Origin of the sequence: Sphingomonas mucosissima, assembly GCF_002197665.1 — a bacterium.
In the GTDB taxonomy this organism is placed as follows: domain Bacteria; phylum Pseudomonadota; class Alphaproteobacteria; order Sphingomonadales; family Sphingomonadaceae; genus Sphingomonas; species Sphingomonas mucosissima.
In genome coordinates this window covers 341,781-455,662 of sequence record NZ_NBBJ01000002.1, presented here as the reverse complement: position 1 = coordinate 455,662, position 113,882 = coordinate 341,781, and the positions used below count along the sequence as shown (strand labels likewise).

General features: G+C 65.4%; 104 protein-coding genes, 1 tRNA gene and 1 pseudogene (2 of these 106 cut by a window edge). 51 read left to right on the top strand and 55 right to left on the bottom strand.

The genetic code is table 11. The features are described from left to right. The 8 genes from cyoB to SPMU_RS09270 form a co-directional block, all read left to right on the top strand. On the top strand, window positions 1–1,808 hold the 3' portion of the coding sequence (gene cyoB / locus SPMU_RS09310; protein WP_088333705.1) for a cytochrome o ubiquinol oxidase subunit I. Its footprint begins 181 nt before the window's first position; the window shows 1,808 of its 1,989 coding nt (coding positions 182–1,989); its start codon lies beyond the left edge, outside the window; its stop codon occupies window positions 1,806–1,808. Between the two features lies 1 nt (window position 1,809). Beyond that, on the top strand, window positions 1,810–2,469 hold the full coding sequence (cyoC, locus tag SPMU_RS09305) for a cytochrome o ubiquinol oxidase subunit III (RefSeq protein WP_088333574.1): 660 nt from the start codon (window positions 1,810–1,812) through the stop codon (window positions 2,467–2,469). Then, window positions 2,466–2,900 carry a cytochrome o ubiquinol oxidase subunit IV gene (cyoD, locus tag SPMU_RS09300; protein ID WP_088333573.1) on the top strand — a complete coding sequence of 145 codons (435 nt, stop codon included), beginning with the start codon at window positions 2,466–2,468 and terminating at the stop codon, window positions 2,898–2,900. Before cyoC ends, cyoD begins: the two co-directional genes overlap by 4 nt. Further along, the gene (locus tag SPMU_RS09295) at window positions 2,900–3,622 is read left to right on the top strand and encodes an SURF1 family protein (protein WP_088333572.1); all 723 of its coding nucleotides are present in this window, start codon (window positions 2,900–2,902) and stop codon (window positions 3,620–3,622) included. The genes cyoD and SPMU_RS09295 overlap by 1 nt, the downstream gene beginning before the upstream one ends. Beyond that, window positions 3,622–4,926 (top strand): ATP-binding protein, encoded by a 1,305-nt coding sequence (locus SPMU_RS09290; RefSeq protein ID WP_088333571.1) that lies wholly within the window; start codon window positions 3,622–3,624, stop codon window positions 4,924–4,926. Before SPMU_RS09295 ends, SPMU_RS09290 begins: the two co-directional genes overlap by 1 nt. Before the next feature lie 30 nt (window positions 4,927–4,956). Continuing rightward, window positions 4,957–5,493 carry a response regulator transcription factor gene (locus tag SPMU_RS09285; RefSeq protein WP_088333704.1) on the top strand — a complete coding sequence of 179 codons (537 nt, stop codon included), beginning with the start codon at window positions 4,957–4,959 and terminating at the stop codon, window positions 5,491–5,493. Window positions 5,494–5,598: 105 nt separating this feature from the next. Further along, entirely contained in the window at window positions 5,599–7,023 is a 1,425-nt protein-coding gene (locus SPMU_RS09280) for a diguanylate cyclase domain-containing protein (RefSeq protein ID WP_169715667.1), read from the top strand. A 421-nt stretch (window positions 7,024–7,444) separates the two neighbouring features. Continuing rightward, window positions 7,445–8,746, top strand: a complete 1,302-nt coding sequence (locus SPMU_RS09270; protein ID WP_088333568.1) for a cation:proton antiporter — start codon at window positions 7,445–7,447, stop codon at window positions 8,744–8,746. A gap of 4 nt (window positions 8,747–8,750) precedes the next feature. Here the strand turns inward: SPMU_RS09270 and SPMU_RS09265 are convergent, their stop codons facing one another. Both SPMU_RS09265 and SPMU_RS09260 read right to left on the bottom strand, forming a co-directional pair. Further along, the gene (locus SPMU_RS09265; RefSeq protein ID WP_088333567.1) at window positions 8,751–9,155 is read right to left on the bottom strand and encodes a DUF6165 family protein; all 405 of its coding nucleotides are present in this window, start codon (window positions 9,153–9,155) and stop codon (window positions 8,751–8,753) included. Next, on the bottom strand, window positions 9,112–10,056 hold the full coding sequence (locus SPMU_RS09260) for a glycosyltransferase family 9 protein (RefSeq protein ID WP_245832965.1): 945 nt from the start codon (window positions 10,054–10,056) through the stop codon (window positions 9,112–9,114). The genes SPMU_RS09265 and SPMU_RS09260 overlap by 44 nt, the downstream gene beginning before the upstream one ends. A gap of 213 nt (window positions 10,057–10,269) precedes the next feature. Between SPMU_RS09260 and SPMU_RS09255 the strand changes: the two genes are divergently transcribed. Genes SPMU_RS09255 through SPMU_RS09235 form a run of 5 tightly spaced genes read left to right on the top strand, consistent with a single transcriptional unit; the run spans window position 10,270 to window position 15,691 of the window. Beyond that, window positions 10,270–11,085 carry a TIGR04290 family methyltransferase gene (locus SPMU_RS09255; protein WP_088333566.1) on the top strand — a complete coding sequence of 272 codons (816 nt, stop codon included), beginning with the start codon at window positions 10,270–10,272 and terminating at the stop codon, window positions 11,083–11,085. Beyond that, entirely contained in the window at window positions 11,082–12,020 is a 939-nt protein-coding gene (locus SPMU_RS09250; RefSeq protein ID WP_088333565.1) for a glycosyl hydrolase, read from the top strand. Before SPMU_RS09255 ends, SPMU_RS09250 begins: the two co-directional genes overlap by 4 nt. Window positions 12,021–12,031: 11 nt before the next feature. Then, on the top strand, window positions 12,032–13,006 hold the full coding sequence (locus SPMU_RS09245; RefSeq protein ID WP_088333564.1) for a Gfo/Idh/MocA family protein: 975 nt from the start codon (window positions 12,032–12,034) through the stop codon (window positions 13,004–13,006). Window positions 13,007–13,011: 5 nt separating this feature from the next. Next, entirely contained in the window at window positions 13,012–14,157 is a 1,146-nt protein-coding gene (locus SPMU_RS09240) for a polysaccharide pyruvyl transferase family protein (RefSeq protein ID WP_088333563.1), read from the top strand. Further along, a complete protein-coding gene (locus SPMU_RS09235) occupies window positions 14,144–15,691 on the top strand; it encodes a Coenzyme F420 hydrogenase/dehydrogenase, beta subunit C-terminal domain (protein WP_425442158.1) in 1,548 nt (515 codons plus the stop codon). Before SPMU_RS09240 ends, SPMU_RS09235 begins: the two co-directional genes overlap by 14 nt. Before the next feature lie 58 nt (window positions 15,692–15,749). On the opposite strand, the gene SPMU_RS09230 is transcribed toward SPMU_RS09235, so the two are convergent. Continuing rightward, window positions 15,750–17,123, bottom strand: coding sequence for a glycosyltransferase 61 family protein (locus tag SPMU_RS09230; RefSeq protein WP_088333562.1), 1,374 nt, complete (start codon window positions 17,121–17,123; stop codon window positions 15,750–15,752). Window positions 17,124–17,404: 281 nt separating this feature from the next. On the opposite strand from SPMU_RS09230, the gene SPMU_RS09225 reads away from it, so the two are divergent. After that, window positions 17,405–17,581 (top strand): DUF1328 family protein, encoded by a 177-nt coding sequence (locus SPMU_RS09225; RefSeq protein WP_088333561.1) that lies wholly within the window; start codon window positions 17,405–17,407, stop codon window positions 17,579–17,581. A 129-nt stretch (window positions 17,582–17,710) separates the two neighbouring features. On the opposite strand, the gene SPMU_RS17395 is transcribed toward SPMU_RS09225, so the two are convergent. The 4 genes from SPMU_RS17395 to SPMU_RS09210 form a co-directional block, all read right to left on the bottom strand. Beyond that, window positions 17,711–17,839 carry a hypothetical protein gene (locus SPMU_RS17395; RefSeq protein ID WP_281250984.1) on the bottom strand — a complete coding sequence of 43 codons (129 nt, stop codon included), beginning with the start codon at window positions 17,837–17,839 and terminating at the stop codon, window positions 17,711–17,713. A gap of 25 nt (window positions 17,840–17,864) precedes the next feature. After that, window positions 17,865–18,083, bottom strand: coding sequence for a hypothetical protein (locus tag SPMU_RS09220; RefSeq protein WP_088333560.1), 219 nt, complete (start codon window positions 18,081–18,083; stop codon window positions 17,865–17,867). 103 nt (window positions 18,084–18,186) lie between these two features. After that, window positions 18,187–18,393, bottom strand: coding sequence for a cold-shock protein (locus SPMU_RS09215; RefSeq protein WP_088333702.1), 207 nt, complete (start codon window positions 18,391–18,393; stop codon window positions 18,187–18,189). A gap of 473 nt (window positions 18,394–18,866) precedes the next feature. Then, complete coding sequence (locus SPMU_RS09210) at window positions 18,867–19,136, bottom strand: hypothetical protein (RefSeq protein WP_088333559.1); 270 nt, start codon at window positions 19,134–19,136, stop codon at window positions 18,867–18,869. A 193-nt stretch (window positions 19,137–19,329) separates the two neighbouring features. Between SPMU_RS09210 and uvrA the strand changes: the two genes are divergently transcribed. Then, window positions 19,330–22,245 carry an excinuclease ABC subunit UvrA gene (gene uvrA / locus SPMU_RS09205; protein WP_088333558.1) on the top strand — a complete coding sequence of 972 codons (2,916 nt, stop codon included), beginning with the start codon at window positions 19,330–19,332 and terminating at the stop codon, window positions 22,243–22,245. Here the strand turns inward: uvrA and SPMU_RS09200 are convergent. Further along, window positions 22,187–23,503 carry a reverse transcriptase domain-containing protein gene (locus tag SPMU_RS09200; RefSeq protein WP_088333557.1) on the bottom strand — a complete coding sequence of 439 codons (1,317 nt, stop codon included), beginning with the start codon at window positions 23,501–23,503 and terminating at the stop codon, window positions 22,187–22,189. The genes uvrA and SPMU_RS09200 overlap by 59 nt on opposite strands. Before the next feature lie 744 nt (window positions 23,504–24,247). Between SPMU_RS09200 and SPMU_RS09195 the strand changes: the two genes are divergently transcribed. The 4 genes from SPMU_RS09195 (at window position 24,248) to SPMU_RS09180 (ending at window position 26,488) form a co-directional block, all read left to right on the top strand. Continuing rightward, on the top strand, window positions 24,248–24,460 hold the full coding sequence (locus SPMU_RS09195) for a hypothetical protein (RefSeq protein ID WP_088333556.1): 213 nt from the start codon (window positions 24,248–24,250) through the stop codon (window positions 24,458–24,460). 124 nt (window positions 24,461–24,584) lie between these two features. Continuing rightward, on the top strand, window positions 24,585–25,877 hold the full coding sequence (locus tag SPMU_RS09190) for a hypothetical protein (protein ID WP_088333555.1): 1,293 nt from the start codon (window positions 24,585–24,587) through the stop codon (window positions 25,875–25,877). A gap of 128 nt (window positions 25,878–26,005) precedes the next feature. Next, window positions 26,006–26,218 carry a cold-shock protein gene (locus SPMU_RS09185; RefSeq protein WP_088333701.1) on the top strand — a complete coding sequence of 71 codons (213 nt, stop codon included), beginning with the start codon at window positions 26,006–26,008 and terminating at the stop codon, window positions 26,216–26,218. A gap of 63 nt (window positions 26,219–26,281) precedes the next feature. After that, window positions 26,282–26,488, top strand: coding sequence for a hypothetical protein (locus SPMU_RS09180; RefSeq protein WP_140418438.1), 207 nt, complete (start codon window positions 26,282–26,284; stop codon window positions 26,486–26,488). Window positions 26,489–26,509: 21 nt separating this feature from the next. Here SPMU_RS09180 and SPMU_RS09175 read toward each other — a convergent pair whose 3' ends face one another. Then, the gene (locus SPMU_RS09175; RefSeq protein WP_088333554.1) at window positions 26,510–26,962 is read right to left on the bottom strand and encodes an Lrp/AsnC family transcriptional regulator; all 453 of its coding nucleotides are present in this window, start codon (window positions 26,960–26,962) and stop codon (window positions 26,510–26,512) included. A gap of 95 nt (window positions 26,963–27,057) precedes the next feature. Here SPMU_RS09175 and putA point away from each other — a divergent pair, with 95 nt between their 5' ends. From putA to SPMU_RS09145, 6 genes are all read left to right on the top strand, one after another. Further along, complete coding sequence (putA, locus tag SPMU_RS09170; RefSeq protein WP_245832960.1) at window positions 27,058–30,660, top strand: trifunctional transcriptional regulator/proline dehydrogenase/L-glutamate gamma-semialdehyde dehydrogenase; 3,603 nt, start codon at window positions 27,058–27,060, stop codon at window positions 30,658–30,660. A gap of 312 nt (window positions 30,661–30,972) precedes the next feature. After that, window positions 30,973–31,404 carry a 50S ribosomal protein L11 gene (gene rplK, locus SPMU_RS09165; RefSeq protein ID WP_088333553.1) on the top strand — a complete coding sequence of 144 codons (432 nt, stop codon included), beginning with the start codon at window positions 30,973–30,975 and terminating at the stop codon, window positions 31,402–31,404. A gap of 4 nt (window positions 31,405–31,408) precedes the next feature. Further along, window positions 31,409–32,101, top strand: a complete 693-nt coding sequence (gene rplA / locus SPMU_RS09160) for a 50S ribosomal protein L1 (RefSeq protein ID WP_088333552.1) — start codon at window positions 31,409–31,411, stop codon at window positions 32,099–32,101. 502 nt (window positions 32,102–32,603) lie between these two features. After that, complete coding sequence (locus tag SPMU_RS09155) at window positions 32,604–34,199, top strand: alpha-amylase family glycosyl hydrolase (RefSeq protein ID WP_088333551.1); 1,596 nt, start codon at window positions 32,604–32,606, stop codon at window positions 34,197–34,199. Next, a complete protein-coding gene (locus SPMU_RS09150; protein ID WP_088333550.1) occupies window positions 34,199–35,206 on the top strand; it encodes a glycosyltransferase family 4 protein in 1,008 nt (335 codons plus the stop codon). The genes SPMU_RS09155 and SPMU_RS09150 overlap by 1 nt, the downstream gene beginning before the upstream one ends. Before the next feature lie 72 nt (window positions 35,207–35,278). After that, window positions 35,279–36,451: an alpha-hydroxy-acid oxidizing protein gene (locus SPMU_RS09145; RefSeq protein ID WP_088333698.1), complete on the top strand. Its 1,173-nt coding sequence runs from the start codon at window positions 35,279–35,281 to the stop codon at window positions 36,449–36,451. Between the two features lie 99 nt (window positions 36,452–36,550). On the opposite strand, the gene SPMU_RS09140 is transcribed toward SPMU_RS09145, so the two are convergent. Then, window positions 36,551–39,031: a PhoX family protein gene (locus SPMU_RS09140; protein ID WP_088333697.1), complete on the bottom strand. Its 2,481-nt coding sequence runs from the start codon at window positions 39,029–39,031 to the stop codon at window positions 36,551–36,553. A 385-nt stretch (window positions 39,032–39,416) separates the two neighbouring features. Here SPMU_RS09140 and rplJ point away from each other — a divergent pair, with 385 nt between their 5' ends. From rplJ to SPMU_RS09125, 3 genes are all read left to right on the top strand, one after another. Beyond that, window positions 39,417–39,932: a 50S ribosomal protein L10 gene (gene rplJ, locus SPMU_RS09135; RefSeq protein ID WP_088333696.1), complete on the top strand. Its 516-nt coding sequence runs from the start codon at window positions 39,417–39,419 to the stop codon at window positions 39,930–39,932. Between the two features lie 48 nt (window positions 39,933–39,980). Further along, window positions 39,981–40,358 (top strand): 50S ribosomal protein L7/L12, encoded by a 378-nt coding sequence (rplL, locus tag SPMU_RS09130; RefSeq protein WP_088333549.1) that lies wholly within the window; start codon window positions 39,981–39,983, stop codon window positions 40,356–40,358. 224 nt (window positions 40,359–40,582) lie between these two features. Then, complete coding sequence (locus SPMU_RS09125; protein WP_140418437.1) at window positions 40,583–42,037, top strand: hypothetical protein; 1,455 nt, start codon at window positions 40,583–40,585, stop codon at window positions 42,035–42,037. Between the two features lie 30 nt (window positions 42,038–42,067). Here SPMU_RS09125 and SPMU_RS09120 read toward each other — a convergent pair whose 3' ends face one another. Continuing rightward, window positions 42,068–43,363 (bottom strand): hypothetical protein, encoded by a 1,296-nt coding sequence (locus SPMU_RS09120; protein ID WP_140418436.1) that lies wholly within the window; start codon window positions 43,361–43,363, stop codon window positions 42,068–42,070. A gap of 43 nt (window positions 43,364–43,406) precedes the next feature. After that, the gene (locus SPMU_RS09115) at window positions 43,407–45,332 is read right to left on the bottom strand and encodes a CocE/NonD family hydrolase (RefSeq protein WP_088333546.1); all 1,926 of its coding nucleotides are present in this window, start codon (window positions 45,330–45,332) and stop codon (window positions 43,407–43,409) included. Between the two features lie 226 nt (window positions 45,333–45,558). On the opposite strand from SPMU_RS09115, the gene SPMU_RS09110 reads away from it, so the two are divergent. The 4 genes from SPMU_RS09110 to SPMU_RS09095 all read left to right on the top strand — a co-directional run bounded on the left by SPMU_RS09110 (window position 45,559) and on the right by SPMU_RS09095 (window position 56,534). Further along, window positions 45,559–47,040, top strand: coding sequence for a hypothetical protein (locus SPMU_RS09110; RefSeq protein WP_088333545.1), 1,482 nt, complete (start codon window positions 45,559–45,561; stop codon window positions 47,038–47,040). 218 nt (window positions 47,041–47,258) lie between these two features. Next, window positions 47,259–51,413, top strand: coding sequence for a DNA-directed RNA polymerase subunit beta (gene rpoB / locus SPMU_RS09105; protein ID WP_088333544.1), 4,155 nt, complete (start codon window positions 47,259–47,261; stop codon window positions 51,411–51,413). Between the two features lie 73 nt (window positions 51,414–51,486). After that, window positions 51,487–55,764 (top strand): DNA-directed RNA polymerase subunit beta', encoded by a 4,278-nt coding sequence (rpoC, locus tag SPMU_RS09100; RefSeq protein ID WP_088333543.1) that lies wholly within the window; start codon window positions 51,487–51,489, stop codon window positions 55,762–55,764. A gap of 212 nt (window positions 55,765–55,976) precedes the next feature. After that, entirely contained in the window at window positions 55,977–56,534 is a 558-nt protein-coding gene (locus SPMU_RS09095) for a DUF1993 domain-containing protein (protein ID WP_088333542.1), read from the top strand. 103 nt (window positions 56,535–56,637) lie between these two features. Here SPMU_RS09095 and SPMU_RS09090 read toward each other — a convergent pair whose 3' ends face one another. From SPMU_RS09090 to SPMU_RS09075, 4 genes are all read right to left on the bottom strand, one after another. Beyond that, entirely contained in the window at window positions 56,638–57,162 is a 525-nt protein-coding gene (locus SPMU_RS09090; RefSeq protein ID WP_245832957.1) for a GNAT family N-acetyltransferase, read from the bottom strand. Beyond that, window positions 57,159–57,962: a LysR family transcriptional regulator gene (locus tag SPMU_RS09085; RefSeq protein WP_088333540.1), complete on the bottom strand. Its 804-nt coding sequence runs from the start codon at window positions 57,960–57,962 to the stop codon at window positions 57,159–57,161. Before SPMU_RS09085 ends, SPMU_RS09090 begins: the two co-directional genes overlap by 4 nt. A 111-nt stretch (window positions 57,963–58,073) precedes the next feature. Beyond that, complete coding sequence (apaG, locus tag SPMU_RS09080) at window positions 58,074–58,472, bottom strand: Co2+/Mg2+ efflux protein ApaG (protein WP_088333539.1); 399 nt, start codon at window positions 58,470–58,472, stop codon at window positions 58,074–58,076. Beyond that, window positions 58,469–59,677, bottom strand: coding sequence for a trans-sulfuration enzyme family protein (locus SPMU_RS09075; protein WP_088333695.1), 1,209 nt, complete (start codon window positions 59,675–59,677; stop codon window positions 58,469–58,471). The genes apaG and SPMU_RS09075 overlap by 4 nt, the downstream gene beginning before the upstream one ends. Window positions 59,678–60,006: 329 nt before the next feature. Here SPMU_RS09075 and SPMU_RS09070 point away from each other — a divergent pair, with 329 nt between their 5' ends. After that, window positions 60,007–61,224: a phospholipid carrier-dependent glycosyltransferase gene (locus SPMU_RS09070; RefSeq protein WP_088333538.1), complete on the top strand. Its 1,218-nt coding sequence runs from the start codon at window positions 60,007–60,009 to the stop codon at window positions 61,222–61,224. Window positions 61,225–61,230: 6 nt separating this feature from the next. On the opposite strand, the gene SPMU_RS09065 is transcribed toward SPMU_RS09070, so the two are convergent. The 6 genes from SPMU_RS09065 to SPMU_RS09040 form a co-directional block, all read right to left on the bottom strand. Then, the gene (locus tag SPMU_RS09065) at window positions 61,231–62,331 is read right to left on the bottom strand and encodes a glycosyltransferase family 2 protein (protein WP_088333537.1); all 1,101 of its coding nucleotides are present in this window, start codon (window positions 62,329–62,331) and stop codon (window positions 61,231–61,233) included. Beyond that, the gene (gene leuB / locus SPMU_RS09060) at window positions 62,328–63,380 is read right to left on the bottom strand and encodes a 3-isopropylmalate dehydrogenase (protein WP_088333536.1); all 1,053 of its coding nucleotides are present in this window, start codon (window positions 63,378–63,380) and stop codon (window positions 62,328–62,330) included. Before leuB ends, SPMU_RS09065 begins: the two co-directional genes overlap by 4 nt. A gap of 106 nt (window positions 63,381–63,486) precedes the next feature. Further along, window positions 63,487–64,218, bottom strand: coding sequence for a DNA repair protein RecO (gene recO, locus SPMU_RS09055; RefSeq protein WP_088333535.1), 732 nt, complete (start codon window positions 64,216–64,218; stop codon window positions 63,487–63,489). A gap of 85 nt (window positions 64,219–64,303) precedes the next feature. Continuing rightward, entirely contained in the window at window positions 64,304–65,194 is an 891-nt protein-coding gene (locus SPMU_RS09050) for a GNAT family N-acetyltransferase (protein WP_088333534.1), read from the bottom strand. Then, window positions 65,191–66,141: a polysaccharide deacetylase family protein gene (locus tag SPMU_RS09045; protein ID WP_088333533.1), complete on the bottom strand. Its 951-nt coding sequence runs from the start codon at window positions 66,139–66,141 to the stop codon at window positions 65,191–65,193. Before SPMU_RS09045 ends, SPMU_RS09050 begins: the two co-directional genes overlap by 4 nt. Before the next feature lie 100 nt (window positions 66,142–66,241). Further along, entirely contained in the window at window positions 66,242–66,733 is a 492-nt protein-coding gene (locus SPMU_RS09040; RefSeq protein ID WP_140418435.1) for an EF-hand domain-containing protein, read from the bottom strand. A gap of 154 nt (window positions 66,734–66,887) precedes the next feature. Here SPMU_RS09040 and purB point away from each other — a divergent pair, with 154 nt between their 5' ends. Beyond that, window positions 66,888–68,198, top strand: coding sequence for an adenylosuccinate lyase (gene purB / locus SPMU_RS09035; protein ID WP_088333531.1), 1,311 nt, complete (start codon window positions 66,888–66,890; stop codon window positions 68,196–68,198). 76 nt (window positions 68,199–68,274) lie between these two features. Here the strand turns inward: purB and SPMU_RS09030 are convergent, their stop codons facing one another. Both SPMU_RS09030 and SPMU_RS09025 read right to left on the bottom strand, forming a co-directional pair. Then, window positions 68,275–69,240, bottom strand: a complete 966-nt coding sequence (locus SPMU_RS09030) for an agmatine deiminase family protein (RefSeq protein WP_088333530.1) — start codon at window positions 69,238–69,240, stop codon at window positions 68,275–68,277. Further along, on the bottom strand, window positions 69,237–70,880 hold the full coding sequence (locus SPMU_RS09025; protein ID WP_088333529.1) for a M28 family metallopeptidase: 1,644 nt from the start codon (window positions 70,878–70,880) through the stop codon (window positions 69,237–69,239). Before SPMU_RS09025 ends, SPMU_RS09030 begins: the two co-directional genes overlap by 4 nt. A 216-nt stretch (window positions 70,881–71,096) precedes the next feature. Between SPMU_RS09025 and SPMU_RS09020 the strand changes: the two genes are divergently transcribed. Further along, a complete protein-coding gene (locus tag SPMU_RS09020; protein ID WP_245832954.1) occupies window positions 71,097–72,998 on the top strand; it encodes an alpha/beta hydrolase family protein in 1,902 nt (633 codons plus the stop codon). 87 nt (window positions 72,999–73,085) lie between these two features. Here the strand turns inward: SPMU_RS09020 and rpsD are convergent, their stop codons facing one another. Next, the gene (rpsD, locus tag SPMU_RS09015) at window positions 73,086–73,700 is read right to left on the bottom strand and encodes a 30S ribosomal protein S4 (RefSeq protein WP_088333527.1); all 615 of its coding nucleotides are present in this window, start codon (window positions 73,698–73,700) and stop codon (window positions 73,086–73,088) included. Window positions 73,701–73,877: 177 nt separating this feature from the next. Here rpsD and SPMU_RS09010 point away from each other — a divergent pair, with 177 nt between their 5' ends. From SPMU_RS09010 to SPMU_RS09000, 3 genes are read left to right on the top strand one after another with little or no spacing between them, the layout of a single operon-like run. Then, window positions 73,878–74,189: a chorismate mutase gene (locus SPMU_RS09010; protein WP_088333694.1), complete on the top strand. Its 312-nt coding sequence runs from the start codon at window positions 73,878–73,880 to the stop codon at window positions 74,187–74,189. Window positions 74,190–74,230: 41 nt separating this feature from the next. Next, window positions 74,231–76,702: a DegT/DnrJ/EryC1/StrS family aminotransferase gene (locus SPMU_RS09005; RefSeq protein WP_088333526.1), complete on the top strand. Its 2,472-nt coding sequence runs from the start codon at window positions 74,231–74,233 to the stop codon at window positions 76,700–76,702. Continuing rightward, a complete protein-coding gene (locus SPMU_RS09000; protein WP_245832951.1) occupies window positions 76,699–77,763 on the top strand; it encodes a glycosyltransferase family 2 protein in 1,065 nt (354 codons plus the stop codon). Before SPMU_RS09005 ends, SPMU_RS09000 begins: the two co-directional genes overlap by 4 nt. Here SPMU_RS09000 and SPMU_RS08995 read toward each other — a convergent pair. Beyond that, the gene (locus tag SPMU_RS08995; protein WP_245832949.1) at window positions 77,745–78,449 is read right to left on the bottom strand and encodes a murein L,D-transpeptidase catalytic domain family protein; all 705 of its coding nucleotides are present in this window, start codon (window positions 78,447–78,449) and stop codon (window positions 77,745–77,747) included. The two genes, SPMU_RS09000 and SPMU_RS08995, sit on opposite strands and share 19 nt — an antisense overlap. A gap of 206 nt (window positions 78,450–78,655) precedes the next feature. Between SPMU_RS08995 and SPMU_RS08990 the strand changes: the two genes are divergently transcribed. Then, the gene (locus tag SPMU_RS08990; protein ID WP_245832946.1) at window positions 78,656–79,285 is read left to right on the top strand and encodes a L,D-transpeptidase family protein; all 630 of its coding nucleotides are present in this window, start codon (window positions 78,656–78,658) and stop codon (window positions 79,283–79,285) included. A gap of 112 nt (window positions 79,286–79,397) precedes the next feature. Here the strand turns inward: SPMU_RS08990 and SPMU_RS08985 are convergent, their stop codons facing one another. Further along, window positions 79,398–80,354 (bottom strand): isopenicillin N synthase family dioxygenase, encoded by a 957-nt coding sequence (locus SPMU_RS08985; RefSeq protein WP_088333690.1) that lies wholly within the window; start codon window positions 80,352–80,354, stop codon window positions 79,398–79,400. Between the two features lie 276 nt (window positions 80,355–80,630). On the opposite strand from SPMU_RS08985, the gene SPMU_RS08980 reads away from it, so the two are divergent. Next, window positions 80,631–80,975 (top strand): DNA primase, encoded by a 345-nt coding sequence (locus tag SPMU_RS08980; RefSeq protein ID WP_169715665.1) that lies wholly within the window; start codon window positions 80,631–80,633, stop codon window positions 80,973–80,975. Between the two features lie 400 nt (window positions 80,976–81,375). Here the strand turns inward: SPMU_RS08980 and SPMU_RS08975 are convergent, their stop codons facing one another. The 4 genes from SPMU_RS08975 to SPMU_RS08960 form a co-directional block, all read right to left on the bottom strand. Further along, complete coding sequence (locus SPMU_RS08975) at window positions 81,376–83,415, bottom strand: S9 family peptidase (protein ID WP_088333525.1); 2,040 nt, start codon at window positions 83,413–83,415, stop codon at window positions 81,376–81,378. Between the two features lie 120 nt (window positions 83,416–83,535). Beyond that, a complete protein-coding gene (locus SPMU_RS08970; RefSeq protein WP_169715664.1) occupies window positions 83,536–84,015 on the bottom strand; it encodes a DUF2497 domain-containing protein in 480 nt (159 codons plus the stop codon). 33 nt (window positions 84,016–84,048) lie between these two features. Continuing rightward, a complete protein-coding gene (locus tag SPMU_RS08965; RefSeq protein ID WP_211275756.1) occupies window positions 84,049–85,560 on the bottom strand; it encodes a TolC family outer membrane protein in 1,512 nt (503 codons plus the stop codon). A gap of 13 nt (window positions 85,561–85,573) precedes the next feature. Continuing rightward, window positions 85,574–86,242: a protein-L-isoaspartate O-methyltransferase family protein gene (locus tag SPMU_RS08960; RefSeq protein WP_088333524.1), complete on the bottom strand. Its 669-nt coding sequence runs from the start codon at window positions 86,240–86,242 to the stop codon at window positions 85,574–85,576. A 144-nt stretch (window positions 86,243–86,386) separates the two neighbouring features. Here SPMU_RS08960 and SPMU_RS08955 point away from each other — a divergent pair. After that, window positions 86,387–86,460, top strand: a tRNA-Cys gene (locus SPMU_RS08955). A gap of 475 nt (window positions 86,461–86,935) precedes the next feature. On the opposite strand, the gene SPMU_RS08950 is transcribed toward SPMU_RS08955, so the two are convergent. Next, window positions 86,936–87,388, bottom strand: a complete 453-nt coding sequence (locus tag SPMU_RS08950) for a (deoxy)nucleoside triphosphate pyrophosphohydrolase (RefSeq protein WP_088333523.1) — start codon at window positions 87,386–87,388, stop codon at window positions 86,936–86,938. A gap of 40 nt (window positions 87,389–87,428) precedes the next feature. Between SPMU_RS08950 and SPMU_RS08945 the strand changes: the two genes are divergently transcribed. Then, entirely contained in the window at window positions 87,429–87,632 is a 204-nt protein-coding gene (locus tag SPMU_RS08945) for a Flp family type IVb pilin (protein ID WP_088333522.1), read from the top strand. Window positions 87,633–87,749: 117 nt separating this feature from the next. Continuing rightward, entirely contained in the window at window positions 87,750–87,923 is a 174-nt protein-coding gene (locus SPMU_RS08940; RefSeq protein WP_088333521.1) for a Flp family type IVb pilin, read from the top strand. Window positions 87,924–87,997: 74 nt separating this feature from the next. On the opposite strand, the gene SPMU_RS08935 is transcribed toward SPMU_RS08940, so the two are convergent. From SPMU_RS08935 to SPMU_RS16890, 4 genes are all read right to left on the bottom strand, one after another. Continuing rightward, the gene (locus SPMU_RS08935) at window positions 87,998–88,951 is read right to left on the bottom strand and encodes an acetyl-CoA carboxylase carboxyltransferase subunit alpha (RefSeq protein ID WP_088333520.1); all 954 of its coding nucleotides are present in this window, start codon (window positions 88,949–88,951) and stop codon (window positions 87,998–88,000) included. 9 nt (window positions 88,952–88,960) lie between these two features. Then, complete coding sequence (locus tag SPMU_RS08930) at window positions 88,961–89,860, bottom strand: tyrosine-type recombinase/integrase (protein ID WP_088333519.1); 900 nt, start codon at window positions 89,858–89,860, stop codon at window positions 88,961–88,963. 2 nt (window positions 89,861–89,862) lie between these two features. After that, complete coding sequence (locus SPMU_RS08925) at window positions 89,863–91,467, bottom strand: hypothetical protein (RefSeq protein ID WP_245832943.1); 1,605 nt, start codon at window positions 91,465–91,467, stop codon at window positions 89,863–89,865. 139 nt (window positions 91,468–91,606) lie between these two features. Then, entirely contained in the window at window positions 91,607–91,744 is a 138-nt protein-coding gene (locus SPMU_RS16890) for a hypothetical protein (RefSeq protein WP_169715663.1), read from the bottom strand. 97 nt (window positions 91,745–91,841) lie between these two features. Between SPMU_RS16890 and SPMU_RS08920 the strand changes: the two genes are divergently transcribed. The 3 genes from SPMU_RS08920 to SPMU_RS08910 are packed head-to-tail and all read left to right on the top strand — an operon-like array spanning window position 91,842 to window position 93,642. Then, window positions 91,842–92,405 (top strand): shikimate kinase, encoded by a 564-nt coding sequence (locus SPMU_RS08920; RefSeq protein WP_088333517.1) that lies wholly within the window; start codon window positions 91,842–91,844, stop codon window positions 92,403–92,405. Next, window positions 92,402–93,502 carry a 3-dehydroquinate synthase gene (aroB, locus tag SPMU_RS08915; protein WP_088333516.1) on the top strand — a complete coding sequence of 367 codons (1,101 nt, stop codon included), beginning with the start codon at window positions 92,402–92,404 and terminating at the stop codon, window positions 93,500–93,502. The genes SPMU_RS08920 and aroB overlap by 4 nt, the downstream gene beginning before the upstream one ends. After that, on the top strand, window positions 93,502–93,642 hold the full coding sequence (locus SPMU_RS08910; RefSeq protein ID WP_088333515.1) for a DUF2256 domain-containing protein: 141 nt from the start codon (window positions 93,502–93,504) through the stop codon (window positions 93,640–93,642). Before aroB ends, SPMU_RS08910 begins: the two co-directional genes overlap by 1 nt. A gap of 30 nt (window positions 93,643–93,672) precedes the next feature. On the opposite strand, the gene SPMU_RS08905 is transcribed toward SPMU_RS08910, so the two are convergent. The 5 genes from SPMU_RS08905 to radA form a co-directional block, all read right to left on the bottom strand. Beyond that, window positions 93,673–94,005, bottom strand: coding sequence for a DUF423 domain-containing protein (locus SPMU_RS08905; RefSeq protein ID WP_088333514.1), 333 nt, complete (start codon window positions 94,003–94,005; stop codon window positions 93,673–93,675). After that, window positions 94,002–95,762, bottom strand: coding sequence for a cation:proton antiporter domain-containing protein (locus SPMU_RS08900; RefSeq protein ID WP_088333513.1), 1,761 nt, complete (start codon window positions 95,760–95,762; stop codon window positions 94,002–94,004). The genes SPMU_RS08905 and SPMU_RS08900 overlap by 4 nt, the downstream gene beginning before the upstream one ends. Continuing rightward, entirely contained in the window at window positions 95,762–96,199 is a 438-nt protein-coding gene (locus SPMU_RS08895; protein ID WP_088333512.1) for an iron-sulfur cluster assembly scaffold protein, read from the bottom strand. The genes SPMU_RS08900 and SPMU_RS08895 overlap by 1 nt, the downstream gene beginning before the upstream one ends. Continuing rightward, window positions 96,196–96,750 (bottom strand): CvpA family protein, encoded by a 555-nt coding sequence (locus tag SPMU_RS08890; protein WP_088333511.1) that lies wholly within the window; start codon window positions 96,748–96,750, stop codon window positions 96,196–96,198. The genes SPMU_RS08895 and SPMU_RS08890 overlap by 4 nt, the downstream gene beginning before the upstream one ends. 188 nt (window positions 96,751–96,938) lie before the next feature. After that, window positions 96,939–98,312: a DNA repair protein RadA gene (gene radA / locus SPMU_RS08885; protein WP_088333510.1), complete on the bottom strand. Its 1,374-nt coding sequence runs from the start codon at window positions 98,310–98,312 to the stop codon at window positions 96,939–96,941. A 298-nt stretch (window positions 98,313–98,610) separates the two neighbouring features. Between radA and SPMU_RS08880 the strand changes: the two genes are divergently transcribed. Both SPMU_RS08880 and aat read left to right on the top strand, forming a co-directional pair. Then, a complete protein-coding gene (locus tag SPMU_RS08880; protein WP_088333509.1) occupies window positions 98,611–98,991 on the top strand; it encodes a hypothetical protein in 381 nt (126 codons plus the stop codon). A gap of 66 nt (window positions 98,992–99,057) precedes the next feature. After that, window positions 99,058–99,795 carry a leucyl/phenylalanyl-tRNA--protein transferase gene (gene aat, locus SPMU_RS08875; protein WP_088333508.1) on the top strand — a complete coding sequence of 246 codons (738 nt, stop codon included), beginning with the start codon at window positions 99,058–99,060 and terminating at the stop codon, window positions 99,793–99,795. 35 nt (window positions 99,796–99,830) lie between these two features. Here aat and SPMU_RS17215 read toward each other — a convergent pair. From SPMU_RS17215 to SPMU_RS08850, 5 genes and pseudogenes are all read right to left on the bottom strand, one after another. Further along, window positions 99,831–99,998, bottom strand: a pseudogene (locus SPMU_RS17215) (DUF2155 domain-containing protein); the annotation flags it as partial. A gap of 272 nt (window positions 99,999–100,270) precedes the next feature. After that, complete coding sequence (locus SPMU_RS08865) at window positions 100,271–100,663, bottom strand: NADH:ubiquinone oxidoreductase subunit NDUFA12 (protein WP_088333686.1); 393 nt, start codon at window positions 100,661–100,663, stop codon at window positions 100,271–100,273. 127 nt (window positions 100,664–100,790) lie between these two features. After that, window positions 100,791–101,276, bottom strand: a complete 486-nt coding sequence (locus SPMU_RS08860; protein WP_211275755.1) for a DUF192 domain-containing protein — start codon at window positions 101,274–101,276, stop codon at window positions 100,791–100,793. A gap of 1 nt (window position 101,277) precedes the next feature. After that, window positions 101,278–101,841: a cold shock domain-containing protein gene (locus SPMU_RS08855; RefSeq protein ID WP_088333506.1), complete on the bottom strand. Its 564-nt coding sequence runs from the start codon at window positions 101,839–101,841 to the stop codon at window positions 101,278–101,280. A 70-nt stretch (window positions 101,842–101,911) separates the two neighbouring features. Continuing rightward, window positions 101,912–102,436 (bottom strand): regulatory protein RecX, encoded by a 525-nt coding sequence (locus SPMU_RS08850; protein ID WP_088333505.1) that lies wholly within the window; start codon window positions 102,434–102,436, stop codon window positions 101,912–101,914. A 132-nt stretch (window positions 102,437–102,568) separates the two neighbouring features. Here SPMU_RS08850 and SPMU_RS08845 point away from each other — a divergent pair, with 132 nt between their 5' ends. Further along, on the top strand, window positions 102,569–104,302 hold the full coding sequence (locus SPMU_RS08845) for a fatty acyl-AMP ligase (protein ID WP_088333504.1): 1,734 nt from the start codon (window positions 102,569–102,571) through the stop codon (window positions 104,300–104,302). 716 nt (window positions 104,303–105,018) lie between these two features. Here the strand turns inward: SPMU_RS08845 and acs are convergent. The 8 genes from acs to SPMU_RS08800 all read right to left on the bottom strand — a co-directional run bounded on the left by acs (window position 105,019) and on the right by SPMU_RS08800 (window position 111,514). Next, window positions 105,019–106,962: an acetate--CoA ligase gene (acs, locus tag SPMU_RS08835; protein ID WP_088333502.1), complete on the bottom strand. Its 1,944-nt coding sequence runs from the start codon at window positions 106,960–106,962 to the stop codon at window positions 105,019–105,021. A 102-nt stretch (window positions 106,963–107,064) separates the two neighbouring features. After that, a complete protein-coding gene (locus SPMU_RS08830) occupies window positions 107,065–107,682 on the bottom strand; it encodes a MarC family protein (RefSeq protein WP_088333501.1) in 618 nt (205 codons plus the stop codon). Then, on the bottom strand, window positions 107,679–108,275 hold the full coding sequence (locus SPMU_RS08825) for a hypothetical protein (protein WP_088333500.1): 597 nt from the start codon (window positions 108,273–108,275) through the stop codon (window positions 107,679–107,681). The genes SPMU_RS08830 and SPMU_RS08825 overlap by 4 nt, the downstream gene beginning before the upstream one ends. A gap of 2 nt (window positions 108,276–108,277) precedes the next feature. Continuing rightward, window positions 108,278–109,147, bottom strand: coding sequence for a bifunctional methylenetetrahydrofolate dehydrogenase/methenyltetrahydrofolate cyclohydrolase FolD (gene folD / locus SPMU_RS08820; RefSeq protein ID WP_088333499.1), 870 nt, complete (start codon window positions 109,145–109,147; stop codon window positions 108,278–108,280). After that, window positions 109,144–109,410 (bottom strand): DUF167 family protein, encoded by a 267-nt coding sequence (locus SPMU_RS08815; RefSeq protein ID WP_281250985.1) that lies wholly within the window; start codon window positions 109,408–109,410, stop codon window positions 109,144–109,146. The genes folD and SPMU_RS08815 overlap by 4 nt, the downstream gene beginning before the upstream one ends. A gap of 32 nt (window positions 109,411–109,442) precedes the next feature. Then, window positions 109,443–109,742: a YggT family protein gene (locus tag SPMU_RS08810; protein ID WP_169715677.1), complete on the bottom strand. Its 300-nt coding sequence runs from the start codon at window positions 109,740–109,742 to the stop codon at window positions 109,443–109,445. A gap of 67 nt (window positions 109,743–109,809) precedes the next feature. After that, a complete protein-coding gene (argB, locus tag SPMU_RS08805; RefSeq protein WP_088333684.1) occupies window positions 109,810–110,712 on the bottom strand; it encodes an acetylglutamate kinase in 903 nt (300 codons plus the stop codon). Between the two features lie 163 nt (window positions 110,713–110,875). Next, window positions 110,876–111,514, bottom strand: coding sequence for a queuosine precursor transporter (locus tag SPMU_RS08800; protein WP_088333497.1), 639 nt, complete (start codon window positions 111,512–111,514; stop codon window positions 110,876–110,878). Window positions 111,515–111,747: 233 nt separating this feature from the next. On the opposite strand from SPMU_RS08800, the gene SPMU_RS08795 reads away from it, so the two are divergent. Together SPMU_RS08795 and SPMU_RS08790 are read left to right on the top strand one after the other, a co-directional pair. After that, window positions 111,748–113,079: a NupC/NupG family nucleoside CNT transporter gene (locus tag SPMU_RS08795; RefSeq protein WP_088333496.1), complete on the top strand. Its 1,332-nt coding sequence runs from the start codon at window positions 111,748–111,750 to the stop codon at window positions 113,077–113,079. Window positions 113,080–113,204: 125 nt separating this feature from the next. Continuing rightward, entirely contained in the window at window positions 113,205–113,669 is a 465-nt protein-coding gene (locus SPMU_RS08790) for a hypothetical protein (RefSeq protein WP_140418433.1), read from the top strand. 69 nt (window positions 113,670–113,738) lie between these two features. On the opposite strand, the gene SPMU_RS08785 is transcribed toward SPMU_RS08790, so the two are convergent. Beyond that, window positions 113,739–113,882, bottom strand: partial view of an SDR family oxidoreductase gene (locus SPMU_RS08785; protein WP_088333494.1) — the 3' end only. 636 nt of this gene lie beyond the right edge of the window; 144 of the gene's 780 nt are visible here — the last part of the coding sequence; its start codon lies beyond the right edge, outside the window; the stop codon is at window positions 113,739–113,741.

Genomic DNA, 113,882 nt, shown 5'->3' with positions numbered 1-113,882 from the left:
TGGACCACAAGAAGATCGGGATTATGTACATAATCCTGGGCATCATCATGCTGCTGCGCGGCTTTGCCGATGCGATCATGATGCGCGCCCAGCAAGCAGTCTCGTTCGGCGCGAACGAAGGCTATCTGAACGCGCACCATTACGATCAGATCTTCACCGCGCACGGGACGATCATGATCTTCTTCGTCGCGATCCCGCTGGTGGTCGGCATCATCAACTATGTGATGCCGCTGCAGATCGGCGCGCGCGACGTGGCCTTCCCCTTCCTCAACAATTTCAGCTTCTGGCTCACCGTGGCGGGCGCTGGCCTGGTCATGGTGTCGCTGTTCGTTGGTGAGTTCAGCCGCGGCGGCTGGCTCAATTACGTGCCGGTCGCGAACCTCCAGAACAGCCCCGATACCGGGCCCGATTATTACCTCTGGGCGCTACAGATCGCCGGCATCGGCACCACGCTGTCGGGCATCAACATGGTCGTCACGATCATCAAGATGCGCGCGCCGGGCATGACGATGATGAAGCTGCCGGTGTTCTGCTGGACGGCCTTGTGCAGCAACGTGCTCGTCATCGCGATCTTCCCGGTCCTCACCGCCGCCTTTGCGATGCTGATGCTCGATCGGTACGTCGGCACCAACTTCTTCACCAATGATCTCGGCGGCAACCCGATGATGTATTGGAACCTGGTGTGGATTTGGGGTCACCCAGAGGTTTACGTGCTCATCCTGCCGATCTTCGGCATCTATTCGGAAGTCACCTCGACCTTCACCGGCAAGCGGCTCTTCGGCTATTCGTCCATGGTTTACGCCACGGTGGTCATCACCATCCTGAGCTACCTGGTGTGGCTGCACCACTTCTTCACCATGGGCTCGGGCGCCAGCGTCAACAGCTTCTTTGGCATCGCGACGATGGTCATCTCCATCCCGACCGGCGCGAAGATCTTCAACTGGCTGTTCACCATGTATCGTGGCCAGATCCGGTTCGAGCTGCCGATGCAGTGGGTGGTCGCCTTCATGCTCACCTTCGTGGTGGGCGGCATGACGGGCGTGATGCTCGCGATCCCACCGGCTGACTTCGTGCTGCACAACTCGCTGTTCCTGGTGGCGCACTTCCACAATGTGATCATCGGCGGCGTCGTGTTCGGCCTGTTCGCCGGCATCGATTACTGGTTCCCCAAGGCCTTCGGCTTCAAGCTCGATCCGTTCTGGGGCCGCATCCACTTCTGGGGCTGGGTGATCGGCTACTGGGTTGCGTGGACGCCGATGTATGTCGCCGGCCTGATGGGCGTCACCCGCCGGCTGCGCCACCTCGACGATGCAACGCTGCAGCCGCTGTTCATCATCGCCGCGATCGGCGTTGCGATCATCGCGATCGGCATCGCTGCCTTCGTGATCCAGATCGTGGTCAGCATCATCAACCGGGACAAGCTGCGCGTCGGCGACGATCCGTGGAACGGCCGCACGCTGGAATGGGCGACCAGCTCGCCCCCGCCGGCGTACAACTTTGCCTTCACGCCGGTCGTGCACGATCTCGACGCCTGGCACGACATGAAGGAGCGCGGCCACCAGCGCCCGACGGGCGGCTACATGCCGATCCACATGCCGCGCAACACCGGCGCGGGCGTGATCCTGTCGGGTCTCGCCGCCGTCCTCGGCTTCGCGATGGTGTGGTACATCTGGTGGCTGGCAGCGGTGAGCTTCGTTGCGATGATCGGCTACGGCATCGCTCATACCTTCAACTACAACCGCGATTATCACATCTCGGCCGAGGAAGTGGCCGAGACGGAACGCAAGAACGCGCTGGCGGGAGCCTGACATGACGAGCCATTCCCCCACCGTGGAGGAAGCCAACGGAACGGCCGGGGCGGATGCCGCCCCGCCGCTCTTCTACCAGACGGAGGCTGATCATCACGATCACAGCTCCGGCGGGACGATGCTGGGCTTCTGGATCTACCTGATGAGCGACGCGCTCATCTTCGCGACGCTGTTTGCCACTTATGGCGTGCTCAGCACCAGCTATGCCGGCGGCCCCGCCCCGTCGCAGATCTTTGATCTGTCGCTGGTCGCGCTGAACACCGCGATGCTGCTGATCTCGTCGATCACCTGCGGCATGGCGATGATCGCGATGGAACAAGGCAACGTACGCGGCACGCAGCTGTGGCTTGCCATTACCGGCCTGTTCGGGGCGGCCTTCATCGGTATCGAGCTGTATGAATTCGCCGAGCTGATCCACGAAGGCGCGACGCCGATGCGCAGCGCGTTCCTGTCCGGCTTCTTCACCCTGGTCGGCACGCACGGGCTGCACGTGTTCAGCGGCCTGATCTGGATCGTCGTGATGGTGATCCAACTCGGTCAGCGCGGGCTGATCATCGAAAACCGTCGTCGCCTGATGTGCCTCAGCATGTTCTGGCATCTGCTCGACGTCGTCTGGATCGGCGTCTTCACCTTTGTCTACCTGCTCGGAGTTCTGCGATGAGCGCGCCACGGCCTTACGCCAATTCGCACGATCGCGGCCAAGGACACGGCCCCGGTCACGGCCCCCGCGATGCGGACGGCCATCGTGATGCGCCCCCGCCCGATGGCGGCCATGGCCACGGGTCGCGCCGCGGCTATGTGATCGGCTTCCTCCTGTCAGCGGTGCTGACGGCGATACCGTTCTGGCTCGTCATGACCGGCGCGATCGCGAGCGTTCAGACCACGGCGATCATCGTCGTCGCACTCGCCTTTGTGCAGATCATCGTCCACACCTTCTTCTTCCTGCATCTCAATCCGCGCGCGGAGGGCGGCTGGACGCTGCTGGCCTTCATCTTCACCGTGATCATCATCGCCATCGTGATCGCGGGCTCGTTGTGGATCATGTTCCATCTGAACAGCAACATGATGCCGATGGACGGCATGGGCATGTGATGCGGCGTTATGCGTTCGTCGGCGTCTGCCTGACGCTGACGGCGCTCTTCACGGCGCTGGGCTTTTGGCAGGTCGAACGCCGCGCGTGGAAGCTCGATCTGATCGGCAAGGTGGAGGCGCGGGTTCACGCCGCCCCGTCTCCCCTTCCCCCGCCATCGCAATGGGGCGGGGATCTGGCGTACCGGCGGGTGCGCGTCACCGGCCGCTTTCTGCACGATCACGAAACCTTGGTGCAGGCCGTCACTGTGCATGGCCCCGGCTGGTGGGTGATGACGCCGATGCGCCTGTCCGATCCCGCGCCGGCCTTTCGCCGCGCCACCGGTCACCCGCTGATCCTCGTCAACCGAGGCTTTGTGCCAAACGAACGGCATGATCCTGCCACCCGCCGCTTGGCGTTGCCGGCCGAGCGGGTGAGCCTCACCGGCCTGATCCGCGGCAGCGAGCCCGGGGGCGCCTTTCTTCGCAGCAACGATCCCGCCGCCGACCGCTGGTTCTCGCGCGATGTCGCGGCGATCGCCCGAGCGCGGAACCTCGGCCCGATCGTTCCCTTCTTCCTTGATGCGGACGCAACGGCCAATCCCGGCGGCTACCCCATCGGCGGGCTGACGGTGATCGCCTTTCGCAACAATCACCTATCCTATGCCATTACGTGGTTCGGCCTTGCGCTGCTCAGCCTTGCTGGCGCCGCGATGGTGATCCGTTCGGGCGCCCGGAGGCGATGATGGATTCGCCCCTTCTCGCGCTTACGCGCCGGTCCGCCGCCCAGGCCGGTTCCTCGCACGATTCCGCCGCCGCTGAAAACATGCGCCAGCTGCTGCAGCTGCGCTGGATGGCAGTGGCCGGGCAGTTGATCACGATCCTCGTGGTTCACTTCCTGCTCGGCGTGAAGCTGCCGCTGTTCCCGATGATGGTGGTGATCGCGCTTCAGGCCTTTGCCAACATCGTCAGCTTCGTCCTGCTCAGCCGCGGCCGCGTCACCAACGTGGAACTGATGCTTGGCCTCCTCTTCGACGTGGGCTCTTTGACGGCGCAGCTGTCGCTCAGCGGCGGGGCCACCAATCCGTTCGTGTCGCTCTTCCTGATCCAGGTGGTGTTGAGCGCGATCCTCCTGGAAACCTGGTCGGTGTGGGTGCTCGTCGTGCTCACCACCGTTTGTTATGCCGGGCTCGCTGCGGACAGCCGGCCGCTCGATTATCCCGCCAATATCGAGCCGCTGATCAGCGATCTCACCGCGCTGGGCGCTTGGCTCAGCTTCGTGCTCAGCGGCACGCTTGTCGCCATGTTCGTCACCCGCATCAGCCGCAACCTGCGCGCGCGAGATGCCTTTCTCGCCGATCTGCGGCAGCGCGCCGCGGAGGAGGACGGGATCGTGCGCATCGGCCTGTTCGCCAGCGGCGCCGCGCACGAGCTCGGCACCCCGCTCGCCTCGCTTGCCGTGATCCTGAGCGACTGGCGACGCCTCCCCAAGATCGCCCAGGATCCCGAACTCGCCGGGGAGCTGGCGGAGATGCAGGCCGAGGTGCAGCGCTGCAAGGCGATCGTGACGGACATTCTCCACTCCGCCGGCGAGCCGCGGGGCGAGGCCATGCAAAGCGTCGGCGCGCGCGCCTTTCTGCTCGATATCGTGGACGAATGGCGCAGCACATTGGCCCGCGGCGCGCTCTCCGTTGATCTCGACGGACTGGGCGACGCCGCGGTAGTCGCCGGCCCGTCACTACGCCAGGCGGTGTGGAACCTGTTGGATAATGCGGCGGAGGCGTCGCCCGGCGATGCGGCGCTGATCGCTAACTGCGACGCGGGCGAACTCACCATATCCGTGATCGACAACGGGCCGGGCTTCAACGAAAGCCAGCTCGCCTCGGTGGGCAAGCTCTACAATTCCAGCAAGGGCGCCGGCCATGGTGTCGGCCTGTTCCTCGCGAGTAATGTTGCGCGCAGGCTGGGCGGTCGGCTCGAGGCCACGAACCGTCCAGGCGGCGGCGCGGACGTACGGCTCGTCCTCCCCCTCGCCAAGCCGCGGCGCTAGGGTTTCCGTGCCAACCCGCAGGAGATGGTGATGACTGACGAACGCCGGATCCTGATCGTCGAGGACGACGCAACCTTTGCACGCACGCTTCAGCGCTCGTTTGAACGGCGCGGCTACCGCGTCTGGCTGGCGCATGGCCCGGCGGAGATGGAGGCGGCGTTGGACGAGGCGCACCCCGGCTTTGCCGTCGTCGATCTGAAGCTCGGCAATGCCTCGGGTTTGGCCTGCGTCGAGCGGCTGCACCGCTTTGATCCTGCCATGCTGATCGTGGTGCTGACCGGCTTCGCCAGCATCGCCACGGCGGTCGAGGCGATCAAGCTTGGCGCCTGCCATTATCTCGCCAAGCCTTCCAACACCGACGACATCGAGGCCGCCTTCGCCAAGGCGAGCGACGGCAACGCCGATGTTCCGATCGAGGGGCGCAGCACCTCCATCAAGACGCTGGAATGGGAACGGATCAACGAAACGCTGGCCGAAACGGGCTTCAATATCTCCGAAACGGCACGCCGGCTCGGCATGCACCGTCGAACGCTGGCCCGTAAGCTGGAGAAGAAACCCGTACGGTAAAGCGAGTGTGCGTTAACCGGAGCCTAACGTTTCGCTAGGCATTTTACTGCCATGTTCCCGGTGCATGAAGAGGAACGCCTTGCGGCCCTGCGGTCGTTGGAGGTGATGGATACGCCTCCCGAGCCGGAGTTTGACGCGATCGTCCGCGGCGTGCGCCACATTTTCGATTCCCGCATGGCTTTTGTGTCTCTGCTCGACGCCAATCGTCAGTGGTTCAAGGCCCGCTGCGGCCTTGATGCGCCGGAAACGGAGCGTGAGGTCTCGATCTGCCAATATGCGGTCGAGGCGGATGCCATGCTGGTCATCCCCGACACGCTGGCCGATCCCTTCTTTGCCACCAGCCCGGTGGTCGTCGGCGAACCATTCGTCCGTTCTTATGCCGGCGTCCCGCTCCGCCACGGGGTTTCGCGAGACGCGCGCAAATATCCGATCGGCACCCTGTGCGTCGCGGATGATCGCCTGCTGGATTTCACGCCCGAGAAGCTTGATTTGCTGCAAGGCTTTGCGGGTGTGATCGAGGGCATGTTGGAAGCGCGGCGGGACCGTTCGGAAAGCCTCAGGCTGGCGCTGTCGCGTCAGGAAGCGCTGATCGCGAGCGAGCGCGCGCAGCGCATCCTGCAGCAGGCCGAGCGGATGGCGCGCATCGGGTCGTGGCGGCTAGACCTGTCGAACTTTGAAACGCACTGGTCGGCGCAGACCTATGCCATTCATCAGCTGCCACAAACCGGCAAGCCCGACCTGAACAAGTCGTTGCTCCATTATCCGCCCGCCGATCGCGAAAAGATCATGCAAGCGCTCGGCACGTGCGCAAACACTGGCGAGCCCTGGGACTTGGAGGTCGATCTCGTCGACGCGACGGGTGTATTTCGTCGTATCCGGGTGATGGCAGAGGCGGAGATCCGCAATCAGAAAGTCGTGGCCATCATCGGGGTGATGCAGGACATCACCGAACGCTACAAGGTGGAGCGCCGGCTGCGGGAATTCGCGCTGACCGACGAACTCACCGGACTGGCCAGTCGGCGCGCATTCAATGAAACGCTTGACGAGGCGCTGGCCAGCACGCCCGCGCGCGGGTCGGCACTCGCCGTCGCGATCATCGATCTCGATCGCTTCAAGGAAGTGAACGATCGCATGGGCCACCCGGCAGGCGACGAGGTGCTGCGCGTCATGGCGGCCAAGCTCAGTGCGGCCGATCACCTGGGCGATTTCCTGGCGGCGCGCCTGGGCGGCGACGAATTTGTCGTGATGCTGCGCGGCAGCCACGCCGCTGAGCGCCTTGCCGAAGGGATCGAGCGATTGCTCGCCGATCTGCGCCACACCGTTTACGGCGAGGGTGCCGATCCGCACGCGGGGATCACCGTGTCTGCGACGATCGGCGCGTGCGTGCGCGATGCCACCTGCGCCGATCGCCCCTCGCTGATGAAGGCAGCGGACGAGGCGCTGTATGTGGCGAAGCGCGCTCGGCGCGGCACGGGCGCGATCGCCGGTCGCGACGGCATTCTGGTCGCGCGCGCCGCGGAGCCCGCCTGACCGCCTAGGCCAGCCCTCACTCGGACGCGCGCGGCACCCACTTTCCCTTGGTCCTGCTCGTCAGGCGAAGCGCGCCCGGCGCGGCACGGGCGCGATCGCCGGTCGCGACGGCATCCTGGTCGCGCGCGCCGCCGAGGCCGCCTGACCGCCTAGGCCAGCCCTCACTCGGACGCGCGCGGCACCCACTTCCCTTTGGTCCTGCTCGTCAGGTGAAACTGTCCGCACCGCTCGCAACGATAAATCCGCAGCGTGATGTCCGCCTCTCGCACGGCAGCGAGCGCCTCCGCCTCATGGGCAAAGCGTCGCTTGCGGCCACACGTGCTCAGTTTCGTCCGCAGTCCCGCTGCCCCCCCTGCTACCGCCAACATGCTGTGTGCAGACCAGAACAGCAACAAACCGGTGTTCAGGCGTTACACCGCTGATGCTTCAATTCTCCACCCCCGATCCGTACATCCTGTGGCTGACGGGCGCCGGGGTGCTCATCGCCCTCGTCGCCTGGTTGCCGATCGCCTTGCGCAAACTGCCCCTGTCCTTGCCGATCATCTGCATCGGCATCGGCGCGATGGTCTTTTCGCTGCCCGCCGTGCGCTGGCAGCCGATGCCCTATGAGTATCCGGACGTCACCGAGCGGCTGACCGAATTCGTCGTCATCATCGCACTGATGGGCGCCGGGCTGAAGCTTGATCGAGTGTTCCGCTGGCGCAAATGGGCCGTCACCTGGCGGCTGCTCGCCATCACCATGCCGCTGGGCATCGCCATCATCACCCTGATCGGCGGCTGGTGGCTGGGGCTCGGCTGGGTTGCCGCGCTGCTACTCGGCGCGTGCCTCGCACCGACCGACCCGGTGCTCGCCGCCGACGTCCAGGTCGGCCCGCCCAAATCCAATGACGAGGACGAGGTGCGCTTTGGCCTCACCTCGGAAGCCGGCCTCAACGACGGCTTCGCCTTTCCCTTTGTCCACCTAGCCATCGTACTCGGCACGGTGGCTGCCGCGGGAGAGCCTTGGGCCAAGGATTGGGTGCTGGAAAATGTCGTCTGGGAAATCGTCATCGGCATCGGTGCCGGCTGGCTCGTCGGCAAGGCTTTTGGTTGGCTCACCTTTCACGTTCCCGCCGAAACGAAGCTGGCCGCTACGGGCGACGGCCTGATCGCTGTCGCCGCCACCTTCGTCTCTTATGGCTTGACGGAGGTCGTGCACGCCTACGGATTTCTCTCGGTATTCGTCACCGCGCTCACCTTGCGCCGGTCGCATCGCGATCACGAATTCAATCACCAGATGCACGACCTCACCGAGCAGGTGGAGCGGATCGCCATGATGGTGCTGCTGATCCTGTTCGGCGGCGCGCTGGTGGATGGGCTGTTGTCGGCCTTGCGCTGGACGGATGTGGTGGCCGCGGGCGTCCTGATCCTGATCGTGCGGCCGCTCACCGGCTATGTCGCGCTCGCCGGGTTCCCGGCCGATCGCTCGGAAAAGCTCACCATCGCGTTTTTCGGCATCCGCGGCGTCGGCTCATTCTATTACCTCGCCTATGCGCTCAACCGGATGGAGCTGCCGGAGGCGGACCGCTTGTGGGCGATCGTCGGGCTGACGGCGCTGTTCTCGATCCTGCTTCACGGGTTGACGGTAACGCCGATCATGCGCTTGCTGGACCGCTCGCACGGGCGCGATCCCGATGCCGCCGCCGCGCCGCCGGGCTTGCAAGGCCCCGCGGCGGAGCGCTGAGCGCTCAGGCCGCCATGCAGCTTGCGTAGCTCTTTTCCTCGATCAGGTCGGATTCGAGCTTCAGGTTGATCTCGCGCTTGATCGCCGCGCGCTCGTCGTTGCGCTGGTACACGGCGCGCGCGAGGCGGATGAACTCGGCACCGAACTCACCCGCGGCTTCCTGTTCGCGGATCGCGTCCTCGATCTCCCACAAGGCCTCGTTCACGGCCTTCAGCGCCTGCACCAACGGCGCAATCCCGCCGCGCGTCAGCACCTGCGCACCGATCGACCGCAACTGCGTATATTCGCGCACCACATTCTTCCGCGCCTCGGCGCGTGTGATCCGCTCGCGCTTGATCTCCAGGATGGTGATCTTGTCGAGCAATTCACCCCACGACACGGGAACCGATGGTGCTGCGATACTCGCCATAAGCGGGCCTTTCGTCTTGGGTGAGGTGAAGTGTGTGGTCGGACAGATCGCGCACGACACGCGCGATCACGCCCGCCCAGTCGCCAGGCGTCTGCTGCACATACAGGCGCATGTCGGGGTACCAGGGCGTGTCCGTCGCCGCAGGGTTCCAGCGCCAGTCCGGCTCCGCCTTCAGCAGCAGCCAGGTCGGGCGGCCGAGCGCGCCCGCCAGGTGCGCGATCATCGTGTCCACGGTGATCACCAGGTCGCAAGCCGCGACCAGCGCGGCGGTCGCATCCATGGCAAAGGCGCAGCCCGCCGGGTTCAGCACCGGCAGCGTCGATGGTTCGGACACCAGCGTGATGCAGCGATGCGCCGCCGCGATCGGCGCCAGCAGCGCAGGATCGAGCGATCGCGCCACGTCCCAGTCGCCGCCCTGATGGCACAGGCCGATCGTTGCCGGCGGCAGCGCGGCGGGGCTTGCCGTCAGGTACGGAAACCGGCTCTCCTCGGGCCGCGCGCGCAAGGCAAAGGGCAGTTCGGTGATCTCAATGTCGCATGCCGCCGGCGGCAGCGGGCGCGCGTGATCAAACGGCACCACGGTGATCGCAGCATCGACAGTGGCGATGAGGTCGCACAACCGCGCCGGCGCCTCCACCGTCACCGACGCCGCCCGGGCTGTAAGCGCTGGCAGGTAGCGCGCGAACTGGATGGTATCGCCCAGCCCGTGATAGCACCGCACCAGCACGTCGCGACCATCAAAGGGCCGCCCGTCCCAAACCCAGCGCAGATAATAAGGCAGGCTCGGGTCGTCGCGCGTCGCGGGATCACGCCGCGCCAGATCGCGCGAGGTCATCGCCCAGGCGCGCGGATAATCCGCCGCCCGCATCGCCGAAACCCAGGTCTGCGCGCCGCCCTCCATCAACAAACCCCGTCCATCAACAAAGCTGAATGTCGCAAAGCCGCCGGCGGTTCCCTGCGCGTCACCTTCGAAGGTCGACGCGAACGATGTACGCGCTTCAGGGAACAGCTTTGCAGCACGTTCGTTAGGCGTAACGAGGTTCCCGGTGCTATCGCACGGGGAAACCCATCTTCTTTGGCACCGCATGTCGCGGGCCGTCATCCAGGGGGCGCGATGCCGGTAGCCGCACGTTCGAATGACGAGACGCGCAAACGCGAGCTAAGTAGTAGCATCGCAGCGCTCGCGCCGTGGTTCCACAATATCGATCTGAACGGCGTGCAAACCGCACCCGAGCACTTCCTGGGCAATTACCCCGGCGACAAGTTCGCCCGCTTTGCCAACATCTTCCCGGCCGATCTTACCGGCAAGAGCGTGCTCGACATCGGCTGCAACGCGGGCTTCTATTCGGTCGAGGCGAAGCGTCGCGGCGCGGCGCGTGTCGTCGGCATCGACAGCGACGATCGTTATCTCGCGCAGGCGCGCCTCGCGACCGACGCGCTCGGCTTTACCGGCGTCGAGTTCCGCAACCTGTCCGTCTATGATGTCGCGGCGCTCGGCGAGCAGTTCGACCTCGTGATCTTCATGGGCGTCCTCTACCATTTGCGTCACCCGCTGCTCGCGCTGGATCTGATCCGCGAGCATGTCGCCGGCGACGCGATGCTGTTCCAGACGCTGCAGCAGGGCGCGCGCGAGGTGGCCGACGTGCCGGAGGATCACCCGTTCTTTGAGCCGGGCACTTACACGCCGCCGGCCTATTTCGACGCGCCCGGCTATCCCAAGATGCATTTCATCGAGCGGAAGTTCGCCGGGGACTGGACGAACTGGTGGGCGCCCAATGCCGCCGCCAGCCAGGCGATGCTGCGCGCTGCCGGCTTCACCGTCGAGGCGCAGGCCGACGGCGACGTATATTATTGCCGGGTCGCACCGGTGCCGTTCGGCCAGTACGGGCCAACGGCGGTCTATCCAGCCAAGGGGGGAACAAGTTCGTGATCGAAGCGGCGATGATCTGGAACGAGCCGAACAACAAATCGCATTGGGATCCGGAGATCGATCCCGATTGGTCATCCTTCGCCGATCACGTCATTCGCGCGGGCAATTCGATTGCAGCGATCAATCCGGCGATCACGCGCGTCCTTGGCGGCATGTCGCCGATCGACCCGCATTGGGTGAACCGGATGCGCGCGCATGGCGCGCTCGACGCGGTGGACGTGATCGCGGTGCACGGCTTTCCGCTCGATTGGAACCTGTGGTCGATCCACGACTGGCCCAAGAAGATCGCGGAAATCGAGGCCGTTACGGACAAGCCGATCTGGGTCACCGAAGTGGGCGTCGGCTCGTTCGGCGCAGAGGAAGTGCAGGTGTTCGGCGTCGAGAAGACCGCCGAACTGCTCATCGGCCGGGTTCCCAACATCTATTGGTATTCGCTTTACGATCTGCCGCAGTCCTGGGGCGCCACCACGCGCCACCGTGAGGCGGAGGGCTCGAGCTATTACCGCCACTTCTACATGGGCCTGATCCGTGAAGACGGCACGCCCAAGCCCTCGCTCGACGTGTACGCCCGCCACGCCGCGGACATGGGCCTGATGCAATGGTTCCACTTCGAGGATCCGCGGCTCGACGAGGCAGTCGGCTGGCTCAAGCGGCTCGGCACGCGCAAGCTGCGCACCGGCCTCAGCTGGGCCGATCGTTTCCGTCCCAACGCGCTCGATTGGTTCGATCGCCAGATGGAGGCGCTGGCCGATTTCGAGGTGACCGTCACTTTCTGCTTCACGCCCGAGCATCTCGGCGTCCAACCGCATCATACCAGCCCGGCGCGCGATCCGCAGATGTTTGCCGATTTCTGCGCGGAAATGATCGACCGCTACGCGCCGGCCCAAGCAAGTTCGGGCAAGGCGACTCCGCTCAAGCTCGTCGCCTCGGCCTGAAAGACACACGCATGAAGCCCCGTATCGGGTTCCTCGGCACCGGCTGGATCGGTCGTCACCGCATGGCCGCCATGGTCGCAACGGGGGCGGTCGAGGCCGTCGCCGTCTGCGATCCCTCGCCCGAATGTATCGCAGAGGCCGCCGCCGTCGCGCCTGCCATTCGCGTCGTGGAATCGCTCGACGCCATGCTCGCGCTCGACATCGACGGGGTGGTCGTCGCCACCCCCAGCGCGCTGCACGCGGATCAGTCGATCCAGGCGCTGCAGGCCGGCAAGGCGGTTTTCTGTCAAAAGCCGCTCGGCCGCACCGCGGCGGAAGTGGACGCCGTCATCGCCGCCGCGCGCAAGGCGGATCGGCTGCTCGGTGTCGACCTCTCCTACCGCCACACCGCGGGCATGGAGGCGATCGCCGGACTGATCCGCGAGGGCGCACTTGGTGACGTCTTCGCGATCGATCTCACCTTCCACAACGCCTACGGCCCGGACAAGCCGTGGTTCTACGATCCCGCGCAATCGGGCGGCGGCTGCGTGGTCGACCTCGGCGTCCACTTGGTCGATCTCGCGCTTTGGGCGCTCGGCTATCCCAAAGCGACCGACGCGCATGCCGCGCTGTTCGCCGGCGGCCAGCCGCTCCACCCCGGCTCGGTCGAGGATTATGCCAGCGCCAGCTTCAACGCCGGCGGCACCAACGTGCGCCTCACCTGCTCCTGGCGCCTCCACGCTGGGCAGGATGCCGTGATCGCGGCTGATTTCTACGGCACGAACGGCGGCGCGGCGTTCCGCAACGTCGGTGGCAGCTTCTACGATTTCACCGCCGATCACTTCACCGGCACGTCAGCCTATCGCCTCACCAATGGTGCCGACGATTGGGGCGGCCGCGCCGCCGCCGCCTGGGCCACCCAACTCGCCCGAAGCCACCATTACGACCCCGCCGCCGATCATTTCGCGCGTTCGGCAGAGGTGCTCGACCTCATTTACGGTCGCTGATCGGCATGGCAGCACGTAAGGTCGGCGTCCTCACCTTTCACCGTTCGATCAACTACGGCTCCTATTGGCAGGCGCGCTGCTTGGTCGAAGGGCTGCGCGCCCGTGGCCTCGCCGCCGAGCTGCTCGATCACCGCTCCCGCCGCGTGGAATGGCGCGAGGCGCGCAACGCCTTTCAGCCCACTCTCCCGGTGCGCACCGATCCGGGCCACTTTGCCGCGCTCGGCCGCAAGACGCGCGCGCTGATCGCCGCGGTCGACGCGCTCCCGCTCTCGCCCGCCTTCCCGCTCGAGGATCCGGCACAATCGCCGCATTACGACACGGTGGTGGTCGGCAGCGACGAGGTCTGGAATTTTCGCCATCCCTGGTATTCGGGCGCGTCGATCTTCTTCGGCGATGGCCTCCACGCCGACCGCCTCGTCTCCTATGCCGCCAGCGTCGGCAATCACGACGCGGCCGACGGCATCGACACCGCCTGGCTGAACCGCCTGCGCCGCTTCCACGCCATCTCCGTCCGCGATGAAAACAGCCGCGCGCTGCTCGCCGACCTCTCCGCCGAACGTGCCGAGCAAAGTCGAGCCACGGGTGAAGAGCGCAGCGCCCCTGGCATGTCGCTCGACGACGCTCGGCACGAACGGACCGGGGTGCCCCTGGTCCTCGATCCCTGCCTGCAATTCCCGGAGATCATCCCCGACGCAGCCACGCCGGCGGGCGAGCGTTACGCCATCGTGTACGGCCACAGTTTCCCCGCCTGGTTCACCACGCAGCTGCGCCGCTGGGCCGACCGCACCGGCACGCGCCTCGTCACGCTCGGCTACCCCAGCGCGATCGCCGACGACGCACGGATCGACGCCAGCCCGGCCGATTTCTCCGCCCTGATCGCCGGCGCCGCCGCGGTCGCGACCAATTTCTTCCATGGCTGCGTCTTCGCGATTCGCCACAATCGCCCGTTCGTCTGCGCCGCCTCGCCCTATCGCCGCAACAAGGTGCAGGATTTGACCCGCATCCTGGGCCTGGAAGATCACCTCGTCTCGGAAGGCCTGAGCGACGCCGCGTTCGCCGACCGCCTTGCCGCCCTCCCCCCGGGCCTCGCCGACCGCCTCGCCGCGGCCCGCGCCGCCTCTACTCGCTTCCTCGATCATGCCCTCGCCTGAGGCCCTAACCCCCGCCGACATCGTGGAGTCAGGCCTGTGCATCGGCTGCGGCGGCTGCGCGATTAAGGGTATGGCATGGGACAAATACGGTCAGCGCAAACCGAGCGCGGCCACCCTCAACCACTACCGTCATGCCGGCCCCGTGCCGGCATCCAGCCATCCGCAAACTAACCAGCCAAACGGTACGCGTGACGCTGAATGCCGGGACCAGCCCGGCATGACGGCAGGGATATCCGCTAGCCCAACCACGGCCCGTCATCCCGGCCTGGAGCCGGGATACAACGCGCCGCACACGCTGTCTGCTGAGAGCACCCAGCCGGCCGCCCCCTTCGCGCAGACCTGCCCCTTCTCCCCCGTCGCACGCAACGAGGACCAGCTCGCCCTCGCCCGCTTCCCGCAAGCACCCCACCATGACGCCCGTCTCGGCCGCTACGAGGCAAACTACGTCGGCCACGCCGACGAGGCGCCGTTCCGCGAGCGCGGCAGCAGCGGCGGCATGGTCAGCTGGGTCGCCGCTGATCTCCTCGCCGCCGGCGCGATCGACGGCGTCGCCCACGTCATCCCCTCAACGGGCGACCGCCTCTTCCACTACCGCATCTCGCGCACCCCCGATCAGATCCTCGAGGGCGCCCGCTCGCGCTATTACCCCGTCGACCTCGCCGAAGTGCTCGCCGAGATCCGCGCCACCCCCGGCCGCTACGCCATCATCGGCGTGCCCTGCTTCATCAAGGCGGTCAGCCTGCTGCGCGAGCAGGATCCGATCCTGAACGAGCGCATCACTCACCTCCTCGGCCTGTTCTGCGGCCATATGAAGAGCGCCGCTTTCGTCGACAGCTTCGCCTGGCAGCTCCATGTCCCCCGCGACGAAGTCCGCGCCGTCGAATATCGCCGCAAGGATCCCGACCGCCCCGCCAATTGGTACACCGCGCACCTGACGCTGAACGACGGCACTGCGCGCTGGCAGGACTGGTTTCACCTGGCGGATGGCGACTGGGGCGCCGGCTTCTTCCAGAATTCGGCGTGCGACGCCTGTGACGATGTGGTCGCCGAATGCGCCGACGTCTCCTTTGGCGACGCCTGGGTGGAGCCTTATTCGTCCGATGGGCGCGGCACCAATGTCGTGATCGTCCGCTCGCCCGAGATCGCCGGCCGCATCGCCTCGGCGATCGAAGACGGCCGCCTCGACCTGAAAGCCGTCGACGCAGACTTCATCGCCAATACGCAGGCCGCCGGCTTCCGCCAGCGCCGCGAGGGGCTCGCCTATCGCCTCACCTGGCAGAAGCGCCGGGTCACCCCGATCAAGCGCGTGGCGCCCCGGGCCGAGGGCCACCCGCCACGTCGCCGCGCGATCTACCGCACCCGCGCCGCCATCGCCCGCTGGAGCCACCGCATGGCTTGGGCGGCCAAGCGCCTCCACGTCCCCGCGCTCTACACGCGCTGGGCCAAGGCCAGCCTCTACGTCTATCAGGCGCTCGCCTACAAACGCTTTCGCCTCGGCCGCCTTCTCGCCCGCCTCGACGGTGTCGAGGGCTGACCCACCGCCAATCGCGCCAGCGCACGATCGCCGCCCTGTCTGCTTCAATAGGTAAGCTTCATTTCCGCTTATTCGCCGCTTGCCGCGCGCGCGCCGCGAGCCGTTGCTCCCGCGCAACGCGCCGCGCGCGCCTCGCCAGTCGATCTTCCCGCGTGGCGCGCTCCGCAGCCGCCGAAGGATCAACGGTCGCTTGGTCCGCCCTCGCCCGGCCAGTGGCCGACTTCGTCTGCTCTCGCGGCCGTTTCCGCTGGCCCACTCCGGCGATCCTGCCGCCCGCCGACACCGTCGCTGCCAGCGCCTCATGCAGCTGCTTGGCCGCGGCAGGCCGTTCATGATGCGACCCCGCCGTCGCCCATTCGATATAGCGTTCGAGGTCTGCATGCGCCGCCGCGAGATAGCTGATCGGCGAAACATCTCCGATCGCGCCCGCCCCGATCTCCGCCAGGAACCGCCCCAGGTCATCCAGCGCGATGACGGAAACGCCGCGGTGGATCAGCGATTGATCCGCCTCGTTGATAAAGGCCGAACCGAGATACGGGTTGCCGCTGAAGGAATCGAACCGCCTCGATCGCGGCGCCAGCACCGGATCGAACTGGCTGCGCGCCCGGGCGCGGCGGTTCATCAGGATCGTGTGGCCCAGCGTTTCGCCGCCGAATAGCTCAACGCCGTGGCAGGCGGATCCCTCGGCAAACAGCACCACGTCGGCATTGCCGTAAAGCGCGAATTGCTCGGTCAGCGACAGAAGCTCGCTGTGCATGATATGGAAGTGCGCATCCTTCAGCGCCGCTTCCAGCACGCGCTCGCCCAGGATGCCCGAGCCATGCTCCAGCCCCGATCGCGAGACATAGATCTTCTTGGGGTAGGTATCGTCCCGGGCGATCACGACGGGCGAGTGCTGGCGCAGCAGCTCCAGATACCAGGGCTTCGGCCCGCCCCCGAGATCCGAGCCGGCCTCCACGATCAGAAGCTCCTCGACGATCGTGTCCTGCGTCACGACCGTGCAATTGGCCACGTTGATGTTGAACAGCGCCAGGATCGAGCGGGTCAGCGCCGGCAACGCGGCAAAGGTCGCGTCATCCCCTTTTTTCGTCAGGATAAGCCATTGCGGGTCACGAATGATCTGCCGGGTCGGCACGATGCGATGGACCATCTCCGCCATCGCATGGCCGAAATGCCCGAAGGCTAGGCCGAGATAAGCAAAGGATCCGGGAAGGTGCACGGGATCGCGCAGGGTCGGCGCGAAATGATCAACCGCTTCGCGCCGGCGATTATGCCGCAGCAGCAGGCTCTCGGGATCATCGCCCAATATGGGCCCGCCATAGAATTTGCCGTCGGGCCGCTCGGCCGCCTGCACATGCGCTGACCGGATCGTGCGCGAAACAGGACCGCTCGCCGCCAATGTCTCTCCCCTGCCGCACGCGCGGTGTGGCATCAGGGCTAAAGCTCATGCAGCGGGTAAGCAAGCGCTCCCACGGCTCGAGCACTGCAATCACCCGCTCGTCCGCTGCCTGACCACAAACCAACGCGGCCAATCATGGGGCGGTGGCTTCCGTTCCCATCCCGACGCAGCCCTGCGCCCAGCGAGCGCCACGAGGAACCGCGGGGTGCACATGGAGTTGGTCTTATATCCACCCGGTCGAAAACCGCCCGCGCGACGAGGCGTCGAAGCGACCTGACAATGGATATCCACTATCAAAGTTCAGGAGAAACATAATGTACGGCTTCGCCTTCACGCTCGCGATCATCGCGCTGATCGCCGCTGTTCTCGGCTTTGGCGGACTTGCGGGATCACTCGCGAATATCGCGATGATCGTCTTCGTCCTTGCCCTGATCGGAACGATCATCTTCTTCGTTCTGGGTTGGAAGGCCGCAAAGAAGATCATCAGCTAACATCGTACAGTCTACAGCACGATCGCACCGGCGGAGCACGACTATGCTCTCGCCAGTGCAAGCGCTGCGATTGCCGGGTTGGGCCAAGGGGAAGCGAGCCGTAATTCAGCGAGACGCCCCACTCGCGCCTCAGCTTTTCAGCGTCACCATTTCAACCGGCTTCGGCTTGGTCGACGGGTTGGAAGCATTCGCCTTGGGCGGCTTTTCCGCTTTCGGCTTGCGCGCTTCCTTGTTTGATTTCTTCTGGCTCTTGGCCATCACGCCGTCTCCCGATTGGTGGGGATTACCCGTGGATCAGGCGGGTCGGCGTGCGCTTCACGGCGCCCGTGATCACCTTGCGGCCATAAAGCTTGGCGATGATCCCGGTGTCGGTGATGTTGTTCATCACCACGCGCGTGCCGCCCGAATGCAGCGTCTCGATTGCGCTGATCGGCACGTTGCGCTTCGCACAGGCCGCAATGACATGGTCTTGGGCGGCGTCGATATTGAGTGCTCTGGACATGGGCGATCTCCGATCGGGCGAGCGCAAGGCCCGCGTGCTGCAGGAAGAAGGGCAAATGACGAACGGACGGGCGCCGCGCAGGCGCCCGTCCGCTCAGCCGACTTCAGGCAGCCTGAAGATTGACGGCCGAGGTCTTGCCCCGGCGGTCGGTTTCCAGCTCGTAGGAAACGCGCTGCTCCTTATCGAGCGTGCGCATACCGGCACGTTCCACGGCAGAGATATGGACAAACGCGTCAGCGCCGCCGGTCTCCGGCGCGATGAAGCCAAAGCCCTTGTCAGGGTTGAAGAATTTTACGGTTCCGGTGATCATGGTGATATCCTTGTCCCATGGGTGACGGGCATGCGCCAAGAAACGGCGCATCCCGGCTTCTTCTCGACTAGAAAGGGACAGGAAGTCGCCAAAAGGCGAACAAAATATCCGTCGCACGCGACGTCAGCCCAAGCAATCTAGGCGTGATCGGCGGCAATTGTAAGCCACACGGTGAATTTAGTTTCGCCGGCGCATCCGGTCGTCACAATTTTACCACCGTAGCCCATCCACAATCGACAGGCCGGAAAGACTTTCGCAGTTCTTTTCGACGAAGACCGCGGCGGCGAGCATCATCCAATATCGATCGCTCACGGCCAAGGCAGCGTGCTTGCCGGGCGGAGACCATCGTGGCTGCCGAGGATCACGACGGCGGCAGCGCCCAAAAGAAAAGGGGCGCCCGCATGGTGTCGGGCGCCCCTTCCGGTCCGAGCCGCGCTTGGGAGCAGCTCGGATGTTCACACTGCTGTCCGGGATTAGATCCCGTTGGACAGGTTGGTGTCAGGATCGTTGGTGCGCATGTCCTCGGCCTGGTTCTGGCCGGTTGCGCGCACTGCCTCTGCCTGGTTCTCGAGGCTTGCCTCGGCGCCATCCGTGCCGACGTTGTCGGCCATATCTTCCAGGTTGTCCGCGGTCGCTTCGGCATTGGCCTCGATGTTGTCGGCTGCCTGCTCCTGCGGGCTCGAATTGCATGCTGCGAGCGATACCAACCCAGCGGCCAAACCGGCGACGATCATCTTCTTCATTCTTGACACCCCTGTTGTCGAAAGCGTGGAGCGAACAATCGTTGCCGCGGCCAATTGTTCCGCCGCCGGATCAGATTGCCCCGCCGCCTGCCCGCGAGCGGCGCGTCCTGGCGCCCACCGCTGGCATCCCCCGCCCCCGCTTCCTACATCGCGGGTCTATCCTCCCGACCGGAACGGAAGTAGAACTAAACGCATGCTGACTCACATCTCCGTCCGCGGCGCGCGCGAGCACAACTTGAAGGACGTAAGCGTCGATATCCCCCGGGATACGCTGACGGTGATCACCGGCCTCTCCGGCTCGGGCAAGTCGAGCCTCGCGTTCGACACCATCTATGCCGAGGGGCAGCGGCGCTACGTCGAGTCCCTGTCAGCCTATGCCCGCCAGTTCCTCGAACTGATGCAGAAGCCGGACGTGGATCACATCGAGGGCCTCTCGCCCGCCATCTCGATCGAGCAGAAGACGACCAGCCGCAATCCGCGCTCCACCGTCGCGACCGTGACCGAGATCTACGATTACATGCGCCTCCTCTGGGCGCGGGTCGGCGTGCCCTACAGCCCTGTCACCGGGGAGCCGATTGCGGCGCAGACGGTCAGCCAGATGGTCGACCGCGTCATGGCGCTGCCTGAAGGCACGCGGCTGTACCTCCTCGCTCCCGTCGTGCGCGGCCGCAAGGGCGAGTATCGCAAGGAAATGGCCGAGTGGCAGAAGGCCGGCTTCACCCGCGTGCGGATCGACGGCGAGATCCACGAGATCGAGGACGCGCCCGCGCTCGACAAGAAGTACAAGCATGACATCGAGGTCGTGGTCGATCGCCTTGCGGTGAACCCCGACATCGCCACCCGCCTCGCCGACAGTTTCGAGACGGCGCTGAAGCTCGCCGATGGCCTCGCGTACGTCGATCTCGCCGATGGCGTGGTGCCCGGGCGCGAGGACGAGGCCGCGTCGGGCGGCGCGATGAAGAACGCCGGCATCCCCGCCAACCGCATCGTCTTCTCGGAGAAGTTCGCCTGCCCGGTCAGCGGCTTCACCATCGCCGAGATCGAGCCGCGCCTGTTCTCCTTCAACGCCCCCCAGGGCGCCTGCCCGGCGTGCGACGGCCTCGGCGAAAAGCTCATCTTCGACGAGGATCTCGTCGTCCCCAACCACGCGCTCACGATCAAGAAGGGCGCCGTCGTCCCCTGGGCGAAGTCGAACCCGCCCTCGCCCTATTACATGCAGGTGCTCGGCTCCCTCGCCCGCGCCTATGACTTCAGCCTCGACACCCCCTGGGCGGATCTCTCCCCCGAGGTGCAGAGCGTCATCCTCCACGGCACCCGCGGCAAGCCCGTCACCCTCACCTTCATCGACGGCAAGAAGAGCTACGACGTCAGCAAGCCGTTCGAAGGCGTCATCGGCAACCTCAACCGCCGCATGGCGCAGACCGAGAGCGCCTGGATGAAGGAGGAGCTCGGCAAGTACCAGTCCTCGCAAGCCTGCGAGGTCTGCCACGGCGCCCGCCTGAAGCCCGAGGCGCTGGCGGTGAAGGTGGCGATGCAGGACATCAGCCACGCCACCCACCTCTCGGTGGTCGACGCGCTCGCCTTCTTCACCGACTTGCCCCAGCACCTCAACCCGCAGCAAAGCGCCATTGCCGAGCGCATCCTGAAGGAAATCGTCGAGCGCCTCGGCTTCCTCAACAACGTCGGCCTCGACTATCTCAACCTCGATCGCACCTCCGGCACCCTGTCGGGCGGCGAGAGCCAGCGCATCCGCCTCGCCAGCCAGATCGGCAGCGGCCTCTCGGGCGTGCTCTACGTCCTCGACGAGCCCTCGATCGGCCTGCATCAGCGTGACAACGACATGCTGCTCGCCACGCTCCGCCGCCTGCGCGATCTCGGCAACACCGTCCTCGTCGTCGAGCATGACGAGGATGCGATCCGCACCGCCGATTACGTCATCGACATGGGCCCCGGCGCCGGCGTCCACGGCGGCCAAATCGTCGCGCAGGGCACGCTCAAGCAGCTCCTCAAGTCCAAGGGCTCGGTCACCGCGGATTACCTGAACGGCACGCGCGAGGTCCCCGTGCCGGCCAAGCGCCGCAAGGGCTCGGGCAAGAAGCTGACGGTGCACAACGCCACCGCCAACAACCTCACCGGCGTCACCGCGAGCGTCCCGCTCGGCACCTTCACCTGCATCACCGGCGTCTCCGGGTCGGGCAAGTCGAGCTTCACCATCGACACGCTCTACGCCGCCGCCGCCCGCGCGCTGAACGGCGCCCGCATCCTCGCCGGCAAGCACGACAAGGTCACCGGGCTGCAGCATCTCGACAAGGTGATCGACATCGATCAGTCGCCGATCGGCCGCACCCCGCGCTCGAACCCGGCGACGTACACCGGCGCCTTCACCCAGATCCGTGACTGGTTCGCCGGCCTCCCCGAAAGCCTCGCGCGCGGCTACAAGCCCGGCCGCTTCTCGTTCAACGTCAAGGGCGGCCGGTGCGAGGCGTGCCAGGGCGACGGCCTGCTCAAGATCGAGATGCACTTCCTCCCCGACGTCTACGTCACCTGCGACGTGTGCCACGGCGCGCGCTACAATCGCGAAACGCTGGAGGTGAAGTTCAAGGGCCTCTCGATCGCCGACGTGCTCGACATGACGGTCGAGGACGCGGCGGAGTTCTTCAAGGCCGTGCCCCCGATCCGCGACAAAATGGCGATGCTGGTCGAGGTGGGCCTGGGCTACGTCAAGGTCGGCCAGCAGGCGACGACGCTCTCGGGCGGCGAGGCGCAGCGCGTGAAGCTCGCCAAGGAACTCGCCCGCCGCGCCACCGGCAACACGCTCTACATCCTCGACGAGCCGACCACCGGCCTCCATTTCGAGGACGTGCGCAAGCTCCTCGAAGTGCTCCACGCCTTGGTGGAGCAGGGCAACACGGTGGTGGTGATCGAGCACAACCTGGACGTCATCAAGACCGCCGACTGGGTGCTGGACCTGGGGCCGGAAGGCGGCGTCAAGGGCGGCGAGATCGTTGCCGAAGGCACGCCGGAAGTGGTGGCGCAGGAACCGCGGAGCTTTACGGGGAAGTATCTGGCGCCGTTGCTGGGGAAGCGGGAGGCTGTGGCGGCGGAGTAGGCCAAGAGAATGGCTTAAATTTCACATCCTCGACTCCTCGGTAGCCGAGGATAGACGCCGCCAATCTCGGCTTCTTTGATGCAGCAATCTGTTGAGCTCTGTCTATGTAAGACATGTATACTGCGTTAATTAGCTCATCTACACTCTGTATCGTGCGATAATCGTTACAGAACGAATAGTGATGAGCCCAGCCTTTCGACATGCCAGAAATGCGGTTTAATGTCTTAGGAATGCTAAACCTACTGTCAAATTCGTCAGGCTGAGTGGCTTTTCGCATTATCTTTAAAGATTCCGCAGCAGCCTCTTCAGTCCTTTTTACTATGCTCCTGCGTGATTTCCGACTAGGTCGGATGCCCTCGGCGGAAAATTCAATCCCTAGGTACTCGAAAGACTGAGAAACAGGAAGTGGGAGCTTGCTGGACTTATCAGCAGCGAAGTTCATTCCGAGTTCGCTAAGCAGGCGGCTCGCAAGACGAAATCGCGATGATGCAGCCCGGCCGCTCGGAGCGACGATTATAATATCATCTATGTATCTAATACAACGACAATCCGCGTCGTTCATCCTCCTATCAAACTCGGACAGTATCAGATTTCCGAGGAACGGAGACAAGCAGTTACCCTGCGCAACACCGATATCACCGTATGGAAACTCTTCCTTATGTTGCCATAGTGCACGTGCATTTTCTAAATCGACAGAGATTGCTCGCTCCATGAGATCAAGGAACGGACCATCATCAGAAAATTTTCTTATCAAGCTAACCGATGCCGACTTAGATATTCTCGTGAAAAAGCCTTCGATGTCGGCAATCATCACGTGAGATGCACCCGCGCTGACAAACTGTATAAGTTGGCTGATGGCCGCTGGAACACCCGCAAGCTCGTCTCCAACACGCTTCCGTATACCGCCGAAGCTAAACGGCTGAAAGGCATGCTCAGAAATACGAGGATCGCTGGTTAGAGCGTCCAAGATACAACGCTGAACAATCCGGTCTTCGACGCGCGAAATGACGATGGGTCGAATTTTTCCAGGTTTTCCCGCCTTGGTGATTGCGACACCTCTAGCAGGAGAAAACTGAAAGGTGCCGTGATTTACACGTGCGGCGATTGAAGCTATCCGCCGTTGCTCGTCGCCCGCGAAGCCTTTGGCTTCATCTTTGATGTAAGGCGAAGACGAGTATCTGGAATTAGCGCTAACGGCCTGCCAAGCCTTAGTTAAATTCTTATGTTTGCGAACAAACAGCGAAAGTTGATTGTCCAAGTCTCCGGGCCCCTGCTCTCGTCAACCCATCCGACCTGCACTGTCCTCCGAGGAACCGGACCGGGGCCGATTCCCTGCGCTGGCCAATGTGCTTGCACACACGGACTCGTCGCCGCTCCGCTCGCTCGCCACACCGAAATTGTCGGCTGACAAAGCTTGCATCGCAAGAGGCAAACACAAGAGGGCGATCAGGATCGCCGACCCGCGCCGCACCCACTTGGCACGTTTTTGCATGCCTCCCAAACCGCGCGCAAATCGGACCGAAATTCGACCTCTGCGCGAAATTCTCCTTGCATGCCCGCGCTCCCTTCCTTGTAAAATATTCTAATAGCTGCCGAGCAGGGCGCCCTAAGGCTTCGATCAACAGCACTTTTGTAGTCACGATCGGATGGGATTGCACTGTCCTCCGAGGAACCGGACCGGGGCCGATTCCCTGCGCTGGCCAATGTGCTTGCACACACGGACTCGTCGCCGCTCCGCTCGCTCGCCACACCGAAATGACCGGCTGACAGAGCTTGCATCGCCAAAGTACGAGAATGTCGTATCACACTCGAAACAAAGACGGAAGATCAGCAATTTCCGCCGCGGCAAAGCCGCGTCGTCAGACGGCGCTTGAGCGCCGCTGGCCGGGCGCGCGCCGGTTCGCTCGTCTGTAGCTGCGCTACAGCCTTGCGGCGCGCTGTCCTACAACCCCCGTTTCGGTATAACTCCCCCGTCCAGCAACCACTTGCGAGGACGAAACCGATGCCGCATCCGCGCCCCCTCCCGATCTTCACCGATGGCCCCATCACCGAAGCGCATGTCGATGCGCTGCGCCACTGGCAGTCGCTGATCGATCGCGGGCTGATCGGCACCCGCCCCGAAACCCCGCCCGATGTCGCCGCGAACCGCGACGCGACTGACCGGCTCTTTCGCGAGATCGCGCGCGATCGGCGGCGGCTGGAGCGCGGCTGGTAACATGGCTCTCCCCACCGTTCGTGTCGCGCGGCGCCGAGGCGCCACGCACCGCCCTCGGGCCCTGCCCCCGGGCGGCGCTCGGCACGAACGGCTCCGTTGATCGCCTGTCACCACGAGGCCCCGCATGATCCCCCGCCAGTCCCTCTTCGATCCCGCCCCCTCCACCAGCGCGGCACCGCCCGCTGCCATCCCGGCGCACACCTTCCTCCCCCTGCCCGATGAGGAAATGGGCCAGAACGGCGTCCCCGCCAGCGTCTCGCGCCGGCAGGATGGCTGGTCCGCCGCCAACCAGCGCCGCTTCCTTGAAGCCATTGCGGAGGGGCATGGCGTCGAGGCCGCCTGCCGCTGCGTCGGCCTGTCCGCCGCCTCCGCCTACGCCTTTCGCCGCACCGCCCGGGGCGCCGCCTTTGCGCTCGGCTGGCGCGCCGCCTCGCTCGTCGCGCGCGAAGCCATCGCCGAAACCCTGCTCGTCCGCGCGCTCGAAGGGCAGGTCGATACGTATATCCGCGCCGACGGCAGCGAAGTGACCCGCCACCGCCACGACAATCGCTTGGCCATGTCGCTGCTCGCCCGGCTCGATCGCCAGGTCGAGACCGCGCCCGATGCCGATGTGAAGGCCGCGCGGCTCGTCGCGCAGGAATTCGACGCGTATCTCGATCTCGTCACCCGCGATGAAGGCCCCGCGCGCGCCGGGCTGTTCCTGGCGCGGCGCTGCGGCGCGCTGGGTGATGGGAGCGAGGACGCCGCCGATCAGGCCGATCTTGCCCCCATCTATGCGCTCGCCGCCGCCGACCGCTTCGCGCGCACCGGCGTCGCCACCGCCGGGGAAGTGCCGGTGGACGATCTCGACCCAGCGCAGCGCGCGCACTGGACGGCGGAGCAATGGGCGCGCGCCGAGGCCGCCGGCATGCTCCGCCTCGCCGTGCCAGCGCCGCCACCGGACGAAGGCGACGCCCCGGACCACGCCGACGACCCCGCCGAAGCCGGCGCAGATACCGCGCCACCGTCTCAACTTTCTCAACATTCGCGCGGCGGCGGTTCCCCTGCCGGCGCGATGCTCCGCGCTTTCGGCGATATTCCCCCGGGCGCGGTGTTCGGCGATCCCGACGATCCCGCTGCCCCGCCGCTCGTCTGGTGGGATCCCATTGGTGACGAATGGCTCACCCGCTTTCCCCCGCCCGATGATTATGATGGCGAGGAGGATGGCGTGCCCGGCGACGCGGATTATGCCCGCTCGCTCACCCAGCTGGAGGCATATGCGATCGGCCCGGCCCCGTCCCGCGGTTCGGGCCAGTCCCCCGCCGCCTTGCTCGCGCGGCGCGACGGATTCTTCGCCGCGATTTACCGGGGCAAGGCGGGGCTGCGGGCGGGGCTGCGGGCACCCGATTCGCTTTTTTCGGCGGATGCGCCTATGTAGGGTTGGCTACAGTCGCAAATCGACGGTCTTTGGCGCTTTGCGGCACCTTCTTCCTTCTTTCCCTGCTTCCGCGGCACCGGGCGCCCCGGTCTTTGGCGCGTCCGGCCGAAACCAAGAAGGAAAAAGCAATGGCTACTCTCGGCACCGTCAAGTTCTTCAACGCTGACAAGGGCTTCGGCTTCATTGCGCCCGACAATGGCGGTGCGGACGCGTTCGTCCACATCTCGGCCGTTGAGCGCGCCGGCTTTGTTACGCTGAACCAGAACCAGCGCGTCAGCTACGAGCTGGAAAACGATCGTCGCGGCCGCACCAGCGCCGTCTCGCTCGAAGCCGCGGAGTAATCCGCGCACCCCGTGGGCCGGCGATCGTGCCGGCCCGCGAAACTCGAAAAGGGGATCTGTCCCATGGCCGATGATGCAACCATGTACCGTGCGCGTGCCGCCAGCGAGTTTGCCAATGCGCAGGATGCCAAGCTCGACAATGTGCGCGAACGCTGTGAGCGGGCTGCGCGGGCGTGGGAAACCATGGCCGACCGCGCCGAGCGGGTCGCCGTCCAGCGCCACGAGCGCGAGGCCGCAACCGCGGCGCAGCGCGAGGCCGCAGCGGGCTAAAACCCCCCTTCCCTGCCGCGGCTAAAACCCCCCTTCCCTGATCGTCTCCATCACCACGAAGGTGGAGGTGCTGGCGACATGCGGCAACGTCGAGATCCGCTCCCCCAGTACGTCGCGATAGTGGCGGATGTCGCGGGTGCGGATCTTCAGCAGGTAATCGAAACTGCTGGCGATCATGTGGCATTCCTCCAGTTCCGCGATGGCCAGCACGCCGCGGCGAAATTCCGCCAGCGCCGCTTCCCGCGTGTCGGACAGCTTCACCTCGGTGAAGGCAACATGCCCCAGCCCCAATTTGTCCGGGTCCGTGACAGCCTTGAACCCACGGATGAACCCCCGATCGGTCAGCCGCTTCAACCGCGTCTGGCACGGCGTCTTCGACAGCCCCACTCGCTGCGCCAATTCGGTAACGGAAATCCGCCCCTCCTTCTCCAGCACCGCGATGATTTTCCGGTCAAACCCGTCGATCTCGTCCATCTGACCTGTCCTACACACAGTTGATCAGCCAAATAGCCTGTCGGACAAGCAATCAAAAGTCAGATAGACTTTGTCGGAATAGCTATATTCCCACCATGGAACCGCTGTTCGCCGATTTCGCCCCGCCGATCCGCCCCGCCACGCCGCTGCGCGCCGCGATCACCGCCGCCACCCGCCGCGCCGAGCCGGAAGCCCTAGCTCCCCTCCTCGACGAAGCGAGCCTGCCGGATGAGCTGAAAGCCAAGGCGCTGGCGACCGCGACCACGTTGATCACTGCCCTCCGAGCCAAGCACAAGGGCACCGGCGTCGAGGGCCTGGTCCAGGAATATGCGCTGTCGAGCCAGGAAGGCGTCGCCTTGATGTGCCTCGCCGAAGCCCTCCTTCGCATCCCCGACGACGACACCCGCGACGCCTTGATCCGCGACAAGATCGCCGGCGGTGACTGGCGCAGCCACATCGGCGACGGCCGCTCGCTCTTCGTCAACGCCGCCACCTGGGGCTTGGTGGTAACGGGCAAGCTGACCAACAGCGTCAACGACCGCGGCCTCGCCGCCGCCCTCACCCGCCTCATTGCCCGGGCTGGCGAACCGGTGATCCGCCGCGGTGTCGACATGGCGATGCGCATGATGGGCGAACAGTTCGTCACCGGCGAGACGATCAACGAAGCCCTGAAGCGCGCCAAACCGCTGGAAGCGCGCGGCTTCGGCTACAGCTACGACATGCTCGGCGAGGCCGCGACCACCGCCGCCGACGCCGATCGCTATTACCGCGATTACGAAACCGCGGTGCACGCCATCGGCAAGGCCTCGGCCGGCCGCGGCGTCTATGCTGGCCCTGGCATCTCGATCAAGCTGTCCGCCCTTCACCCGCGCTACGCCCGCGCGCAGGCCGATCGCGTCATGGGCGAACTGCTGCCCAAGGTCCGCGCCCTTGCGCTGATCGCCAAGGGCTATGACATCGGCTTCAACATCGACGCGGAGGAGGCCGACCGCCTCGAACTGTCGCTCGACCTCCTCGAGAGCCTCGCGCTCGATCCCGCGCTCGCCGGCTGGAACGGCCTCGGCTTCGTCATCCAGGCCTATGGCAAGCGCTGCCCGTTCGTGATCGACTGGATCGTCGGCCTCGCCCGCCGCGCCGACCGCCGCATCATGGTGCGGCTGGTCAAGGGCGCTTATTGGGACGCCGAGATCAAGCGCGCACAGGTCGATGGCCAGGCGGATTTCCCCGTCTACACGCGCAAGATCCACACCGACATCTCGTACCTCGCCTGCGCCCGGCGCCTTCTGGCGAACCGCGACGCCGTGTTCCCGCAATTCGCCACTCATAACGCGCAGACGCTGGCCACCGTCCACGCGATGGCTGGTACCGACTTCACCATCGGCGACTATGAGTTCCAGTGCCTCCACGGCATGGGTGAGCCGCTGTATGACGAGGTGGTCGGCGCAGATAAGCTTAACCGCCCCTGCCGCATTTACGCCCCCGTCGGCACGCACGAGACATTGCTCGCTTATCTCGTCCGCCGCCTGCTCGAAAACGGCGCCAACTCCTCCTTCGTGAACCGGATCGCCGATCCCGAAGTCTCGATCGCCGATCTCGTCGCCGACCCCGTCGCGATCGTCCGCGCGACCGATACGCCGGGGCAGAAGCACGCTGCGATCGCGCTTCCGGCGGATCTCTACCCCCGCCGCCGCAATTCAGACGGCCTAGACCTCGCTGACGAGCGCACGCTCGCGGCGCTGGCCGAGACGATGCAGGCCGGCGCCGCGACGGACTGGCGCGCCGCTCCCGCCGACGGCGAGGGCACTTCCCGGCCTGTGCTGAACCCTGCCGATCACCGCGACACGGTAGGCACGGTCATCGAAGCCTCGCCCGAGCAGGCCGTCGCCGCCGCCCGCACCGCCGCGGCGGCCGCCCCTGCCTGGGCCACCGTCTCCCCCGCCGAACGCGCCGCTATCCTCGATCGCGCTGCCGACGGGATGCAGGCGCGCATGGCAGAGCTGATCGGCCTCACGGTGCGCGAGGCCGGCAAGTCTCTCCCCAACGCGATCGGCGAGGTGCGCGAGGCGATCGACTTCCTGCGCTATTATGCCGACCAGGCCCGCCGCAGCTTCGGCCCCGCGCACCAGCCGCTCGGCGTCGTCACGTGCATCAGCCCGTGGAACTTCCCGCTGGCGATCTTCACCGGCCAGGTCGCCGCCGCGCTCGTCGCGGGCAACACCGTGCTGGCCAAGCCGGCCGAGGAAACCCCGCTGATCGCCGCGCAGGGCGTTGCCATCCTGCACGAGGCCGGCGTCCCCGCCGACGCGCTTCAGCTCGTTCCCGGTGACGGATCGATCGGCGCTGCCCTCGTCGCCGCACCCGAAACCGCCGCGGTGATGTTCACCGGCTCGACCGAAGTCGCCCGGCTGATCCAGCGTGAGCTCGCCACCCGCGTCTCCCGCGATGGCGCGCCGATCCCGCTGATCGCCGAGACGGGAGGCCAGAATGCGATGATCGTCGACAGCTCCGCGCTTGCCGAGCAGGTCGTGGCTGATGTCATCGCCTCCGCCTTTGACAGCGCCGGCCAGCGCTGTTCGGCGCTTCGTGTCCTGTGCCTGCAGGAGGAGGTCGCCGACCGTATCCTCACCATGCTGCGCGGTGCGCTGCAGGAACTGCGGATCGGCCGCACCGATCGGCTGGCGGTTGACATCGGCCCCGTCATCTCCGCCGAGGCGCAAGAGAACATCACCCGCCACATCGCCGCGATGCGCAATCGCGGCCACAAGGTGGATTCGCTCCCGCTCGGCTATGCGACGGCCAACGGCACCTTCGTCGCGCCGACGATCATCGAGCTACCCGACATCGCCGAGCTGGAGCGCGAGGTGTTCGGCCCCGTCCTCCACGTCATCCGCTACAAGCGCAGCGGGCTCGACGCGCTGATCGACCGGATCAACGCCACCGGCTATGGCCTGACCTTCGGCCTCCACACCCGCCTCGACGAGACGATCGCCCATGTCACCGCGCGGGTGAAGGCGGGAAATCTCTACATCAACCGCAACGTCATCGGCGCCATCGTCGGCGTGCAGCCGTTCGGCGGGCGCGGCCTGTCGGGCACCGGGCCCAAGGCGGGCGGGCCGCTGTATCTCGGCCGGCTGGTGCGCGGCGCGATCGAGGCACCCGCCGGCACATCCACCACCGCCGATGCCGCCGCACGTGACCTGGCACTCTGGCTCGAAGCCCGCGGCGACGAGGCTGCTGCGAGCCGCGCGCGCGAGATCGCCGCCGCCTCGCCGCTCGGCCTCGAGGCAGAGCTCGACGGGCCCGTGGGCGAGCGCAACCTCTACGCGCTTCACCCGCGCGGTCGCATCCTGCTGCTGCCGGAAACGGGCGCCGGGCTGATGGCGCAGCTCGCTGCCGCGCTCGCCACCGGCAACGATCTGGTGGTGGACGCCGCCATGCGCACCGACATGCCCGCGCCGATCGCCGCTCGCGTGCGCTGGAGCAGCGATTGGTCGAAGGACGGCCCCTATGCTGGCGCGCTGATCGAGGGCGACGCGGCCCGCGTGCGCGATCTCCAGCAGCGGATCGCCACCCTTGACGGTCCGATCGTCCTCACCCAGGCGAACGACTACCGGGTCGAATGGCTGGTCGAGGAGGTCTCCACCTCGATCAACACCACCGCGGCAGGCGGCAACGCCAGCCTCATGGCCATGACGTAAACTTCGGCCTGCGCCGCTGCACGGCGGCGGCGCTGGGGACCTGAGCCAAAAGCAATTCGTCACCCCGGCCTTGTGCCGGGGTCCACCGGCCCGCAAACCTATCCGCCGGAGAGTGCGCGGCACAGTGGATGCCGGGACAAGCCCGGCATTACGGCTGGAGCTTACCCAAGCACCTGCATCACCGGCTCAACAACCCCTAGCTTTTCCCCTGCGACCCCGCTATGCGCGCGAACTTCCAGGTAAATCGCTGGAACGCTTGCGGGAGGGTGCGGCAACGCGCCCGCGATCACCGCTAAACTTAAAGAGAGTGACATGGCGAAGAAAATCACAGGCTATATCAAGCTGCAGGTGCCTGCCGGCGCTGCAAACCCGTCGCCGCCGATCGGCCCGGCGCTGGGTCAGCGCGGCGTGAACATCATGGAATTCTGCAAGGCGTTCAACGCCAAGACAGCCGACATGGAAAAGGGCTCGCCCCTCCCCACCGTCATCACCGTCTACGCGGACCGTTCGTTCAGCTTCGAGACCAAGACGCCCCCGGCGACGTATCTCATCAAGAAGGCGCTGAATCTGAAGTCGGGCTCGAAGGAGCCGGGCAAGACCTCGGCCGGCACCATCAAGCGCTCGCAGCTGGCGGAAATCGCGCAGGCCAAGATGGCCGACTTGAACGCGAACGACATCGACGCAGCAACGAAGATCATCGAAGGCTCCGCTCGCGCGATGGGCCTCCAGGTTGTGGAGGGTTAATCCCATGGCGAAGCTCACGAAGAAGCAGAAGTCGATCACGGTCGACCGCGAGAAGCTGCACGGCGTTGACGAGGCGATCAGCCTCGCGAAGTCGGGTGCGACTTCCAAGTTCGACGAGACGATCGAAGTCGCGCTGAACCTCGGCGTCGATCCGCGTCACGCTGACCAGATGGTCCGCGGCGTCGTCACGCTGCCCAAGGGCACCGGCAAGACCGTCCGCGTCGGCGTCTTCGCCCGCGGCGCGAAGGCTGAAGAGGCACTGGCTGCTGGCGCCGACGTCGTTGGTGCGGAAGACCTGATGGAAACCATTCAGGGCGGCAAGATCGACTTCGATCGCTGCATCGCGACCCCTGATATGATGGGCATCGTCGGCCGTCTCGGTAAGGTTCTGGGTCCCAAGGGCCTGATGCCGAACCCGAAGCTCGGCACCGTGACGATGAACGTCGCCGAGGCGGTGAAGGCTGCCAAGGGCGGCCAGGTCGAATATCGCGTCGAGAAGGCCGGTATCATTCACTCCGGCATCGGCAAGGCAAGCTTCCCGGCCGAGGATCTGCGCGCGAACTTCGACGCACTGGTCGACGCGGTGGTCAAGGCCAAGCCGGCCGGCGCCAAGGGCAAGTACGTCCGCAAGGTCGCGATCTCCAGCACCATGGGTGCCGGCATCAAGATCGACGTGGCGGAAGTCGCTGCTGCCTGATTCAGGCTTTCAGTTTGCGTAACAGGAAGGGTCGGGGCGAAAGCTCCGGCCCTTTTTGTTTGTCGCGGTCAGTCGGCTCACCCGAAGTCGGCGCACCGGAACAGTTCGGGCCGTTTCAAGCGTCACTCGGAAGGCGCCGTCATCCCGGACTTGATCCGGGATCCATGGCGCCACGAGCGCGGTGCTTAGAGGAGCAAACGACAGCGCCTACGGATAGGTGGATCCCGGCGAAAGGCCGGATGAGCAAGGTTACATCCGGTGCCCCCCGGCGGAAGTCCGGCATCGTCCGCTGGGCCTGCCCAAGCTCCCTCGCAGCCGGCGATGGCGGGCGTCGTCGAATCCACAACCACCCTCGTCACCCCGGCCCTGTGCCGGGGTCCAGGGTTCCGCGCACCCAGTCGCGTAGGATGCGCGGAACCATGGATGCCGGGACGGGCCCGGCACGACGTAACTGCCAACGAACATCACTGAACCCCTCCGTTCCCCAAGCGTTACGATCCCTATGAGCGAGGGCACCCCCGCGGCGCCTTGGTGGAAGCGCGGCGTCATCTATCAGGTCTACCCCCGGTCTTTCGCGGACAGCGACGGCGACGGTATCGGCGATCTCGCCGGGATCGAGGCGCATCTGGATCACATCGCCAGCCTCGGCGTGGACGCGATCTGGCTGTCGCCCATCTTCCCCTCGCCGATGGCAGACTTTGGCTATGACGTCGCCGATTACACCGGCATCGAGCCGATGTTCGGCGATCTCGCCGCCTTCGATCGCCTGCTCGCCGCAGTCCACGCACGCGGGCTGAAACTGCTGCTCGATTTCGTCCCGAACCACAGCTCCACCCAGCATCCGTGGTTTCTCGAAAGCCGCGCCAGCCGCGATAATCTCAAGCGCGATTGGTACATCTGGCGCGATCCCGCACCGGATGGCGGCCCGCCCAATAACTGGATCAGCGACATGGGCGGCCCCGCGTGGGCGTTCGATCCGGCGACCGGCCAATATTATCTCCACACCTTCCTGAAGGAGCAGGCCGACCTCAACTGGCGCAACCCGGCGGTCGTGCAGGCGATGACGGGCGTGATGCGCTTCTGGCTCGACCGCGGCGTCGACGGCTTCCGCATCGACGTGCTTTGGCACATCGTGAAGGCCGAAGGTCTGCCCGACAATCCCGCCAACCCTGATTGGCGCGAGGGCATGGCGGAAAAGCTGCGGGTGCTTCAGCACAACTCCACCGACCAACCCGAGGCGCACGCCTTCACCCGCGGCTTCCGCCAGCTTGCCGACAGTTATGGCGAGACGTTGCTCGTGGGCGAGATCTTTCTCCCCCGCGATCGCCTGATGCGTTGGTACGGGTCGGAAGCCGAACCCGGCGTCCACCTCCCCTTCAATTTCGAACTGATCGAGAACCCCTGGGATCGCGACACGCTGGCCCAGCTGATCGCCGATTATGATGCCGCCATTCCCGATCACGGCTGGCCAAACTGGGTGATCGGCAGCCACGACGCGCCGCGCATCGCCGCGCGCATCGGGGAGGCGCAGGCGCGCGTCGCCGCCATGCTGCTCCTCACGCTGCGCGGCACGCCGACGCTCTACCAGGGCGACGAGATCGGCGTCGGCAAGGTGGACATCCCGCCCGACCGCATCCGCGACCCGCAGGATCTGCGCCAGCCCGGCATGGGCCTTGGCCGCGATCGCTCACGCACGCCGATGGCGTGGGATGGCTCGCCCAACGCCGGCTTCTCCACGGCCGAGCCATGGCTGCCGCTCCACCCCGACTGGCGCACCCGCAACGTCGCTGCACAGGAGGCCGACTCCGCTTCCATGCTGTGGCTCTACCGCCGCCTCCTCGCCGCCCGTCGCGCCAGCCCCGCGCTGTCGCTTGGTCGCATGATGGTGCACGACGCCGCGCCGGACGTACTTGCCTATGAGCGCCAGCACGGTGACGAACGCTTGTTCGTCGTTCTGAACCTCGGCAGCGAAGCACACAAAGTGACGCTGCCCGACGCCACCCGCGCCGGCCGCATCATCGTGGCGACCGGGATGCGCCAGACGTTTGACGGCACGGTCAGCGCGGATGAAGGATATGTCGTGGAGCTCCTCACCTGATGCGTATCGCGATGTTGTCGTCGATCTCCTGGCCGACCCCGCCGACCGGCTACGGCCCATGGGAATTGGTCACGAGCTTGCTGACGGAGGCGCTGGTCGCGCGCGGCGTTGACGTCACGCTCTTCGCCACGCAGAATTCGAACACCACCGGCACGCTCGATGGCGTCGCCCCGCGCGGCTATTCCGAACCACCGCACCTCGACGCCAAGGTGTGGGAAGCCATGCACATCGCGAATTGCATGGAGCGCGCGGGCGACTTCGACCTCATCCACAACCAGGCCGACTTCATGCCGCTTGCCTGGTCGCGGCTGATCGACACGCCGATGCTGACGACGATCCACGGCTTCTCCTCCGAACGGATCGTGCCGCTGTACCAGCGCTACAACGACAACACGCAGTACGTCTCGATCAGCGACGCCGATCGTCACCCGGCGCTGAGCTACGCCGCGACCATCCATCACGGCATTCCGCTCGACGATTTCCCGCTCGATCGGACTGGTGGCCAGGACCTGTTGTTCTTCGGCCGAATTCATCCGGATAAAGGCCCCCATGACGCCATTGCCGCGGCGAAGGCGGCCGGAAGGCGGCTGGTCATGGCGGGGCTGGTGCAGGATCAGGCCTATCACGAGCGGGAGGTCGCGCCGCACATCGACAACGACCGCGTCATCTTTCGCGGCGTCGTCGGCGGCGAGGAACGCGTCCGCACCCTCGGCCAGGCCAGCGCCCTCCTCCACCTGATCGGCTTCGACGAACCCTTCGGCCTCTCGGTGGTGGAAGCAATGGCCTGCGGCACCCCCGTCATCGCCTTCAACCGCGGCTCGATGCCCGAATTGATCGAGCACGGCGTCACCGGATTCCTCGTCGACACGCTGGACGAGGCGGTCGAGGCAATCGGGCGCGTGGGCGAGATCGATCGCGCCACCTGCCGCGCCCGCGTCGCCGAACGGTTCAGCGTAGAACGCATGGCGGACGATTACATCAGGCTATATCAACAGCTTATCGGCTGATCGCTTTTCTCTCCGCAAGGCGTGACAAGGCACCTTTGGGTCGCGACAATGCGCGCAAAGGAGAGCGTATCCATGCCGCATTATGGCGACCTGCAAACCCAGATCTACGGCGCCGGCCTGTCCGGCATCGTCCCCACCTACCCGGTCGATTTCGCCACGCTGGAGAAGCGCGCACAGTCTGCGCTGCCACCGCATGTGCTGACCTACGTCCAGGGCGGCTGCGGTGACGAATACACCCAGGACGAGAACGCCCGCGCGTTCCGCCACTGGGGCATGGTGCCGCGCATGATGGTCGACGCGACTCACCGCGACCTCTCGATCAAGCTATTCGGCCTGCAGCTGCCCTCGCCGGTCTTCATGGCCCCGATCGGCGTCACCGGCATGATGACGCAGGACCAGCACGGCGACATCGCCGCCGCCCAAGCCTCCGCGCTCACCGGCGTGCCGTTGACCGCCTCCACCCTGTCGAACGATCCGCTGGAGGATGTGAAGGTGGCGTGCGGTGAGACGCCCGCCTTCTTCCAGCTCTACACGCCGCGCGACAGGGAACTCGCCGAAAGCCTCGTCTCGCGCGCCGAGACGGCTGGCTACAAGGCGCTTGTCGTCACGCTTGACACCTGGGTCACCGGCTGGCGCCCGCGCGACCTCAACCCGTCGAACTTCCCGCAGCTGCGCGGCCATGTGCTCCAGAACTATTTCACCGATCCGCGCTTTCGCCAGATGCTGGGCGGCAAGGCACCGGAGGAGGATCTGCGCACCGCAATCGGCACATGGGGTGCCACGTTTGGCAAGGTGCTGACGTGGGACGACATGGCTTGGCTGAAGTCGATCACCAACCTGCCGATCGTGCTAAAGGGCAACTGCCACCCGGACGACGCGCGCCGCGCAATCGATAGTGGCGCGGACGGCATCTACGTGTCGAACCATGGCGGGCGGCAGGCAAACGGCGGCATCGCGGCGATCGACATGCTACCCGCAGTGGCCGAAGCGGTCGCAGGGCGCGTGCCGGTGCTGTTCGATTCCGGCATCCGGTCGGGTACCGATGTGGTGAAGGCGATCGCGCTCGGCGCCGACGCCGTGGGCGTCGGCCGGCCCTATTCCTACGGCTTGGCGCTGGGCGGCGCAGCGGGCTGCGCGCATGTGCTCAAGTGCATTCTCGCCGAAGCGGACCTGCTGATGGCCGTGAACGGCTGGCCCACGCTGAAGGCGGTACGCGAGGCAGGCGCCAATAGAACGGACCGTTAAGCCGAGATCCGGTCGGAACCACGCCCGTCAGCGGAACTGCTGAGGCAAAAAAGAGGCCCCGCTCCCGAAGGAGCGGGGCCTCTTGTCACACGAGCCGGATCAGATCCCGACCAGGCCGCCATCCTGACGGGTGATCACGATTGTCGCCGAACGCGGGCGGCTGCTCGGCGCAGCGGCGCCGTTCTGCGTCGCCGGCCAGTTGGACGTGATGTTATCCGGCCCGCCAGTCTCGCCCGGGTGCTGGATGTTGACGAACAACGCCTTGCCGTCCGGCGTCGAGGTGATGCCGGTGATCTCGCACTCCTTCGGACCAACGAGGAAGCGCTTCAGCGTCGCGCCGGGCGCCTTGCCGACGCGGGTCGTTGCGGTGCTGGTGCCGGCTGGCGTCGAATTGTTCACGGTCTTGGTGCCGCCATCACCGACCCGACCCGGAATGGCCGCGAGCATCTGATTGTTGGTAACGTCCGTGAAGGCGCCGTCATCGGTCTGCAGCCACATGACCGGGTTTGCGCCCTGCCCCGCCACGTTCGATGGCAGGCTGAACCACAGGCCGTCCGGCGACGAGAAGTCGTTGGTGTCGTCCAGCCCCGACAGGTTGATGTTGTCCTTGTTTAGGTCGCTGCCCGCGCCAAAGGCATAGACGTCCCAGGTGAACGCCGTCGCCTCGGTCGTGTCGCCATTCTCGCGCAGACGGACGACATGGCCATTGACGTTGCCGGCGCTGTTGCTGCGACCATCGGTACGCGGATCGACATAAGATCGCGGGTTGGCCGCATCGGTGCGAGCGGGTGAGCGCGACGAATTGTTGGTGAGCGTGCAATACATCTCGCCATTCGCCGGGTTCACTGCGGTCCACTCCGGCCGGTCCATCGGCGTCGCACCGACGAGGTCGGCAGCGATACGGCAATTGATCAGCACGTCGGCCTGATCCGCGAAGGGATAGGTCGCGTTGGCACTGGTCAGCGGCCCCGTGTTGAACGTCAGCGGCAGCCACTGGCCACTGCCATCAGCATTGAACTTGGCGACGTAAAGCGTGCCGGCATCAAGATATTTGTCGCCCGTGGCCAGGCGATCAGCCGCATTGGCGTCGGCTGCCGTCCAGGGCGTGTTCGACACGAACTTGTAGATATATTCGTTCTGCGCATCGTCCCCCATGTAGAAGGCGGGCTTCACGCCGGCGATCATCCGGCCGGGCTCCACGCCCTCATGGTTCATGCGGCCAAGCGCGGTGCGCTTGCGCGGCGTGGATTGCGGGTTGTACGGGTCGATCTCGACAATCCAGCCGTACTGGAACGGCTCGTGGCGGAAATCGGCGGTGCCGTCGGGCGCTGCGTCAGCCGTTGCGGTGGCATTCCACTTGCGGAAGATGGTGCTGCTTGAATCTGCCGGCGTCACCGTGGTCCAGCCGTAGTTTCCGGCACGGCCTTCGCCGATGCCGTAGCGCGCCAGGCTGGTGTTTTCCTTGGCACGCCCAGCAGCGGTGCGCACGGCCGCATCGCCGCGATCGCGCCGGAAATAACCGGCCCAATTCTCTTCGGCGGTCGCGTAAGTGCCCCACGGCATCGCGCCATTGGCGCAGTTATTGATGGTGCCGCGCCCTTGTGTACCATCCTTGGAATAGAGGGTGCGTAGCTGCACATCGCCACGCGCCGGCCCGTTGAACACCATCGGGGTGTTCGGCGTGATGCGCCGGTTCAGCGACGATGCCTGGACGTAGCTCCACGCGGATGCACCGCGCGTCACTTCGACCACCGACACGCCGTGCGCCTCGATCTCCTTGATCGCTTCCGCCTCCGGGCGCACGCCGCCGGTGGTCGTCTGGCCGCGCGGGTGCAGGTACGTTTCGACGATGTTCTCGTGGTTCAGCGCGAGCAGGCCACGCGTACTGCTGGACGGATCGCGCGTTGCGCCAGTCGCTGCCAGCCCGAAGAAGCTCATGCCATCATGTTGGTCACCGGCGCGCGTGGAGAAATTGCTGTCGGACCCGTCGTTGGCGAACGCGGGCGTGCTGGCGTTGATCGGGTCGCCCATGCGGTACAGCACGGTCACCGTATAGCCCGCTGGCACGGTGACCAGGTCGTTGCGGTTCTTGGGAACGGCAGTGAAGTCCAGCGTCGCCGGCGTCACGGTGACCGTCGTATCCGCCGTTGCGGTGTCGCCAACACCTGTAGTGCCGGTGAAGCGGAAGACGAGCGGGGTGGAGGCGCTCACCGCAGGCGCCGTGAAGCTGGCCGTGTTGGTGTTCGCGTTGCTCAGCGTCACGGTCGGGCCGCTCACCTGGGCCCAGCCGACGGTGCGTGCCGTCGTGCTCGCCGTGCCCTGCAGCGTAACGGTCTTGCCGGCGCTGGTCGTCGCCCCCTGCCCGGCCGTCACCGTCACGGTTTCGCGCTGCAGCAGGTCGTCCTCATCGCAACCCGCGAGCAGCACGCCGCCGAACACCGCAGTGGTCATGGCCGTCAACCCGCCGCGCAGCGTCTGGCGCCGCGAATAACGGCTGGCGATCAGATCGTTGAGATGGCCATTCGCGCTGCGGTTCGTATCGATGTCACCATCGTCGTAGAGAAAGGTTGAGTCGGTCATGGTCCCCCCGGGAGCTGGCGTGTTTTCAGCCTTCTGGCGGCGCAGAATGACGGCGCCATTGCCGCTCCATGTCGTATTGGTTGCGGTTTGATGTGCGTTCGGAGACACTTGACCGGGCGCGTCAATCCGCTATGGAGCCGCGCTTGCCATGCCTTTCGGGGCATTGGCGCCGTCCGAGACAGCGGGTGGACCCTTGGTCCTTAATTCCCCGCCGAGACGGGGACAGGATTTCACCGCGATCGCTTCGGCGCTCCGGTCTGCCGCTCGCCCTGATGGGCCTGCGACTGCTTCCCATTCCCCATCGCTGGACAACTACACACGGCTTCCGTGTGTGGATCGTAACCGGCCGCAGCCTTCGGGATGCGGCCAAAGTGTGGAGAATGGCATGGATCGTGCTGAAAAGGCCGCAGCCGTCGCCGAACTCAAGCAGACCTTCTCCGAGGTCGGCGTGGTGGTCGTCACCCGCAACCTCGGCCTCACCGTTGCGCAATCGACGCAGCTGAGGACGAAGATGCGCGAGGCCGGCGCCGTGTTCAAGGTCTCGAAGAACAAGCTTGCCAAGATCGCGCTCGATGGCACCGACTATGACGGTCTGGGTGAGTATTTCACCGGTCCGGTCGGTCTCGCGACCTCGGTCGACCCCGTTGCGGCTGCCAAGGTGGCCGTGGACTTCGCCAAGACGACCGACAAGTTCGAGATCGTCGGCGGCGGCATGGGTTCGACCAAGCTCGACGTGGAGGGCGTGAAGGCGCTCGCCACGATGCCGTCGCTCGACGAGCTCCGGGCGAAGATCGTCGGTCTCATCGTGGCCCCGGCCACCAAGATCGCGACCATCACCCAGGCGCCCGCCGCGCAGATCGCGCGCGTGCTTGCAGCTTACTCGGAAAAGGAAGCCGCCTGATCCTTCAGGCAGCATCGTTTCACCTGAACGTTTCAAAGGAAGTATATCATGGCAGACCTGAACGCGCTGGTTGACCAGCTGTCCGAACTGACCGTCCTCGAGGCGGCTGAGCTCTCGAAGCTCCTCGAAGAGAAGTGGGGCGTTTCGGCCGCAGCAGCGGTTGCAGCAGCTCCGGCTGGTGGCGGCGGCGCCGCTGCTCCGGCAGAAGAAGAGAAGACCGAGTTCGACGTGATCCTCACCGGCGACGGTGGCAAGAAGATCAACGTCATCAAGGAGGTCCGCGCGATCACCGGTCTCGGCCTGACCGAGGCGAAGACGCTGGTCGAGTCGGCTCCGAAGGCCGTCAAGGAAGGCGTCTCGAAGGACGAGGCCGAGAAGGTCAAGAAGCAGCTTGAAGAAGCTGGCGCGACCGTCGAGGTCAAGTAAGCCGCTGCGGGGAAGACGGGTCATGCTGGCCCGCATCCCCGCAAGGCCGGCCGACGTGGGCAATGCCCACGATCGACGTCACGGGACTTGCTCCCGTGACGGCTCGCCGATGAAAAAGGCGGCACCTTCGCGGGTGCCGCCTTTTTCGTGTCTGGTCACATCACACACTGCCAAATCCCGCGTAGTAACCGAGCCGAAACCACTGCCGGGTTAGCCCCTCGCGGGTGACCACCGGCACCCTCCCGATGTCCTTCCCCTTGCCACAGACGCTTCGGCATTGGTGGCCGATGGTCCTGGTCGTCGCGATCGCCTTGGCGCAGCAGGCCTTCTCCTCGATAGATTGCGACGTGTCCTGGCTCATCACAACCGCGGAGCGGATGCTCGGCGGCGCGCGGCTGTACCGCGACGTCGAGGAAGTGAACCCGCCCGCCTCCGTCCTGCTCTATGTACCGCCGGTGGCGATCGGCCGGCTGCTCGGCATCCGCCCCGAAGCACTGACGGTCGCGATGGTCAGTGCGCTCGCCGTCCTGTCGCTGCGCCACGCCAGCCGCATCCTCGCTCCGCCGCCCGCCCACCTGCCGCTGGTGGCCGCCGCTGCCGCCTTCATCCTTCTCGTGCTTCCCGCCGATCTGTTCGCGCAGCGCGAGCATGTCGCGTTGATCGCCGGCCTGCCCATGTTTGCCGTTATCATCACCCGATCACGCGCCGTTCCGGTCCGCACGATCGATGCCGCGGTCGCCGGCTGCGCTGCCGGGATCATGATCGCGATCAAGCCCCATCTTGCCCTGGCGCTCGTGCTGCCGGCGCTCTGGTCGGCCCTGCGGCGGCGCAGCCTTGATGCGGCAAAAGCGCCGGAATGGATCGCAGCAGGCGTGGTGTGCGCCTCCTATCTGCTCGTCGTGCAGCTCGGCTTTCCTGATTACACCGCGCGCATGCTGCCGCTGCTTCGCCTGGTGTACCTTCCGGGGCGCGACAGCTGGTCGAACCTGCTCGCCGGGCCGATGATCGTGATCCCTGGTGTGGCGGCAATCCTTACCCTTTGGCTTGCCCGCTCCCGTCCTTCGAATGAAGCGGTTGTCATGCTGCTCGCCGCCGCCGGCTTTGCCGCGGCCGGGCTGATGCAGGGCAAAGGCTATCTCAACCATGGCTATCCGGCGGTTGCGACAGCCCTTTTCGCCATCACCCTGGAGCTTTCTCGGGCCGGCGCCGCGCGCCGCTTCGGCAGCCTGTGCGCCGTCCTCCTCGCGCTATCGGCCACCTATAGCTACGCCCGCGTGCCGGCGCCTTACGCTCTTCGCAATGCCGTGGAGCGGGTCGGCCCGCCGCGTCCGCGCCTCATCGGTATCTCCCTGGATTTTGCGCTCGGCCATCCACTTACCCGCTGGGTCGATGGGCAGTGGGTCGGCCGCCGCGGCAGCTTGTGGGTAACAGGCAATGCCTGGCAGCAATTGGAGCGCCCGACGCTCTCTGAGGCCGATCGCCGCGCCTACAAGGCCGCCGAGCGCACTGACGCGGCCATTCTCGCCCAGGACATCGCACGCCACAGGCCGGACGTCATCCTGGTGGACGACGTTCCCGGCCCACGATGGATCGCCGCGCACCCGCCGCTGGCGCAGGCCATGCGGGGCTACCAACCCGCCACCCGCGTAGGTCAGATCACATTATGGACGCCGCGCTAACCTGACGCTCGCGCTAACGGCGGCTCGCGCTCACCACTGGCCGCTGTGCGGGCGCACACCCACGGTATCGAACATGCGGCTTGGCTGATCGAGCCAGATCGGCCCCAGCTTCGCTTGCCCCGGCCGCTCGATCCCCAGCGCGTGGACAGCGGTCGTCTGCCCGCCCCCATGCACCGCGCGGATCGCCACCACCGGCACGAACATCGGCCGCCCGCCCGCCTGGAGCACCGTGATCGCGTCGCGCGGCATGGTGACCAATGCGCGAACACGCTTCGTCTCGCCGGGCGCGAGATCGAACGCCGGCACGGCCGGGCGCGGCACCGGTCCCGTAAATAGCGCCGCGATCGCCGCATCCTGCGCCGGCTGCGCGCTGGTCAGCCGCACGTCCAGCATCACGCCCCGCGCCGGCACATCCGACGCGTTGCGCACGACGACCGTCACATCAGCCGTGGCCGTTACCATGTTGACCCCGGCGCGGCTCACCATCGGATCGTCGAGCTCGATCCGGGCCGGCGGCATCTTGTTCGACAGGTCAAGGAACTGCGGCGCGCCGGCTGGCAGCACCGGCGGTTGCGGTTCAGGCGGAGCCTGAACCGGCGCCCGCACCTGCGCCTGCGGCTGTGCAGGCGACGCGGGCCGAGGCGGCGCCACCGGCGCTTCTGCGGGCGAGGGTTGGCCCGCGTCCGGCATTGGGGCGGGCAGCGCTTGCAGCCGCTCCGGCCGCCGCCGCCACAACAGCAATCCCGCGCCGGCCAAGACGATCAGTCCGATTACGACCGGCCAGAGCCAGCCCACACCGCCGCTGTCCGCCGAGTTGGCGACCGCAGCTGTATCTGCGGCGCCTGGCGCGATCTCAGCCGCTGTGTCCGGGAACGCTGCGCCCGCCTCCTCCTGCTCCGGCCCTTGCGGCACGCCTCCGGCCCCTGGCGACGAAGCAGCCGGAGCAACAGTTGCCGTCGGGACTGGTATCGGCGTTGCACCCGCGCGCGGCGCCGCGGTCGGCGCAGGTTGCGCGGCGGGGGTGCGCGTTGCGGCCGGGCTAGGGGTGGCAGTTGGTGTGGGGGTGGGCCGCGCAGCCGCTGCCCGCCCCGGCGATGTCGGCGTCGGCACCACCAGCGGTACCGCCGGTGAGGGCTCGCTCGTGGGCCCCGCCGTAGGGGTAGCCGTCGGCACCGGCTGCACGCGCGGCGTCGCTTCGGGCAGGCTGTAATTCTCCAGTCCCGGTATTGGCGTTGGCTGCACCTGCGCGCCAGCCATGCCCGCAATCCCCACAGTGCAGAGCGCTGCCGCCCCGGCCACCAGCCGTACCTTCTTCAACCCTGCCATGCTCATCGCGCTAATCGTGCCTACCTGAACGCTCGGCAACCACTCACGGCTGCGCGGGCGTCTGGCCGGCCGCCACCACGGGCAACCACACGGCACTGGCCTGCGCCCCGCCGCGAGACAGGGTGATGGTCGCCTTCTGATAATCTTCCTGCTTCGCCAGGAAGATGTTGGGCACGTACTTCTGCGGGTTCCGATCGTACAGCGGGAACAGCGACGATTGCACCTGCACCATGATGCGATGCCCCGGCTTGAACACATGATTCACCGTCGGCAGCCGGAAACGATAGCGCTGCACCTTGCCCGCGGGGATCGGCGTCGGCTTCTCGAAGCTGTCGCGATAGCGCCCGCGAAAGATGTCGAGGCTGATCGGCAGTTGATAGCCGCCCTTTTTCGGCTCGTTCGGGTAATCATCCGGATAAACGTCGATCACCTTTACGACAAAATCGCCGTCCGTCCCGGTCGTCTTGGCAAAGATCTCCGCCATCGGTGCGCCCGATACGCGCACTGCTTGGGTCAGCGGCGCAGTCTGATACGTCATCACGTCAGTGCGCCCGTCGACTGAGCGCTGGTCCGACACCAGCCACGCGCCCCAGCGCCCGTCCCCGAAGTTCACCGGGCGCGGCAGATGCGGCACGGGCTTGCCCGGATCGGAGACATAGCTGTCGCCGCCCGGCTGGCCCTTCTGGAACCCAAGCCCGCCGTCCGCGCCAAGATAGATCGGCGTCATCGGCGCCGCGCAGCCGGCGTCGCACGCCAGCGGCCATTGCGACAGCTTCTCCCAGCGATTGTCGCCGGTGTTGTAAATCAGCGCTTGTGGCGGGGTGAACGCCGGGCGCCCTTCCCGCAGATATTGATCGAAGAACGGGAAGAGATACTCTTCGCGCCACTCCGTCGCCGTGTCACCATTCCACTTGAAGTCACCCAGCGAGGAGCCGTCGTAATTGGCCTGGCTATGCCGCCACGGCCCCATCACGAGGAAGTTGTTGCCCGCTTTCCCCTTGGCCTTCAGCGCCTCCCACGCGGTGATCGCGCCATACATGTCCTCTTGGTCGAACAGCCCCTGTTCCCACATGGTCGGCACGTTCGACGGATTGGCCGCCAGCAGCTTGTCAAGCGCCTGCCCCCGCCAGAACCCGTCATAGGCAGGGTGCGCCACCATTCGCTGCCAATACGGCAGGTTGGCATATCCGGACTTTTCGGCCCAGGCGCCGGCCGATCCTATCCGGCGGAACTGCTCGTAATCGTCATAGATGCCGGAAACGGCTTCCGATCCCGCGCCCTTAAACCCGGTCTGCTTGCCCAGCCACGCGATGTTCGCCAGCCGGAACGCGCCATAGTGGAACCAGTCGTCCCCCATCCAGCCGTCGATCATCGGGCTTTCGGGCGCGGCGGCCTTCAGCGCCGGATGCGGGTTCAACAGCGCCATGGCGACGGTGAACCCTTCGTAGGATGAGCCAACCATACCCACCCGCCCGTTGGTCTCGGGCAGGTTCGCCTTGTTCACCAGCCAGTCGATCGTGTCATAGGCATCGGTGACGTGATCCACCTTGGTCTTATTGAGCGGGCCGATCACCGGGCGAGTAACGACATAATCGCCCTCTGAGCCATATTTGCCGCGGATGTCCTGAAACACGCGGATGTACCCGGCGCGCACGAACGGCTCGTCGCCCTGCGGCAGCAAGGACGCCATGTTCGGGCTGTTCGCGACCCGGTTGGCGCGGCCGGCGGCATTATACGGCGTGCGGGTCAGCAGGATCGGCGCATTGGTCGCGCCCTTGGGGATGACGATGACGGTGAACAGCTTGGTGCCGTCGCGCATCGGGATCATCACTTCGCGGCGGACGTAATCGCGCGCATCGGTGGGGTAGGCGAAGCTCGCCGGAACGTCGCCCGACAGCGGCGGCGTCTGCTGCGCGAGGGCGGGGGTCAGCGCCAGCGTGGCGCCGGCAAGCAGCAGCAGGAACTTCATGATCGCGACGCCTCTTCCCGGTTTCTCTGTCAATCGTCCCGTGTCGGGACGGAGCAAGGTGGAGCACACGGCATAGGCGCCATATCCGCCAGCGATCAACTGCTTGACGCACACGTGACGGACGCGTCGATTGTTGATCCCGATGCGCCGCGATTCCTCTCTTGTCGCCCTTGCCACGGCCGCCCCGGCCGCAGCAGGACCACGCCTTGGGTGGGCGCTCCTCGCCATGGCGCTGATCGCGCTTATTCCGTTTCTCGCCATACGCATTCCGTCCATGACCGACCTGCCGGGTCATATCGGCCGCTATTCGGTGATGCTGGACGGCGGGCGATCGCCATTCTTGGCGGCTTATTACAGCTTCGACTGGCGCGTGATCGGCAATCTTGGGTTGGATCTCTTCGTCGCCGCCTTCGGCTGGCTGGGGGCAGAGCGCGCCGCCTGGCTTGGCGCGGCGATCCTTGCCCCCCTCACAATCCTTGGCATGGCGGCGGTCAGCCGGGCGCTGCACGGGCGGGTGCAGCCGGGCGCGCTCGCTGCTTCCTGTTTCGCCATGTCGAACCCGCTGATGTTCGGCTTCGTCAATTATTGCCTTTCGCTGGCACTGGCGCTGTTCGGTTTCGCCGCTTGGGTTCGCTGGCGGGAAGCAGCGGCGTGGCGTGCCGTGCCGCTGCTCGCGCTAGTCGCACTGGCGACCTGGCTCGCCCATGCGGTGGGCTGGGGCGTGTTGGTCCTGCTGGTTGCAGGGTTCGAACTCGAGCGGCTGTGGCAGCGGCGCTCAGCCCCGCTGGCGCCAGCGGTCGCTGACGCGCTGCTGCGTGGCCTCGCGCTGGTGCCCCCCATCGTGCTCACGCTTGCATGGCGCGGGGACGGCGGCGCGCAGATCACCTGGGGAGACGATCTGCTGGTCCGCAAGGCGATGAACTGGGTCGTCGTGCTCCGCGGCGAGGCCAAATGGATTGACCTCGCAACCCCTATCATCCTCGCGCTCGCCTGCCTCGGGACGTGGCGGCGGCAGGCGATCGATTGGCGGCTGTTCACCGGCGCGCTATTGCTGGCATTCGCCGTCATGGTCATGCCCACCGTCCTCTTCGGCAGCTGGGGCGCGGACGAGCGCCTTGCCCCGGCAGCCGTGATCGCCGCGTTGCTGTCGCTCCGCTGGCGCAATGTCGCAAGCACTGATGCGCAGCGCGACCGACGCTTTATCACCACCTTCGTGTCGCTCGCCCTTGCGCTATTCGGCGTCCGTACGCTGATGATCGCCCGCGACTGGCACCGGCTCGACCACGACTATGCGGCGCACCTTGGCGCGCTTGACCGGGTTCCTCGCGGCGCGCGCGTGTTTGCGGTCGTGCTTCAGGATCGGTGCCACACGCCCTGGCAATCGACGGCCTATGTTCATCTGCCCAGCCTGGCGATCGGACGGCGCGCGGCGCTGGTGAACACTCAATGGTTGCTCCCGGGCGCCGCGATGCTCAAGGTCCGCTACCCGCTCGATCCGCGCTACGCCAACGACCCGTCGCAGATGGTGGACGGCTTTGATTGCGACGGGCCCCTTCCCGATCCGCTCGCCGCGCGCCGCAACGCATTGCGCTCCGGCCAGTGGCAATACCTCTGGGTATTGCAGACCCGCGGCACCGATCCGTGGCAAGGCCACCGGCCACTATATCGGGACGGCAACAGCGCGCTCTATCGGCTCCCCGCTGCGTGAGGGTGACTGGTTGACGCTGCGTACCCGCCGACCTATATCCCCGTTCTCACCACCAGCTTCGGGAAAAGACATGGCGTCGCGCACCGTGTCGAACGGATGGAAGCAGGTGGTTTCATAAGACGCTTCAAGGCTGCCGTCGTTCCGATAGGAACCTGACGTGCGGCCTTTTCGCGTCTTGTCCTGCGCCCGGACGAATTTGACCAAGGCGGTACAGCTACATGGCATCCAAGGCGATCGAATACGGCACTGCGAAGCGCCGCATCCGCAAGGTGTTCGGCAACATCCACGAAGTGGTGCAGATGCCGAACCTCATCGAGGTGCAGCGCGAGAGCTACGAACAGTTCCTGCGGTCCGATCCCTCGATCGGCTATGTCTCGGGTCTCGAGAAGACGCTGCGCAGCGTTTTCCCGATCCGTGACTTCGCCGGCACGGCAGAGCTTGACTTCGTGAACTACGAACTCGAACCGCCGAAGTTCGACGTCGAGGAATGCCGCCAGCGTGGCATCACCTACGCCGCGCCGATGCGCGTGACGCTTCGCCTCATCGTGTTCGAGGTGGATCCGGAAACGGAAACCCGCTCGGTGCTCGATATCAAGGAGCAGGACGTCTACATGGGCGACATGCCGCTGATGACGGAGAACGGCACGTTCTTCATCAACGGCACGGAGCGCGTGATCGTCAGCCAGATGCACCGTTCGCCGGGCGTCCTCTTCGATCACGATCGCGGCAAGACCCACGCGTCGGGCAAGTATCTCTTCGCCGCCCGTGTGATCCCGTATCGCGGTTCGTGGCTCGACTTCGAGTTCGACGCCAAGGACATCGTGAACGTCCGTATCGACCGTAAGCGCAAGCTGCCGGTCACGGCGCTGCTCTATGCGCTCGGCCTCAACAGCGAGGAAATCCTCAACCACTTCTACAACCGCGTCACCTATGTGCGCGGCGAAGGTGGCTGGCGCATCCCGTTCGCGGCGGAGAACTGGCGCGGCGTGAAGCCGACGTTCGACCTCGTTGACGCGAACTCGGGCGAAGTGGTGTTCCCGATGGGCACCAAGGTCACCCCGCGCGCTGCCAACAAGGCAGCCAAGGACGGCCTGACCGACCTCCTCATCCCGACCGAGGAAATCTACGGCCGCTATTCGGCCTATGATCTCATCAACGAGGGCACCGGTGAGATCTACGTCGAGGCCGGCGATGAGATCGGCCCGGACAATCTCGAAAAGCTCGACAAGGCGGGCATCGACCGCATCGAGCTGCTCGACATCGACCATGTCACCACCGGTCCGTGGATCCGCAACACGCTGAAGGCTGACAAGGCCGAAGAGCGCGAACAGGCGCTCAGCGACATCTATCGCGTGATGCGCCCTGGCGAGCCGCCGACGCTCGAAACGGCGGAGTCCCTGTTCTCCGGCCTGTTCTTCGATCCGGATCGCTACGACCTGTCGGCCGTGGGCCGCGTGAAGCTCAACATGCGCCTTGACCTCGATGCCGAGGACACGGTGACGACGCTGCGCACCGAGGACATCCTGGCAGTCGTGAAGACCCTGGTCGACCTGAAGGACGGGAAGGGCGAGATCGACGACATCGACAATCTCGGCAACCGCCGCGTGCGTTCGGTGGGCGAGCTGCTCGAGAACCAGTATCGCGTCGGCCTGCTGCGCATGGAGCGCGCGGTGAAGGAGCGCATGAGCTCGGTCGACGTGTCGACCGTCATGCCGAACGACCTCATCAACGCGAAGCCGGCCGTGGCCGCGGTGCGCGAATTCTTCGGCTCGTCGCAGCTGTCGCAGTTCATGGATCAGACCAACCCGCTCTCCGAAGTGACGCACAAGCGTCGCGTTTCGGCGCTCGGGCCGGGCGGTCTCACGCGTGAGCGTGCGGGCTTCGAAGTCCGTGACGTTCACCCGACGCACTATGGCCGCATCTGCCCGATCGAGACGCCGGAAGGCCCGAACATCGGTCTGATCAACTCGCTGTCGACCTTTGCGCGCGTCAACAAGTACGGCTTCATCGAGACGCCGTACCGCCGCGTGGTCGACCGCAAGGTGACCGGCGAGGTCGTGTACCTTTCCGCGATGGAGGAGCAGAAGCACACGGTCGCGCAGGCCAACGCCGAGCTCGACGCAGACGGCCGCTTCACCGAGGAACTGATCTCGGCGCGTCAGGCAGGTGAATTCCTGATGGCACTTCCTGAGAACATCACCCTCATGGACGTGTCGCCCAAGCAGCTCGTTTCCGTCGCCGCCTCGCTGATCCCGTTCCTGGAGAACGACGACGCGAACCGCGCACTGATGGGCTCGAACATGCAGCGTCAGGCCGTGCCGCTGGTGAAGGCGGAAGCGCCGTTCGTCGGCACCGGCATGGAAGAGACCGTCGCACGGGACTCGGGCGCCGCCATCTCGGCACGCCGCGCCGGCATCGTCGACCAGGTCGACGCCAGCCGCATCGTGATCCGCGCCACCGGTCAGGTCGATGCGGGCAAGTCGGGCGTGGACATCTACACGCTGATGAAGTTCCAGCGTTCGAACCAGTCGACCTGCATCAACCAGCGTCCGCTGGTGAAGGTGGGTGACGTGGTCAACGCCGGTGACATCCTCGCCGACGGTCCGTCGACGGAGTTCGGCGAGCTGGCGCTGGGCCGCAACGCGCTCGTCGCGTTCATGCCGTGGAATGGCTACAACTACGAGGACTCGATCCTCATCTCCGAGCGGATCGTGAAGGACGACGTGTTCACGTCGATCCACATCGACGAGTTCGAAGTGATGGCTCGCGACACGAAGCTTGGGCCAGAGGACATCACGCGCGACATCCCGAATGTCGGCGAGGAAGCACTGCGCAACCTCGACGAGGCGGGCATCGTGTACGTGGGTGCCGAGGTCGAGCCGGGCGACATCCTCGTCGGCAAGATCACGCCAAAGGGCGAAAGCCCGATGACGCCGGAAGAAAAGCTCCTCCGCGCCATCTTCGGTGAAAAGGCCAGCGACGTGCGCGACACCTCGCTTCGCCTGCCGCCGGGCGTTGCCGGTACGATCGTCGACGTGCGCGTCTTCAATCGTCACGGCATCGACAAGGACGAGCGCGCGATGGCGATCGAGCGCGAAGAGATCGAGCGCCTGAAGAAGGACTCGGACGACGAGCGCACGATCCTCAACCGGGCGACCTGGAGCCGCCTACGCGAGATGCTGATCGACCAGACCGCCACGGCGGTGCCGAAGGGCGGCCCCAAGAAGGGTGCCGTGATCGATCAGGACATGCTCGACAGCGTCGACCGCCACGAATGGTGGAAGTTCGCCGTCGCCGACGATCAGGTCCAGTCGGATCTGGAAGCGGTGAAGGCGCAGTATGACGAGGCCGCGAAGCTCATCAAGGAGAAGTTCGAGGATCGTCGCGAGAAGCTGGAGCGTGGCGACGAGCTGCCGCCGGGCGTGCTCAAGATGGTCAAGGTCTTCGTCGCGGTGAAGCGCAAGCTGCAGCCGGGCGACAAGATGGCCGGCCGTCACGGCAACAAGGGCGTCATCTCCCGCATCCTGCCGGTGGAGGACATGCCGTTCCTCGCCGACGGGACGCCGGTCGATCTCGTGCTGAACCCGCTGGGCGTGCCATCGCGCATGAACGTCGGTCAGATCTTCGAGACGCACCTCGGCTGGGCCGCACGTGGCCTTGGCCAACAGATCGCGCAGCAACTCGAAGACTGGCGTGAGGCCAATCCGGATGCCACCGCGGGCGCGATGCCCGAGGCGGTGAAGGACCGGCTGAAGACGATCTACGGCGAGCACTATGCTGACGAGATCGAGGCACGTGACGCGCAGGGCATCATCGAGCTGGCGAACAATCTGAAGCCGGGCATCCCGATGGGCACCCCGGTGTTCGACGGCGCGGTTGAGGCGGACGTTTCGGCGATGCTGGAGCTGGCGGGTCTCGATCCGTCGGGTCAGTCGGACCTGTTCGACGGGCGCACCGGCGATCAGTTCGACCGCAAGGTGACGGTAGGCATCATCTACATGCTCAAGCTGCACCACCTTGTGGACGACAAGATCCACGCACGGTCGATCGGCCCGTACAGCCTCGTCACCCAGCAGCCGCTGGGTGGTAAGGCGCAGTTCGGCGGCCAGCGCTTCGGCGAGATGGAGGTGTGGGCGCTGCAGGCATACGGTGCTGCGTACACGCTCCAGGAGATGCTGACGGTGAAGTCCGACGACGTGGTCGGCCGTACCAAGGTCTATGAGGCGATCGTCAAGGGTGACGACACGTTCGAGGCCGGCATCCCGGAGAGCTTCAACGTGCTCGTCAAGGAAATGCGTTCGCTGGGCCTCAACGTCGAGCTGAAGAGCATGGAAGAGGCGGACGACGGCGACCTGGCCGAGGCGGCCGAGTAACGGCCACCTCCGACGATCGACCATCCCTCCCCTAGCCCCTCCCGCTTCCGCGGGAGGGGGAAGAGGTAGAAAAATGAACGAACTTACGAACTTCGCGAATCCCGTCGCCAAGACGGAGACCTTCGACCAGATCCAGATCGGCATCGCGTCCCCGGACCGCATCCGCTCCTGGTCGTTCGGCGAGATCAAGAAGCCGGAAACGATCAACTACCGCACGTTCAAGCCCGAGCGTGACGGCCTGTTCTGCGCGCGCATCTTCGGTCCGATCAAGGACTACGAATGCTTGTGCGGCAAGTACAAGCGGATGAAGTACAAGGGCATCGTCTGCGAAAAGTGCGGCGTCGAGGTCACCGTCTCGAAGGTCCGCCGTGAGCGGATGGGCCATATTGAGCTGGCCGCGCCGGTCGCGCACATCTGGTTCCTGAAGTCGCTGCCGTCGCGCATCGGCCTCTTGCTCGACATGCAGCTCAAGCAGCTTGAGCGCGTGCTGTACTTCGAGGCGTACATCGTCATCGAACCGGGCCTGACCCCGCTCGAGAAGTTCCAGCTGCTCACCGAGGACGAGCTACTTGAGGCGCAGGACGAATATGGCGAAGACGCCTTCTCCGCCGGCATCGGCGCCGAGGCCGTGCGCATCATGCTCGAAAGCCTCGATCTCGAAGGCGAGAAGACGGCTCTTCTGGAAGAGCTGGCGACGACCAAGTCGGAGCTGAAGCCCAAGAAGATCATCAAGCGACTGAAGGTCGTCGAGAGCTTCCTGGAATCGGGCAACCGTCCGGAGTGGATGATCCTCGAGGTCGTTCCGGTCATCCCGCCCGAGCTTCGCCCGCTGGTGCCGCTCGATGGCGGCCGCTTCGCGACGTCGGATCTGAACGATCTTTATCGCCGCGTGATCAACCGCAACAATCGCCTGAAGCGCCTGATGGAGCTGCGTGCGCCGGACATCATCGTCCGCAACGAAAAGCGCATGCTTCAGGAGGCTGTTGACGCCCTGTTCGACAACGGCCGTCGTGGCCGCACGATCACGGGCGCGAACAAGCGTCCGCTGAAGTCGCTGTCCGACATGCTCAAGGGCAAGCAGGGCCGCTTCCGTCAGAACCTGCTCGGCAAGCGCGTCGACTATTCGGGTCGTTCGGTCATCGTGACCGGTCCGGAGCTCAAGCTGCACCAGTGCGGCCTGCCCAAGAAGATGGCGCTCGAGCTGTTCAAGCCGTTCATCTACGCCCGTCTCGACGCCAAGGGCCTCAGCATGACGCTGAAGCAGGCGAAGAAGTGGGTCGAGAAGGAGCGCAAGGAAGTTTGGGACATCCTGGACGAAGTGATCCGTGAGCACCCGGTTCTGCTGAACCGCGCGCCGACGCTTCACCGTCTTGGCATTCAGGCGTTCGAGCCGGTTCTGATCGAAGGCAAGGCGATCCAGCTTCACCCGCTGGTCTGCTCGGCCTTCAACGCCGATTTCGACGGTGACCAGATGGCCGTTCACGTCCCGCTGAGCCTTGAGGCACAGCTGGAAGCGCGCGTCCTGATGATGTCGACCAACAACATCCTGTCGCCAGCGAACGGCAAGCCGATCATCGTGCCGTCGCAGGACATGGTGCTCGGTCTCTACTATCTCTCGATGGAGAAGCAGAACGAGCCGGGCGAAGGCATGCTGCTGGCGGACATGCAGGAGGTGCACCAGGCGCTTAACGCCGGTGCTGTCACCCTGCATACCAAGGTCATTAGCCGCGTTCCGCAGACTGACGAGCAGGGCAACCAGTACCTGAAGCGCTTCGAGACCACGCCGGGCCGCATGCTGCTCGGCGAGTGCCTCCCGAAGAGCCACAAGGTGCCGTTCGACGTCGTCAATCGCCTCCTGACCAAGAAGGACGTCACCGACGTCATCGACGAGGTGTATCGTCACACCGGTCAGAAGGAGACGGTGCTGTTCGCCGATGCCATCATGTCGCTTGGCTTCCGCCACGCGTTCAAGGCCGGCATCTCGTTCGGCAAGGACGACATGATCATCGCCCCGGACAAGACCAAGCTGGTCGATGAGACGCGCGATCAGGTGAAGGACTTCGAGCAGCAGTATCAGGACGGCCTGATCACGCAGCAGGAGAAGTACAACAAGGTGATCGACGCCTGGAGCCGTTGCGGTGATCAGGTGGCGAACTCGATGATGAACGAGATCAAGGCCGTTCGCATCGACGAGGAGACCGGCCGTGAGAAGCCGATCAACTCGATCTACATGATGGCGCACTCCGGTGCGCGTGGTTCGCAGGCGCAGATCAAGCAGCTTGCCGGCATGCGCGGCCTCATGGCCAAGCCGTCGGGCGAGATCATCGAAACGCCGATCATCTCGAACTTCAAGGAAGGCCTCACCGTCCTTGAATACTTCAACTCCACCCACGGCGCGCGTAAGGGCCTCGCGGATACGGCGTTGAAGACGGCGAACTCGGGGTACCTCACCCGCCGTCTCGTTGACGTGTCGCAGGATTGCGTCATCGTCGAGGACGATTGCGGCACCGAGCGCGCGCTGGAGATGAAGGCGATCGTTCAGGGCGGCTCGACCATCGCGTCGCTCGGCGAGCGTATTCTCGGCCGTACGACGGCGGAGGACATCGTCGACAGCAAGTCGGGCGAGATCGTGATCCCGATCGGCACGCTGCTCGACGAGCCGATGGTGGCGAAGATCGAGGCGACGGGCATTCCCGCCGTCAAGATCCGCTCGCCGCTGGTCTGCGAAAGCAAGATCGGTGTCTGCGGCAAGTGCTACGGGCGTGATCTCGCCCGCGGTACCCCGGTGAACATCGGCGAGGCTGTCGGCGTCATCGCGGCGCAGTCGATCGGTGAGCCGGGCACGCAGCTGACGATGCGTACCTTCCACATCGGCGGCGCGGCGCAGCTCAACGAGCAGTCGAACCTCGAAGCGCCGGTCGACGGCACGATCGAGTATCGCGATCTGCGCATCATCGTCGACCAGCGTGGTCGTCGCGTGGTGCTCAGCCGCTCGGGCGAAGTTGCGATCGTCGACATGGATGGCCGCGAGCTTGCAGTGCACAAGATCCCGTACGGCGCGAACGTGCTGTGCGATGATGGGCACATCATCAGCGCTGGCGATCGCATCGCCGAATGGGATCCGTTCACCATGCCGGTGATCACGGAAACGGGCGGCACGGTGAAGTACCAGGACCTCATCGAAGGCAAGACGCTGACCGAGCAGGTCGACGAGGCAACGGGCATCGCCCAGCGCGTCGTGATCGAATATCGTGCAGCGGCGCGTACCAAGGAGGATCTGCGTCCGCGCATCACCCTGCTTGACGAAGGTTCGGGTGAAGCTGCTCGCTACATGCTGGCAGCGGGTGCGGTGCTCTCGGTTGACGATAACTCGACGGTGTATGCCGGCGACGTCGTTGCCCGTGTCGCTCGCGAGTCCGCCAAGACGCGCGACATCACCGGCGGTCTGCCGCGTGTTGCCGAGCTGTTCGAAGCGCGCAAGCCGAAGGAAAATGCGATCATCGCAAAGGTCTCGGGCCGCGTGGTGTTCGGCAAGGACTATAAGGCGAAGCGCAAGATCGGCATCCAGCCCGAGGACGGCGGCGAGGTGGTGGAATACCTCATCCCGAAGTCGAAGGTGATCGACGTTCAGGAAGGCGACTACGTAAAGCGTGGCGACAACCTGATCGGCGGCAGCCCGGATCCGCACGACATTCTCGAGGTGCTCGGCATCGAGCCGCTCGCGGAATATCTCGTGTCGGAAATCCAGGAAGTCTATCGACTCCAGGGCGTGAAGATCAACGACAAGCACATCGAGACGATCGTTCGTCAGATGCTGCAAAAGGTCGAGATCACCGAGGCCGGCGACACCACCCTGCTCCCCGGCGAGCAGGTGGACCGTGCGGAGATGGACGAGGTCAACGCGAAGCTCGGCAAGAACGAGGCGCCCGCCCAGGGCAAGCCGATCCTGCTCGGCATCACCAAGGCGTCGCTGCAGACCCGGTCGTTCATCTCGGCCGCGTCGTTCCAGGAGACCACCCGCGTCCTCACCGAGGCGGCGGTCCAGGGCAAGCAGGACACGCTGATGGGCCTGAAGGAGAACGTCATCGTCGGCCGGCTCATCCCGGCAGGCACTGGCGCCGGCATGAACCGACTGCGTGTTGCCGCCTCCTCGCGTGACGCGGCGCTCCGCGTGCAGCAGCGCAAGCTGTCGGAGATGCTCATCGCGCCGAACAGCGCCGAGGAGCTGCGCGCCGCGGAGAACGCCCGCAGCGCGCGTGAAGACGTCGGCACCGGCGACGATCCGCTTGCCGCCGTTGTGCCCTCGGGCGACGGCAGCGACGAGGCCGCCGGCGAGTATCTGAACGACTGATCGTTCGGATCAGCCTGATGCAATCAGCCCCGCCGGAGCGATCCGGCGGGGCTTTTTGTTGCTCGGCATTGGTCTTCAACCCCACCGCGCCTCGCCGATCACGTGGAAGCTCGCGACCGCAACGCGCGCTGAACCGCCCACCGGCGCGAACGCGCTTGACGCCCCCTCCCGCGCCGCGCTTTGCTCCGTCATCAATCGGGAAGAGCAACATAATGACGCTGCCGGATCTACTCGTACAAACCTACGTGCCGATGCTCGGCACGATGTCGAACTGGCTCGCCAAGGCCGAGGCGCAACAGCCGCCGATCGATGCGCAGGCGCTGCCCGCAGCGCGGCTCGCGCCGGACATGTTCCCGCTCGCGACCCAAGTCCGCTTCGCCTGCCGTCAGGCGCTGGAGGGCGTGTTCCGGCTACAGGGCCGCGACTTCTCGCCGCTGTTCGACACGCTGATTGAGGAAGGTCGCAATGCCGGCGAGCGGCCGGGGACACTGGCCGATGCGCGCGCGCGGATCGACGAGACGCTTGCCGCCGTCGAGGCTGCCGCGGCGCAACCCACCGCGATCGAGCCCACCGCGCCGCTGGAGCACGCGCTGCCCAATGGCATGGTGCTGGATCTGACGGCGGAGCAATATGCGCGCGACTGGGCGCTGCCGCAGTTCTACTTCCACGTCGTCACCGCTTATGCGATCCTGCGCGCGCAGGGCGTCGATCTCGGCAAGGTGGATTATGTCGCGCACATGGCCCCGCACATCCGCCCGCCGGCGAGCTGATCCGGGCTTGCCCCGACCTGGGCGGGCCACCATCGTGGTTCCGCCGGATCAGACGTGGCGGATTGCCACCTTTCGTTAGCGGTGAAAGACGCTGTGAGCGCGACTACGCCGCCCGCCACTCGTCGCGCAGCAATCCCCAGATCACGCTGTCGCGCACGCCAATGTGCGTGTGCCACTCCGCGCGCAGCAGGCCCTCGCGCCGAAACCCAAGGCTTGTCAGCAGCGCCATCGACCGCTCGTTCTCGGCGTCCGTGTCGGCATAGACCCGCCGTGCGCCCTCGGCGAAGAGCAGGTCGATCAGCGCGCTCACCGCTTCTCCGGCATAGCCGTGGCCCGAGGCCGCGGCAGAGAGAAGATACCCGATTTCCATCACCCCGGCGCGCCGCTCGCCCGCCGCCAGCGTGCCGATGGCGCGGCCGCTGATCTTGTCGATGATCACCCACTGCCGCCACTCATCGCCCGCATGCGGCGTGACGTAAGCGATCGTCTCCTCCACCGATCGATGCGGCGGGGTCGACCAGAAGCGCATGACGCCGGGATCGCCATAAGCCTCGTACAAGGCTGGCGCGTCGCTCGGCGTCGGTGCGCGGATCGATAGCCGCGCGCTCTCGAACGGGTTCGCCTTCACGCGGCCCCAAATCCGGCCAGCGCCTCCACCAGCGCCTGCACCTTCTGCTGGCGCCATTGCGGCAGCGGCGCGACCAGCCAATAGCCGAGGCGGGACGGGCGCGGCTCGCCGATCGCGACCACATGCCCGGCCGCCAGATCGCGCGCCGCCAGCAATTCCGGCACCGTCGCGCGTCCCAGCCCCTGCGCGGCGGCGTCCAGCGCCAGCCCGGCGTCGCCGACGCGGATCAGCGCGCCGCCGTCCTCGCTGCCATGCCCCGGCCAGGCGATCGTCGCCGCGGCGCCGCCCCCGGCCCGCTCCACCACCACCATGCCCTCGCTCTCGATCGCCTCGCCCTCAAGCCCGCCCGGACCCTCGCCCCAGGTGATCGCAAGGTCGAGGTTCGCCTCGGTGAAATCGGGCGGGCTGTCGGACGCGACCAGCACGAAGCGCAATTCGCCATCGACGCGCGCAATCTCGGCCAGCCGCGGCAGCAGCCATTTCTCGGTCAGATCGCGCGGCGCGGCAATCGTCAGCGATTTGGACGATTGCCCCGCCTGCATGGCGCGCACCGCCTCTTCGAACTGGAGAAAGCCGTCGCGCAGCGCGGCAAGGCCGGCCTCGCCCTCCGGCGTCAGCTCCAGCCCCTTGGTGGTGCGGCGAAACAGCACCACGCCCAGCGTATCCTCCAATGCGCGGATCTGCTGCCCGACGGCTGCCGGCGTCACCGCCAGCTCGTCTGCGGCGCGGGTGAAGGACAGGTGGCGGGCGGCGGCATCCAGCACGCGCAGGCCATTCAGTGGAAGGTGCGTACGCTTCACCGGGCCATACCTCTGCGAAATGGGAGAGACCGGGGCAAATGGTATAATGGGCTCATCACCATTCGCGCGACATGCCCTCCCCTCACCCCGCTCGCAAGCGGCGCGGGCATTTTACTCGGCGACGGCGGGCGCGATCAGCGCGAATTTCGGGATCGCCACGTCCATCCTGGCGCCGTCCGCGCCGATCATCCGGTAACTGCCCAGCATCGATCCGGTCGGCGTCGCCAGCGGGCATCCGGATACGTAATCATAGCTTGCGCCCGGTGCGATCAGCGGCTGCTCGCCCACCACGCCTTCGCCCTCCACCGAATGGCGCGCGCCCCGGCCATCGGTAATGGTCCAATGGCGGGTCAGCAGCTGCACGGCCTGCTCGCCGTCATTCTCGATCCGGATGTGATACGCCCAAAACCAGCGCCCCCGCCCCGGCTCCGATTGTTCGGGCAGATAGCTGACCGAGACGCGCACGGTGATCCCCTGCGTCGTTTCGGACGAGGGGAAGAAAGCCTTCACAAGCCAACCTTGCGCAAGGCCTGGTCCAGATCCTCGATCAGGTCCTGCGGATCCTCCAGCCCGACGTTCAGCCGCAGCATACCCTCGGTCACGCCCATTTCCTCGCGCTTGTCGGGCGCCACCGAATTGTGCGTCGTGGAGGCGGGATGGGTCATCAGCGATCGGGAATCGCCGATGTTGTTGGAAATGTCGATCAGCGCCAGCCCGTCGAGCAACCCATGCGCCTGCGTGCGCCCACCATCAAGCAGGATGGCGAAGATCGGCCCCGCGGCCTCCATCTGGCTCATCGCCAGATTGTGCTGCGGGTGGCTGGGTAGGCCGGGGTAAAGGACGGTGGGCACGCGCCCTTCCAGAAAGCTCGCGACTTTTACCGCATTCTCGGATTGCCGCCGGATGCGCAGGTCCAGCGTCTCCAGGCCCTTCAGCACCACCCACGCATTGAACGGCGACAGCGTCGGCCCCGTGTTGCGCGTGAACGGGAGCAGCGTGTTCTCGATGAAATCCTCGGTGCCGCACACGGCGCCGGCCAGCACGCGCCCCTGCCCGTCCATCATCTTGGTGGCGGAGTAGGCGGTCACATCAGCGCCAAACTCCATCGGCCGCTGCAAGGCCGGGGTGGCAAAGGCGTTGTCGACCACGCTGGTGATGCCGCGATCGCGCGCAATGCCGCACACCGCCTTCAGGTCAACGACATCCATCGTCGGATTGGCGGGCGTTTCGAAGAAGAACACCTTGGTTTCGGGCCGCACGGCATCCGCAAACGCCTGCGGATCGCGCGCGTCCACCACCGTGGTCGCGATGCCGAATTTCGGCAACAGATTGTCGAGCAGCCAGCGACACGATCCGAACGCCGCGCGGCCGCCCACGACATGGTCGCCCGCCTGGAGCTGGCTCAGCAGCACCGCGGTCATCGCCGCCATGCCGGTCGCCATCGTCCGGCATGCCTCCGCCCCTTCCAGAATGGCGATCCGTTGCTCCAGCATTTCCACCGTGGGGTTCTGCAGCCGGGAATAGGTCATCCCCTCCTGCTCGCCGGCAAAGCGAGCCGCCGCGTCGCCCGCGCAATCGTAGGAATAGCCCGAGGTGACGAAGATCGCTTCGGACGTCTCCCCGAATTCGGAGCGTGCGGTCCCCCCGCGGATCGCGCGTGTGGCGGGGCGCCACGTGTCGGTGATGGAGCGGTCCTGTCCGGTGCGACGTTTCATGGTGCCCGCTTTCGGCCAATCCCGGCCGGCTTTCAAGGCTGTCCTCCGCGTGCCGAACGTGCCGAGCGTGCCCCGCGGTGCGCTGCTGCGCGATCAGGGCCACACGCTCCGGCGGCGGCAGAGTGTCACCGATTTGCCCCTGGGCTGTCCTACACCCCCGCGACCATGGCAAAGACAGGCCCTGCACCATTGGAGCCGCGCGAATGTTGAGAGATACCCCGCCACCGTCTCAACTTTCTCAACATTCGCGCCCTGCCGTTCCCCACAGCGCCAGCGCTGGCAGGGCGCCAAGTGCCGCAGCGATCCCTGTCGAAGCGGCCCCGCGCAGCATGCTGCGCCGCCCGCTGCCGCTCGCCATCCTCATCTTCGTGCTGGCCGAGGCGCTGTTCCTCATCCGCCTATCGGTGCCGCACCAATTCGTGTTCGACGAGGTCCACTACGTGCCCGCCGCCCGGGCGCTGATCGCGCTTTCCGGGCCGACCAACATCGAACACCCGCTGCTCGGCAAGTCGCTGATCGCGCTTGGCATGCTGATTTTCGGCGATACGCCCCTGGGCTGGCGGTTCATGTCCACGCTGGCCGGCAGCGTGACCCTTGTCTCGATGTTCGCAACCACTTGGCTGATCACCGGACGCCTGAGCCCCAGCCTCATCGCAGCCGCGCTGACGCTGCTGAGCTTCACGCTCTATGTTCAGGCCCGCATTGCGATGCTCGACGGGTTCATGCTCGCCTTTCTGGCCAGCGCCATCGCCATGATCGCCTGGACCCTGCGCGCCGGCGGCTGGTGGCGCTGGTCGACCGCCGCCGTTCTGCTAGGCCTCGCGGTCGGCTGCAAATGGCTCGCCGCGCCTTATGTCGCCTTCGCCGGCGCAGCCTTCGTGATCTGCAAACTCGGCGACCAGCGACGCTTTCCCGGATTGCCGATCTGGCCCGCGCTCCTGGTGCTGGGATCCGTCTCAGGCTTCGCCTACCTCCTCACCTTCGCTCCCGCCTTTTTCTACACCGCCGAGCCACTCACGCTGGCGCGCCTGATCCCGTTTCAGCTCGAAATGTACCAGCGCCAGACGCAGGTTCTTCCGGCCCACGCCTATCAATCGGATTGGTGGTCCTGGCCGCTGCTGATCAGGCCGATCTGGTATCTTTATGAGCCCGTCGACGGCGCCCAGCGCGGTATCCTGCTGCTGGGAAACCCCGCGATCATGTGGAGCGGGTTGGTGGCGGTGGCGGCGTGCTGGGGCGGCTGGATCCGCCACGGATCGCCCCGCCTCTTCGCTGCCGCAGCGCTATGGACCGGCAGCCTCGGCATCTGGGCCGTGATCCCGAAATCACTCGGCTTCTATTATTATTATTTCCCCTCCAGCATCTTCATCGTCCTGCCAATCGTGCTGGTGCTCGATCACTGGCGCACGCGGCTGCGCGGCGCCGATCTGGTGCTTCTCGGTATCGCCTTGGCGCTGGCAGTGTACTTCTTCCCGCTCCTGTCGGCGCAGGCGCTGCCCGATGCGACTGCCTTTCGCCGCTGGATGTGGTTCAGCAGCTGGGTCTGATCCGCTTCAATACCGCCCCCAGGTGAAGCGCGAAGACAGCGCGTAATTCCACACCGCGCCCACCAGCACCCCGGCCAGCGCCGAGCCCGCCCAGGCACCGTAACGGAAGTCGTAAAGGAACGCCGCCACGCCCACATTGGCCACCGCCCCGACCGAGCATACGAGCGAGAAGGAGACCCAGCCGTCGAGCAGCTGTCGCCAGCCGCGCAGGCGCCGATCGCGATAGGTCAGGGCATTGTTCAGGAAGAAGTTGAACGTCATCGCCGCCGCCGTTCCCACGATCTGGGCGCCCAGAAAGCCGCTGCCCAGTCCCAGGTGAAGCAGCATGAGCACGCCCATGTGGATCAGCACGCCGATCACCCCGATGCAGGAGAACATGGCAAAGCGCACCGGCACGACCTTGCCGAACTTTCGATCGTAGAGCGCGATCAGATATTCGAGCGCCACCACATGATCGAGCTTCGATTCCCCCTGTTCCCGGCAGCGGAAGACGTACGGCAATTCCAGGCACTGCAGCGGGCGGGCAGATGCGGTCATGATGTCCAGCAGGATCTTGAACCCGATGCCGGAAAGGTGCGGCGCGATCGTCCGGACCACGTCGGTGCGGATGGCGAAGAAACCGCTCATCGGGTCGGTCAGGCCGACGTTCAGCACCCGCTGCGACAGCCGCGTCGCGAAGGCGGATTTCGCCACGCGATCCCTGTCCCACTCGCCGGTCCCCCCGCCTGCCACGAAGCGGGAGCCGATCACGATATCCAGCGCATCGTCTCCGTGCAGCGCTGCCAGCATCTGCGGCAGTATCGTCTCGTCATGCTGAAGATCGCCATCGATCACGGCCACGACAGGGGCAGCAGTGGCGCACATCCCCTCGATACAGGCGGTTCCCAGCCCCCGCCGCCCGATCCGCTGGATCACCCGAACCCGCGAGTCCGCGCGCGCGATCTCCCGCGCCGCGTCTGCCGTCCCGTCCGGGCTATCATCATCGACAAAGATGGCTTCCCATCGCGTCCCACGCAGCGCTTGCTCCAGCTTCGCCACCAGCAACGGCACATTGGCCCGCTCATTGAAGGTCGGGATAACGACCGCCAGCTCGAGCGGCTCGCTCACAGCGCCGCCAGAACCGCATCTCCCATCGCTTCCGTCGAGCAGCTTCCGCCGAGATCGGCCGTTCGCTGGCCGCCTGCCAGCGCCCGCGCCACCGCCTGCTCGATCCGGTCCGCCGCTTCGGGCTGACCAAGCGAGTGACGAAGCAGGAGCGCGGCCGACAGGATGGCGGCGCATGGGTTCGCCTTGCCCTGCCCCGCGATATCGGGCGCCGAACCATGGATCGGCTCGTACAGGCCCTTGCCGGCTTCATCCAGCGATGCGGACGGCAGCAGGCCGATCGAGCCAACGCACATGGATGCCTGATCCGACAGGATATCGCCGAAGAGATTGCCCGTCACGATCACATCGAACTGGCCGGGATCACGCACCATCTGCATGGCGGCGTTATCGACATACATATGGCTCAGCGCCACATCCGAATATTGCTCCGACACCTCGATCACCACGTCGCGCCACAACTGCGAGGTTTCGAGCACATTGGCCTTGTCCACCGAGCACAGCTTGCCCCGCCGCCGCCGCGCCGCTTCGAAGCCGGCGATCGCGATACGCCGAACCTCGCCTTCGTCGTAGCTCATCAGGTCATACCCCTGGCGCAGCCCCGCCGCCGTGGTCCGCATGCCCTTCTCGCCGAAGTAAACGTCGCCGTTCAATTCGCGGACGATCAGCAGATCGATCGTGCGGGCCACTTCCGGGCGAAGCGCGGACGCATCCTCCAGCCCGGGAAAAAGCTTCGCCGGCCGCAGATTGGCGAACAGCGAAAGCTCTTTGCGCAAGCCCAGGATCGCCTGCTCGGGGCGCAGGTGCCGATCGAGTGCATCACATGCGGGATCACCAACGGAGCCGAAGAGAATAGCATCAGCCCGGCGCGCCAGATCGAGCGTCGCCGCAGGGAGCGGATTGCCGGTCTGATGATAGGCCGCGCCGCCGACAGGCGCTTCCTCGAAGGTGACGCCAAGGCTCAGCGCCTCAAGCACGCGCCGCGCCTGCGCTGTAACCTCCGGGCCGATGCCATCGCCCGGCAGGATCGCGATGAGAGAAGATTGCGCCATGATCACCGTCCGAGGCTTAACGTGTCGACGTTGCGCCGGCAGCACAGCGCAACCGCGCAGACCTGTTCGGCGATTTCAACACCGCGCCTAGCCGCCACAACGCAGGCTACGCAACTGCTCTCTTCAACCTGTCGATCAGCCGGTCACGGGCAGATATCACGTCGGCGCGGCGGTCCGTCATTATGTCGCGTGCAAGGAAGCGGCCGGTGATTGCCAGGGCAGCAAACACGTCGGGCCAGTCGGGCTCGCCGCCTGCCCGCAGGAAGTTAGGCAGGGGCAGTAGGCGATCCTCGTACCCTGTGGCGGCCGCACGGCTCACCCCGCCACCACTCTTGGGGCTGACAAAGGCGATGTCCTCGTCTGACCCGGTTACCACGCATCGCTCGAGATCCAGGCCAAAGCCGAGCTGGGCCAGCACCAGCAGTTCATAGCGCGCCATGGCCCCTGCCCATCCCCTTGCCAGAGGCGCAGCCTCCACCGCGTCCAATATGCCGGCAAGTGCCAGGTAGAGCTGAGGATAAGGCTGCGCCTCGGGCAAGGCAGCGGCGGTGAGCGTCGCCAGCCAATCGAGCGCCGCGGCGGGCAGCGGCTCGGTATGCAGCGTCGCGCGGCTGTGCACCAGCTCCACGGTCAACGCGGGAAGCTGCTCGTCGGTTCTTGCTCGCCACTCGCCAAGGATCGTGTTCGCTGGCTGAAGCACGGGCCGCAGCGCTCTGGATCGGCCGCCGCGCACATAGCCCGCGCGCACCCCGTCATTCGGCGTCAGGGCGCGGACCACGACGCCATGTTCGCCATGTGCACGAAGTGCCAGGATGATCGCTGGTGCGGCTAGGTGCATCGGGCTTGTTTAACCGGTGCGGCCGGCACTTGTCGAAGGCGCAACGTCTCCGCGCGATAGCGCATGCCCAACGGCGCACGACAGGTCAGGCGCGGCGCACCCGCTTCGCCAGCTTGTGTAACGCGGGCGCGGCGGCAGCCTTCTTGGCCAGCCCGATTGCAGCGTCAAACCCGCGCACCAGCGCCACTGCCCCCCTGTTCCCTACGGTCGGGCGCAGCAGCAGCAAGTCGCGGCAGTCGATGCCCCCGCTCGCCATGAGGCGCTTGTGCTGCCCCTCCCCTTCGGTGAAGTCGAAACGAGCAAATCGGTCGGCGAACAGGTCGCTCAACGCCGCTTCCATCAGCACGCCGCCAGGTGAAAGCGCGGCAACGGCCGGATCATGGCCGACATAATCGTAGCGGAGCGTCTCCCCATCTGCGCTGCACCAAAGATACGCCGCCGGAGCATCGTTTACGTAAAGCAGCCACGCCCGCACACGATCCGCTTCGGCGAGGGCGAGCATCTTCTGAAGCGCCGCGGCATCGCCGGGCAGGCCCGCACCCATCAGCCGCTCCTGATAGGTCTTCTCCGCCAATGCCCGCGCAATCGGGTGAAAACGCGCCAGCTCCTCCGCCGTGCGAAACCGGCGCACGTCCAGCAGGCCGCCGCCGACTGACGCGAGTTTCTTGGCCTTGCGCTTCATTGTTGAGCGGGTTTGCCCCGATAGCCCTGCCCGCCACGCTGCTTCGCCCCCGGCGAGATCAACATAATAGCGAGTGTAGCGCTGCCGCTCGAATGCCAGCCCGGGCCACGTGATGGCCAGCCCGTCGGGTACGGACGTGACGAGATACCCGTGGTCCGCCGCACCCAGCGGCGGCAGGTCAGGCATGTCTCCGCCCAGCGCGGCATCCAGCGACATGCCCACACGCAACAGCTGTCGGGGGATGGTCGCGATCGTGCGCGCGCCAATTTGCAGGCGCAGCCCGGCAGCGCTCATGCACCGCGCTCACTGACCAGATTGGACCAGGCCTGCTCGGCCTGCCGCCGCCCCCGGCGCCAACGGCTCGCCGCCAGCGGTTTGTCGCCCGCATCCAGCGTCAGCGCGGGCCGGTCCGCGAAATGCGTCGTCGGCGCCATGTCGCGCCGCTCGGACAGCAGCCGGCACAATGTCTCGAACCGGCGCACATGAACCTTGTTCGCCTTCATCCCCGTCCGATCGGCGAGCTCAAAGCTATGGCCGACGATGGTCAACGCGGCGTGGCGGGCAGCGATGGCATGGTCGATTGCTGCCTTCATCTCCTGCGTCGACAAGGCGCAAATCTGGAAATTCCGCCACACGCCCGGCGTATCTTCAATGGTGGTGACCGGCACTTCCATCACCCCCTGGCGCATCACCGGGGCTATATGCGCCGCGGGCAGTCCGATGGCGCTTGGCCAGGGATGAAAGGCGCCGTTGTGGCTGCTGTCATACGCGATGCCGAGCGCCGCCAAGGCAGCCAGCGTATCGTCGTTGGCGGAATAGCTGCCGGCGCGAAAAGCAACCGGCCGGGGCGCACCAGCCGCCATCAGCAGGCTGGCCGCCTCGCCGAGCAGATCGCGCTGCTCACTGGCAGAATAATCGATGATCTCGAACGCGGCATGGGCCTCGCGGTCGGACAGCTGCGCCTTGGTCCAATTCGGGTGAAGGTGCAGTTGCACCTCCTGGCCCGCCGTCAGAATCGCATCCACGATGCGGCGGAACAGATCGAGGCCGTAGATCCGCGCCGGCATGGGATCCACGAAAAAGGTGGCCTTCAGCGCATGCCGCGCCAACTCACCAAGTTGCCACCCCAGCCCGACACCGGCCGGTTCGATCGACCGCGCTTCCACCGTTGCGGGATCAAGCCCGGCGCGATGGTGGCGCCAGGCAATCTCGGTATCGATTGTCAGGAAGACGGGGGTCATGGCGGCACCTGTAGTTTTGGCGCGTAAACAAACCCCCAATCATCGCCAGGGAGAAGGCCAGCGAACAGTGTCGGCAGGCCAGACGTGATCCGATACTGCCTTATCCTGCGCTGGATTTCACCGACATGCCAAGGAAATCGGCCAGTTCGGATCGTGTCAACGACAGCGATTCATCCTTGTCTGCCTTTGCAAACGCGGCCTCGTTCCACTTGGCATCGCCCGGCTTGTCTCCGCCCGCTGGCGCGCGTGCCTTCAGCGCATCCATCCAGGCGGCGAACTCCGCCTTGTCGAGCAGGCCGTTGCCGTCCTTGTCATAGCTGGCGAACTCCGCGTTCACGATGGAGGAGGCCTGATCCGGCGTCTGCGCCGCACCCGCCGGGTCGCCTGAAGCCGCCGGTGCGGGCTGTTGCGGCAATATCGATGCGCCTGGCGTCGCCACACTAGGAGCTGGTGTTGCTTTATCGGCGCTCTGAGCAAAGACTGGAGCAGCAACAGCCACAGTAGTTGCCATGATTAGCTGCCGTAACATGATCGTTCTCCTTGCTCCCTTCTTCCTCGCAGATGCACCATCTTTCGACAGCTTATACGACACATCGAAAACGTCTCGTCTGGACTAACCCTTGTCCACCACCTTGAGTTCCGACGTGCACGGTTGGCGCTCAGCCGCATGGCTGCTACGCGCCCGCCACGTCTCCTTTCGACGACTCATCGCGAGCCGTCGCCACCGCACGACCAAGGATGCTCACATGGTTCCGCGCTATTCCCGACCCGACATGACCGCGATCTGGACGCCCGAAGCGCGCTTCAAGATCTGGTTCGAGATCGAGGCGCATGCCACCGAGGCCTTGGCCGATCTGGGTGTCGTGCCCAAGGAAGCGGCAGGCGCGCTCTGGGCCTGGTGGCGGACCAACCCCGAGATCGACGTTGCCGCGATCGACGCGATCGAGGCAATCACCAAGCATGACGTGATCGCGTTCCTCACCTGGGTGGCCGAGCAGGTGGGCGATCAGGCGCGCTTCATGCACCAGGGCATGACCAGCTCGGATGTGCTCGACACCTGCCTCGCGGTCCAGCTGGCGCGTGCATCCGACATTCTGATCGCCGACATCGACGCGCTGCTCGCCGTGCTGCGTCGCCGCGCCGAGGAGCACAAGCTCACCCCCACGATCGGCCGCAGCCACGGCATTCACGCCGAACCCGTCACCTTCGGCCTGAAGCTGGCGGAGGCTTATGCCGAATTCAGCCGGTGCCGCACCCGCTTGGTCGCGGCGCGCGCGGAAGTCGCCACCTGCGCCATTTCCGGCGCAGTCGGCACCTTCGCCAATGTCGATCCGCGGGTGGAAGAGCATGTCGCGGCCAAGCTCGGCCTCGCGGTCGAGCCCGTCTCCACGCAGGTGATCCTGCGCGATCGCCACGCGATGTTCTTCGCGACGCTGGGCGTCGTGGCGAGTTCGATCGAGCGGCTGGCCGTCGAGGTTCGCCACCTTCAGCGTACCGAGGTCCTGGAGGCGGAGGAATACTTCTCGCCCGGTCAGAAGGGCTCGTCGGCCATGCCGCACAAGCGCAATCCGGTGCTGACCGAAAACCTGACCGGTCTGGCCCGCATGGTCCGCGGCTATGTGACGCCGGCGCTGGAAAACGTTGCCCTCTGGCACGAACGCGACATCAGCCATTCGTCGGTGGAGCGCTACATCGCGCCCGATGCCACCATCACGCTGGACTTCGCTTTGGCGCGCCTCACCGGCGTGATCGATAAGCTGCTCGTCTATCCCGAGCGCATGCAGAAGAACATGGATCGCATGGGCGGCCTGATCCATTCGCAGCGCGTGCTGCTGGCGCTCACGCAGGCCGGGGTCAGCCGCGAGGATTCCTATCGCCTCGTGCAGCGCAACGCGATGAAGGTGTGGGAATCGGACGGCGCGCTATCGCTGAACGAACTTTTGAAGGCGGACGCGGATGTCACCGCGGCGCTGTCACCCGAGGCGATCGATGCCGAATTCGACCTCGGCTACCACTACAAGCACGTCGACACGATCTTCGCGCGCGTCTTCGGCTGATCGAGGCCGCCGGGTACATCGATGAGGCCGCGGATCACCCCCAAACAGGCCGGGGGTGATCCGCGAGCGGTGGTAATCAGGCCGGAATTTGCTGCGAGATACAGTGGAAGCTGCCTCCGCCGGTCAGGATAGCATCGGCACGCAACCCCACGACCTTCCGGTCCGGGAAGATCGCCTGGAGGGCGGCAACGGCAGCCGCATCCTGGTCCGAACCATAGATCGGCACCACCACCGCGGCATTGCCGATGTAGAAGTTCATGTAGCTCGCCGGCACGATCTCCTCGTCGCGCAGCACCCGGCCCGGTGACGGCACCGTCACCACCTCCACGCCAAAAGCTTTCGCGCGATCAATGGCTTGCTGGTAGACCTGCCAGTTGGGGTCGTTCTCCTGGCCGGTTGGCAGCGCCAGCCGGCCCTCACCCACGAAGCGGGCCAGATTGTCGACATGCCCATCGGTATGATCGTTGAGCAACCCGTCGCCGAGCCACAGCACGCGATCATAGCCCAGGTCTGAACGGAGCCGCGCCTCGATATTGGCCCGCGACAGATCGGGATTGCGATTGACGTTCAGCAGGCACTGCTCCGTGGTGACGACCAGGCCGGACCCGTCGCCATCGATCGCCCCGCCTTCGAGCACCCACTCATGGCTCCGCACCTCCTGGCCCTGTTCCGCCGCCAGCCGCTCGCCAATGTCGTCGTCGCCGGGCAGATCATATTTCCCGCCCCAACCGTTGAATGCGAAATCGTGCGCCACGCCGTCATGCCCGATGATCGGCGCCGTATCGCGCAGCCAGATGTCGCCGAACTTCTCGACAACCACGTGCGCGAACGGCGCCAGGCGACGTGCCTCCGCCGCCGCTTCCTCATCGGCAGCAACAAGCAGCACCTGCTCTCCATCGCCATCGGCATGAACGGCGGCAGCAAAGGCCGCGACTTCGCTTCGGGCCTGTTCAAGATCGGTCAGCCACAGGTCCGGGTGGCTCGGAAAACCGATCCACACTGCCTTGTGCGGCGCCCATTCGGGTTTCGGTGCGCGGCTCACTTTACCTCCTGCCGTGACTTGTCGCGGATCGCCTTGAACTCAGCGGTCGGATACCAGTTCGGCCACATGTCGCTGTCGGCCAGCTTTCGGCCAAGCTGGTAGTAAATCGTCAGGTCCTGCACCGCGCCATCCCAGTTCCAGTTCGGATCATATTCGTCCTTCGGCCCATGGTAGCGGTTGACGTTATAGTCCTTCGCCGCCGCCTTTCCCGCCAGGACGCCGCCGTTCACCAAATCCTCGCCGCTCCCGGCCGACAGCATCGGCACGCCGAGTTTCGCAAAGCTAAAATGATCCGAGCGGTAGTAACCGCCGCTTTCCGGCGTTGCCTCAGGCGAGACGCGGCGGCCTTGCGCGGCGAGCAGCGGCCGCACCATGTCCTCCAGCTCGGACTTGCCGGCGCCGACGATCTCAAAGTCTTTGGTCGGGCCGATCAGGTTCAGCACGTCCATGTTGACGCCGCCGACAGTCTTGCCGAGCGGGAACACCGGATTGGCGGCATAATATTGGGAGCCGAGCAGTCCGCTTTCCTCCGCCGTCACCGCGACGAACGCAACCGAACGGCGCGTCGGACCGGCGGCGCGATATGCCTCCGCCATCGCTACCAGCGCAGCGGTGCCGGTGGCATTGTCGGCAGCGCCGTTGCAGATATCGTCGCCGTCCACCGCATCGCAGCGGCCCAGATGATCCCAATGCGCCGAATAGAGCACCACCTCATCAGACGCCTGCGTTCCGGGCAGCACGCCGATGACGTTCCTCGACACGCTGCGCTTGAAATCATTCGAGAAGCTGCCCGACAGCTTCAGGCCAAGCGGCACGGCACGAAAACCCTTCTGCTTCGCGGCAGCGGAAAGCTGGTCGAAGTTCTTGCCGGCGGCTGCGAACAGCTCCTTTGCCTTCCCCAGCTGGATCCAGCCGACCATCTCGCTCTGATCCATATGGTTGTTCGGCACGTCCAGGCCGTATTGGGCGCCCGTCCATGAGGACTGGACGACCGACCAGCCATAGGCCGCCGGCTCCGTATCATGGACGATGATCGCGCCAGCAGCGCCCTGCCGAGCGGCCTCCTCGAACTTGTAGGTCCAGCGGCCGTAATAGGTCATCGCGCGACCTTCGAACGGGCCTGCCTGCACGCCGGCTTCCTTGGTCTGCCAGTCCGGATCGTTGACGAGGATGACTACCGTCTTCCCCTTCACGTCGAGGCCGGCATAATCGTTCCAGCCCTTCTCCGGCGCGTTGATACCGTAACCGACGAAGACCAGATCACTGTTCTTCAGCGCGATCTTGGGCACCACCCGGTACGTCCCGGCGACGATGTCGGTGCGATAGTTGAAGGTCACCGGCGCCGTTCCGCCAGTCACGATAAACGGCGACACGTCACTCGCCGTGATCTCCACCATCGGCACGTCCTGGGTCCACTGCCCCTTGTTGCCGGGCTTCAGCCCTGCCGCCGCGAAACGCTTCACCAGATAGTCGATCGTCTTCTTCTCGCCAGCCGTCGTCGGCGCGCGGCCCTCATAACGGTCTGACGACAGCTCCTGCGTCACCGACTTCAGCGTCTCCATGGAAATCTGCGGCGCGGTCTGCGCCAATACCGGCGCGGCTACGATGAGAGCGGCAAGGGAACACAGTATCGAACGCATCCGCAAAACCTCGTGAAGGAAGATAGCTGTCCCATACAGGTTGCGGCCTCGCTCGCAACGTGCGCTCGGTCCTTGCAAATGCCCGCCAGCCCGGCAAAGTTGGCGCCTGGGGGGATACACAAGACTATGACGACACGAGTGAAGTCGCGCGCGTTTATCGTGACGTTGCTAGCGGCTACGGCGCCCGTTCTGGCGCACGCACAAGGCGCAGCACCATTGGCACGTGCCTTCGGCGCACGCGAAGGCATCAGCCAGATCAGTCTTTCGCCCGATGGCAGCCGTGTCGCCATGATCGTGCCGGCGGGCGCGCGAGGCGCGGCGCTGATGATCGCCGATCCGGCGAAGGGCGGCTTGCCCGTCTCCATCATGCAGACCAGCGGAGATCCCGAAAAACTGGCGAGTTGCCAATGGGCCACGACCGAGCGGCTTGTCTGCCGCGCGCTTGTGATGACGCGCAACTCCAATCTGATCGAAGGGTACACGCGCCTTTTCGCCATCAACGCCGATGGCAAGGACTTCAAACTCATCACCGCCCGCGTGAATGAACGCTCCTTGTATTTTCACGGCGACGGGGGCCGCGTCCTGGACCTCACCGGCGACGGCAAGGGCAATGTTCTGGTTGCGCGGCAATATGTTCCGGAAAGCTCGATCGACCGAGTCGTCCAGAGAAATGACGAGGGTCTGGGCGTCGAGCGGGTTGATCTCAAAACGCTTCAGCGCCGGCCCGTTGAGCGGGCAAAGCGCGATGCCGTCGAGTATATCAGTGACGGCGTCGGCAACGTGCGCATCATGGGCGTTCGCCCGATCGCCGGAACCGGCTATTCCGCCAACGAAATCAACTATTTTTACCGCAAACCGGAATCACGGACATGGGAGCCGCTGTCCAAGCTCGAACTTCTTGGCGGGCGCTTCAGGGGGTTCAATCCCTATACGGTAGATCCAAAGCTGAACGTCGCCTTCGGCTTTGACGATTACAACGGGCGCCAGGCGCTGTGGAAAGTGGCGCTGGATGGATCGCTAAAGCGGGACTTGGTTATCGCCAATTCGCAGGTGGACGTCGATGACCTGATCCAGATCGGTCGGCACCGCCGCGTCGTCGGCGCGAGCATCGCCACCGATGTGCGACGCCCGCAGTTTTTCGACCCCGAGCTGGCCGCTCTGTCGAAGGCACTGGCGAAGGCACTTCCCAAGCAGCCGCTCGTCAGCTTCGTTGACGCCAGCACCGACGAAAGCAAGCTGCTGATGTTTGCCGGCGGGGATACGCACCCCGGTACCTTCTACCTGTTCGATAAGCAGAGCCGGAAGCTCGCAGAAGTACTGCCGGTCCGCGCGGATCTGGCGGATGTGCCACTCGCGACCATGAAGCCGATCACCTTCCCAGCAGCCGACGGCACGAAGATCCCGGGCTATCTCACCCTTCCGGTCAACAGCGATGGAAAGAACCTGCCGGCTATCGTGATGCCGCACGGCGGACCGTCTGCGCGTGACGAATGGGGCTTTGACTGGTGGGCGCAGTTTTTCGCTGCGCGGGGGTTTGCGGTGCTGCAACCCAACTTCCGCGGCTCGGCCGGATACGGTTCGGACTGGTTTGCCGATAACGGCTTTAAGTCTTGGAAGACCGCGATGGGTGACGTGAACGATGCTGGCCGCTGGCTCTTGTCCTCAGGGATCGCACGCCCCGGAAAGCTTGGGGTCGTCGGCTGGTCCTACGGCGGCTACGCGGCCCTTCAGTCAGGCGTGGTTGATCCGGATCTGTACAAGGCAGTTATCGCTGTGGCGCCGGTCACCGATCTCGCAGCGTGGAAGCAGGAATTCTTTGAAAGATCGAATTACCCGCAGGTTCTGAAGATGGTCGGCGAGGGACCCCATGTTCGGGAAGGCTCACCGGCGCAGAACGCCTCGGCGATCCGCGCACCCGTTCTAATGTTCCACGGCGATCTCGACATGAATGTGGAGATCGAGGAGGCACGTTTGATGGAACGCGCCCTGCGCGGCGCCGGCAAGAGCGTTGAACTCGTCGAGTATAAGGGGTTGGCGCACTCGCTGGACGACAGCGCGGTACGTGCCGACATGCTAGAGAAGTCGGACGTTTTCCTGCGCAAGTCGCTGGGGCTCTGACCAAAAAGAAAGGGCGGCCCAAGCGGACCGCCCTTTCTTTCCTAGCACGCTGGCTGGTAACGCTCCGGCCGATGCCGGAGTGTCAGGTCAGCGGCTGTAGAACTCGACCACCAGGTTCGGCTCCATCTTCACCGGATACGGCACTTCGTCGAGCGTCGGCACCCGGATGAAGGTCACCTTCGTGGCGCCGTCCTGCACCACATAATCCGGCACATCGCGCTCGGCGAGGCTCTGAGCTTCGAGCACCAGCGCCATCTCCTGCGCCTTCTTGCCGATGGTGATCTCGTCATTCACGGCGCAGCGGCGCGACGCGATGTTGCACTTCACGCCATTCACATAAACGTGACCGTGGCTGACGAGCTGGCGAGCCGCGAAGATCGTCGGCGCGAACTTGGCGCGATACACGATCATGTCCAAGCGGCGCTCGAGCAGGCCGATCAGGTTCTGCGAGGTGTCGCCCTTCATCCGGGCGGCCTCGTCATAGGACTGGCGGAACTGCTTCTCAGTGACGTCGCCGTAATAGCCCTTCAGCTTCTGCTTGGCGCGCAGCTGGATTCCGAAGTCCGACACCTTGCCCTTGCGGCGCTGGCCGTGCTGGCCTGGGCCGTACTCACGCTTGTTGACCGGGCTCTTCGGGCGACCCCAAATGTTCTCGCCCAAACGGCGATCGAGCTTGTGCTTGGCGCTATGGCGCTTCGACATCGTCTTTCCTTCGATTTGCTAACAACGTTGGCCCCGGTATCGCACCATCCGTCACGAATAACGGGCAGGCCGCCTGCTTCACCGGGATGCAGGGGCGATCGCGAAGCGGCGCGCCTAGACGGATGACAGTTGCAAGTCAAGCTGGACAGCCGCGCGCCGCGCCGCCAAGGCGCCCGCATGACGATCCTTTCCGGACCAGAATGCAGCACCATGGCCGAAGTACGTGCCGGGGTCGACCAAGTCGATCGCGAGCTGATCGCGCTGCTGCGCCGCCGCTTTGACTATATGGATGCCGCCGCCCGTATCAAGCCGGAGCGTGGGCACGTGCGTGACGAGGCCCGAAAGGCACAAGTAATCGCTAATGCGCGTACACTTGCCGGCGCTGCGGGACTTCCCGAAGAGGCAATTGGCCGGTTGTGGGATGATCTTGTCGAAGCTTCGATCGCCTATGAACTCGAAGAATATGACCGCCGGGTAACCAAGTCTTAGGTCGGTGCTGCCAGGCTCATGGACGGGAGGAGATACCGTTCATGAAGCGCTTGCCGTTGATTACGCCGCATCCACCGCGACTTAGCACCTTAACTGAGGCGCTGGCTCGAATCGAGGACTCGGCGATTTACAGCAACAACGGTCCAGTGCTGCGCGCCTTCGAAGCGGATGCCACGCGCCGGTTGTTCGGCGGCCAAGGCGCTTGTCTTGCCGTAGCCAACGCTACGCTCGGCCTCATGATCTCGCTCCGCGATGCGGTGAGCGACGGCCCGGCTGGCCGCTTCGCGCTGATGCCCGCAATGACCTTCGCCGCCACCGCCCAAGCGGCATGGTGGGCAGGCCTCACCCCGCTCGTCTGCGACGTGGATGCGAGCGACTGGAGCGCCGCGCCGGAGGAGGAGGAACGGCTGCTGGAGCGCCATGGCGCTCAGATTGCCGCTATCGTGCCCTACGCGACCTTCGGATACGGTATCGATCTCGATCGCTATCGCTGGCTGTCGAAGCGATTTGGCGTTGCAGTGGTGGTCGACGCTGCGGCGTCGCTCGGCACGACCGATGCTTCGGGCGTTGGCTTTGGTGCGGGCGCGCCGTTTCCCATTGTCTTCTCCATGCACGCCACCAAGCCCTTCGCCACACAGGAGGGTGGCCTGATTCACTGCGCCGACGTGGACCGGATCGAGCGGTTGCGCGCCATGGCCAATTTCGGCTTCACGGCACCCCGAACCGCCACACTGCCGGGGCTGAATGCGAAAATGCCGGAGGCAATGGCCTTGGTGGCCCAAGCCCGTCTGGACGAGTTTGCGCGCGTTTCGCGACATCGCGATCAACTCGCTGAGGCGTATCGCGACGCGATTGCCGGCCGCTATGTAATGCAGCCACACCGCGCGGGGCGGCAGGCGCTCGGGTTCTTCCCCCTCCTGCTGCCTTCGGAGCGGACACACGAACGCGATGCCATCATCGCGCGCTTGGACGAGCAAGGCATTGGCGCCGGCAAATATTTCAGCCCGCATTTGGGCGAACAGCCTTGGGTGCGCGGCATCGCGCAGATCGAGCCCACGCCCGTCGCAGACATGGTCGGCAGCCGCCTCCTCTCGCTGCCCCTGTCCGATTCGATGACAGTTGAGGATGTGGCGCGCGTTGTGGACACGCTGGATCGCGTGGTCGCCGTTGAACCGCGTTCGGCTTATCGCGCGATGCCTCCCGTAGCTAAGACGATGATCATCGGCGGCGGCCCGGCAGGCACGGCCCTGCTCACCGCAGCAAGCCGCCATGGCCTGCTTCCCGATCTCGCGCGCGGCCTCGTTCTCGTCGAGCGCGATGGCGCTATCGGTGGTGGACAACTCGGCCGCTACGCCATCACCTCGGATTCGACGGCCCAAACGTTTCTCAGCGCGATCGAGGGCAATCCCGATCCGGCGATTGCCGCGCTTGCGGACCACCCCGCCGCGCTTGCCGTTGCTCGCCATCGCGCCTCGCTGGGCGTTCCGCTGGCCGAAGTCGGCCCGCTTCTGCGCGCGATCGGCGATCGCCTGCACGCGAGCATCACCGCGCATGGCGGCACGGTGATGACGGGCATGGAATCATTAAGCGCCCGCCGCAAAGACGGGCGCTGGCACGTGCGCCTGCGCGACACCGCCACCCACCGCGACACCGAGCATGTGGCGGAGAATCTCGTGATCGCCACCGGCGGTCATCAGCCGCTGGACCGGCTCGTCACCCAGCAGGTCGCCGGAACGTCACTGATCGAGTTGGCTGGTGACCGGCTGCTTCAATCCGATTCGGTGCTCGCGCGCGGCGGATTCGAGATGGTTGCCGATCTGCTCTCCGGAAAGCGCGCGCCCCGTGTCGCGGTAATAGGCGGCTCCACCAGCGCGCTCACGACCGTAGCACTCTTGCTGCGCGAGCGCCCGGCCCTGCCGTTCGGCGCCGGCGGCATCACCCTGTTGCATCGGCGCCCGCTGCGTCCCTTCTACCATTCGGTCGAGGCGGCGCATGCGGAAGGGTTCATCGATTTCGGCCCTGAAGACATCTGCCCGATCTCGGGCTTCGTTTATCGGCTCGCGGGCTTCCGGCTTGAGGCACGCGAACTGGTGCTGCGCATGCTCGGCGTCGACGGACGCGCCCCGGAGCCGAGACTGGCCCTCCATCGCGTCACCGGCGATCACGATGAGGCGGCACGCGACATTCTGAAGAATGCCGACCTTGTGATCGCCGCGCTCGGCTATCGTCCGCGGGCATTGCTTCTGGAGGATGCAGAAGGTCGCCCACTCGCACTCGCGGCCCATGCGGGCGCGCCCATGGTCGATAATGCTTGCCGCGTCACTGACGCGTCCGGCGCCCCCGTTCCCGGCCTCTTCGGCATTGGCCTCGCCGCCGGCTTTGTCCCGCATGGCAAGCTTGGCGGAGAGGCCAGCTTCGTCGGCCAGGCGAATGGCCTGTGGCTGTGGCAGAATGACGTCGGCATGATGATCGTGGATCAACTGCTCGCCGGACGAGCAAGGGTCGCTGCGTGAGCGGCGCGCCCGTCGTCAGCGTCATCATGGCGGCGTACAACGGCGCCGATTTGCTGCCGGCGACGCTCGCCTCCCTACAGAAGCAGACCTTTGCCGACTTTGAGGTAATCGTCGTCGACGATTGCTCGACTGACAGCACGCGGGAGGTCCTGCGCACCTGGCCCGACCCGCGCGTCCGCATGATCGCGCTGGAGCAGAACGGCGGCCCGGTACGGGCACGCAACCGCGCGTTCGCGGAAGCACGCGGGCGATACATTGCGGCGCTGGATCAGGACGATCTGTGCCTGCACGGTCGCTTCGCCCAGCAAGTTGCCTATCTCGACGCCCATCCCGCAACGGTCCTGCTCGCAAGCGCGACCGAGGTACTGGAAGGGGCGCGGCTCCTGCCCTCCCCGCATGTTGCCAACACCACGCCCGGTTTGCTTCAATGGCTGCTGAGGATCGAGAACCCGATCGTCTGGTCGTCGGTGATGCTGCGAGCCGACGCAGCCCGCCGTCTCGAACCGTTCACGCGGCCGGACATCCTCTATGCGGAGGACTTCGATCTCTATCATCGCGTGGCGGCGCTGGGGGACATCGCCCGCATCGACGCACCGTTACTGGCCTATCGACGCCATGCGAGCGGCGCATCGCAGCGTTATGAGGACACAATGCTCGCCAGCGCCCAGCAGGTACTGAAGGCGGCTTATGCGCCTCTGCTGAAGGAGCAAGCCGGAACGGCCGCTGCGCTCGTCGTCGAACATCTCATGCACCGCCAGCCAGTGCCGGATCGCGCCACCCTGGCCCAACTCGGCGCGTATCTGGTGCGGCTCCAGCAGGCGTTCTTCGCGGAGCGCGACTGGAGCGCCGCTGACATACGCATGGTCCGCTGGGTCACGGCGCGGCGCTGGGCGGACGTGTCGCGCTGCTCTCTCCGGGCCGGCACCCTCACACTCGCCGACGCGCTGCGCGTCCGCCCGCCACATCTCGGGCTCGGGCACAATGGCTTGGAGGAATTGTTATGGGCGCGGCTGATTGGCCGCGCCCGTATTGCCCGCCGGCGTTACACCTTGGCTGCGTAAATCATCCGGCCCTGGCCGAGGCGCTCGAACACTTCGGCCAACTCACGTTCACCAACAGCGAAGCAACCCTGGCTCCGGCCGAGGCGACCACGGCTGCGCACGATATCCTCGTTCGAATACCACGCCCCATGAACCACAATGGCACGCGCAAGCGCGTTGTTATTGGTCGGATCCAGGCCGATCAGGCGCTGCGACTTGCCATGCTTACCGATATAATAATTATCAGCGAGGAAGGCGCCCTCGCAGGAAGCGTTTGAGCCATTCTGGTTGGAGAAACGCTGGAGATAGCCGGTGTGCCCCGGATCGGATCCGCTTCCATGAGAAACCAGCTTCGACTCGCTGTGGCCACTGACGAGATCAATGAAGTGGAAGCGCCGCTGCGACGAGGGAGCGGAGAAATCAGCAATTACGATCCGGTCACGCAGCTTGATCGTATTGCCATGCCGCTCCAGCGCCGCCAGCGCCTGACGCATCAGCTCGGGACGAACCACACGCGGTGAACTCGGCACCACTCGGGGTGCGGGCCGCACCGGCGCCAGTGCCGATGGTGTCAGTGCACGCTGCTGCGATTCGGCTACGCGCATCGCTGCGGAGACCGCGTCCGGCACCACCATTGCGCCAGCCAGCGCGCCAACCGTCTTCAGCAAACCCCGACGCGTCGGCGCCGTATCACCCAGTGTCGCCATCGATTTCGCTATCCCCGTTCCCGGTAGAGCTTCGGTATAACAGGAAAAAGGTGAATAATCTCTGTCGTTTCCGGCCATTTAACCAGAGAGCGCACCAGCCCACCGCACTAACGACGCGGCTCATCGCATGGCACCAAATTATGAAACGCGCGTTTATGCTGCGACGGCCCAACTGACTGGGCGCCCATATCGAAAGGGGTTGCACCATGCGCATGATTCGCGCGACGCTGCCGGCGGCCCTCGCTTTGGCAGCCATCACATCTATGCCCGCCTTGGCGGAAACGTCAACGGCTTCTGTTGTCGAGAACGCCTCAGGCGTCGCTCTCGTGACCGCCGCCGCCAGCCTGCCACCCGGGCAATATCTGTGGGAACAGGATGTCGCGGCCGGCCCCGTCAGCATCCTGATCAGCATTCCCGATCAGAAAGCCTATGTCTATCGCGGCGACTCTCTTGTCGCTGTGTCTACCGTGTCCACGGGTAAGGAAGGGAAGGAAACCCCGACGGGTGTCTTTCCCATCCTGCAGAAAAAGCAGATGCATCACTCCAATCTCTACGACAACGCACCCATGCCGTTCATGCAGCGGCTGACGTGGGATGGCATTGCCATTCACGCAGGCAAGAACCCGGGCTTTCCCGCGTCACACGGGTGCATTCGCGTGCCGACCAGTTTCGCCAAGAAGCTGTTCGCTGCCACCGAGCTTGGCGCCACCGTTGAGGTGACGGACGCTTCCTTCTCGGGGGATATGATGGCGCCGCGCAGCGATGCTCAGATGACCGCTGCAGCGAATAGCTCGGCCACCAAATCGGATCTGACCACGTTTCTCGCCAGCCGCTGATTGCTTCGGCGCGCGGGCGCCAAAGCGCGGCGCGGCCTTCACTCATCCGCCTGAGAACGCGGCGCGAACAGTCCGCAAGTCAGCGGCGGGGCTTCAACGCCCCGCCCGGCCCTCACTTCTGGATGAGGCCAATCTCCACCAGGCGCTCACGCAGATATCCGTTGGCCGTGATCGGCGCGGGATAACGATCGGGGTTCTCCGTTGTGATCGTCTGCGGCAGCGTCTTGATGAGGAAGTCAGGTGCCGGATGCAGGAAGAAGGGCATCGAGTAGCGCGAATGGCCGCGCCGCTCGGGCGGCGGGTTGACCACGCGATGCGTCGTCGATGGTAGCACGTGGTTGGTCAGCCGCTGCAGCATGTCGCCGACGTTCACCACCATCGCGCCCTCTGGCGGCTTGATCGCCAGCCAGTTACCGGAGTCGCGATCGAGTAGTTCCAGACCCGCTTCTTCAGCACCCAGGAGCAGGGTGATGAGGTTGATATCCTCATGCGCGCCGGCCCGTACGCCCTGCGCGTCCGCCGGGATCGGCGGATAGTGCAGCAGCCGGAGCACCGAATTGCCATCCTTAACTGCCGGGTCGAACCAGTCAGGTGTCAGATCGAGATGGCGCGCAATGGCCGACAACAGCTTGTCGCCGGCCGTGTCGAAAGCTTGGAACAGTTTCAGAAACGTTTCCTTGAAGCCCGCTGGTCGCGTGGGCCAGACGTTGGCGGGCATCTCGCTTTCATAATGATGTCCTGGGGGCAGTTCGCGGCCGACGTGCCAGAACTCCTTCAGGTCGACGTGCTTGGCATCCTTCGCGATTTCGGTCTTGAACGGCGTGTAGCCGCGTGCGCCGCCCTGCCCGTCGATGAAATACCCACGCTTCTCGTCGTCCCGCAGCGCAAACAGCGCCTCCGTCTCGCTCCAGGCGCGCGCGATCAGATCCTGCGGAATGCCGTGGTCGGCAACGATCGCAAAGCCGAACCGGCGGAATGAGCCGCCCAGATCCGCGGCAAATTGATCGGGGTCGCGAGTCTGATCGGCCAGGCTCAGCGTCGGCACCTTGGCCAACGGGGTATCAAGCATCACTAACGCCTTCGTGGAACAGCTGAATGAGCCTTCCATACGCGACCACCAGGCGCATCGCCAGTGTGCCGCGAGATGTCTGGGCATTGCTAACGGGTCACTTCCCCTCGCGCCGGGGGGCGACCGCGGCAGGTGTGCAAGCTGCGGCCTGCGTGCGGGTTCGCAAAACATGCGTCGTCCGAGCAGCTGCAATGTTGCGTGAGCTGGCTAATCGCATCCGACCGGAACCGCTTAAGGGCGGCATCCGTTCGGTGCGCACGATCAGGAGAGACAATCATGGGCGGTCATCAGGTGACGAACCACGGTGCGGACGACCACGGCTTCGATGAGGACGGCTACGACGAAAGCCAACGCGCGGAAATCCTGGAGGCTACCCGCGACGGCCCCGGCGACGGCACGATCATCACGGATCTCGATCCGGACATCGATATCGACGACATTGATGATGTCGAAGAAGACGAATTGGTCATGCGCGACGACGAAATCGGTGAGCAGGACGACACCCTCGATCAAGACTCAGAAGATGTCGCTGAGGACGTCGTTCAGGACGAATTTGATGACGGGTCAATCGAAGACGACGAAGACCTCGACGATCCCGATGACATCGCGCTCAACTCCTGATCGCGTAGGGCGTATTCGTCTCGGCGTGGCAGTGGCATTGTTATGTCCAGCCTGCTCGCCGAGGCAGCCCTCGGACCAGGTGAACATCGCCCATGCGGCGCAGACCGCTCGCGAATCGAATGGCAACTATCGAGCGGCGGAGGCATCCGGTCGCGCGACTTCCACCCTCCCCATAGCGCCCCGCCAGCGCTAGAGCATTTCCGATCAGATTCCCGATGCAGGCGCCAAAGACCACGACGATGGCGCAATCTGGCCGGAAGCCGTCCCTGAACAAACTACCGCCCTCACCGGGTCAGGCGCGAGATGGCGAGAACCCGCGGAGCCGGAGTCGCTCAGCCCCAAGATGACGGCATCGCGGCCTGACGTCACCCCGATGCTCATCTGAGCGGCAGACGCGGTCTCAGCGCGACTTGCCGGTCCACTGATCCATCCATCCGATCACCTCGCGATACCATTGACGCGAGTTCTTCGGCTTCAGCACCCAGTGGTTCTCGTCCGGAAAGGCAAGTAGGCGCGAGGGAATGCCCCGCCGCTGGAGCGCGGTGAAGGCTGCAAGCCCCTGCGTATAGGGAATGCGGAAGTCCTTCTCGCCGGTGATCACAAGTTGCGGCGTCTTCCACTTGGCAACGTGGTGCACAGGATTCCACCTCTCGAACGCCTGCGGATCTTCGTAATAGGTCTTGCCGCCGTGCTCCCACTCGTCAAACCACAGCTCTTCGGTTTCATAGGCCATGGCACGCGCGTCGAAGACACCGTCATGCTGGACGATGCACTTGAACCGATCAGGCCACTGCCCCTCGATCCAGTTCATCATATAGCCGCCGTAGGACGCGCCAAGCGCACAGGCATTGCCGCCGTCGAGCCAGGTGAACTTCGCCGTGGCGGCGGCAAGGCCCTTCTTTAGATCCTCGAGTGGCCAGCCGCCCCAGTTGTTACGAATGCTGTCGGTGAAGGCCTGACCGTAACCGGTCGATCCGTGGAAATCGACGGCAACGAGGCCGTAGCCCGCGCCAGCGAACACAGCCGGGTTCCAGCGATAGGACCAACTGTTGTTGCTCGATCCCTGCGGCCCGCCATGGACCATATATGCAACCGGCACCTTGCCAGCGTTGGGGCCCGTGCCGCCAGCAGGCTTCACTGCATAGCCCCAGACCGTGTCGTTGTTGGCGCCGGTGAAGCTGAACCGCTCGACGGTTGGCATGTCGATCCCGGCGAGCTTCGCGGCGTTCACATGGGTCAGCCGCTGCGGTGCACCCGCGCCTGCCACACGATAGAAATCCGCGGGCGCAGTGAGCGAATCGAGCGCAACGATCGGCCCGGCCGGGGTCACCACAACGGCGCCGACGTGGCCCTGCTGCGTCAGCCGCGTCACTTCGCCGCTCGCAGCATCCACGCGGAACAGCGGTGTCTCCTGCGTGTCGTCGGCGGTGACGTAAAGACTGCGCGAGTCAGATGCCCACGCAATCGAGCCGACCGAGCGATCCCAGCGCGCGGTGAGCGAAACCACGTTGCCGGTCGCGAGATCGCGCACGGTCAGCACCTGGCGATCTGCCTCGTATCCCGGACGATGCATGGCGAAATAGGCGAGCTTGCGACCATCCGGAGAGACGGTGGGCAGATTGTCGGTTCCGTCGTTCGCGTCAGTGAGATTCACCGGCGCGCGGCTGCCGTCGGCAGGCACCTCGAAGATATCGAGATTGGTCGAGGTCGCCTCGATCCGCCCCGCCTCGCGCAGGGCGAAGTAGAGCATCTTGCCGTCGGGGCTCCACGCCACTTCCTCTGCGCCGCCGAATGGCTTGGAGGGCGTATCGCCGATCAGCGGGCCGGTAACCGCACGTCCGTTCCCAAGAGCGCCCGAGGCGCCCAGCCGCAGGACGAAAAGCTGCGAGCGGGTGCCGTCCGCCCAAGTATCCCAGTGACGAACAAACAGCCGATCGAATGTGCGGCCGGATCCGGCATCGGCGCGCTTCTTCACCATCGGCGGCTCGAGGTTGGGAGCACCCGGGAGACGATCGGCCCAGACGACCAGCTTGTCGCCGGTAGGGGCAACTTTGAAGCCGTTGAACCCGCCCTTGAAGTCAGTCAGCTTGCGCGGCGTGCCGCCGGTGACCGGCACTGACCAGACCGCATCGCCAGCCGTGTAATAGACCGTGCTGCCGACGATCTGTGGATCGTTCTCGTCCACCGCCGGATCAGCGAGCAACTTCTCCGGCGACGCGCCCGTGCGCCTGAGATCCAGTCGCCATAGATCGTAGCGCCCGCGGTTTGCATCCACGTCGGTCTCGCGCTGCGCCCAGACCATCCAGCGTCCGTCGGCCGATACGGTAGGCGCACCGATGCGGCCCAGCGTCGTCAGATCCTCGATCGTCAGCGGGCGAGCGGCGGACGGAGCCGCGATGACAGCCAGCGCGATCAGACCGGCGGAAAAGAACATCCTCATGCGGAGGGGTAAAGCAGATCGCTTCCCATGCGACAATCACTCTGACCGAAGCACCGCCTGAGCGGGACAGCATTGGGCAGCTCAGGGCGCACGACTAGGCCGACAACTCCTGGCGTTGGATCAGTTTGCGCCCCGGGTCAGCTTCGAGATTTCGCGAGCGACGATACTCTCCACCATGTCCGGCAAGTTGGCGTCCAGCCACTCACGCAGCATGGGCCGCAGCATCGCGCGAACCAAGCCCTCCAGTGTGCCATCGCTTTGTGGCTCCGGCTTCACCAACAGTCGTGAAAGGGCATCAATCGCCCCCCGCGTCGCCTGTGCGGTCTGCTCAGATAGCAAGGCCGCGGCCTCGGCATCGACACGCGTCGGCTGTGGCTCCGCAGGCGAGGCGGGCCGCGGCGCGGCAGCCGGCATTGGGTGGCTCAGTTCGAGCACTTCCTCGGATTCTGCATCGCTGGGTTCCGGCGCCATGGGCGCAGCGGATCGCGTCGCCGTGTTGCGACGCGGCCGGGGAGGACGTTCATCGCCCTCCTCCGCAATGATGCGCTTGATGGACGACAGAATGTCTTCCATCGACGGCTCGGCGCTGACATCCCCCATGCGCGCAATCCACCTCGTCCCAGAAACCACTGACTATCGGCGGTTCGGTGCGTTCTCACCTGTGGTCAACGCCGGGCTCCTGTCAACCTTGCTGCTGTCGAGCTCCGGATCGAGTGGACGGCTGAGGATCGCATCTTGCGGCGCAACGCCGTTCGTCGAGGGCGCGATCGGGGTCGGGGCCTTGCCGTCGCTGAAATCGGAGAAGCGGTTGCGCACTGCCCGGAAATTGTCCGCCGCGTTGTATAGCGGCCCGCCGTCCAGTCCCAGATCCTCAGCCTCCGCCTGACCCATTGCCGCAAGTAGCGCAAATCCGGCGACATAAGCGTCGCGCCGCGCGGTAACGAGCGTCACCTTGCTGTTCAGCAATTCTTGCTCGGCGTTGAGGATGTCGAGAATTGTACGATTGCCGACGCTGTTCTCGGCGCGGACGCCCTCCAGGCTCAATCGATTGGCCGAGACCGCGTCTTCCGATGATTCGATCACCTCCAGCGAGGACCGGTAAATGGCAAAAGCGGACCGCGCAGAGGCGATCACCTGGCGCTCCGCCGCCGTCGCATTCTCGATCGCCTGGGCACGGGTCGCCTGCGCCTGGCGGACTAGAGCTGCTGGTCGCCCGCCCTGGAAGAAGGGAAGACTGACATTGAGGCCAATGCCGGCGGAGGTTCCCGACTGCCCCACGCCAAGACCCGTTCCCGAACCAAGCGAGCCGAGGTAGTTCACGTAACTGCCGGTGGCGCCGACACCGAGCGTCGGAAGCCGGCTCGCACGGGCGACCCGCACGTCATAGACGGTTGCTTCCTGCTGTTTCAGCGCTGCGAGCAAGGTAGGATTGTCGCGCAACGCCACCTCAACCGCGCCGTCGGCGGTCTGCGGCAGGTTCGGCAGCGGCGGCGGGGGGGCAAGTTCGCCGGGAGCCGCGCCGACGAGCCGAACATAATTCTCCCGACTGGCGATCAGCGTCGCCTGCACCCTCTGAAGCTGTGCACGCGCCAGGCTGAGCCGTGCCTCGGACTGGGCTACGTCAGTGCGAGTAAGGTCGCCGACCTGGAACCGGTCGCGGCTGGCCTGCAGATTGGTCTCCAGGACGCGAACATTTTGGGCATTGAGGCCGACAATGGCCTCGTCGCGGATCACATCATTATAGGCTGCGACCACATCCGAAAACAACGACGCCTCTGTTCCGCGAAGGCCGAACTGGCCGGCTTCCACCCGCGTCTCCGCCGCGCGGACCGAATTGCGGACGGCGCCACCTTGATAAACAGGCACGTTCAGTGCCAGCTGAGCCTGTGCCAATTTTTCCGGAGTCGTGAAGGAATTGCCGCTCCGCAGGTAGTTCTCGGTAACCCCTGCATTCGTGCCGAGCGTCGGTCGTCCTGCGGCACGGACAAGCGGCACATTCTCGTCCAGCGCGCGCTGTTGCGCACGGCTGGCCGTGATCGTCGGGTTTTCACGATAAGCCCGCGCCAATGCCTCTCGCAACGTATCTGCCGAAGCAGGCGAGGCGCTCAGAGCGACAATCAGCGAAAGAAAGGCGACGCGGTTCATTGCGGCTCGTTTTTCAGAAGGTGAAGCGCGCCGGCTTGGCAAAGCCGGGCAGCAGACAGCAATCGATGTCGGCAAAGTCGATCATGGCGAAGCCACCGTCGCTTTTGCGGCCGGCGGAGAGACGGGTTACGCCCTTGTCATTGATGCCGCCCACGATGCGACCGCCGGTCCGTACTTGGGCGATCAGCTGCTCGGGCAGCTGCTCAACCGCGCCATCAACGATCATCACGTCATACGGCGCGCGCTCGGGATGTCCGGCCTCCAGCGGCGCCTCGACGATCGTGATCCCGTCATGGGCGCCCAATGCGGTCCGGGCCTGTGTTATAAGCGCCGGATCAACCTCTACCGCTACGATTGACGCGACCAATGTCGCCAGCACTGCAGCCGTATATCCGCTGGCCGCGCCGATCAGAAGGACATGATCGCTCTGGAGCAATCGTGCCTCGGTCAGCAAACGACCGGTAGCGATCGGCAGATTAAGCGATCGTCCGCCGCCAAGCGCAACCAGATCGTCACGATAGGCGAACGGGGCCATTTCTGCAGGCACAAACTGCTCACGCGGCACATTCGCCATTGCCGCAATCACGCGCGCGTCAGACACCGCGTTGGTGCGAAGCTGGCTTGCCACCATTGCGGTGCGCATGGCGGCGAAATCCGGTTGGCGTTCCATGATCATCGTCATCTTCTCACCTGTCGCACGACTGTTTTATTGTGGCAATACACTTGTGATCCAGAGTGGCGCTTTATCGTGACGAGGCAGCAGCGCCAACGTAGAAACTTGACAGGCTGCCTCCGCCGCCGCATCTGCCCGCCTCCACGCGATCGAGGCCCGATGGCGGAGTGGTGACGCAGAGGACTGCAAATCCTTGCACCCGGGTTCGATTCCCGGTCGGGCCTCCAGCTTGCATGAGTCAGCATAGGCTCTCGGCTTGATCAGTTGCCCGTTTGCCCGCGTTCAGAGTTCGATCTCGGCTCCGCTCCTTTGAAACTAGGTAACCCGGGAGCTGGCAGGAATGCGCGCGCGATAAGTAGAGTTGCCGCCAAAGCGGCGGCATCTGTCATATGACGGCCGCACATTGACGCTAAACCAAGCCTCGACAGTGGCGTCTATTCGCGACGACCCATCACCGGAGAGCATTATGCACGATGTGGATGGCGATTCTCGTTGGTTGGTTCGATCACACCATTGGCTGGTGCTGGGCTTTGTTCTTGCCGGTGCCGGAGCGTGCCTGATGTTCTGAGCGCACGTGCTGCGCGCGGCGCCCAAGCGCATTGGCCAACCGGTGCTCAGCTTAGCGTGGCAACCGCGACCTATCGCCAGCCGTCACTTCGGTACGGATAGGCACGGCCGTTATCGCTCGATCGTGACCGGCACTTACGCGTTGCCCGAAGAACAGCGAATCGGGCTCAACTCTTGAGCGAGCACATCGACCAGCGGGAGGTCCGCCGGGGGCATAGCAAGTTGGCGCAGCGATTCGACGTGGACCCAACGGGTCGATGCCGCGGAAATTGCGCGCGGGCTCCCCGTCCACTCGCGAGCACAGTACAGCAGAAGCAGCAGGTGGCGGTCGGCGGACGAGACGGTCGCAAAGGACAGCGGACGCAGGGCACTGGGCGCAACGTTGATCCCAAGCTCCTCGTCAAGTTCACGCGCGAGCGCGACTTCAGGCGCCTCGCCCGGCTCAACCTTGCCACCGGGGAACTCCCACAAGCCACCATGTTGCTTCCCAGTGGCACGCTGCTGCACGAAAATGCGCTGGTCGCGGTCAATCAGCGCCGCAGCAACCACCAGAAATATCGGTGTTTCCGTCGGATTCGCGTTGATCATGTCGACCTTTCGTTAAGCCAAGCGTGCGATCAGAGGAGGCATGGACCGCGCCTTCGCCTTGATCAAACCTGCGTTTGCCACATGGCGAAGGCTGCTAGGTGACCGCAAAGGGGCAACAGCGATCGAATATGGTCTGATTGCTGCGCTGATCGTGATCGCGACCATGGCGAGCATCAGCGGCGTCGCGGATGTGACGATCGACATGTGGAATAACGTCAGCGACCGGGTTGTTCATGCGAGGTGACGGCACGGGCGCGCCTTAAATGTTTTTCAACCCGCATCTGTGAATGACGTGAATACCGGAGCGGGGATCACCTTGGCCGGTCGGGTGACTGAAGCGTTTCAATATCGGAGATCGAATATGCAGAAGATGCGCGCATTCATTAAGGACTCAAAGGGTGCCACGGCTATCGAGTACGGCCTCATTGCCGCACTGATCGCAGTGGCAGCCATCACGGCGATGGGCACGCTGGGCAATCAGCTGTCGACCACGTTCAGCACTGTTTCGACAAGGATGAACACGACGACCCGTTGAGGTCGTCGGTCCGGCAACTTCCGCTGGCATCGCAGGACAAGGCGGCGGGCCCATGCTCGCCGCCTTTTCTTTTGTCAGCTAAGCGCGCGCCCCATTGCGAGGAACTTCTCCCGACGCTGACGGCGCAGCGTAACCGCATCCAGCGCAACGAGTTCGCCCAACGCGCCTTCGATAGCGTCACCTAGCGCCCCGATTGCAGCTGCGGGGCTGCGATGCGCACCGCCCAGCGGCTCGGCAACGATGGTGTCGATCACGCCGAGCGCCTTTAGATCCTGCGCTGTCACCTTCATCGCTTCGGCGGCGTCGGCGGCTTTTTCCGCGGTTCGCCATAGGATTGAGGCACAGCCTTCAGGCGAGATCACCGAATAGACCGCATGCTCGAACATCAGCACGCGATTGCCGCTGGCTAGCGCGACGGCGCCCCCGGAGCCACCCTCGCCCACAACAGCGGAGACCAGCGGCACGCCTGCTGCAAGGCAAGCTTCCGTGGACCGCGCAATCGCCTCTGCCTGGCCGCGCTCTTCGGCCTGCAACCCTGGAAACGCACCGGAGGTGTCCACCAGCGTCACCACAGGCAGACCAAAGCGATCCGCTAACGATACCAAACGCACCGCCTTGCGATATCCCTCCGGCTTACCCATGCCAAAATTGTGTCGCAGCCGGCTGGCAGTGTCGTCACCCTTCTCGTGCCCCATGACTAGCACGCGCCGCCCGCGGAACGTGGCGAAGCCGCCCAGGATTGCCTGATCGTCTCCAAAGGCACGGTCGCCGGCGAGCGGAACGAATTCGTCGAACAGCCCAGCCACATAATGCTTGAAGTGCGGCCGTTCAGGATGGCGCGCGACTTGAGTTTTCTGCCATGGCGTCAGCTTGGCAAAGGTATCGCGCAACATGCGGTCGGACTTCGCCTGGAGCTTCGCCACTTCGGCGGCGATGTCCACGCCGCCCTCTGCGCCCGTGTCGCGTAGCTCGTCGATCCGCGCCTGGAGTTCCGCGATCGGCTTTTCGAAATCGAGAAATGTCGGCATCGTGCGCAGCTAGGCGCGCGGCTTGTCCGCGTCAACGAGCGGGTGGCGCTCATTGACGAGGGCGATGAGCCTTGCTCGATCAACATGCGTATAGATTTCGGTGGTCGCAATATCGGCGTGTCCCAGCATCGCCTGCAAAGCTCTGAGATCCGCCCCGCCCTCCAGCAAATGGGTCGCAAAGGCGTGCCGCAAGACATGAGGACTGATCCGGTCGGGCGGAATACCGGCCTCTGCCCCTATCGCTCGGACGATCTGGAACAGTCTCACGCGTGAAATGTGCGATTTGCCGGAGGGGAACAGATAAGGTGAACCCCCGTCAACATGGTCGCGCCAAGCCGCTACTGCCGCACGGGCGCGATCGGAAATCGGCACCAGCCGCTCCTTTCCGCCTTTGCCCCTGAGGATCAGGAAGGGTCGATCGGGGTGAACCGCATTGCGCGGCAACGACACGAGCTCGGTTGCGCGCAGGCCTGAGCCGTAGAGCAGCTCAAGCAGCGCAGCGTTGCGCACGTCGGCAGGAAGTTTGGATTTGCCCGCCAGTCGAGCCGCGGCAGTCGAGAACAGCCGCTCCACGTCGCCATGGCTGAGTGTCTTGGGCAGTGCGCGTCGAATTCCCGGCTTCGGCAGTGCCTGCCCCGGATCGTCGGCCCGGAGTCCTTCTTCCAAGAGAAACGCGTAAAAGCGCCTGATCGCGGCGGATTTGCGCGCCACCGTAGCACGGGCGAAGCTGGCCCATTCTTCGCCCAGCCGAGCGACCGCGGCAGCATCGGCCTGGGCGAGCTTCCCTCCAAGCGCGCCGGATGCAAGAAGCAGATCGCTGCGATAGGCATTGATGGTGTTGCGAGCCGCGCCAGCCTGCGCCGCCATCATCTCGAGAAAGCGTTCGATAAGGGCAAGATCGCCCGACATGGTCAGATCCGCGACAGTGCCTCAGCCGCGATCATCCGCGCCTCACCCCCAAGCCCAACGGCGCGCAATGCCGCAACGATCCGGTAAAGCGCCGCGGGCGGTACACTTCGCCAGTTCTGCGCCTGCATGCCGATGCCCGCCAGCAGCAGAACGGTGGCGGGCTGTCGATCGCTCACTGCTCGATCAAGCGCCCGGGTCCAGCTGTCGGTCGCGCCGATACGAACATCGAGGGCTTCCGCACCGCTCTCGATCTCTTGCGCGGAAAGGCGGCCGAGCCCTGCAAGCCCTGCGAAAAAGAGCTTGCGCTTCAAGGCCGCATCGCCCCCCCCGGTGTATGAAGCCACGGCGCTGTATGACAAACGCGTGCTCGCGTCCGGATCAGACAGTTCGAGCAGCGCCCAAGCGTCGCCGCCTTCTTCCACCTGGCCGCGCCAGCGCTGTGCCGTGCGGTCCAGCCCGGCAGAGAGCATCGCCGCCACGATCCGGTCGGCCTCCGCGCGCCCATCAACCGGGCGTATGCGGGCAGCCGCGCGTGCCGTCAGCACCAGTCGCGCATAGCGCGCCTGCGGGGTCTCGCCTCCGTCCCAAAGCTGCGTCAGCGCACGAAGTCGGGTTGCCACATCAGCGCCGACATAGGCCGAGCGGAGATCCGATGCGATCGCGCTCAGAGCGGCAGGCGTATCCTCGCCAGCATCCAGCGCAGCATATAGATCGACCAGCGCCGCATTGGATATCACCCCCGTTGCCGCGGCGGCTTCCGCAGCCCGCGCGCGATCGGCGATGGGGATCGCGGGTGCCAGCGCGCGCCAGCCGACGACCTGCTGCCCCACCGTTTGATAGAGCTCGTCGGAGATCGGCACCCCGGTGGCGGTCGCCAGGCCAAACCTCCACGCAGTCAACTGAACCACCGAATCCCATTCGATCGTGACGGCCTGACGGCTGTTCAGCCCTGCACCGATCACCTTCTGCGCGAGCGCCAGATCAACGCCCGTGGCGATCCGCTGCCGCCGAGCAGCATCCATCAGCGGCTTGGCGCCGCCGTCCACGTTGCTCAGCGCAGCGCACATGGCGCGCGCGAGGACCCAGCCGCGCTCGCTGTTACCCGCGCCATCGGCAAATGGGCACAATCCGGCAGGGTCGGCAGTGGCGAGCATCGCTTGCATGGCGACTTGCCGGTACTTCGGAGTCGCGTTGGCGGCGTCGACGCTCTGCAGCACACTGCGCGCCGCGACGGACTCGCCCATCCGAAGCAGCAACCAGGCACGCTCCGCGGCAAAGTCGGCGCCATGCAGCCCAGCCGGCGTGTTGACGCGCGAGAGCAATGCACGGCGTAGCGAGATGGACAGCCAGCGAGAAGGAAGCGGCGCCGACATCCGACGCATCAAGCCCTGAAGATAGCCACCATCTGCGGCTCCGAAGGCGGTCGCCGGCAAACCGCCGTCCCCCATGCCAATCGGGCCAACAAGCGCAAGCGAGCGCCGCGCGAATAGCGGCATCTCATATTGCGCCAGTTCTTCTTCGCTGACCGGAGTTGGCGTGGGCGTCGGGGTGGGTGACGGCTCCATCGCCGGCAGTTCCAGCGCCGTGCTTGGCAGCGGCTGGGCCACCGGGCCACCCGGCTGAGCTACCGGTGGCGGCGCAACGGGTTCACCGAAACCGGGAGGCAACAGCGATTCGGGTGCTTGGGCGTTTTGAGCGACCGCAGCTGCGGCCAGCGAAGCGACGGCGGCGAGCGCCGCGATCAACCTAGCTCGCGAGATTGCCAAGCTCGACCGCCTTTTCGACCTGCGTCGTCGGCTTCTCCGTTGCACTCCCAGCGAGGAAGAACAGTGCGCCGACCACGACAACCAACAGCACCACTAGCGTGACGATCAACCGCGACATGTTTCAACCCTGCACGACGCGAGCAACCCCGCGCTTGTAAACCGAAATCCCGAGCCTTGTGCCCGCGGCGCTGACGCGCTGTATAGCCCGCGAGCCCATGTTGCAAAGCCCCCCTCCACCCAACCGCAATCGCAAGAGCCGCTGGCAGCGCGAGCCGATCGTGCTCGTCGGGCTGATGGGCGTGGGCAAGTCCACCGTCGGCAAGCGGCTGGCGCATCGGCTCGGGCTCCCGTTTGTGGACGCCGACAACGAGATCGAAGAAGCCGCCGGCATGTCGATCGCGGACATCTTCGCGCAGTTCGGCGAGCCTTATTTCAGGGACGGAGAACGGCGCGTGATCCAGCGGCTGATCGACGGCCGCCCCAAGGTGATCGCAACGGGTGGCGGCGCTTTCGTCAACGACGCGACCCGCAAACTCATTCTCTCCGATGCGCTCGCCATCTGGCTGGATGCCGATATTGACGTGCTGGTGGAGCGCGTGCGGCGGCGCGACACGCGCCCGCTGCTGCGAGGAAAGGACCCGGCGACCGTGCTTCGCGAACTCGCCGCCGTTCGCAATCCGCTTTATGCCCAGGCGCATATTCGAGTGCCGAGCAACAATGCGCCGCATGAGGCAACGGTACGTGCCATCCTGCAAGCGATCGGTTACGGGGCCGCATGACGATTGTTCCAGTGGCGCTGGGCGCGCGCAGTTACGACGTGGTGATCGAAGCCGGGCTGCTGGCCCGCGCGGGCGACCATCTAGCATCGCTGTCGCCAGGACGGCGCATGCCGATCGTGGCAGACGAGAATGTCGTTCCTCACCTTGATACGTTGCGCGCCTCCCTTGAGCGAGCCGGCATTGCGAGCGAGGCGATCATGATCCCGGCGGGTGAGGGGTCGAAGAGCTGGGCAACTCTTGAGCGGCTAACCGACCGGCTGCTCGAACTCGGCGTCGAGCGTGCCGATCATGTCATCGCGCTGGGTGGCGGGGTGATGGGCGACCTCGTCGGGTTTGCCACTGCCATTCTCAAGCGAGGCTGCGGCTTCGTGCAGATCCCTACCACCTTGCTGGCGCAGGTCGATTCATCGGTGGGCGGCAAGACCGGTATCAATGCGCGCGCCGGCAAGAATCTGATCGGTGCGTTTCACCAGCCCAAGATCGTGCTGATCGACCCAACCGTCTTGGATACCCTTCCCGCCCGTGAGTTGAGAGCGGGCTATGCCGAAGTGGCCAAATATGGCCTGATCGATGATGCGGCGTTCTTCACGTGGTGCGAGGAGCATGGGCCGGCACTGCTTGCCGGCGACGCGCAGGCGCGCGTCTATGCGATTGCCCACTCGGTGCGTGCCAAGGCACGGATCGTTGGCGAAGATGAATTCGAGACCACCGGCCGCCGCGCGCTACTGAACCTCGGCCACACGTTCGGGCATGCGCTGGAGGCGGAAGCCGGCTTTTCGGACCGGCTGCTGCATGGCGAGGCCGTTGCGGCAGGCTGCGCCCTCGCGTTCGGCTACTCGGCAGCGCATGGATTGTGCCCCGTGCAAGACGCGGTGCGTGTCGCGGCGCATTGGCAGGCGGTGGGTCTGCCGGACGGTCTTGCGGCCGCGGGGATTGCGGCATCGGCCGAGCGGCTGGTCGACCATATGCGTCACGACAAGAAAGCGAGCGGTGGTCACGTCCCGTTCCTGCTCGCGCGCGGCATTGGCCAGACCTACCTTGATAAGCAGGTATCGCTGGAAGACGTGCGCAGCTTTCTGGCACTCCAGCCGCGCTGATGCCGAATGGCGTCGCCAAGCGCGATCTGCCGACGAAGGTCTGCCCGGCGTGCGGACGGCCGTTCACCTGGCGCAAGAAGTGGGCGCGCGACTGGGAGAATGTCGTCTATTGTTCGGATGCTTGCCGGGGCAAAAGGTAGCGCTTCCGGAGACGATTGGCCTGCGTCGTGTCAGCCGCGGCCAGCAACCCACGCCAGCCATAGCCAGCCCACGATCAGTAACGTGCCGCCGATCGGCGTGATCGCTCCCAACCAACGCGGGGCGCCAAGGGCCATCAGGTACAAGGTGCCGGCAAACAGCGCGCCGCCCGCCACGAAGAGCCAGCCGGGCCCGCGCGCCTCCAAGCGCAGCGCCACCAGCGCAGCCACCGCGTGGATCAGTTGATATTGGCCGCCCGTGCGCAGCCATTCCGCCGCCTGACCACTTGCGCCATGGGCGCCGAACGCACCGGCACCCACCGCCAGCGCACCCGAAAGCGCCGCCAAGACCAACAGCCAGTTCATGTGTTGTTTTCCCTTCCCCAAGGCTGCTGCGCAGCGACCATGGCACGCGCGGCGGAGATGTCGCTGGTTTCGATCTGGATCCGCAGCCGTTCGCGATCGCTGGCGCGATACATCGCCTCCGAGCGATCGATCTCGCTGCCGTCTATGCCGAGGTTCTCCATCGCCGCGCGGGCCATCTTCACCGCCGATTCGAGCACTTCGCGCACCACCAGCTTGGCGGGGCTGCCCTTCAGCTTGATCAGCGCGCGGCGGTCATAGGCACGGACATAGATGGACGCGCGGGGAAACGCCTCATGCACCGCCTCTACCATGTCGGCCGTGATCTGATCATTATCGATACAGAACAGGATCATCTCGGCGTCGGCCGCTCCCGCCTGCCGCAGCAGGTCGAGGCGGGTGCCATCGCCGTAATAAACCTTTGCGCCAAGCTCCCCAGCGATGTCGATCATCTCGATATCGGTGTCGATCAGCGTCACCGGAATGTCCTGCGCGAGCAGCATCTGGCCGACCGTCTGGCCAAAGCGGCCGTACCCCACGATCACCGCGTTGGCGCCATCCGCCTTCGGCCCCTCGCGCTCGCCGCCAATGATCGGCTCCTCGCGGAACCGCCTGGTGAGCGTCATCAGGAACGGCGTGGTCGCCATGGAAAGGGTGATGATCGCACCAAACAAGGACGCCGCCTCGGGCGCGATAAGATACGCGTTGGTGGCCTGCGCGAAGAGCACGAAGCCGAACTCGCCGCCCTGGCTCAGCAGCACGCCTAGTGCGAGCGCGGAACGCCACGTCATGCGGAAGGCAAGGCCGATGAGGAAGATCACCAGCGTCTTGGTGGCGATCAGCGCCGCCGCCATTGAAAGAACGAACAACGGTCGCTCGGCGATCGCCGTCAGGTTCAGCATCATGCCGATGGTAAGAAAGAACAAGCCGAGCAGGATCGATCGAAACGGGTCGACATCCGCCTCCAGCTCGTGGCGATAGGGGCTGTCGGCCAGCATCACGCCGGCGACAAATGCGCCAAGCGCGGTGGACAGGCCCAGCGCCTCCATCAGCGCGGCGCTGGCGATTACCGTGAACAGCGCGGCGAACACGAACATCTCGCGCTCGCCCATGTTGCCGATGCCGCGGAACAGCGGCCGCAGGATGAAGCGACCCGCCGCGATCAGGCCGATGATCGCAGCCGCGGTATAGAGCACCAGGATCCAACCCGGCGGGCCACCGGCATCCGCCGGATTGCGGCTCATCGCGGCGATGATGGTGATGAGCGGGATGATCGACAGATCCTGGAACAGCAGGATCGAGAAGGCGCGTTCGCCAAACGGGGTGCGCAAGCGGCCCGACGATTGCAGCATCGGCAGCACCTGCGCCGTGGATGACAGGGCGAGCGGCAGGCCGAGCGCGAGCGCCGCGGGGATCGAGAAAAGCGCGAAAACGGCAATGATGGCGGTGATGGCGATGCCGCAAGCCACGACCTGAAGCAGCCCCAGGCCGAAGATGTCCTGCTTCAGCCGCCACAGCCTGGCGGGATTAAGCTCCAGCCCGACGATGAACAGCAGCAAGGTAATGCCGAGTTCAGCGACTCCAAGCTTTGATTCGGCGTCGCCGATCAGCCCGAGCACCTGCGGGCCGACGACCGCGCCCGCCACCAGGAAGCCTAGGGTGGCGCCAAGCCCGAGGCGGCGGAACAGCAGCACAAAGCCGAGGCCCGCGCCAAGCAGGATTACCCCGTCGCGCAGCAGCGATCCGGTGGCGTGCTCCATCAATCCGCCTTTACTGTGCTTTGTGCCTGTTCCGCCGCCTCGGCAGCCGCTTCAAAGGCGAGCCGGATCGACGCATGGCGCGCGTGATAATCAAGCGCGGGCGTCAGCACGTCGAGCCCTGGCCAGTTGGGCAGTTCCCCCTCCCGCGCGAGCCACGCTGTCAGTGCGTCGCGCGCCGCCGCCAGCTCGTCCGGGGTGCGGCCGATCACATGCGCGGCAAGCAACGAGGAAGATGCCTGGCCGAGCGCGCAGGCACGCACCAGCATGCCTGCCTCGCTGATCCGGCCGTCTTCCCCGAGATTCACGTCCACAGTGACGCGGCTGCCGCAGATCGGGGAGCGCCGCTCGCTGGAGCCCTGTGGCTCCGCCAGCCGCTCGTCGATCGGATTGTCGGTCGCCAGCTTCAGGATGGCATCATTGTACAACGTGTCGCTCATCGCGGCTGCCCTCCGTTCTGCGCCGGCGCGCCTTGCCCGAACACCGCCTCGCCCCGCCGCCGGCGGTCAATGAAGTCGGCGATCGCATTGGTGGTGACGTTGAGCAGCGGATAGGTGCGCGCTTCCTTGATCCACAACGGACGCCGCGTCGGCCCGCCATTGATCGTGTCGAGCACCAGGACGATCAAGAGGAAGGCAAGGCTGGCGATGATCAACCCCTTCAGCGCGCCAAAGCCGAAGCCCAGCGCACGATCCACCGGCCCCAGCACCGATTTGCGCACCCGTTCCCCCATGGCGCGGGCGACCATGCGACCGAGAAAGTAGGTGACGCCGCACAGGAGCACAAAGGCCAGCGTCGCGGCACCGGAAACCGTCCCTATCGGGCCCGTCAGCGCCTTTGAGACAGGCAAGTGAAACAGCTTCACGGCGAAGATCATCGCCACCCAGGCGAAAAGCGCGAGCACCTCCGTCACGAAGCCGCGCTTCAGCCCAAGAAGCGCGCTGCCTGCCACGACAGTCAGCACCGCGATATCAAGTCCGTTGAGGTTCATTGTTGCCGATCTAGGCCATGACGAAGACGATGAGAACAGGGGGCACCCCGCCAAAGCGGATTAGGCCGCCACGCCCGGCGGCGCGCGGAGCAAGTTGCGCCGCCAATATGCACATCGCTTCGTGACAGGACGGCGACGAAGCAGACCGCCCGGGTCCCCGTCCGCCGTCCGCCATCCGCCGTCGCGGATCAGCCGCGGCCGAGCAGGTGATCCACCAGCCGGACGACCGTGGAGAACCCGGCGAGGCGAAGGCCGCCCTTCTCGCTCGTCATCGCTGCCGGGACCAGCGCCTGGCCAAAGCCCAGCTTGGCCGCTTCCTTCATCCGCAAGGCGGCATGGGCGACGCTGCGCACCTCGCCCGACAGGGCGACCTCGCCGAAGGTCACCGCATCGGTGGGCACCGGGCGTTCCGACAGGGCGGACACCAGCGCCGCGGCAACCGCCAGGTCCGCCGCCGGATCCTGCACGCGATAGCCCCCCGCGACGTTGAGATAGACCTCCGCCGACGAGAAACTGAGCCCGCAGCGCGCCTCCAGCACGGCAAGGATCATCGCGAGCCGGCCGCTGTCCCACCCCACCACCGCGCGCCGCGGCGTGGCGCCGCTGGCCAGGCGGACCACCAGCGCCTGGATCTCGACCAGCACCGGCCGGGTGCCCTCCAGTGCGGGGAATACCACGGTTCCCGTGACGCTCTCGTCGCGCTGGGTGAGGAACAGCGAGGAGGGGTTGGAAACTTCCGCCAGCCCTTCCGATTGCATGGCAAAGACGCCGATCTCATCGGTGCCGCCGAAGCGGTTCTTGATCGCACGCAGGATGCGATACTGGTGGCTGCGCTCCCCTTCGAAGCTGAGCACGGTATCGACCATATGCTCGAGCACGCGCGGGCCGGCGATCGTGCCGTCCTTGGTGACATGGCCGACGAGCACCAGCGCGGTGCCGCGTTCCTTGGCGAAGCGAATCAGCTCCTGCGCGGAGGCGCGCACCTGGCTGACGGTGCCCGGCGCACCTTCGATCAGATCCGAGTGCATGGTCTGGATCGAATCAATAACGAGCAGCGTCGGCGGCTTGCCCGTGCCAAGCGTGGTCAGGATATCGCGCACCGACGTGGCGGAGGCGAGCCGCACCGGCGCCTCGCCCAGCCCCAGCCGGCGCGCGCGCAGCCGCACCTGATCGGCCGCTTCCTCGCCCGAGACATAAGCGACATCCGCGCCGCCCAGCGCCATGCGTGCCGCCGCCTGCAGCAGCAACGTGGATTTGCCGATGCCGGGATCGCCGCCGATCAGCGTAGCGCTCGCCTCCACGAAACCGCCGCCAAGCGCCCGGTCGAGCTCGGCAATGCCGCTGGGCATCCGCGCAGGCAGCGGCACTTCGGCGTCGAGCGCCATCATCGCCACCGCGCGGCCGCCGCCCTGAAGATTGTGCTTGGCCTGGAACGGCGTGACGATCGCGGGCGCCTCCTCCAAAATGGTGTTCCATTCAGAGCAATCGACGCACTGCCCCTGCCAGCGGGACGACACCGAGCCGCAGGATTGGCAGACATAACGTTTCTGCGGCTTCGCCATCTTCGATCCCTAACAGGCGCCTTTGCCAACGCCGCTCCGGCCCGCGCCGGCATATCGCGCCGCGCCGTGCGCACGCGCCAACGCCAGCGTACTGCAAGAACAACTCGGGAACAATCCCGGCCCTTGCCGACGCCATGCGCTTGCGTGCGCGCCGCCTGATCGTTGCACCAATGGCAATGCGCGCCGTGCAAATCACGCGATCTGAGGCGGATCAGGACAGGATCACTGCAATAATCTGTTGCGCCAGGGCACCTCTGCCTTGACGCATTATGCTGCATCGGCGAAGTCGCGAGCCGTTATGAAGAGCCCCTTCCCCTTCGCCGCCGCGGCGCTCCTCGCGCTCGCCGCTTGTAACTCCAAGTCGGACCCCGAGGTTCTCGACTCCAATCCCGATCCGATGGCGGCGGAACTCGCCAACGCCGGCACGATCGAGCTGCCGCCTGCGATCAAGGCGGACAAGACGATGCGCTGCAGCGACAACAGCCTTGTCTATGTCACCTTCTTCGAAGGCGACAAGCAGGCCGTGGTCCGCACCGAAAAGGGCGGCACGCCCACGACCCTCACCGCGCCGAACGCAGGCGAGCCGCTGACCGCCGAGGGCGGCTGGAAGCTGACCGGCGACACCGCGAACGTGAAGATCGAGCAGCCCGGCAAGGGCGCGCTTTCCTGCCACGAATAACTTTGTTCATTTTCGCCGTCGCGCCTTGGCAGGTGCGACGGCAGCTACCTATCATGCGCGCCAGCCATGACGCGCGACCCTTCTCATGATGTGCTCGACCCGGCATCGGTGCTGGGCGCCTATGCCGTCGGCGTGTTCCCGATGGCGGATGCGCGCGACGCGCCCGGCGTGTACTGGGTGGAACCGCGAAGACGCGCGATCCTGCCGCTTGACGGCTTTCATCTCTCCCGTTCGCTGCGCAAGACGCTTCGCTCCGAACGCTTTCGGCTGACGGCGGATACGGCATTTGACGCGGTGATCGCGCTTTGCGCTGAAGCGGCCACGGATCGGCCCGAGACCTGGATCAACCCGTCCATCGAACAGGTCTTCCTTCAGCTGCACGTCGCCGGCTTTGCCCATTCGATCGAATGCTGGGAAGGCGATCAGCTCGTTGGCGGCCTGTACGGCCTTGCGCTTGGTCGCGCTTTCTTTGGCGAAAGCATGGTGAGCCGGACGCGCGATGCGTCCAAGGCAGCGCTCGCGGCGCTCGTCGCGCGGCTGCGCCATGGCGGCTTCACCCTGCTCGACTGCCAGTTCATGACCGATCACCTCGCCTCGCTCGGCGCGGTCGAGATCGATCGGCAGGATTACATGGCGTTGCTGGGTGATGCACTGGTGGACGTGCTGGGGGCTTCGGCAGAAGGTGCGGGATCTTGGCTGACGGCCGGTGCCGATTTCCGCGCGGTGGACGGCGCGGCCAGCACGTCGGTGTCCGGCCCCTTGTCGGGGAAGGACATCGTGCAGCTCTTGGGCCACACATCGTAGATCGGGTGCTGCACGACGTTGAGCGCGGGGCGCTCCTTGTAGAGCCAGCCTGAAAAGGCGCGGCGCCACTTCTGATCGCTGCCGCGCACGATGAGTTGAAGAAAGGCGCCGGTCAGCTGCTCCTGCTCCCACGGCGCGGTGCGCTCACAGGCGCGCAGGCGCACCACCGTGTCACCGATGCGCAGCGCCTGGCCCGGCTTCATGGTGAGGTCGCGGCTGACGCCGTTGCGCTTGTTCAACAGGCCGATCACGGCGGTTCGCTGCGCCATGGGGGTGCTGCCCGCGTCCACGGGCCCCGCATCGCCCTCGACCGTCACGACGTCCGACGGCGCACCTTCGTCGGCGGTATCGGGCACTTGCTGGCTGGCCGCGGGCCGTGCGTCGCTGCCATCATCACCGAGCCAGCGCGCGCCTTGCCACGCACCGACACCCAGCAATGCGGCAACGGCGAGCGCGCCGGCCGCGACCGCCGGCTTCACGCGTCGGGGCTCCAGGCCTCATAATCGCCCGTTGCTGCCTGGCGATGGCCGCCCTTCTCGAGCGCGCCGGAGGGACGATAAGCCTCTGCCGTGCCGGTCATGTTCGGCTTGGCGGGCTTCTGCCAGGGACGCGGTGGCGGCAGCGCCTGATCGGGCGCAGAATCGACATGGTGGTGCAGCCAGCTGAACCACTCCGGCGGCACCCGGCTGGCGTCGTTTGAGCCGTTGTAGATCACCCAGCGCCGCGGATTGCCCGCGGTATCCCTGCCGCCTTCGTAATAGACGTTGCCGAGCGCGTCCTCGCCGATGCGAGCCTTGCCGCGCAGGCCGAACCAGGTGCCGATGGTGGCGCCGTTCCACCAGGTGAAGGGGTTGAGGTTGATGCCCATGTCGCCTGCGCGCTTAGCGTCTGCCGCGCGCCGCTTCAATGGCATGTAGCGCGCGCACGAACGGATCGGGGAACCTGGAACAGCGATCCAGAACGCCAGACACGCGAGACTGGCAGGGGCTCGCGCGCTATCTCTTCCAGCTGACCTTGTCGCCTTCGGCGATGCCCAGCTCCGCCGAGCGGCCGCCGTTCAACTCCAGCACCGCCGCTACCGGCTCGCCGGACGGGACCTGCGCTTCCGAAAACGGAACGGTATTTTCCGCGATGCGCGCGATGGTGCCGTCAGCACGGATGAAGATGATGTCGAGCGGCGACGGCGTGTTCTTCATCCAGAAGCTCGCCTCACGCGGCCCACCACCTTCAGGCGGATAGGGCGCGAACAGCATGCCGCCATCCTTGGGGATGCCGGTGCGATACATCAGACCGCGCTGCTGCTTTTCCACAGTGTCCGCCACCTCGACACGAAAGACGTGGCGCCCGTTGGTGCTGGCGATCGTCACCTCGGTACGCGGCGCCTGCGCTGCGTCGTTCCCTGCGGTGGCGGCGGCATCGCGCCCGGTGCAGGCGGATGCGCCGATCAGCAGCGCCAGCGCCGCCAGGCCGTGAAACTTCACTCTAACTCTCCCGTACGACACTGACGGCCATCGGCCCCTTGTTCCCGTCAATCACGCGGGCACGAAGCCGCTGTTCGGGCATAACATCCGCGATGTCGCCACGCCGCAGCGTTTCCATGTGAACAAAGATATCGCCCGGCGCCCCATCGCGCACCAGGAATCCATATCCCTTCAAACGATTGAACCACTTCACTGACACCGGCTCCCAATCGCCGGCCTCGTCGACCAAAGTTGCCGGATCGATCCGGCTGGCCACCCTGGGGGCAGGCTCCACCGCCGTGGACGTGTCCACCGCCAGGATCTCGCGCGCCTGATAGCCCCGCTCACCGCGCACCGCGATGGCATTGATCCGGGTGCCTTCGGGCAAGCTGCGGCGGCCAAGCGGCTGAAGAACGGAGAAATGCACCAGCACGTCGCCGATCTGCGCCTCGTCCGGCACCAGAAAGCCAAAGCCGCGGGTCACGTCGAACCACTTCAGCGTGCCCGCCACAGGCACGCCGTCCTCCTCGTTCGCCGAGGCGCCAGTCACTTCAACGTCATCACGCGGCTCGCTGCGCATGTTCATCCAATTCCCCCGGAGACAGACGCTAGCATGGTTGTCGCGCTGCACAACATGGCTGAACGGGAAACGGGCGTCATTGCTCCGGCTCCAGCTCGGCCCCAGGCGCCGCAAACACAATGCGCCGCGCCAACCCGAAGGAATGCCCAGCGCGCAGCATCGCGGCGATCTGCCGCTCGCGCGTGCGATCGTCGGCAGGCCTTTGCGCATAGGGGCCGAAGCGGCGGCGGCAGGCAAGCGCCAGCGCGCTTTGCCACGCCTCGTCCGCGCTTTGTTCAAGCGCCGGTGCGGCATCCGCCTCCTCGACATGCGCGGCCCGGAGCGCCTGCGACACGCGCCGCACGCCATAGCCGCGGCGCGTGAGGGAGCGTGCCCGCGATTCCGCAAACAGGCCGTCATTGACATAGCCCAGCTGCGTCATTCGCTCGGCCAGTGCCACCGGGTCCGCGGGGTCACCGGACCAGCCGCGCTCGCGCACCTTGCGCGCGAGGTACGCCGTCAGTTTGCCGCGCGTTGTCGCAAACCGTTCGACGTAGCGGAGCGCCAACGCCTCGAGCTTGGCAGCGTCCAGTGGCGGCGGGGGGCGGCGAGCGTTGGTCATCCGCCTTCTTGTTGCCACACTGACATTGGAATTTGAACGTGGCGTTCTATCAGATGGTCGGCTCGGCTTACGGCCATTCTGATACGCGTCGGCGCCCTGGGCACCCCGAGCGAGATTTTGAGCAAAACAAACATGACAAGTGCGACCCTGACCCCCACCCCGAGCAACGATGCACAGCCGCGTCGGTTCGCCGATTTCGCGACGTTGGGCGACGCGCTCGATTATGCCGCGCAGGGTCAACGCGGGCTGAACTTTCATGATGCCCGCGGCACGCTGATCCGCCCCTATCCCTTTCGGGAGTTGCAGGCCGACGCCAAGGCGGCGGCCTATCGCCTGATCGCAGCCGGGATCGCGGCGGGCGATCGCGTCGCGCTGGTTGCCGAAACCAGCGCCGAATTCGCCGCTTTGTTTTTCGGCACCGTTTATGCCGGCGCCTGGCCGGTGCCGCTGCCCCTGCCCACCTCGTTCGGCGGCAAGGAGTCCTATATCGACCAGCTTCGCGTCCAGCTTGAGAGCTGCGATCCCGCGATGCTGATCTATCCGCCGGAACTCGCCGAAATGGCCGGCGCCGCCGCTGCGGCAACCGGGACCAAAGGCGTCGACTGGGCCGATCTGCTGGCGCGCGCCGCTGAGGCTGTGGACCTGCCCAAGGCTTCGGGCGATGACATCGCCTATCTGCAATATTCCAGCGGCTCCACGCGCTTCCCGCATGGCGTGGCGATCACCCACCATGCGCTGCTGAACAACCTGGCGGCGCATTCGCACGGCATGGAGGTGGTCGAAAGCGATCGCTGCATATCGTGGCTGCCCTGGTACCATGACATGGGGCTGGTCGGCTGCTTCCTGTCGCCGATCGCGAACCAAGTCTCGGTAGATTACCTCAAGACCGAGGATTTCGCGCGGCGTCCGCTCGCTTGGCTCGATCTCATCAGCCGCAATCCCGGCACGTCGATCAGCTATTCGCCAACCTTTGGCTACGACATCTGCGCGCGCCGCATGTCGAGCCAGACCAAGGCGGCCGACCGCTTCGACCTGTCGCGCTGGCGCCTTGCCGGCAATGGCGCGGACATGATCCGGCCCGACGTGATGCAGGATTTCGTGGACGCCTTTGCCGACGCCGGCTTCCAGGCGAGCGCGTTCCTGCCCTCCTACGGCCTGGCTGAAGCGACGCTGGCGGTGTCCATCATGCCGCCGGGTGAGGGCATCCGCGTCGAACTGGTGGAAGAAACCCAGCTTTCGGGTGTGCCCGCCGGCCAGGATCGTCCGCAGCGCTACCGCGCGATCGTCAATTGCGGCAAACCGGTGCGCGACATGGCGATCGAGATCCGCGAGGAGGACGGCACGCCGCTTCCGGAGCGTGCGATCGGCAAGGTGTGGTGCAGCGGGCCGTCTGTCATGGTCGGCTATTTCCGCGATCCGGAGGCGACCGACGCCTGCATGAAGGATGGTTGGCTGGACACCGGCGACATGGGCTATCTCTCGGATGGCTATATCTACATCGTCGGCCGGGCAAAGGACATGATCATCGTCAACGGCCGCAATCACTGGCCGCAGGACATCGAATGGGCGGTGGAGCAGCTTCCCGGCTTCAAGCAGGGCGACATTGCGGCGTTCGCGATTACCACCCCGGGCGGCGAGGAGACGCCCGCCGTGCTGGTGCAATGCCGCACCTCCGACGGGGAAGAGCGCAGCCGGCTTCGCGACGAGATCCGCGATCGGGTCCGCGCCGTGACGGGCATGAACTGCGTCATCGAGCTGATCCCGCCGCGCACCTTGCCGCGCACCAGCTCGGGCAAGCTGAGCCGCGCCAAGGCGCGCAACCTGTACCTCTCGGGCGAGATCAAGCCGTACGCGGTGGCCGCCTGAAGACAACGCTTAGGCCGACCCTAACGTAGGCGGCCGGTGAAGGCCCTGCACCCTGCATCGGTCAGGGCGCCGGTTCGCGTCCAGGAGGCTGGATTGTGGAAAAGGCAGGCAGCTGCGGACGGCCGCTTGAGGGGGCCGTTGGCTGGCGTTCGCGTTAGATAGGGCCAGCACCCCACGCCCGGGCAGGCGCTTATGATGAAGCTGTCATGAGCCCCAGAATAGGCCTGCCGGCTGCGCTCAGGCGGCGTGAGTGTCCGTCGCGCGGCGGCGTTGACGTGCCTTGGCGGTCAACACGATATGGCCGCGTTTCTCCTGCACCCAGCCCTGCCGGGTCAGGACTTCAAGCGTCTTGGGACAATCTCCACGCGAGATCATCAGATGCGGGCCGGCAGCCCGCGCAGAACCGAGGATGCGTTCGAGCAACTCAGCGGAAAGCCAAGCGCCATCGTCTTGCTGACCCAATGCGACCCCCCCAAGGGCTTACGGCATGGTGGATACCTAGCGGCTGGTGGACAGCGACTCTTGACCCACGTCAAGCGATTCGCTCCGCGCTGCAGACCGCCCGAGTGGAATCCCGGCCGAGCCGTTCAGTTGCGCAGAATGGTGGCAGAACGCTGCGGAAACGGACGACTGCCACTCCATGCCGGCGTCGCTCACTGCTCCCCGGCGCGACTCCGATTGTCGCGCCGGGCGCAGGCTGCCAACGCACTTGACCGTCAGCCGAGAGTCGCCCGATTGGCCACCAGATCGTCCACGACCGAGGGATCGGCAAGCGTTGACGTATCTCCAAGGCTGCCGATGTCGTTCTCCGCGATCTTGCGCAAGATACGGCGCATGATCTTGCCCGAGCGCGTCTTGGGGAGGCCGGGCGCGAACTGGATCACGTCCGGGCTGGCGATCGGGCCGATCTCCTTGCGCACCCATTGCTTGAGCTCCGCGTTCAGCCCGTCAGACCCGGTCTCGCCGGCGTTGAGCGTGACATACGCATAGATGCCCTGCCCCTTTACGTCATGCGGCATGCCCACGACGGCGGCCTCTGCCACACGCGGGTGAAGCACCAAGGCGCTTTCCACCTCTGCCGTACCCATGCGGTGGCCGCTGACGTTGATCACGTCATCCACGCGGCCGGTGATCCAATAATAGCCATCCTCGTCGCGGCGGCAGCCGTCCCCGGTGAAATACTTGCCGGGATAGGTCGTGAAATAGGTCTGAAAGAAGCGCGCGTGATCGCCCCAGACGGTGCGCATCTGCCCCGGCCAGCTGGCCGTGAGGCACAGGTTTCCGCTGGTCGCCCCGTGCAGCACTTGCCCCGTTTCATCCACCAATTGCGGGTGCACGCCGGGTAGCGGCTTGGTGGCGGAGCCGGGCTTCAGATCGGTCGCACCGGGCAGCGGCGCGATCAGCGCGCCGCCGGTTTCGGTCTGCCACCAGGTGTCGACGATGGGGGAGCGCCCCTCGCCCACCACTTCGTGATACCAGCGCCATGCCTCCGGATTGATCGGCTCGCCCACAGTGCCGAGCAGCTTCAGGCTCTTGCGGCTGGTCGCCTTTACCGGCGCATCGCCCTCTTTCATCAGCGCGCGGAGCGCCGTGGGGGCGGTAAAGACGGTGTGCACCTGATGCCGATCGACGACCTGCCAAATGCGGCTCGCATCCGGCCAGTTGGGCAGGCCCTCGTACATCAACGTCGTCGCGCCATTCGCCAGCGGGCCGTAGATCACATAGGTGTGCCCCGTGACCCAGCCGATGTCGGCGGCGCACCAGAAGACGTTGCCGGGACGGTAGTCGAAGACCAGCTCGTGGGTGAAGCTCGCCCAAAGGAGATAACCGCCAGTGGTGTGGAGCACGCCCTTCGGCTTCCCCGTCGAGCCGGAGGTGTAGAGGATGAACAGCGGGTCCTCCGCGTTCATCGGCTCGGGCGCGCACTCGGTCGAGACGCTCGCCGCCACTTCGTGATACCAGACGTCGCGATCGTGCATCGGCACGTCGTCGCCGGTCGCCTTGATGACGATCACCTTTTCAAGGCTGGGCGCGCGGGGTGCGGCGGCATCGACATTGGCCTTCAGCGGGATGCGCTTGCCACCGCGGCGGCCGCAATCGGCCGTGATGACGACCCGCGAATCGCAGTCCTGGATGCGGCCGGCCAGCGCGTCCGGAGAGAAGCCGCCGAACACGACCGAATGAATGGCGCCGATCCTGGCACAGGCGAGCAGGGCAAACGCCGCCTCGGGAATCATCGGCAGATAGACGGTGACCCGGTCGCCCTTGCGGACGCCCTGCGCCTTCAGGACATTGGCGAAGCGGCAGACCTCCTCATGGAGCTGCGCATAGGTGTAGCGCCGCGGCTCCTCGCCTGGCTCATCCGGTTCCCAGATGATGGCGATCTGATCGCCGCGCGTGGCGAGGTGTCGGTCCAGGCAATTGGCCGCGACATTGAGCACGCCGTCCTTGAACCAGCTGATGCCGAAGTCGGCTTCGTCGAAGGACCATTCGCCAGCGACGGTGGGCGCCTTGACCCACTCCAGCCGCTTCGCCTGCTCCAGCCAGAACGCGTCGGGATCGGCCGCGGCGGCTGCGTACATCGCGTCGTAAGCGGCGGAACCGACCTTTGCCTCGGCGGCCCATTCCTCGGGCACTGGGTACAGCAGCTGCTCGGCCATGCATCGTCTCCTTTTCCTGCGTGATGGCCGCGGAAAAGCAGGGTTGGCAACCGTCTTGGGCAGGAATTCGCGCGAGACCGGGTGCGGGGCGCCGCGATCAGATCAGCGGATCTGCTCCAAAACGCCGTCGATCACGAACTGCACCGCGAGCGCCGCCAGCAATACGCCGAGCAGCCGCGTGATCACCGCCTCGATCTTGTGGCCGAGCAGGCGCATCAGCGGTCCGGCGGCAAGCAGCGCGGCAAGCGTCAGCAGCAGGATCGTGCCGAGCGCGGCGAGCACGACCAAAGATCGCTCCAGCCCGTCGTTGCGCGCCATCAGCAGCATGACGCTGGCGATCGAGCCGGGCCCGGCGATCATCGGCATCGCCATGGGGAAGATCGAGACGTCTTCGGCCTCCTCGGGCGTGATATTGGCCGCGCGATCCTCGCGCCGCTGGGTCCGCTTTTCGAACACCATTTCCAGCGCGATAAGGAACAACATGACACCGCCGGCTATGCGGAATGACGCCAACTCGATGCCGAGCCCCTTGAGGAGCTTTTCCCCGAACAGCGCGAAGACGAGCAGGATCGCCGCCGCCACACCGACTGCCCGGATCGCCATAGCCCGGCGTTGCACCGCGCTCGCGCGGTTGGTCAGCCCGGCATAGATCGGGGCGCAGCCCGGCGGATCGATCACCACGAAGAAGGTGATGAGGGCGGAGATATAGAGTTCGATCATGAGCGCCTCGGCCTGGGCGCTGGCACCCGATCATCGATCACTGTTTCGTATGCGGCGCCGGTCCAGAGTTGAACGGTGAAGCGATGGCCCCCGTCGGGCGCGACCTGCCAATGCCAGCGCAGCGTTGCGTCGGCTGAAGCACCGCCGCTGTCCTCGGCCTCTTCATTATAGGTGGGCGTTCCCTTGCACGACGCACGCCGGACCACCGGTTGCGCCGCGCGCGCACGGGGGGTCTTCAGGTCTGCCCCATTATCGAGCAGCCAGCGCCAGGTGCCGTCCGGCTGCCGTTGCCAGATCGTGGAAAAATAGCTCGAGCGATTGCCCGGCCACAGCGCGCCGCCGGTGTTTGCGGCCGTGATCCCGTCGCACGAAACGAAGCTCGCAGTGGGCCACCAATCGACCGACAGGGGCGGATCCGGCACATCCTTCAGCGCCGTCGCGACCGGCTGCGGCGGGAGGAAAATCGCGTCCTTTGCAGCCCATTTCCGAAATGCCGTCCACTGGCCGAGCTTTTGCGCGTCTGCGGCAAAGGCGCGCTCCGCCTCAACGGCGGTTTGCGGCGCGGTGCTTGCCAGCAGCAGCGCGAGCAGCACGCTCAGATATCCTGCGAGAGGGTGACGCCCTCACGCCGTGCGGCGGACACCAACGTATTGCGCAGCAGCACTGCAATGGTCATCGGCCCCACGCCGCCGGGCACCGGAGTCATCGCACCGGCAACCTCGGCGCAAGCGGGATCGATATCGCCGACAAGACCGGCCTCGGTGCGGTTGATGCCCACGTCGATCAGCGTTGCGCCGGGCTTGGTCCAGTCCGGCTTCACCATTCCGGCTCGGCCCACCGCGGCCACGACGATATCGGCGCGCTTGACCACTGCGGGCAGATCGAGCGTGCGCGAATGCGCGACGGTGACGGTGCAGCTGTCGCCGATCAGCAATTGCGCCATCGGCTTGCCGACGATGTTGGAGCGCCCGATCACCACGGCATCCAGCCCGGTGAGATCGCCATGCACGTCGCGCAGAAGCATCAGGCAGCCGAGCGGCGTGCAGGGAACGAAGCCCGGCAGACCCGTGGCGAGCCGCCCGGCGTTCACCGGATGGAAGCCGTCCACGTCCTTGTCGGGATCGATGCGGGTGATGATCGCGCTTTCGTCGAGGTGACGGGGCAGCGGCAATTGCACCAGGATGCCGTCGACGGCGGGATCGGCGTTCAGCTGATCGACGAGCGTTTCCAGAGTCTCCTGGCTGGTATCTGCCGGCAAGCGATGCTCGAAGCTCTCCATGCCGGCGGCGATGGTCGCCTTGCCCTTGGAGCGGACATAAACGGCAGAGGCGGGATCCTCGCCGACCAGCACCACGGCGAGACCCGGCTTGCGCCCGGCCTTCGCGATGACCTCAGCCGCGCCTTCCGCCACCCGCGCGCGCAGGCCAGCGGCAAATGCTTTTCCGTCGATGTTCCGTGCCGTCATGCTTGCTGGCCATAGAGGCTCGCGGCGATACGCGCCAGCGCAGCGGGCTCGCCGACGACGAACAATCGCTTGAGTCGCGCGGTATCTCCGCCGACGATCCGCACCGCGCCGCGCGATACGCCGAATGTCTTGGCAACCAGGGCGAGCAGCGCCGCATTGGCGGCGCCATCGACCGGCGGCGCGCTGACGCGGGCCGCGAAATGCTCCGGCGTTCCGGCTTCGAGGAGGTCGCGGCCGCCGCGCGGGGTCAACCGAACGGCGATCGCAATGCCATCATCGGCGGGCCGCCAGGCGCTCAGACTCCGCTCATCACGACGCTGGCCTGCACATTGTTCAGGATGATCGTGAGGATGGCGATACCGATCAGCACCACCGCCGGCGCGAAATCGATCCCGCCGGTCTGCGGCAGGATGCGGCGGATCGGGCGGTACAGCGGCTCCGTCAGCCGATCGAGCCCCTGATACAGCGACCGAACGAAGTTCGACTGCATGTTGACCACGTTGAACGCCACCAGCAGCGACAACACGAACTGGATGACGATGACCCACCAGATCACGTTCAGCAGGACCTGAAGGATCTGGACAATGGTGAGCATCAACAAGGGCAATCTCCGTTCGGGTGTATCACGTCATTAGCACAGTTGGGCATCGACCAGCAGCCGATCAAGCCTTGCGGATCAACGTGCCGGCACCCCGGCGGGTGAACACTTCCAGAAGCATACCATGCGGCACACGTCCGTCGAGCACCACCGCGGCATCGACGCCCGACTCGACCGCGGCGACGCAGGTCTCGAGCTTGGGGATCATCCCGCCCGAGATCGTGCCGTCGGCGCGCAGGCCGGCAACGTCCTGCGGCGTCAGATCGCTCATCAACTCGCCTTGCTTGTCCAGCACGCCGATCACGTCGGTGAGCAAAAACAGGCGCTTGGCCCCAAGCGCGACCGCGATGGCCCCTGCCATCGTGTCGGCATTGATGTTGTAGGTATGCCCGTCCGCGCCGATGCCGATCGGGGCGATCACCGGGATGATGCCATCGCGGCTGAGCGTATCAACGATGCGGCGGTCCACCGCCACCGGCTCGCCCACGAAGCCCAAGTCAACCTTGCGCTCGATGCCTTGCAAGGCATCCGGCTCGCTGCGGCCGACCTTTTCGGCCTGCACGAGCCCGGCGTCCTTGCCGGAAATGCCCACCGCGCGCCCGCCGGCACGCCCGATCCAGGAGACGATGTCCTTGTTGATCGATCCCGCGAGGACCATTTCGGCGATATGCGCGGTTTCCGCGTCGGTGACGCGCAGGCCATCGACGAAGCGCGATTCCACGCCCAACCGCTTCAGCATCGATCCGATCTGCGGCCCACCGCCGTGGACGACGACCGGGTTGATACCCACGGCCTTCAGCAGCACCACGTCCTCGGCGAAGTCGCGCTGCGCCTCGGGATCGCCCATCGCGTGGCCGCCGTACTTCACGACAAAGGTCGCACCGGCGTAGCGCTGAAGATAGGGCAGCGCCTCGACGAGCGTCTCGGCCTTGGCCAGAAGCTCGGGCGAAGGGGTGTTATCGGTCATATTGCGCTCGCCTAGCCGACCGCGGGCGAAAGCAAAACCGCCCTCGCCGTACGGCGCGAATGTTGACAATGTTGAGACGCCGGCGCGTTTTTCTCCAACCGCCTCAACATTCGCTTTTTCATCCCAAACGCTATCGCACGCACGCGGCGTGTAGGACAGGATCTCACCGATCCAGCCGTCGCCCAAGCGCCACGAAGCCATAGATGAGTGGCGGCACGAGCACGATCGACAGCACGACCTTGGCGATCATCTGCCCGACCAGCAGCTGCCCGATCGGGAACACGCCGTAGAATGCGATGGTGACGAACAGGAGCGTGTCGACAATCTGCGACAGCACGCTCGCTACACCCGCGCGCAGCCACAGCAATTGCCCGCCTTCGCCGCCCTTCAGCGCGGCAAAGATGGTGACGTTGAGCGTCTGCGACGTGCCGTAAGCGATGATCCCACCCAGCCAGATGCGCGGCGTTCCCGTCATCATCAGCTCAAAAGCGTTGAGGCGCTCGGCCTCCATCTCGGGCGAGGCCGGCACGGCAAGCACCACCAAAGTCAGCAGCAGCGAAATGATGAGCGGAATGAAGCCGATCTGCACCAGCCGGTTCGCGACCTGGCGCCCATGCAGTTCGGCAATCGCGCTGGACGTCGCGACCAGTAGCAAAAAGGCGAAGATGCCGGCCTCCACCGCCAGCGGCCCCAACGCGACCTGCTTGTTGCCGAGCACCCCGGCGATGCACACCATGCCGCCGTAGAAGATCGAAAAGGCGAAGAGCGAGCGCGCGATCGGCGCTGGAGCGCGTGATTCCATCCGGTTGCCGGTACATTGCCCGACTGCCGAGCGAAAGCCCGCACGCGACAGCACCTATTCCACACTAGCCCCGCCCCGGACGGGAGCGGCCGGAAGCAGCCCTGCGGCACAGTGAGGGGAGCGGACCGGCACGCTGATCCATCGCGCTTGTCGAATGGCTGCGCGCATCCCTATGATGCGGCCAGAAAATAGCATCCGGCGGCACGTTCCGCCCGCAAAGGGAAGTGTCGCAGTTGAGCCGTTTTCTCATCGGCATCGCCGGTATCGTCGTGATCCTTGCGCTGGCGGTGGCGCTGTCCACCGATCGGCGGTCGATCAGGCCGCGCGTGGTGCTTAGCGCCTTTGCGCTTCAGGTCGGCATTGCCGTGCTCGTGCTGTACGTGGACTTCGGCAAGCGCGTACTGTCGGGCATGTCCGCGGGCGTCTCGAACCTCCTGGGCTATGCCAAGGCAGGCGTCGATTTTCTGTTCGGCCCGCTCGCCTCGCCGGCGATCGGCGGCAACAGCTTCGCGATCGCTGCGCTGCCGGTGATCATCTTCTTCGCGAGCCTCGTCTCGATCCTCTACTACCTGGGCGTCATGCAGGTGATCGTCCGCTGGCTGGGCGGCGCGATCGAGAAAGTGATCGGCGTATCCAAGGTGGAGAGCCTGTGCGCCGCGGCGAACGTCTTTGTTGGCCAATCCGAATCGCCGCTCGTCATCCGGCCATATCTGGCGGGTCTCACGCCGCCGCAGCTGTTCACCGTCATGACCAGCGGCATGGCCGGCGTCGCGGGTACGATCCTGGCGGCTTATGCCTCCATGGGCATCCCGATCGATTATCTCTTGGCGGCAAGCTTCATGGCCGCGCCGGGCGGCATCCTGATGGCAAAGATCATCATGCCCGATGGCAGCGTGACTCGCGAAGGCGAACTGCCGCTCGGCGACCTGCCCGATTCCGACATCGAGATCCGCGTGTCCGAAGCGCGCATGAGCGCCCATCCCGCCAGCCTGCCGCCGGAAGAGCCGGCCGGCGAGCCGATGCCCGACGCGACGCACGACGAGGAAAAGCCCGCCAACCTCATCATGGCCGCCGCGCAGGGTGCGCAAACCGGCGTGCGGCTGGCCGTGGCGGTGGGTGCGATGGTGCTGGCGTTCGTGGCACTGGTGGCGCTGGCGAACGGCATCCTGGGCGGGATCGGTGGCCTGTTCGGCCGGCCGGACCTCAGCTTCCAGATGATCCTCGGCTATTTCTTTGCGCCGATCATGTTCCTCATCAACGTGCCTTGGGACGAGGCGCTGCGCGCGGGCGGCATGTTTGGGCAGAAGATCGTGCTGAACGAATTCGTCGCCTATATCGATCTCGGGCGGCAGACGCCGACGCTGTCGGCGCGCACGGTGGCGATCATGACCTTTGCGTTGTGCGGTTTCGCGAACTTCTCCTCCATTGCGATCCAGATGGCGGTGACGGGCAACCTCGCGCCCAACCAACGGCCGATGATCGCCAAGCTCGGCATCCGCGCGCTGCTCGCGGGGAGCCTTGCGAACCTTATGTCGGCGGCCCTGGCGGGATTGCTGATCGGCTGAAAACCCTAGTGGGCCGGCGAGCCGCCGCTTAGCCACTGTCCGTCAACCTAAACTCGTTTCAGGGTCCACCGCACCGCAAGCTCAGTCGCCGTTGGTGGCACGATGGATGCTGAAACAAGTTCAGCATGACGAACCAGGAACGCTACTTTCGCCCAACTTGCGGACATTCGGAGGCGAGCCTAAGCTACGATATGGCAGATGTTCGCCAACGTGCGCTTTCCGTGGCGCTGTTCGCTTTAGCGCTAGTTATTGGCACGATCGTGTCCGTTGGCGAGCGAGTGGTATTCGCAATTTCATTGAACCGTGCCGTTGACCTAAGTGAAGCTGGGGTGATCGCCTCGAACGCTGTACTGACCGCCTTTCCATTCTTTTACCTAGCTGTTCGGAATTCTGTTCGGGCACTGCCTTGGCTGCTGGGCATAATGCTAACGCTGGCTGCAACAGGGTGGTGGCTAAGCAAAGGCATAGCCTACCAGAAGGCTCCCGATGGCTCCGGCGTGGACATGTTTGGAGCCATGATTATGTTTCTCGCACCTTTTGCGATTACTGCGATCGTCGGTTTTGCGGACACTCGCAAAACTCGCGGCTGAACGGCCGCTTTCCTCCCAAAGTCCGCCATTCGTTCAGGCTTTCCCGCCAACGCTCGCCTGCAGCCCAACTTACCCCCGCCCCAGCCGCATGCGCTTGCGCAAGCCGCCGGGCATCCAGCGCGACGCGAACGCCAGCCGGCGCGCGGTCCTTCCCACCAACGTGTGAAGCCGGTCGCCGTGCACTGCGGACCAGGCCGCTTCTGCCACCACTTC

Bases quoted from the DNA above. Each gene is read 5' to 3' on its own strand.
- SPMU_RS09255 (WP_088333566.1), top strand. From the start codon at position 10,270: ATGCCGGTAGCCGCACGTTCGAATGACGAGACGCGCAAACGCGAGCTA.
- SPMU_RS09220 (WP_088333560.1), bottom strand. From the start codon at position 18,083: ATGTCCAGAGCACTCAATATCGACGCCGCCCAAGACCATGTCATTGCG.
- SPMU_RS09115 (WP_088333546.1), bottom strand. From the start codon at position 45,332: ATGAAGTTCCTGCTGCTGCTTGCCGGCGCCACGCTGGCGCTGACCCCC.
- SPMU_RS08895 (WP_088333512.1), bottom strand. From the start codon at position 96,199: ATGAGCGACACGTTGTACAATGATGCCATCCTGAAGCTGGCGACCGAC.
- SPMU_RS09280 (WP_169715667.1), top strand. From the start codon at position 5,599: ATGGATACGCCTCCCGAGCCGGAGTTTGACGCGATCGTCCGCGGCGTG.
- SPMU_RS08910 (WP_088333515.1), top strand. From the start codon at position 93,502: ATGCCGAATGGCGTCGCCAAGCGCGATCTGCCGACGAAGGTCTGCCCG.
- SPMU_RS08965 (WP_211275756.1), bottom strand. From the start codon at position 85,560: ATGAACCGCGTCGCCTTTCTTTCGCTGATTGTCGCTCTGAGCGCCTCG.
- argB (WP_088333684.1), bottom strand. From the start codon at position 110,712: ATGACCGATAACACCCCTTCGCCCGAGCTTCTGGCCAAGGCCGAGACG.
- SPMU_RS09120 (WP_140418436.1), bottom strand. From the start codon at position 43,363: ATGGCAGGGTTGAAGAAGGTACGGCTGGTGGCCGGGGCGGCAGCGCTC.
- SPMU_RS08935 (WP_088333520.1), bottom strand. From the start codon at position 88,951: ATGCCGACATTTCTCGATTTCGAAAAGCCGATCGCGGAACTCCAGGCG.
- SPMU_RS08980 (WP_169715665.1), top strand. From the start codon at position 80,631: ATGGGCGGTCATCAGGTGACGAACCACGGTGCGGACGACCACGGCTTC.
- SPMU_RS08880 (WP_088333509.1), top strand. From the start codon at position 98,611: ATGAAGAGCCCCTTCCCCTTCGCCGCCGCGGCGCTCCTCGCGCTCGCC.
- SPMU_RS09075 (WP_088333695.1), bottom strand. From the start codon at position 59,677: ATGAAACGTCGCACCGGACAGGACCGCTCCATCACCGACACGTGGCGC.
- acs (WP_088333502.1), bottom strand. From the start codon at position 106,962: ATGGCCGAGCAGCTGCTGTACCCAGTGCCCGAGGAATGGGCCGCCGAG.
- SPMU_RS09140 (WP_088333697.1), bottom strand. From the start codon at position 39,031: ATGACCGACTCAACCTTTCTCTACGACGATGGTGACATCGATACGAAC.
- cyoC (WP_088333574.1), top strand. From the start codon at position 1,810: ATGACGAGCCATTCCCCCACCGTGGAGGAAGCCAACGGAACGGCCGGG.
- SPMU_RS08970 (WP_169715664.1), bottom strand. From the start codon at position 84,015: ATGGGGGATGTCAGCGCCGAGCCGTCGATGGAAGACATTCTGTCGTCC.
- SPMU_RS09230 (WP_088333562.1), bottom strand. From the start codon at position 17,123: ATGCCACACCGCGCGTGCGGCAGGGGAGAGACATTGGCGGCGAGCGGT.
- SPMU_RS08845 (WP_088333504.1), top strand. From the start codon at position 102,569: ATGACAAGTGCGACCCTGACCCCCACCCCGAGCAACGATGCACAGCCG.
- rpoB (WP_088333544.1), top strand. From the start codon at position 47,259: ATGGCATCCAAGGCGATCGAATACGGCACTGCGAAGCGCCGCATCCGC.
- putA (WP_245832960.1), top strand. From the start codon at position 27,058: ATGGAACCGCTGTTCGCCGATTTCGCCCCGCCGATCCGCCCCGCCACG.
- SPMU_RS09025 (WP_088333529.1), bottom strand. From the start codon at position 70,880: ATGCGTTCGATACTGTGTTCCCTTGCCGCTCTCATCGTAGCCGCGCCG.
- SPMU_RS09175 (WP_088333554.1), bottom strand. From the start codon at position 26,962: ATGGACGAGATCGACGGGTTTGACCGGAAAATCATCGCGGTGCTGGAG.
- recO (WP_088333535.1), bottom strand. From the start codon at position 64,218: ATGCACCTAGCCGCACCAGCGATCATCCTGGCACTTCGTGCACATGGC.
- SPMU_RS09155 (WP_088333551.1), top strand. From the start codon at position 32,604: ATGAGCGAGGGCACCCCCGCGGCGCCTTGGTGGAAGCGCGGCGTCATC.
- SPMU_RS08905 (WP_088333514.1), bottom strand. From the start codon at position 94,005: ATGAACTGGCTGTTGGTCTTGGCGGCGCTTTCGGGTGCGCTGGCGGTG.
- SPMU_RS09005 (WP_088333526.1), top strand. From the start codon at position 74,231: ATGAAGCGCTTGCCGTTGATTACGCCGCATCCACCGCGACTTAGCACC.
- SPMU_RS08945 (WP_088333522.1), top strand. From the start codon at position 87,429: ATGGACCGCGCCTTCGCCTTGATCAAACCTGCGTTTGCCACATGGCGA.
- SPMU_RS17395 (WP_281250984.1), bottom strand. From the start codon at position 17,839: ATGGCCAAGAGCCAGAAGAAATCAAACAAGGAAGCGCGCAAGCCGAAA.
- SPMU_RS09295 (WP_088333572.1), top strand. From the start codon at position 2,900: ATGCGGCGTTATGCGTTCGTCGGCGTCTGCCTGACGCTGACGGCGCTC.
- SPMU_RS08800 (WP_088333497.1), bottom strand. From the start codon at position 111,514: ATGGAATCACGCGCTCCAGCGCCGATCGCGCGCTCGCTCTTCGCCTTT.
- SPMU_RS09290 (WP_088333571.1), top strand. From the start codon at position 3,622: ATGGATTCGCCCCTTCTCGCGCTTACGCGCCGGTCCGCCGCCCAGGCC.
- SPMU_RS08830 (WP_088333501.1), bottom strand. From the start codon at position 107,682: ATGATCGAACTCTATATCTCCGCCCTCATCACCTTCTTCGTGGTGATC.
- SPMU_RS08990 (WP_245832946.1), top strand. From the start codon at position 78,656: ATGCGCATGATTCGCGCGACGCTGCCGGCGGCCCTCGCTTTGGCAGCC.
- SPMU_RS09185 (WP_088333701.1), top strand. From the start codon at position 26,006: ATGGCTACTCTCGGCACCGTCAAGTTCTTCAACGCTGACAAGGGCTTC.
- rplJ (WP_088333696.1), top strand. From the start codon at position 39,417: ATGGATCGTGCTGAAAAGGCCGCAGCCGTCGCCGAACTCAAGCAGACC.
- SPMU_RS09245 (WP_088333564.1), top strand. From the start codon at position 12,032: ATGAAGCCCCGTATCGGGTTCCTCGGCACCGGCTGGATCGGTCGTCAC.
- SPMU_RS08810 (WP_169715677.1), bottom strand. From the start codon at position 109,742: ATGCTCACCATTGTCCAGATCCTTCAGGTCCTGCTGAACGTGATCTGG.
- SPMU_RS09285 (WP_088333704.1), top strand. From the start codon at position 4,957: ATGACTGACGAACGCCGGATCCTGATCGTCGAGGACGACGCAACCTTT.
- SPMU_RS08950 (WP_088333523.1), bottom strand. From the start codon at position 87,388: ATGATCAACGCGAATCCGACGGAAACACCGATATTTCTGGTGGTTGCT.
- aroB (WP_088333516.1), top strand. From the start codon at position 92,402: ATGACGATTGTTCCAGTGGCGCTGGGCGCGCGCAGTTACGACGTGGTG.
- rpsD (WP_088333527.1), bottom strand. From the start codon at position 73,700: ATGTCGAAGCGCCATAGCGCCAAGCACAAGCTCGATCGCCGTTTGGGC.
- SPMU_RS09215 (WP_088333702.1), bottom strand. From the start codon at position 18,393: ATGATCACCGGAACCGTAAAATTCTTCAACCCTGACAAGGGCTTTGGC.
- SPMU_RS08865 (WP_088333686.1), bottom strand. From the start codon at position 100,663: ATGGGCATCAACCTCAACCCCTTCACCTGGTGGAACGGCGCCACCATC.
- SPMU_RS09180 (WP_140418438.1), top strand. From the start codon at position 26,282: ATGGCCGATGATGCAACCATGTACCGTGCGCGTGCCGCCAGCGAGTTT.
- SPMU_RS09225 (WP_088333561.1), top strand. From the start codon at position 17,405: ATGTACGGCTTCGCCTTCACGCTCGCGATCATCGCGCTGATCGCCGCT.
- rplK (WP_088333553.1), top strand. From the start codon at position 30,973: ATGGCGAAGAAAATCACAGGCTATATCAAGCTGCAGGTGCCTGCCGGC.
- uvrA (WP_088333558.1), top strand. From the start codon at position 19,330: ATGCTGACTCACATCTCCGTCCGCGGCGCGCGCGAGCACAACTTGAAG.
- SPMU_RS09010 (WP_088333694.1), top strand. From the start codon at position 73,878: ATGACGATCCTTTCCGGACCAGAATGCAGCACCATGGCCGAAGTACGT.
- radA (WP_088333510.1), bottom strand. From the start codon at position 98,312: ATGGCGAAGCCGCAGAAACGTTATGTCTGCCAATCCTGCGGCTCGGTG.
- SPMU_RS08985 (WP_088333690.1), bottom strand. From the start codon at position 80,354: ATGCTTGATACCCCGTTGGCCAAGGTGCCGACGCTGAGCCTGGCCGAT.
- SPMU_RS08850 (WP_088333505.1), bottom strand. From the start codon at position 102,436: ATGACCAACGCTCGCCGCCCCCCGCCGCCACTGGACGCTGCCAAGCTC.
- SPMU_RS08900 (WP_088333513.1), bottom strand. From the start codon at position 95,762: ATGGAGCACGCCACCGGATCGCTGCTGCGCGACGGGGTAATCCTGCTT.
- rplL (WP_088333549.1), top strand. From the start codon at position 39,981: ATGGCAGACCTGAACGCGCTGGTTGACCAGCTGTCCGAACTGACCGTC.
- SPMU_RS09110 (WP_088333545.1), top strand. From the start codon at position 45,559: ATGGCGCTGATCGCGCTTATTCCGTTTCTCGCCATACGCATTCCGTCC.
- SPMU_RS08930 (WP_088333519.1), bottom strand. From the start codon at position 89,860: ATGTCGGGCGATCTTGCCCTTATCGAACGCTTTCTCGAGATGATGGCG.
- folD (WP_088333499.1), bottom strand. From the start codon at position 109,147: ATGACGGCACGGAACATCGACGGAAAAGCATTTGCCGCTGGCCTGCGC.
- SPMU_RS08920 (WP_088333517.1), top strand. From the start codon at position 91,842: ATGTTGCAAAGCCCCCCTCCACCCAACCGCAATCGCAAGAGCCGCTGG.
- SPMU_RS08890 (WP_088333511.1), bottom strand. From the start codon at position 96,750: ATGAACCTCAACGGACTTGATATCGCGGTGCTGACTGTCGTGGCAGGC.
- cyoD (WP_088333573.1), top strand. From the start codon at position 2,466: ATGAGCGCGCCACGGCCTTACGCCAATTCGCACGATCGCGGCCAAGGA.
- SPMU_RS16890 (WP_169715663.1), bottom strand. From the start codon at position 91,744: ATGTCGCGGTTGATCGTCACGCTAGTGGTGCTGTTGGTTGTCGTGGTC.
- aat (WP_088333508.1), top strand. From the start codon at position 99,058: ATGACGCGCGACCCTTCTCATGATGTGCTCGACCCGGCATCGGTGCTG.
- SPMU_RS08975 (WP_088333525.1), bottom strand. From the start codon at position 83,415: ATGAGGATGTTCTTTTCCGCCGGTCTGATCGCGCTGGCTGTCATCGCG.
- SPMU_RS08960 (WP_088333524.1), bottom strand. From the start codon at position 86,242: ATGACGATGATCATGGAACGCCAACCGGATTTCGCCGCCATGCGCACC.
- SPMU_RS09240 (WP_088333563.1), top strand. From the start codon at position 13,012: ATGGCAGCACGTAAGGTCGGCGTCCTCACCTTTCACCGTTCGATCAAC.
- SPMU_RS09190 (WP_088333555.1), top strand. From the start codon at position 24,585: ATGATCCCCCGCCAGTCCCTCTTCGATCCCGCCCCCTCCACCAGCGCG.
- SPMU_RS08995 (WP_245832949.1), bottom strand. From the start codon at position 78,449: ATGGCGACACTGGGTGATACGGCGCCGACGCGTCGGGGTTTGCTGAAG.
- rpoC (WP_088333543.1), top strand. From the start codon at position 51,487: ATGAACGAACTTACGAACTTCGCGAATCCCGTCGCCAAGACGGAGACC.
- SPMU_RS09150 (WP_088333550.1), top strand. From the start codon at position 34,199: ATGCGTATCGCGATGTTGTCGTCGATCTCCTGGCCGACCCCGCCGACC.
- SPMU_RS08855 (WP_088333506.1), bottom strand. From the start codon at position 101,841: ATGAACATGCGCAGCGAGCCGCGTGATGACGTTGAAGTGACTGGCGCC.
- SPMU_RS09145 (WP_088333698.1), top strand. From the start codon at position 35,279: ATGCCGCATTATGGCGACCTGCAAACCCAGATCTACGGCGCCGGCCTG.
- SPMU_RS09265 (WP_088333567.1), bottom strand. From the start codon at position 9,155: ATGGCGAGTATCGCAGCACCATCGGTTCCCGTGTCGTGGGGTGAATTG.
- SPMU_RS09050 (WP_088333534.1), bottom strand. From the start codon at position 65,194: ATGAGCGCTGCCGGGCTGCGCCTGCAAATTGGCGCGCGCACGATCGCG.
- SPMU_RS09260 (WP_245832965.1), bottom strand. From the start codon at position 10,056: ATGGAGGGCGGCGCGCAGACCTGGGTTTCGGCGATGCGGGCGGCGGAT.
- SPMU_RS09210 (WP_088333559.1), bottom strand. From the start codon at position 19,136: ATGAAGAAGATGATCGTCGCCGGTTTGGCCGCTGGGTTGGTATCGCTC.
- SPMU_RS09070 (WP_088333538.1), top strand. From the start codon at position 60,007: ATGCTGCGCCGCCCGCTGCCGCTCGCCATCCTCATCTTCGTGCTGGCC.
- SPMU_RS09095 (WP_088333542.1), top strand. From the start codon at position 55,977: ATGACGCTGCCGGATCTACTCGTACAAACCTACGTGCCGATGCTCGGC.
- SPMU_RS08790 (WP_140418433.1), top strand. From the start codon at position 113,205: ATGACGAACCAGGAACGCTACTTTCGCCCAACTTGCGGACATTCGGAG.
- leuB (WP_088333536.1), bottom strand. From the start codon at position 63,380: ATGGCGCAATCTTCTCTCATCGCGATCCTGCCGGGCGATGGCATCGGC.
- SPMU_RS09235 (WP_425442158.1), top strand. From the start codon at position 14,144: ATGCCCTCGCCTGAGGCCCTAACCCCCGCCGACATCGTGGAGTCAGGC.
- purB (WP_088333531.1), top strand. From the start codon at position 66,888: ATGGTTCCGCGCTATTCCCGACCCGACATGACCGCGATCTGGACGCCC.
- SPMU_RS08940 (WP_088333521.1), top strand. From the start codon at position 87,750: ATGCAGAAGATGCGCGCATTCATTAAGGACTCAAAGGGTGCCACGGCT.
- SPMU_RS09270 (WP_088333568.1), top strand. From the start codon at position 7,445: ATGCTTCAATTCTCCACCCCCGATCCGTACATCCTGTGGCTGACGGGC.
- rplA (WP_088333552.1), top strand. From the start codon at position 31,409: ATGGCGAAGCTCACGAAGAAGCAGAAGTCGATCACGGTCGACCGCGAG.
- SPMU_RS09195 (WP_088333556.1), top strand. From the start codon at position 24,248: ATGCCGCATCCGCGCCCCCTCCCGATCTTCACCGATGGCCCCATCACC.
- SPMU_RS09045 (WP_088333533.1), bottom strand. From the start codon at position 66,141: ATGACCCCCGTCTTCCTGACAATCGATACCGAGATTGCCTGGCGCCAC.